Below are 113,185 nucleotides of genomic sequence, written 5' to 3' on the forward strand. Positions count from 1 at the left end.
TCTGGCGTTGATTTTTGGCACGCTGTTGAGTTCTCAAGGTGCGGACGCTTCCTTCGTTCCCGTTTCCGGGCCCTCCGGGCGCTTCCTTCGTTTCCAGCTTAGCAGATCCGATTTCCGTTTCTGCCACCCGCTGGAGCGGGCTGCTGGGATTGGAATTCGCTATTCGCGCTTTCCGTTCCCGGCGGGGTTGAACATTACCAGGCTTTCTCGGTCCCCCTGACCACAGTCCCTGCGAGCACGCAGAGGTGTAGACCACTGGGGTTAGGATCTGGCTTGATAGGTGCTGCCGACCCGCGACTCAAGGCCGCGTTGGGGTCAGGCAGGAGTACGACAGTACATCCCACCGTCAGTAGAGGCAAATCATTCCGGTAGTCCCTAGCTCCGCCCAACGGGTACGTCTCGTGCGGAACCGGGACTTCCTATGACATACGCTTCTGAACAGTACGCCGTCCAGGACAGGTAGTGACGGCGCCACACAATCTCCGCCCCTGGGAGGCTTCCCATGACAACCGTGACGTCGCCGCTTGCTGGACGCGCCATCGGTCTCGCCGCAGTTCCCGACCCGGTCTTCTCCGGTGCGATGGTCGGTCCCGGTACCGCCATCGATCCCGTACGTGAGCCCTCGGAGGCCGTCTCCCCTCTCGACGGGGTCATCGTCTCCATGCACCCGCACGCCTTCGTCGTCGTGGACGACGAGGGACACGGTGTGCTGACCCATCTCGGCATCGACACCGTCCAGCTCAACGGGCAGGGCTTCGAGCTGCTCGTCGGCAAGGGTGACCGGGTGGCGCGCGGACAGGCCGTCGTCCGTTGGAACCCCGCCGAGGTCGAGGCCGCCGGCAAGTCCCCCATCTGTCCCATCGTGGCCCTGGAGGCCACCGCCGACTCGCTCACCGATGTCGTCGAGTCCGGCGACGTGAAGGCCGACGACGTTCTCTTCGGCTGGAACTGAGCCGGTCCGTCCTCGTGACGACCGCGAGTTCGACATTCAACGCGACGGCCGGGACCGTCGCTCAATCGGAGACGGGTGAGATGGAGACAACGCTGCGAGGCGTCGGCGTCAGCCACGGAGTGGCGATCGGCGAGGTCCGGCACATGGGTACGGCGGTGCTGGAGCCGCCGGCCAAGCAGATCCCCGCGGACGAGGCGGAGCGCGAACAGGGGCGCGCCCGTCAGGCCGTGGAGGCTGTGGCCGCGGACCTGATTGCCCGGGGCAATCTGGCCGGTGGCGAGGCCCAGGCGGTGCTCGAGGCCCAGGCGATGATCGCCCAGGACCCGGAGCTCATCGCCGACGTCGACCGCCGCATCGCGGTCGGCAGCACGGCCGAGCGCGGTATCTACGACGCCTTCTCGCACTATCGCGAGCTGCTCGCGGGTGCCGGCGAGTACATGGCGGGCCGGGTCGCGGACCTGGACGACGTGCGGAACCGGATCGTCGCGCGGCTGCTGGGCGTGCCGATGCCCGGTGTGCCGGACAGCGACGAGCCGTACGTGCTGATCGCGCGGGATCTTGCGCCCGCCGACACGGCGCTGCTCGACCCGGCGCTGGTGCTCGGGTTCGTGACGGAGGAGGGCGGTCCGACCAGCCACAGCGCGATCCTCGCGCGGGCGCTGGGCGTGCCGGCCATCGTGGCGCTGCCGGGCGCGGGTGAGCTGGCCGAGGGCACGCTCATCGCGGTCGACGGTTCCACCGGTGAGCTCTTCGTGGACCCGAGCGAGGAGAAGAAGGCGGAGCTGACGAAGGCCGCCGCCGCGCGCAAGGCCGCGCTGGCGACGTCGAGCGGTCCGGGCGCGACCTCCGACGGTCACAAGGTGCCGCTGCTCGCCAATGTCGGCGGTCCGGCGGACGTGCCGGCGGCGGTGGAGGCCGGTGCCGAGGGCGTCGGTCTGTTCCGTACGGAGTTCCTCTTCCTGGACGACAGCAAGAAGGCGCCGTCCGAGGAGAAGCAGATCGAGGCGTACCGCAAGGTTCTCGAGGCGTTCCCCGAGGGTCGTGTGGTCGTGCGGGTGCTGGACGCGGGTGCCGACAAGCCGCTGGACTTCCTGACGCCGGCGGACGAGCCGAACCCGGCGCTCGGTGTGCGGGGTCTGCGGTCGCTGCTCGACCACCCGGAGGTGCTGCGGACGCAGCTGACCGCGCTGGCTAAGGCGGCCCAGGGGCTGCCGGTGTACCTCGAGGTCATGGCTCCGATGGTGGCCGACCGTACGGACGCGAAGGCGTTCGCCGACGCGTGCCGTGAGGCGGGGCTGCGGGCGAAGTTCGGTGCGATGGTCGAGATTCCCTCGGCCGCGCTGCGGGCGCGCTCGATCCTGCAGGAGGTCGAGTTCCTGTCGCTGGGCACGAACGACCTGGCTCAGTACACCTTCGCGGCCGACCGTCAGGTCGGTGCGGTGTCCCGGCTCCAGGACCCGTGGCAGCCGGCGCTGCTCGACCTGGTGGCGCTGTCCGCCGAGGCGGCCAAGGCCGAGGGCAAGAGCTGTGGTGTCTGTGGCGAGGCCGCTTCGGATCCGCTGCTCGCCTGTGTGCTGACGGGTCTGGGGGTCACCTCCCTGTCGATGGGTGCGGCGTCGATTCCGTATGTGCGGGCGACGCTGGCCAAGTACACGCTGGCGCAGTGCGAGCGGGCCGCGGCCGCGGCGCGGGCCGCGGACACGGCGCACGAGGCGCGTCTCGCCGCGCAGGCGGTGCTGTCCGGGGAGTGATCCCCTGAAGGTGGTTCGTTGAAGGGGCTTTCCGTCACGTGGTGGCGGGGAGCCCCTTCGTCGTGTGCCGTGCCGGGGTCAGTGGTGGGCGGTCCAGTCGTCATCGGGGTCGGCGGCGAGGGGGAGGCCGGCGCGGTATTCGACGCCCGGTTCCGGGGAGAGGGGTTCGCCGGTGCGGGCGTCGGTGCAGTAGGCGGCGAAGACCTCGGCCTCGGTGAGGGGCATCAGGCTGCCGCCCGTGAGGCGCCAGCCGTGGAGCCGGTCGGGGGCGCCGGGGGTGGTGGTGCGCAGGACGATTCCGCCGGGTGCCGCGAGGGCGATGCCGGTGGCGAGCACGGCGGTGAACTCCGGGCCGGTGGCGTCCTCGGGTGGTGCGGTGTCCTGGGTGTGGAGGACGGCGAGGAGTTGGTCGTCGACGGCCTGGACGCTGCAGACGAGGTGGTGGGTACCGGGGCCGGCGGCTTCGAGGAGCCGTACGAGCAGACGGGTCGCCCGCTCGTAGGCGGCTGTGCCGATGTCCTTGCCGCAGTCGGCGCAGTCGCCCACGGTGGCGAGGACGGTGGTGGCGTACTCCCAGGTGGCCTGTCGGACGGCGGTGTCGACGAGTTCGGGGAGGAGGGTGGTGAGGGGCTGGCCGGTGTAGGTGACGCGGGCGCCGGTGGCGGCCAGGTGGGCGGTGAAGCGGCTGCGGCTCGCGGGGTGGTCGGGGTCGGTGCCGGTCTCGGCGCACCAGGCCGCGTACTCCTCGGGGTCGAAGAGGGTGACGGTGGTGTGGCCGCCCTGTGCCGCGAGGGTTTTGAGGAGGCCCTCGATCTGCCGCAGGTAGGTGGTGTGGTCGTCGAAGGCGAAGGTCCGGTACTGGCGCATCGCGGCGAAGTCCTGCTCGTCGGCGAGGAGGCCGACGGTGCTGGGGACCTCGCGGCGCAGGGCGCGGCGGAGGTGTGCGGTGGTGGTGCCGGTGCGGGTCATGCTCTCCCCCTGGTGACGCTCCGATCAGTGCTCACTCACCGTAACCTTCGGCACTGACAGTGACGGTTCGGTGAGGCGACGGCGGACGAGGCGGTTCTGCGCAGCGGCGGTGGCGACCAGGGCGGCGCCGAGGAAGGGCCAGGCGAGGGGGCCCGCGGAGACGAGGCCGGTCACGAGGAGGGGGCCGGCGAAGCGCTGGGTGGACTGGGCGAGGCCGTGGACTCCGAGGTAGGCGCCCTGGGCGTCGTCGGGGGCGAGGGCGACGGAGATCTCCCAGGAGGCGATGGTGTGGATCATCTCGGCGAAGGTGAGGACGACGGCGGCCGTGATCAGGGCGGTGATCGCGAGGGTGCGGCCGCCCAGGGCGGAGACGGTGAGGGCGAGTGTGCCGACGGCGAAGAGGCCGGCCAGGGGTCCGAAGAGGCGGCGGGCGGCGTCGGTGGTGGAGCCGAAGCGGGAGAGCGGGACCTGGAAGATCACGACGAGGGCGCTGTTGACCACCATCAGGAGCGGTGCGAGGCCGACCGGGGCTTCGGTGGCGTGGACGATCCAGAGCGGCAGGGCGACCTGGGTGATCGAGTCGTGGAGGAAGAAGACGGCCTCGCCGGCGGTGAAGGCGAGGAAGCCGCGGTCGCGCCAGGGGTTGGAGGGCTTGGTCGTGGGGGCCGGGCCGGTGGAGGAGGCGGCGACGCGGGAGGCGGCGGGGGCGGGGGGTTCGGCGCAGCGGAGGGTGAGGGCGGCCATCACGAGGTAGGACAGCGCGTCGCCCACGAGCAGGGTCTGGAAGGCGGTAGTGGAGCCGATGGCGAGCGCGGCGGCGGCGCCGAGGCCGCCGAGGGTCCAGCCGAGGTTGGAGATGGTGCGGTTGATGGCCTGGTAGCGGACGCGGTCGGAGCCGGCGACGCGGGCCGCGTAGAGCTTGGTGAGGACGTTGGTGGCGCGGTCGGGGAGGGCGCCGACGGCGGAGAAGAGGACGAGCAGCAGGTAGTTGTCGGTGGTGAGGAGGGCGAAGAGGGCGGCGGCGCGGAGGAGTTGGGTGCAGACGATGACGCGGACGAGGGGGAAGCGGTCGGCGAGGCGGCCGCCGAGCGGTGCGCCGGCTATGCCCGCGGCGCCGGAGAGGGCGATGAGGAGGCCGACCTGGCCGAGGCCGAGGCCGGTGACGTAGGTGAAGTAGAGGGCCATGGCCGTGGACCAGAGTCCGGTGCCGCACTTGTCGATGAAGCCGATGACGAGCATGCGGCGGCCGTCGGTGCCGCCGGGGATGCGGTCCCTGAGGGGTGGACGGGTGGTGTGGGTGGTGCTGCGGCTCATGGGTCCCCCTTGCGAACTTCTTTGTACTGATACATAATTGATTACGTGGCAGCACAATATGCGATCGAAGGGGCGACGGCCAAGGGGATCGCCGCGTCCGTGGAGCGGGGCGTGTCCGAGGGCGGGCTCGCCCCGGGCGACGCCCTGCCGCCGGTGCGGCGGCTCGCCGACGAGCTGGGGGTGAGCCCGGGGACCGTCGCGACGGCCTACAAGGAGTTGCGGCAGCGGGGGTTGGTCGTCACGCGCGGGCGTGGCGGGACCGTGGTGGCGGAGGCGCCGTCGGTGGCCTCACGGCGCCCGCCCCGCGTGCCCGCCGGACTGGTGGACCTGTCCGCCGGGTTTCCGGACCCGGCCTTCCTCCCCGTACTGCGGCCCCCGGCTGCCGTCGACCCGGTGTACGGCTCCCATCGCGCCGCGCCCCGGCTCGCGCGTCTGGAGGCGCTGACCAGGGCGTGGTTCGAGCGGGACGGGGTGTCGGCGGAGCACGTGACGTTCGCGCACGGCGCCCTGGACTGCATCGCGCGGCTCCTTTCGACGGAGCTGCGGCCCGGTGACGCCGTGGCGGTGGAGGATCCCGGGTTCCACCATGTGCTCGACCTGGTGCCCGCGTTGGGGCTGCGGGCGGTCCCGGTGACCGTGGACGGCGAGGGGCTGGTACCGGAGTCGCTGCGGGCCGCGCTGCGGGGCGGGGTGCGCGCGGTGGTGTGCAGCCCGCGCGGGCAGTGTCCGACGGGGGCGTTCTTCACGCGCGCGCGGAGGGACGAACTGGCGGCCGTGCTCCAGGAGTTCCCCGAGGTGCTCGTGGTCGAGGACGATCACAACGCGGAGGTCGGCGGGGTCGCCGCGTACACGCTCGCGGCAGCGGGGCTGGACCGGTGGGCGCAGGTGCGGACCGTGTCGAAGCACCTCGGCATCGACCTGCGCTGGGCCGGGGTCGCGTGCGACGCGGTGACGCTGGCGCGGCACGACCGGCGGATGGTGATGACCTCGGGCTGGGTCAGCCACGTCCTGCAGGAGACGGTGGCCGGCCTGTTCGCCGACGGGGCCGTACGGGACCTGGTGGCGGCGGGCGAGGAGGCGTACGCGGAGCGGCGCACGGCGCTGATCGGCGCGCTCGGCGCGTACGGGATCCGTGCGGTCGGCGCGAGCGGTCTCAATGTGTGGGTGCCCGTGCGGGACGAGTCGGCGGTGGTCAACGGGCTGCGGACGCAGGGCTGGTGGGTCGCGGCCGGGGCGCGGTTCCGGGTCGCGGCCCCGCCGGCGGTACGGATCACCACGGCGAGGCTCGCACCCGTGGACGCGACACGGTTCGCGGCGGACTTCGCCGAGGTGCTGGGGGACGCGCAGGCGACGTACGGCGCGTGAGTCCTTCGCCGCCGGCACGCGGATGCTCCGGGGCGGGCGTCGGCCTGCCCCGGAGCATCCGGTCGGGGTCGGTTCAGCGGGTGCGGAAGGCGCCCAGCTGGGTCTGGGTGAGGGTGTTGCCCTGGGTGTCGGCGAGTTCGGCGCGGAGCGAGACGGTCCGGCCGGGGCCGGGGGTGCGGAAGGACACCTGGCCGTCGAGGACGGGGACGCGGGCCCAGGTGGCGCCGTTGTCGGTGGACATCGACACGGTCAGGGACCGGACGCCGGTCCCGGTGGCCGCGCCCTGGACGATGACCGGCACGCGGAGCGGGGCGCCCGCCGGGGCGGTGCCGTCGAGGGCGAGGTCCGGGGCGAAGCGGACGACGCTGAGGGGAAGCGTCTTCGGGTGGGCGGCGGCGGCCGAGGTGAAGGTCCAGGCGGCGGTGACGCGCCCGCTCGACGCCTTGCCGTCGCCCGGGGTCACCGAGGCCGTCAGCCGGTACGAGGCCGCTTCGGGGGTGGTGGTGAACTCGGCGCGGCCCGGCTCGCCCCGGCGGGTGCCGATCAGGACGCCGTCGCGGTGGAGCGTGGTGGTCGCGGCGCTGAACCGCGGTGCGCTCGGGGCGTGGCCGTCCCCGTCGGCGAGGAGCGGGATGTCGAGCGCGATCCTGTCGCCGTCGCGGACGCCGGCCGGGCGGGCGCCGGACGTGGTGTCGAGTGCGGGGCCGAAGACGGCGTTGTCGAAGGTGTGCGTGGTGGTCGCGCCCGCGTGGACCTCGATTCCGTTCGCCTCGTAGCGGTTGGGCGGCGTCTCGGGAGCGGCCGGGCCCGTGTAGGTGACGTCCCAGCGGCCCCGCTCCGGGGTGACGAGGACGGTCGCGGTGGCGGGGATCCGGAGGGGCTGGGCGAGACCGATGGTGGGGCCCTTGCTGGGCTGGATGGAGACGAACCCGGTTCCGGTCGTGCCCTCGGCGGCGGCTCCGCGGATCTTGACGGTGGCGAGCTTCTCGGCCGCCGGGTGTCGGACGAGGCCGGTCAGGGCGCGGTCGGAGGCGAAGGTGTAGCCGAGCGCGTAGTCGTTGCGCGTGCCGGACCAGTAGGTGTCGAACCACTCCTTGACGGAGCCCGGTTCGGAGGCCGGGCCGAGGTGGGCCACGCGCAGGCCCTCGCTGGCCGTCATGATGTTCGCGGAGCGGGTGGTCCCCTCGTGGGTGACCTCGACGAACCCGATGCTGTTCAGGTAGCGGGCGCCCGACTCCGGCGGGCGGACGTCCACCGGGGCGGTCGTGCGGGCGTCGACGGTGACGGTCGTGTCGCCGTTCAGGTCCAGGCGGGGCTGGACGACCCAGTCGGTCCCGGCGGCCGGATCGGAGCCGTGCAGCGTGGAGTCGAGCAGGTAGCGCCCCTTGGGCAGGCGGACGGTGACCGTGCCGGACGCGTCGTAGGGCGCGGCCTCCTCCTGCGCGCCGGGGCCCGAGATGCCGGTGACGTGGGTGCTGTAGCCGCCGGTGGCCGCGCCGGCGCGGTCGAGGTGCCGGATCGTCAGGGTGTACGTCTCGGGGGTGCCGGCCGCAGCCACGGCGGTCGGGGGCAGGGCGTTCAGGGTCGTGCCGGCGAGGACCGCGGCGAGGGCCAGGGTCCGCAGGACGGTGCGGCGGCCGGTGGCCGTGCGGGGGCCGGCGCTCTGGAGGCCGGCGCTGACGGGGCCGGTGCCCTGGGGCGTACGGCGGGAGTTCGAGGAATCGTTCATGCCCAGCACTGCTCGGGGCGGGCGGGGCGTTCCCGTGACCTGGGCCACATCGGCCGGGCGCCTGGTGGGGCGTGTGGTCCAGGTCACGGGAACCCGGGCGAACCAGGGCCCAGTGCCAGATGTGGAATCACCTATGAGAGATCGTTTCCGCGCCGGGGACCCCACGGCGCTCGGAGAGGCGTACGACGAGCACGCACGCGTGCTGTACCACTACGCCTACCGGGTGTGCGGGGACCGGGCGGCCGCGGAGGACGTCGTGTCCGCCGCGTTCCTGGAGGCCTGGCGCTGCCGCGGGAAGGTGCACGCCGACGGCGGCAGCCTTCGCCCGTGGCTGTTGGGCATCGCGACCAACATCATGCGCGGCGCGGCCCGCGAGGCGCGCCGCCGGGACGCGGCGCTGGCCAGGATCCCCGAGCGCGGTGTCCTGCCGGACTTCGCCGACGACGTCCTCGCCCGGATGACGGACGGGGAGCAGATCCGCGCCGCCCGGGTGGCGCTCGGCGGGCTCAGGCGGCGCGAGCGCGAGGTCTTCACGCTCGTGGTCTGGGCGGGTCTGGACTACGCGGCGGCCGGGGAGGCCCTGGGGATCCCGGTGGGCACCGTCCGCTCCCGGCTGTCCCGGGCCCGTGAACGGCTCCGGAAGCTCGCCGAGGCCGAACTGCGCGCGGGGCGGCGCCGGGAGCGGTCCGCCGCTGCCGCGCTCCGCTCGGGCGGGCGGCCGGCCCCTGGCGGCTCCGCGGCCGGGGCGGGCGGGCCCCGCGGCGGCGAGGAGGGGGACGCGTCCGGCCCCTTCTCGGTGACGGGGCCGGATCCCGGCCTCCTCGGGGTGCCGGGAGTCGCGCCGCCCGGGACCGGGGCCGTCGCCGGTGCCGGGTCCGTCGCCGAGCCCGCGCCGAGGTCCGTGGCCGGGAGCGTCGGCTCGCCCGCTTCCCTGTCCCCTGCCCTCACCGGACCCGAACCCCTCGCCGTACCCGGCGGCGTCACCGTCCGCCCGACCGTCCGCCCGGCCCTCGCGCCCCGACCCACCCCGGAGAACCAGGCATGAACGCCTTCGCCCCCCGCCCGCACGCCGACGCGGACGCGCTCCTGCGTGCCGAGCTCACCGAGCTGCTGCCCCCGCCTCCGGTGCCCGACCTGACGGCGGAGCGGAACCAGCACCTCAGGCACTCCGTCCTGCGGACCGCCCTCGCCGCCGGGGACGGCGCGACCGCCCGCCCGGTGCGTGCGCGTCGGCCGCGCCAGGGGCTCCGGCTCGGCTGGATCGCCGCGCCGGTGGCCGCCTGCGCGGTCGTCGCCGGTGTCGCCGTGCTCGCGCCCCGGGACGCGCCCGGCGGGTCCCCCGGCCGCGTCTCGGCCGGGCCCTCCTCGTCCGAGGCCGTGCGGGTCCTGTCCGGTGCCGCGCTCGCCGCGGCCGCCGCTCCCGCGCCGAACGTCCGGCCCGGTGAGTACGTCTACGTCAAGAGCCTCGTCGCCCACGCGGGGCGCGACGCGGCCGGCGGTCCCGCCACGCTGCCGCCCGCGCACCAGCGCGAGGTGTGGCTCTCCGCCGACGGCAGCCGGCCGGGGCTGCTGCGCGAGCCGGGTGCCGCCGACACCGAACTCGGCGCCGAGGCACCCGTGTACGAACTGGACCATCGCGGGGCCACGCCCCGGAAGACCACCATGGAGACGGCGCCGCCCTCCGTCACGAACCCGACCCACGCGTACGTGGCGACGCTCCCCACGGATCCGGACGTGCTGCTGCGCCTGATCCAGGACCAGACCCGGGCGGGCGAGGGCGACGCCGATCAGCGGGCGTTCACCGCGATCGGGACCCTGCTGGCCGAGACCTGGGCCCCGCCGAAGGTCACCGCCGCGCTGTACGAGGCCGCGGCGCGGATCCCCGGCGTGACCGTCCTGCCGTCCGCGAAGGACGCGGCCGGCCGCGAGGGCGTCGCCGTGGCCCGTACCGCCCACGGCGAGCAGACGCAGTGGATCTTCGACCGGGCGACGTCGGCGTTCCTCGGCGAGCGCACCGTCCTCACCGGGACCACGTCGGCCGGACGGGCCGGGACGGTCCTGGGGGTCTCGGCGGTCCTCGCGAAGGCCGCCGCCCCGGCGCCCGGCGAGCTGCCGAAGGGCTAGCGGGTACGCGGAAGGGCCCGTCGATCCGACCGGATCGACGGGCCCTTCCGTCATGACGGGTCCTAGCCCCGACGGGTGGCCGCGAGGGTCTCGTAGAAGTGGAGGAGGCCGAGGTCGTCGACCGAGCCGGCGTTGACGGCCTTGGCCAGCGGGGTGCCCTGGAGGAGGCGCTTGACGGGGACCTCGATGCGCTTGCCCGTGAGGGTGTGCGGGACGCCGGGGACCTCGATGATCTCGTCGGGGACGTGGCGCGGGGAGAGTTCCGTGCGGATCGTCCGCTTGATGCGGTCGATCAGGTCCTCGTCCAGGGTGACGCCGTCCACGAGGTGGACGAAGAGCGGCATCCAGTATCCGCCGTCCGGTTCCTCCAGGCCGATGACGAGGGACTCGCGGATCTCCGGGAGGCGTTCGACGGCCTCATAGATATCGGCGCTCCCCATGCGGACGCCCTGGCGGTTCAGGGTGGAGTCGGAGCGGCCGTGGATGACGACCGAGCCGTGGTCCGTGATCGTGATCCAGTCTCCGTGGCGCCAGACGCCCGGGAACATCTCGAAGTAGCTGTCGCGGTAGCGGCTGCCGTCGGGGTCGTTCCAGAAGTGGATCGGCATGGACGGCATCGGGTTGGTGACGACGAGCTCGCCGACCTCGCCGATCAGGGGCTTCCCGGAGGGGTCCCAGGACTGGAGGTCGGTGCCGAGGCCCGCGGCCTGGAGCTCGCCGATGTGGACGGGCAGCGTGGGGACGGCGCCCGCGAAGCAGGAGCAGACGTCCGTGCCGCCGCTGACGGAGGCGATCCACAGGTTCTCCCGGACCTCGTCGTGGAGCCAGCGGAAGCCGTCGGGGGGCAGCGGGGAGCCGGTGGTGGCGACGCACTTCACGGCGGAGAGGTCGAAGTCCCGGCCGGGGTGGACGTCCGCCTTGGCGCAGGCCATCACGTACGCGGCGGAGGTGCCGTAGAGGGTGGCGCGGGTGCGTTCGGCGACCCGCCACTGGGCCGCGGTGTCGGGGTAGCCGGGGCTGCCGTCGTACAGGACGACGGTCGTGCCGGTGAGGAGGCCGGAGACGAGGAAGTTCCACATCATCCAGCCGGTGGAGGTGTACCAGAAGAACACGTCCTCGGGGCCGAGGTCGCAGTGCAGGCCCAGCTGCTTGACGTGCTCGACGAGGATGCCGCCCTGGGACTGGACGATCGCCTTCGGCAGGCCGGTCGTGCCGGAGGAGTACAGGACCCACAGCGGGTGCGCGAACGGCACCTGCTCGTAGACCGGCTCGACGTCGGCGGCGACCAGGTCGGCCCAGTCGAGGGTGCCTTCGGGGGCCGGGGTGCCGAGGAGCGGGATGTGGACGACGGCGCGGAGGGTGGGGAGCTCGGCGCGCAGTTCGGCGACGGTGTCGCGGCGGTCGTGCTCCTTGCCGCCGTAGCGGTAGCCGTCGACGGTGAAGAGGACGACCGGCTCGACCTGCTGGAAGCGGTCGAGGACGCTGCGGGCGCCGAAGTCGGGGGCGCAGGAGGTCCACACGGCGCCGACCGCGGCGGTGGCGAGGAGCGCGACGACGGACTGCGGGACGTTGGGCAGGTAGCCGCTGACGCGGTCGCCGGGGTTCACGCCGAGGGCGCGCAGTTCGGCGGCGAGGGAGCCGACCTGGCGGCGGAGCTCGCCCCAGGTGATCGGCGTCGGCTCATGTGTCTCGTCCACATGGAGCAGGGCCGTGTCGTGGGGCCGCTCGTCGGCGGCGCGCAGGGCGTGCTCGGCGTAGTTGAGCGTGGCTCCGGGGAACCAGTCGGCGCCGGGCATGGAGCGGTCGCCGAGGACCCGCTCGTACGGGGTCGAGAAGCGGAGGTCGAACCACTCGACGACGGCCTGCCAGAAGGCTTCGAGTTCCTCGACCGACCAGCGGTGGAGCGCCGGGTAGCCGCCCTCGGCGGGGGCGCCGTGGTGTTCGGCGGCCCAGGCCTGGAAGCGGGTGACGGCGGCCGTGGCGATGCGTTCCTCGTCCGGCTGCCAGAGGGGCTCGGTCGGCACTGCTGATGTCATGAGGGCTGCTCCCTGGCTGTACGCGGGTCTGCGTGTGTCCCGCGCACGTGCTGGGGTGTGCGCGTGACGCGGCTGACAGGACGATGCCATGTGATCGTCTTTCGCACCAGGTCTGCCCGCCCATGGTCCGGTAGTTGAACATGTGCTCCCACCACGGGTGAACGACAGCTGAACGGAGCTTGTTCCGCCTCCGGGGAGTGGCAGGGTGAGCTGCATGAACGGTCGGGAACTGGTGCGTTCGATCAAGGTGTTCGGTTCGGCGCAGGGCTTGCGGGCGGTGCGGTCGGCATGGCGGCGTCGTCGTACGGACGCGTGGGGGCTGCCGCCCCGGGGGGCGGAGCGGGCCAGGGTGCCGGGGCTCGCGGTGGAGGCGGAGGCGGCTCCGGGCGGGGGGACCGTCCGCTTCGCCCGGTCCTCGCTCCGGATCTGCGTGTCGTCGGGCGGCACGGTGTTCTGGGCGTGGGACGGGGCCGGGCCGCTCCCCTCGTACGCCCTGGCCGGCGAGGCCCCCGACGCGGATCCGCGGGCCTCCCTGGAACCGGACACCGACGGCGGCTGGCGCATCGTGTCGGAGCGGGTGACGGTGACGGTCTCCCGGCACGGGGCGGTGGAGCTCCGGACACCGGGCGGGGTGCTGCTCCGCCGGGACCTGCCGCCGCGCTGGTGGGAGCCGATAGCGGATCCGGACGCCGGTTCCGGGGCGGTGGCGGCCGGAACCGCGCGCTGGGTGCAGCGCAGCGAGGTGCCGGCCGACGCGCGGTTCTTCGGGCTCGGCGGGCGGTCGGCGGGGCCGCGCCTGCGGGACGGCTCGTACCGGCTGTGGAACACCGACCCCAAGGGCGGTTTCGGCCCCGGGGACGATCCGCTCTACCTGACCATGCCCGTCCAGTTCGTGGTCTCGGACGCCGGTACGCACCTGGCGTTCCACGACAACTCCTGGGACGGCCGGGTCACTCTCGCCGAGGGCGAGGAGGGAGCCGGGTCCGGGCACGACCGGCCGGGCACGAGCGAGGTGCGGATGACGGGCGGGCCGCTGCGCTGCTGGGTGGTCGTCGGCACCCCCGCGCGCGTGCTGCACGGCTGGGCGGCGCTGACGGGCGCGCCGGCGCTGCCGCCGTCCTGGGCGCTCGGCCCGCAGCACGCGCGCTGGGGCTTCGGCAGCGCGCGGGAGGTGCGCAGGGTGGTGGCCGGATACCGGGAGCGGGGACTGCCGCTGTCCGCCGTGCACCTCGACATCGACCACTACGACGGGCACCGGGTGTTCACCGTCGACCGGGAGCGCTTCCCCGATCTGCCGGGGCTCGCCGAGGAGCTGCGGGAGCAGGGCGTGCGCCTGGTGTCGATCGTGGACCCGGCGGTGAAGGCGGAGCCGGGCGACCCGGTGTACGACGGCGGGTCGGCGGCGGACGCCTTCGTCAAGGACGCGCGGGGCCAGGAGGTGCGCGGGGTGGTGTGGCCCGGCGAGTGCGCCTACCCCGACTTCACCGATCCCGCCGTACGGGAGTGGTGGGGCGGTCTGTACGAGGAGCGGCTGCGGCAGGGCTTCGCCGGGGTGTGGCACGACATGAACGAGCCGGTGTCCTTCGTCCCCTTCGGCGACCCGACCCTGCCCCGTTCGGCTCGGCACGTGCTGGAGGGCGCGGGCGGCGACCACCGGGAGGCGCACAACGTGTACGGGCTCGCGATGGCCCGCGCCGGGTACGAGGGGCTGCGCCGGCTGCGTCCGGACGAGCGGCCGTTCCTCTTCTCGCGCTCCGGCTGGGCGGGCATGCAGCGGTACGGGGGCACCTGGTCCGGCGACGTGTCGACGGGCTGGCCGGGGCTGCGGGCCTCGCTCTCCCTGGTCCTGGGTCTGGGGCTGTGCGGGGTGCCCTACTCGGGGCCGGACGTGGGCGGTTTCGACGGCAGTCCGTCGCCGGAGCTGTTCCTGCGCTGGTACCAGCTGGGCGCGTGGCTCCCCCTCTTCCGTACGCACGCGGCGATCGACGCGGGGCGGCGCGAGCCGTGGGAGTTCGGCCCCGAGGTCCTGGAGCACGCGCGCGTGGCGCTGGCCGAACGGGAGCGGCTGCGGCCGTACTTCACGACCCTGGCCCGGCTCGCCCGGATGACGGGCGCTCCGTACGTGCGTCCGGTGTGGTGGGGGACGCCGGAGGACCGGGCGCTGCGCGACTGCGAGGACGCGTTCCTCCTCGGCGACGCGCTGCTCGTGGCGCCGGTCCTGACCCGGGGCGCGGACCGGCGGGCGGTGCGGCTGCCGCGCGGACGCTGGTACGACACGGCGACGGGCCGGGCGTACGAGGGTCCGGGACAGGTCCTGCTCGACGCGCCGCTGTCCCGGGTGCCCGTCCTGGCCCGGGCGGGGGCCGTCCTCCCCGTGCGGGGCGAGGGTGACGAGCTCGTCCTGGAGGTGTGGGCGCCGGCCGCCGGGCGGACCGGTGGCGGGCTCGTGGTGCGGGACACCGGGGACGGCTGGGAGCCGGCCACGATCGAGCGGTACCAGTCGCGGCTCGTGGACGGCCGGGTGGTGGTGGAGCGCGTCACGGACGACGGGATGGAAGAGGTGGGGCTGCCGGTGCGGGTGCGGGGGCTGTGAGGGGAGTGGATCCGGTCGGCGGATCCACGATCCGACGGGTGGATCCAGGATCCGGTAGGTGGATCCACTATCCAGCCGAGTGGATCCACGATCCAGTGGGTGGATCCACGATCCAGCCGAGTGGATCCACGATCCAGTGGGTGGATCCACGATCCAGCCGAGTGGATCCACGATCCAGTGGGTGGATCCACGATCCAGTAATCGAATATTGGAGATTGGATCCCGCGCCCGAGGCCGGTCACCCGTAGGCCCCGTCGAACCACCTCCGTACCGCCTCCGTGTGGAGCGGGAAGGCCAGTTCCGCAGGGGCCTTGAGGATGTGGTGGCCGCTCGTCTCGTCCGTCGGGGTGGACGGCGGGAGCCGGTCGGCCGGGCGGGGTGGGAGGAGGCCGAAGAGGAGGAGGTGGCCGGCCGGGGAGCTCATGGCGTCGGCGAGGCGGACCTGTTCGGCCGGGGCCGGGATGCCGGTCTCCTCGTGGAGTTCGCGGACGACGGCGGTGCGCCAGTCCTCGCCGTGGTCGATGAAGCCGCCGGGCAGCGCGACCCCGCCCCGCGCGGGTTCGACGGTGCGGGTGATGACGACGAGGCCGGTTCCCGATCCGTCCGTGACGGGGAGGAGGGCGACGGCGACGGGAAGCGGGTTGCGGTAGGCCGTGTGGCCGCAGGCCGGGCAGGTGCGGGGCCAGCCGGCGTCCGGCGGGTGGGCGGCGCCGCAGGCGGAGCAGTGGGTGTCCTTCACGGCCCGACCGTATGCGATCGCTCTTTCCCGGCGCTGCCGGAACTGGTAGACGGGGCGCATGACAGGACTTGCCAACGCCCTCCGTACGCTCGCCGTCACCACCGCCGCCGGACTGCTCGCCGTCACCGGTGTCGTCACCGGAGCCGTCGCCGCGCCCGCTCCCCCGGCCCCGGCCCCGGCCGCTCCGGAGCCCAAGGCGCCGCGGGAGTTCGTGGCCCTGAGCTCCGTGGACCGGACGATCCTCCAGGAGATGCGCTACACGACCGCGCACAACTTCGTCGGCGAGCCGGTGGACGGCTATCGGCAGCCGCTGTGCATCCTGACCCGCCCGGCGGCCGAGGCGCTGCACCGCGCGCAGGTCCGGCTGCTGGCGCGGGGCTACACGCTGAAGGTGTACGACTGCTACCGGCCGCAGCGGGCCGTGGACCACTTCGTGCGCTGGGCGAAGGACCTGGAGGACGAGCGGATGAAGAAGGAGTTCTATCCGCTCGTCGACAAGTCGAGGCTGTTCGCGGACGGGTACATCGCGGAGAAGTCCGGGCACAGCCGGGGTTCGACGGTGGACCTGACGATCGTGCGGCTGCCGGCGGTGTCCACGCGCGCGTACGTGCCGGGCGAGGAGCTCGTGGAGTGCTCCGCGCCGCAGGAGGAGCGTTTTCCGGACAACTCCGTGGACATGGGGACGGGCTTCGACTGCTTCGACACCCTCTCGCACACCGACGATCCGCGGATCCGGGGCGAGCAGCGGGCCAATCGCGATCTGCTGAGGGGGGCGCTGGCCGAGCAGGGGTTCGTGAACCTGCCCGAGGAGTGGTGGCACTTCACGTTCAAGCCCGAGCCGTTCCCGTCGACCTTCTTCGACTTCCCGGTGGCGCGGAGGTCGGTGGCCGGGCACTGAGCCCTTCTCAGCACCGGCCTCCCATGGCACACTTCTGACGCTTCGTCAGATCACGGGAGGCCGGAGAGATGACACGGACGCGCAGACCGGTGGTGCCGGGATGGTTCACCGACGACACCGTGCCGGAGGCGGAGTTCCGGCTGCTCGGCACCCGCTGCACGGCCTGTGCCTCGGTCTTCTTCCCGCGCGAGGACGACTGGTGCCGCAACCCCGGCTGCCCGGGCGGCGGCGAGCTGGCCGAGGTCCCGCTCTCGCCGCGCGGCCGGGTCTGGTCGTACACCGACGGCCGGTACCGTCCGCCCGCCCCGTACGTCTCCGATCCGGACGCGCCCTGGGAGCCGTACACCCTCGTCGCGGTCGAGCTCGCGCCCGAGGCGATGGTGGTCCTCGGGCAGGCGGCGCCCGGTGTGTCGACGGCCGACCTCGCCGTCGGGACGGAGGTCGAGGTGGTGCCCGGGGTCCTGAACGAGGACGAGGAGCACGTCTGGACCACATGGAACTGGCGGCCGGTCGCCCGTGGCGTACAGGAGGAGCGGTCGTGAACGACATCGCCGTACTCGGGGCCGGCATGCACCCCTGGGGCAAGTGGGGCAGGAGTTTCGTCTCGTACGGGACGGCCGCCGCCCGCGCTGCGCTCGCCGACGCCGGTCTGGAGTGGTCCGACGTCGGCTCGGTCGTCGGCGCCGACACCATGCGGTGCGGATACCCGGGGTACGTGGCGGGGGCGACCTTCGCCCAGGCCCTCGGCTGGCAGGGGGCGCGGGTCACCAGCGTGTACGCCGCCTGCGCCTCGGGCGCCCAGGCCATCGGGACCGCGCGCGCCCAGATCCTGGCGGGCCTCGCGGACGTGGTCCTGGTCGTCGGCGCGGACTCGACGCCGAAGGGGTTCTTCGCCCCGGCCGGCGGAGAGCGGCCCGGAGACCCGGACTGGCTGCGGTTCCGGGTGCTCGGGGCGACCAACCCGGCGTACTTCGCGCTCTACGCGCGCCGCAGGATGGCGCTGTACGGCGACACGGCCGAGGACTTCGCCCAGGTGAAGGTGAAGAACGCGGCGGCCGGCGCGCTCAATCCGCTGGCCCGCTACCGCGCGCGCGTGACGGCCGAGGAGGTCGCGGCCTCCGCGGTCGTCGCCGATCCGCTGCGGCTCCTCGACATCTGCGCCACCTCGGACGGGGGCGCCGCGCTCGTGCTGTCCAGCATGGAGTTCGCGCGGCGGCACGGGCACCCCGACCCGGTCAGGGTCCGGGCGGTGTCGACCGTCTCCCCCACGTACCCCAAGGCGGTGCTCGACCTGCCCGACATCGCGACGGACTCGGCGGCGGCCGTCTCCCCCGCCCCGCACACCTTCCGCGCCTCGATCGCCCGCGCCGCCTACGAGGAGGCGGGGATCGGGCCCGGGGACCTGTCGCTCGCGGAGGTGTACGACCTGTCCACCGCCCTGGAGCTGGAGTGGTACGAGGACATCGGGCTCTGCGCGCCGGGCGAGGGCGCCAAGCTGCTGCGGGAGGGCGTGACGGCGCTCGGCGGGCGCCTGCCGGTCAACACCAGCGGCGGGCTCGGCTCCTTCGGGGAGGCGGTGCCGGCCCAGGCGATCGCCCAGGTCTGCGAGCTGACCTGGCAGCTGCGCGGCACGGCGGGCGACCGCCAGGTGCCGGGCGCGCGGGTCGGGATCACCGCGAACCAGGGCCTGTTCGGGCACGGTTCGGCGGTGGTGGCGGTGCGCTGAGCCTTTCCGACAGCGCGCTGAGCACCGCCGACCCGTCCGCCGTCAGGTCGTGACGGCGGACGGGGTCCGGTCCGCGAGGACGAGGGCGTGCTGGACGACCGCCACGAGCACGTTCTTCACGGACTCGCGGTCCCGGGCGTCGCACATCAGCAGCTCCACCTCGGGGTCCAGGTCGAGCGCGCCGCGCACGCTCTCCGCCGGGAAGCGCTGGGCGCCCTCGAAGCAGTTGACGGCCACCGTGAACGGGATGCCGCGCCGCTCGAAGTAGTCGATGGCGGCGAAGCTGTCCTCCAGGCGGCGGGTGTCCGCGAGGACGATCGCGCCCAGGGCTCCCTGGGCCAGCTCGTCCCACAGGAACCAGAAGCGGTCCTGCCCCGGCGTGCCGAAGAGGTACAGGACGAGGTCCTCGCGCAGCGTGATCCGGCCGAAGTCCATGGCGACCGTGGTGGTGGTCTTGGTCTCGACGCCGTGCAGGTCGTCGACGGGCCGCCCCGCCTCGCTGAGCATCTCCTCGGTCCGCAGGGGCCTGATCTCGCTGACCGCGCCCACCAGCGTCGTCTTGCCGACCCCGAACCCGCCCGCGACGAGGATCTTCAGGGTCACCGGCTCGACGTAGGGCTTCTTGCGGCTAGAGCGCCCGAAGGCCATTGATCACCTCGCGAAGGATGCTCACGTCCGGCAGTTCGGCCGGCGGAACGGGGCGGGTCACATGGACGAGTTCGTCCTCGACGAGGTCGCCGACGAGGACCCGGACCACCCCGACGGGGAGATCGAGTCCGGCGGCGAGCTCGGCGATCGACAGGGGCTGCTCGGAGCAGCGTTCGACGATCTCCACGTGTTCCGGGGAGAGCGTCTGGTCCCGGCCGGGGTCGTCGGCGGCGGGTTCGGGAACGACCACCGCGATCAGGTCGAGGCGGTGGCGGGTGGCGGCGCTCGTCCGGCCGCGGGTCATCGCGTACGGACGGACCACCGGCCCGGCCTCGTCGTCGAACCAGTGGTGGGGGCCGGGGGTCTGGCCCTGCTGGTTCCGCTCGGCTTCGTCACTCATGCCGTCCCACTCACCCTCCCGAGGGCAGGCCGGTCCGGGGAGCCGTCGTGAGGTGGGCCCCGACCCGCTTCACCATCAGCGTCATCTCGTAGGCGACCTGGCCGACGTCCGAGTCGGCGTCCGCGAGCACCGCCAGACAGCTGCCGTCGCCGGCGGCCGTGACGAAGAGGAAGGCGTCCTCCAACTCGACGACCGTCTGGCGGACCTTGCCGGCCTCGAAGTGGCGGCCGACGCCCTTGGCCAGGCTGTGGAAGCCGGAGGCCACGGCGGCCAGGTGCTCTCCGTCCTCACGGGTCAGCTCCTGGGAGGCCCCGGTGGGGAGTCCGTCGCTGGAGAGCACCAGGGCCTTCCGGATGGACCCGACGCGCTGGACGAGCTCGTCGAGGAGCCAGTTCAACTCGCCGTTTCCGTGTCCGTGTCCGGAGGTCGTGCTGGGTGCTGCGGCGTTCGGTGCGGTCATCGACCGTCCCCCTCGGGTGTCGTTCCTGGTGCTGTCGTGTCGTCCGGCTCTGTGGTGTCCCGCCGGGCGCGCTGCCAGCCGCGCTGCATGGCGGCCATGCGCGTGCGCACCTCCTCGGCGTCGCGCTCGAAGGAGTCGGGTCCGTCGGACGGCGCTCCGGTGCCCGTACGGGCGTCGGGGCGGGTTCCCGTACGGCCGGCCGGGCCCTCGGTCTCGCGCAGCTGGGGCGCGAGGCTGGCCTGGCGGACGCGGCGGGGCAGGCCGCCGAACGGGTCCGGGGTCTCCGGCGGCACGGGACCCTCCGGTGGTACGGGGACGAGGACGGGACCGGAGCCGCGGAGGTCCTCCTGCGGGAGGCCCGGGCGGTCGCCCTGCCGGGGTCCGCGCCGGTCGTCCCGCACGGCGTCCGCGCGGTGCTCCTGCGGGTGCGCGCGCTCGGGTCGCGCGTGGGCGCCGTCCGGCTCGTCGAGGCGGCGGCCGTGGTCCACGACGAGCGTCGGGGTGCGGCGGCGCGGCAGCTGCACGGGGCCGTGGAGCGTGCCGTCGGCGGGCGTGTCCTGCTCGCCTCGGCCCGCCGTCCGGTCCGGGCTCTGCTCGTGCTGCTCGCCGGCGGGCGCGAGTCCGGTGCGGCGGCGGTCGCGGGGCCGGAAGAGGCCGCCGCGCTCGCTGTCGCTGTCGAGGAGGTCCGCGGACCGGTCGAGGAGGACGTCGAAGTCCTCGGTGCCGAGCGGGGCCTCCAGCTCCACGGGGCCGTCCAGCGGTCCGGGTGCCTCGGCCACGTCGGGGACCTTCGTGAGGGCCGGCCTGCGCAGGGGCAGGGCGCCGCTGTCGGTGGTCGCGTCGTCGGCGCGGCCCGGGCGCTCCAGGGTCTTGCGGTCGAGCCGGAATCCGGCGCCCTGGGTCTCGGGCGCGTCGGTGAGCAGCGCGGCCGGGATGAAGACGACCGCGGTGGTCCCTCCGTACGGGGAGGTCTGGAGCGAGACCCGGACGTTCTGGCGCTGGGCGAGCCGGCTGACGACGAAGAGGCCGAGCCGGTCGGTGTCGGAGAGCTCGAACTCGGGGGTCTCGGCGAGCCGGAGGTTGGAGTCGAGCAGGGCGTCGGGGGTCATGCCGAGGCCGCGGTCGTGGATCTCCAGGGTGAAGCCGTTGGCGACCCGCTCGCCGAGGACCTGGACGGCGGTGTGCGGGGGCGAGTACACCGTGGCGTTCTCGAGGAGTTCGGCGATGAGGTGGGTGAGGTCCGCGACGGCGGGGCCGCCCACGCCGAGGCGGGGCAGTCGGCGCACCTCGATCCGCTCGTAGTCCTCGACCTCGGCGACGGCGGCGCGGACCACGTCCATGAGCTGGACGGGCTTGCGCCACTGGCGGGAGGGGGCGGCGCCGGACAGGATGACGAGGCCCTCGGCGTGCCGGCGCATGCGGGTGGTGAGGTGGTCGAGGCGGAAGAGGTCGGCCAGCTCGTCGGTGTCCTCGGTGCGCCGTTCCATGGTGTCGAGGAGGGTCAGCTGGCGGTGGAGCAGGACCTGGTTGCGGCGGGCGAGGTTGACGAACACCTCGGAGACGCCGCGGCGCAGTTCGGCCTGCTTGACGGCGGCCTCGACGGCGGCGCGCTGGAGGGTGTTGAGGGCCTGGCCGACCTGGCCGACCTCGTCCTCCCCGTACTTCAGGTGGGGCACCTCGGTCCCGACGTCGACCTGCTCGCCGGCGGCGAGGCGGCGCATGACGCTGGGCAGCCGGACGCCGGAGACCTCCTGGGCCTCCTTCTGCAGGCGGCGCAGGTCGCGGATGAGCGAGCGGCCGATGCGCAGGGAGATGACGACCGAGGCGACGAGGGCGAGGAAGCCGAGGACGCCGGCGATGCCGACCTTGAGGAGGACGCTGTACGCGGCGGGGCGGACGCGCTCCTGGTAGCGGTCGCCGGCGGCGGTGTTCTCCCGGGCCAGGTCGTCGAGGACGGGGCTCGCCTGGTCCTGCCACCGTTCGGCGGTGATGGCGCGCGGGTGGTCGGTGGGGCCCTCTTCGATGAGCGCGTTCTCGGCGGTGCGCAGCGGCAGGGTCCTGGGGCTGTGCCAGTACTTCTCGAAGTGCTCGCGCTCGGCGGCGGGCAGGAGTTCGAGGTTGACCTCGTAGAACTGCTCGCGGTTGGCGACGAGGTCGGACACCTCGCGGATCTCCTCGGCGGTGACGCGGTCCGCGACAAGCGCGGAGAGGACGAGGGCGTCCTCTCGGGAGAGCAGCTCACGCGCGCGCGTGATGCCGACGAGGGCACGGCCCTGCTTGTCCATCTCCACGTTCTCGAGGGCGTGGAGGGTCATGAGGAAGCTGTAGCAGGGGTCGACGAGCCGGTTGTAGAACTCCAGGGCCTGCATGCGGCCGATGCCGCGGCTCTCGACGGAGCGGCGCAGCGAGGCGAGGCCGTCGAGCGCGTCGAGGAGGGAGTTGAGCCGCTGGGTGGTGACGGGCCGCATGGTGTCGCGGACGCCCGGGTCGGCGGCGTTGGCGCGGATGCGGGCGATCTGCCGGTCGGTGGCGCGGCGGGTCTCGCGCAGGGAGGCGAGGGCGTCGGAGCCACGGGGGTCGGCGAGGTAGATGAGGGACTGGCGGCGTTCGATCTGGATGACCCGGGCGGTGTCCTCCAGGGGGTAGCCGACCTTGTCGACGATGTAGCCGACGTCGAGGAGCTGGTTGGCCTCGCGGCCGGTCAGGACCGTGGCGAAACCCCACAGTCCGGTGAGGGAGACGAGCGGTACGAGCAGCAACGCCACGATCTTCCTGCGGATGGACTTCCCGCGAAAGCGCATGGCCTCCCCCTGCTCGGCCCCCGTGCGTCACGGGGGTCCCTCACGTTCGTGACGTCCTGCGTCAACACGCGGCGTCAACATTGAATTTCAACAAACGGCGGCGCGAGCCTACTACTGCATCACGGCCATCTCGAAGGCGTGTCCGAGCGATTTTCAGCCTGTCGAGTGAGCGTTGATCATGAGATGTCCCGGTATTACGGGAGTTGGGATTGGCCACTGTGGCGTAGGACACCTGATGGTGTGCCATTTCTCCTGCCTGCACGGATGGCTGGAACTGTCCGTTCCACCGTGCCGCGGGCCTCGTTCCCCCCTCCCCGGGGGAAACCTTTTGCCTCTCTCGTGCGTCAATACGTACGGGGAGGGTTCTGTCCGCGTAAAGGCGCTCAAGACGGGCAGCCAACCCTGAAGTCGTTCAGTGGTGGGGAGTGACAGGACAATGGAACACGAGGCGCGGTCGGCGCGTCAGTTGTGGGTGGAGGACGAGCGGGGCCGACGGCGGATGCCCGATCCGGTGCGCGACGCCGCCGTGCGGGCCGTGATGATCACGTCGGTGACGCTCATACAGGCCGTGGTGGCCTTCTACTGCACGGTCGCGGGCGCGTGGCTGGCGTTTCCGATGACCGTCACCACGGTGGCCTCGACCGTCGTCGCCACCTGGAGCGTCCTCGACGTCTGGATCACCCGTCAGGTGTGGCGTCAGCGCAACGGCGTGGTGTCGGAGCCGAGCAGCACGGCGCGTCCGTCGATCCGGACGCGGCGCGACGAGGACCGGGCGGAGACGACGCCGCTCTCCGAAGCGGCCTGAAAAACGACGGTGAGCGGCCCGGCCCCCTTTCGAGGGGGTCGGGCCGCTCACCGTCGCACGACCGGGGACTACGCGTCGCCCGCCGGCACCGGGCCGTCGGACGGATGGCGGCGGAACATGCGCGTCGCCTTGATCTCGCCGTGGATCGTCTCCCCCTCCGCGCCCGGCTGCGGCAGCCCGGGACGCAGGTGCTCCTCCACGCTGATGTACTTCAGTCCGGCCCGCAGGTCCGCGTCGTTGCGCAGCCGGATCACGAGCGGGAACTCGGCGAGCGCGGTCGTGTCGAACAGGCCCGTCGTGTAGAGGAGCTGGACGCCCAGCGCGTCCGACACGGCCCGCTGGAGTTCCAGCAGGTACGTGGCGTTGGCGCGGCCGATCGGGTTGTCGAGGAACAGCGTGCCCGCGTGCCGGTGCTTGTCGCGGCCCCGGTCGTTGGAGCGGAGCGCCGCCATCGTGCAGTACAGGGCGATGGCGGCGGTGAGCAGCTGGCCGCCGGAGAAGACGTCGCCCATCTGCCCGACGGGGACGCGCTCGGCGCGCAGCACCGCGTCCGGCTTGAGGATCTCGACCGAGACGCCCTTGGGCTCCAGCGCCGCCTGGACACCCCGCAGGAGCAGGGACATGCCGTCGCGCCGCAGGTCGGAGTTCTTCTTGACGGCGGCGCGGGTCGCCTCGTCGACGACCTCGCCGAGCCGCTCGGCGAGCGTGGCCTGGTCGGGCTCCTCGAAGCGGATGCGGAGGAACTCCTGGCCCGACCACTCGCCGAGGCCCTCGGGGAGCCGGGAGAGGCGCTGGGCGGAGCGGAGCGTCGCGAGCGAGGACTCCACGAGGCCGCGCAGCCGGTCCACGATCGAGTCCCGGTTGCGCTCCAGCTGCGCCAGCTCGTCGGTGAGGACCCGCAGCCGGGGCGCGAAGGCCTCGGCCCACTTGGCGGCGTGCTCCGGGAGCGCGGAGGCCGGGAGTTCGCGGATCTGCTGGCGGGCCGGGGTGCGGACCTGCTCGTAGCGGGTGGAGTTGGCGTGCCGGACGAGGATGTCGCTCGCCTCGCGCACGGCGGCGTCGGCGGCGGACAGCTCGGCGGTGCAGCCGCGCAGCGCGCGCCGCGCCTCGGCCGCCGTCGTGCGGGCCTCCTCCAGGGTGCCCGCGTACGGCTCGGTCTCCTCGCGCTCCTCGTCCGTGTGGTCGCGGAGCAGGTCCCGCAGCAGGGCCGCGGTCTCGTCGAAGCCGCCGGCCGCGTCCTCGGCGGCCCGGTGGTCGCGGAGCAGTCCGGCGTGGGCGGCGCGCGCGGCCTCCAGGGCGTCGGTGCGGGAGGCGAGTTCGGTGGTGGCGGTACGGAGCAGGGCCTGGGCCCGCTCGGCGTCGGCGGGGACCAGCTCCTCGGGCAGCTCGGTGTGCGCCTCGCCGTCCTCGGGGGCCAGGCGCTCGGCCTCGCCGCGCAGCCGGCCGAGCTTCTCGCTGGCCTCGGATGCGCGGGTCTCCAGCATCTGGACGAGGGCCTCGGCGCGGGCGGCGGCGGCCTGCCGGGAGGGGCCGTCGGCGCCGTCGGTGGACTCCAGGAGCTGTTCGGCGCGGGTGCGGACCTTGTTGGTGAGGCGGTCGAGCTCGGCGAGGGCGGCGGACTCGTCGCTCTCGGCGCGGGCCTGTTCGGCGCGCAGGTCGGCGCCGACGCCGACCTTCTCGTACACCTGGGAGGCCGCCCGGTAGGCCTCGCGGAGGGTGGGGAGCGCGGTGCGGGGCGCGTCCGGCTCCTCCTCGGGGAGGTTCTCGGGGGCGCCGGCGATCTCGGCGCGCTCGGCCCGCAGGGCGCGGGCGGTGCGGTGGGCGTCGTCGGCGGCGCGCTGGGCGGCGCGGCGGTCCTCGTCGGCGGCGCGGGCGCGCTCCAGGCAGGTCTGGGCGCGGGCCTCGGACTCGGTGGCGTCGTCGGCGAGTTCGCGGAGCTTGGCCTGCCAGGCGGACCGCTCGCGCAGCCGGAACGCCAGTCCCGCGAGGGCGTCGGCGGCCCGGCGGGCGCGCTGGGCGGCCTCCTGGCGCTCGTCCCGCAGGTGGGCGGCCTCGGCGGCGGCCTCCTCGGCCTCCGTACGGGCCGTGCGGGCCTCCTCCAGGGTGGCGACGGCGGCCTCGGCGGCCTCGCGGGCGGTGGTGGCGGCGGACGCGAGCTCGGCGAGCATCCCGAAGGGGCAGTCGGCGCGCCAGGCGCCGATCCGGGAGGCGAGGGCGCGGTCGCCGGCGAGGCGGCCGGCGAGGGTGCGGATCTCCTCGTCGCGGGCGGCGGCGCGGGCGCGCAGCGCGTGCCGTTCCTCGTCGGCGGCGTGCTCGTCGTGCATGGCCGGGTTCGGCGGGACGAGGAAGACCCCGGTGTCCTCGGCCGTGTCCTGGGCGGGCACGGGGGCGAGGAGGGCGGCGGCGGTGCCGACGGCGACGGCGGAGCGGGGCAGCAGGGCGGCGCTGCCGAGGACCTCGCGCGCGCGTCCGTACGAGATGGGGTCGGTGATCACCACGCCGTCGACGAGCTCGGGGCGGGCGGCGAGGACCCGGGCGTGGTCGGCGGGGTCGACGGACTGGGCGAGGTAGCGCCAGCCGGGGAGGGCGGGGATGCCGTGCTCGCCGAGGTACTCGACGGTGGCGAGGACGTCGGGGCCGGGCGGCAGCAGGCCGCCGTCGCCGAGGGCCCCGAGGATGCGGGAGTCGTCGGCGGCGGCGGTGCGCAGCTCGAAGAGCTGGCGCTCGGCGGAGGCGACGGCCTGGTCGAGCAGGCCGCGCAGGTCGTCGGCGTACCGGTCGAACTCGGTGGCGGTGAGCGGGCCCTGGTGCGTGGCCTCCGGGTCGGTCCCGTCCTCGGGGTCGGCGTCGGAGGGGGTCGCGGCGCGCCGGTCCTGGAGCGGGGAGCCGGAGGACGGCAGGCTCAGGAGTTCGGCGAGGCGCTCCTCGGAGGCGAGGGACTCGGCGGCACGGCGCTCCGCGTCGTAGGCGTTGCCCGCGGCCTCGGCGGCGTCCGCGGCGCGGGCGGCGGCGAGTTCGGCGCGGGACTCGGCGCCGGCGGCCTCACGCGCGCGCTCGGCCGCCGTGCGGGCGGCCTCGCGGGCGGTGTCCCAGGCGGCGACGGTCGTCTTCTCGGCGTCGCTCGCGGCGAGGGCGGCGCGGGCCGGGTCGGCGTCGGGCGCGGTGTCGTCGAGCCAGCCCGCCCGTACGGCCTCGGCGGTCTCCTGTTCGACCTCGGCGAGCCGCTGGCGCAGGTGGCCGGCCTCGCTGCGGGCGCGCTGGGCCTCGGTGGCGGCGGAGGTGGCGTCGCGGTGGGCGGTCTCGCTCGCGTCCTGGAGGGCGGTGGAGCGTTCCTCCTCCTCCGCCGCGTGGCGCTCGCCCTCCTCGGCGGCGGCGGCCAGGGCCCGTACGAGATCGGCGGCGGCCTTGGCGCGGGCGGCCAGGGCGGGGGCCGCGTCGCGCTCGGCCTCGCGGATGGCGGCGGCCACGCGCGCGGAGCGGTCGCCCGCGGCCCGGTGGCGCAGGACCGCCTCGGCGGCCTGCCAGGCGGAGTGCAGGGTGCGGGCGTCGGTGAGTTCGCGGCGCCGGCCGGCGGCGCCCTTCTCGGCGGCGGTCAGCGCGAGGGAGGCGTGCCGGTAGGCGAGTTCGGCGGCGATGAGGGAGCTGCGGCCGCGGGCGGTCTCGGCCTCGGCGACGGCGTGTCCGGCGGAGGTGACCTGCTGGGCGAGCTCGGCGGCGCGGCCGCGCTCCTCGGCGGCGCGGGCGGAGAGCCTGCGGGCGAGCGTGCGGGTGCGGCGCTCGGCGCCGGCGTGCACCTCGCGCGCGTGGGCGCGGGTTCCGGCGGATTCGACGATCCGGCCGAGGAGGTCCACGGAGCCGGCCGTGAAGTCGCGCTCGGCGGTCAGCTCGGCGCGGCGGCCCAGCTTGTTGCCGAAGCCGCCGACGAGGTCGGCGAGGCCGTCGGTGTCACGGGTGTCGGTGACGGCGCGCAGCAGGAGGTCGGTGAAGTCGGAGTCCTTCTTGACCGCGAAGAGGCCGGCGGCCTCGCCCTCGTCGGCGTTCATCTCGCGCTGGTAGCGGAAGAGTTCGGGGTCGAGGCCCAGGTCGCCGAGGTGCTCGTTCCAGCGGTCGTGGATCTCCTCCCAGACCACCTCCAGGTGCGGATAGGCCTTCCCGGCCTCGGTGAGCGCGTCGCGGAAGCCCTTCATGGTGCGGCGGCGGCCGGTCGCGCCGGAGGCGCCCTCGGCGGGCGGGCGGACGGAGGTCGCCTCGGCGACGGGCAGGTTGTCCAGGCTGAGTCCGGGGCCGGGACGGAAGGAGTACCAGGCCTCGGCGAACTTCCGCGGGTCGTTGGAGACCTGGCGGCCGCGCCACTCGCTGGCCTTGCCGACGACGACGAGCTCGCCGGTGAGGGTGTGCTGCCACTCCAGGGCCACGTGGCCGCAGTCGTCGGCCAGGAGGAACTTGCGCAGCACGCCGGAGCTGGCGCCGCCGAGGGTGTTGCGGTGGCCGGGGAGCATCACCGAGAAGATCAGCTTGAGGAGGACGGACTTGCCGCCGCCGTTCTCCAGGAAGAGCACGCCCGCGGGGGCCGGGCGGCGCGGCGGGCCGACCGGCTCCTCCTCGAAAAACTCCGCCTGGGTGGGGGCGGGGTGGGGCACGGGTGCGCCGACTCCGCGCAGGTCCAGGACGGTGTCGGCGTAGCGCGCACCGGCGGGACCGATGGAGTAGAGGCGGACCCGGGACAGCTCGTACATGGCGAGGGACTCTCGTGCTCTCGTGCTCGTCGTGCTCAGGAAGGTCGGTTGCTCGGGGCGTTACGCGTGGAAGGGCAGGCCCGCGTCGGCGGCGAGTTCCAGGTCGTCGCCCTCGGGCGGCGGGAGGAGGGTCGCGGAGCCGTCGCTGACGGGGACGACGCCGAGTTCGAGGAGCTCGGCCATGGCGGCGGAGCCGGCCATGTCGCGGACCTGGAGCTGGTAGCGGGCGGTGGTGCGGTAGGAGCCGCCGCCCTCGTCGCCGGTGCGCTGGAGGAAGCCGGAGTCGGTGAGGAAGGCGGCCGCCTTGCCGACGATGCCGGTGGTGGAACCGGCGAGTCGGCGGGCGTCCTTGGTGGCTCCGGTGGCGCTGCGGCGGGCGTAGATACGCCAGGCGGCCTCCAGGCCGGGGGCGTCGGAGGCCGGGTCGGTGTTCTCGCCCTGCTCCTCGGCGCGCTGCTCCAGGCGCAGACAGGCCTGGCGTACGAAGGCGTCGACGCCGTTGACCGTGAGCCGGCCGATGTACGCGTCGTCGGCGAGGTCCTCGGGGCGGGGGAAGGCCATGGCGGCGACCGCGAGGTGGGCCAGGCCGTGCAGGAAGCGGTCGGCGGAGTCCGTGTTGGCGCGGCGGGCGTAGTCGCCCATGCGGACGGCGAAGACGGAGTCCTCGCCGGCGGTGACGGCCATCCCCGCGCGCGGGGAGACCTCCAGGACGACGAGGCCGAGGCCGGTGGCGACGGCGTCGGCGAGGCGCGCGAAGGCGGGGTCCTCGCGGTAGCGGCGCAGGAGCTCGGTGTACTCGGCGTCGCGGGCCGGGAGCAGCTTGGGCTGGAGCCCGAACGAGACGAGCCGGGCCGCGTCGGCGGCGTCCGCGGGGGTGACGACGGAGGCGGTGGAGGGGGCCGGGGGCTGCGGGGGCTCCTGCTCGCTCCACGCGTCGGCGTACTCGGCGTGGGTCTCACTCACGGCTGGGGCTCCTCGGTACGGCTCTCGGTCGGTACGGCGCGGGGTACGGGCAGGGGGACGGGGGTGACGGCGGCGGGGGCGGGGCGGTCGGCGGGCGCGGGCGGCTCGTCCGTGAGCCGCACGGCCCGCACGGCCGGGAGGTCCCGGCGCCGGGCGGGCGGAACCCGTGACGGCTCCGGCACCGACACGGTCCCGAACCGGGGGCGGCCGGCGGCGGCCGGGGCGGGCCCGGCCGTGCTCTCGTCGTCGCCCCGGGACCCGGTGGGCGGCTCCACGGGCACGGCCCGCAGCCGCGGGAGGCCGGCCGGATCACCCTGGACGGCCTCGGCGGCTTCCCGATGCGGTTCGGTGAGGTCGGCGGCCGGCTCCGGGGCGGCCTCGGCGGCCGGCTCCCGTACGGTCTCGGCCTGCGGCTCCGGTGCGGACTCGGCGGTCTGCTCCGGTACGGACTCCGGTTCCGCCACGGGCTCCCGCTCCGGTACGGCGGCGGGCGCCGGGGTCCGGGGAGTGAGGGTCACGTGCCCTCCGTGCGGTCCGCGGCCATGCCCACCGCGTCGAGCAGCGCCGTACCGACGATCAGGTCGGCGCCGCCGAACTCGGGGTCGGCGAGCGGGGTGCCGTCGTCGACGGCGAAGAGGAGGCGCTCCTCGCCCTGGCGGTAGGCCGTGCCGACCGGGGGGCTCGCCGCGTGGACGGCGAGGAGGGCGACGAGGTACGGCAGGTCGGGGTCGAGGCGGCGGGCCTCGGCGAGCAGGCCGGAGAGGCGGCGCGGGGCGTCGTGCTCCAGGTCGAGCAGGCGCATGGCGCTCGCGAGCTGCTCCTCGCTGAAGCGGGAGTCGTCGGGGGTGGCGATGAGGTCGGGCTCGGGCATCTCCGCGCCGAGGTGCTCGCGCTCGACGGGCGGGGTGAGGAGCAGGTCGACGAGGTCGCCGAGGCGGACGGAGGCGGGGGTGCGCAGTCCGGTGCCGTGGGCGAAGAAGGCGTCGGTGACGCGGGTGGCCTCTTCGACGGGGAGCGGCAGGACGGGGGCGACCAGCTGTCCGTACAGGTCGAGGCCGGTGTACGCGGTGGGCGTGGCGAAGGCCTGGCGGTCCTGTTCGGCGCGGAAGAGCGGCCCGGCCTCCAGGAGGCGCGACTGCAGCTGGGTGTGACGCCGGATGCAGTCCTTGACTATGTCGACCAGTTCGGCGGCGCGCCGCTTGTGCTCGGCGGTCTTCGCGTCGGAGGCGGACTCGGCCTCGTCGCGGGCCCTGCGGATGTTGGTGAGGATCGCGTTCTCGTGGCGGTAGCGGTCGGCCACGTGGTCGAGCGCCTCGGCGATCATGTCGGGGACGGTGTGGAGCCAGTCGACGGCGCGGACGTTGCGCCGGGTGGCCTCCAGGGTCTTGCGGAGGGTCTCGGCGTACTGCACGGTCCGGTAGCGCGCCTGCTCGGCGGCGAGCTGGGCGTCGGCGAGGCGGCCCCGGTTGATGAGGACCTCCAGCTTCACCTCGGCGGCGATCTGGGCGCTGGTGACGTCGGTGTCGAGGGCTCCGACGAGGACGTTGACCGCTTCGTCGGTGGTGCGGAGGTAGACCCCGCCGCCGTAGCCGGGGACCTCTTCGATGAGCTTGAAGTCGTAGTCGCGGCGGACGTAGACCCCGTCGGTGCCGAAGGTGCCGTAGACGGCGCGGAAGCCGCGGTCGACGCTGCCGACGTTGATCAGGTTCTCCAGGACCCAGCGGGCCACGCGCTCGTGCTCGGCGGCGGGGCGGGTGGGGGCCTGGGCGGCGACGCGGGGCAGCAGGCGGGCGACGATCTGCTCGTGGTCGGCGCCGGTGTCGAAGTCCATGTTCAGCGTGATGAGGTCGATCGCGGCGAGGGCCACTTCGGCCATCGCGTAGACCGTGTACTCGCCGGCCAGGTTCGCCTTGCGCGCGTCGAGGTCGTGCAGCGGGGCGGTGCACGCGAGCGCGCGGAGGCGCCGCGCGAGCCCTTCGTCGGCGGCCGGGCCCTGCGCGGGGCGCGGCCCCGCGCTGAGCTGGGGCGGAGCGAGGTCCGTCGAGGCAGGCGAAGTCACGGTGGACAGATTAGGTCCTCACCCTGACAACGGTCGAAACGGCGCAGATGCGCCCGGCCTCCCGGGGCGCCCCCGGGTCAGCCCGCGGGGGCCGCCGGATCGTCGACGGCCTGGGCGTAGGCGGCGGCGACCCGGGTGCGGGAGTCGTCGAGGTAGCGGGCGAGGAGCCGCTCCGCCGAGGCCCGTTCACCGGCGCGCAGGGCGTCCAGAATCTCCCGGTTCCTCCGGAGATAGGGCTCATGGAGCGCGCGCGGGTCGTCGACGACGTGGAAGGCGAGGCGGAGTTCGGCGAGGACTCCGCGCATCAGCTCGTCGGCGCGGGCGCTGCCCGCGAGGGCGACGAGTTCGCGGTGGAAGTGGATGTTGGCCGTGGAGACGCCCGTCCAGTCGTCGGCGCGGGCCGCGGCCTCGCCCTCGGCGACGGCGGCGATGAGGCCGTCGACGGCGAACGGCGGCTGCCCCAGGCCCCGTACGACGGCGCATTCGACGAGCCGGCGGGTGCGGTAGATGTCGTCCACGTCGTCGACGGCGAGGACGCGGACGAACACGCCCCGGTTGAGCTCGTGGACGAGCAGGCGCTCGTGGGTGAGGAGCCGGAACGCCTCGCGGAGTGTGTTGCGGGACACACCGAGGGCGCCGCCGATGCTCTCCTCGGAGAGTCGTGCTCCGGGTGGGAAGTAGCCCTCGGCGATCCGGGTGCGCAGGATGTCCGCGACCCGCTCCGCCGTGCTCGTGCGCCCCAGGAGCGCACGGTCGTCCACCAGTCCTCCGGCCCCGCTCGGCTCCACAGCGCCTCACCCCTTTCCGTCGTCCGCGGCCGAGTCAACCGCAGAAACGGGAGGGCGACAACACGCATCTTGTCGGATCGTTGAACAATCCTCTACCTTGACGGCACCGCACGGTTCCTCAGTACGTCTCTCAGGCACGCCTCCCACTCCCGCGAGGTGCAGATGAGCACGACACAGACCCGGCAGCACTCCCAGGGCGAACGGCCCGACGACACGGGCGCGTTCGCCTGGCTGCGCGGCCTCGGTCCGCGCGGCCGGCGCGCCTTCGGCGGCGCTTTCGGTGGATACGCCCTGGATTCCTACGACTTCTTCACCCTCCCCCTGTCGATGGTGGCGATCGCCGCAGCCTTCGACCTCGACAAGGGCCGGACCGGCCTCCTGACCACCGTCACCCTCGTCGTCTCGGCGGTCGGCGGCGCGCTCGCCGGCGTCCTCGCCGACCGCGTCGGCCGGACGAAGGCGCTGATGATCACGGTCGTCACGTACGCGCTCTTCACCGTCCTCTGCGGCTTCGCGCCCGACTACGAGACCCTGCTGGTCTTCCGGGCGCTCCAGGGCCTGGGCTTCGGCGGCGAATGGGCCGTCGGCGCGATCCTGGTGGCCGAGTACGCCTCCGCCCGGCACCGGGGCCGGACGCTCGGCGCCGTCCAGAGCGCCTGGGCGGTCGGGTGGGCGCTCGCGGTGCTCGTGTACACGCTGGTGTTCCAGTGGGCCGATCCGGACCTCGCCTGGCGGATCCTCTTCTGGACCGGCGCGCTGCCCGCGCTCCTCGTCGTCTACGTACGGCGGAACGTCGAGGACGCCCCGCAGGCGACCGAGGCACGCCGGGCCGGCGGCGGGCGCGGCTCGTTCCGGGCCGTGTTCGGACCCGGTCTGCTGCGCACGACGCTCTTCGCGATCCTGCTCTCGACCGGCGTCCAGGGCGGCTACTACACGCTCGCCACCTGGGTCCCGACCTTCCTGAAGAGCGAGCGCGGCCTGACCGTGGTCGGCACCGGCGGGTATCTGACCCTGCTGATCTCCGGGGCCTTCACCGGCTATCTGACCGGGGGGTACCTCACCGACCGGCTCGGGAGGAAGAAGAACATCGCCCTCTTCGCCCTGCTGTCGGCGGTGTCCGTCCTCGCCTACACCCACATCCCGGCCGGGGCGAACACCCTGCTCCTGCTGCTCGGCTTCCCGCTCGGCTTCTGCATGTCGGCCATCTTCAGCGGCTTCGGCTCCTTCCTCGCGGAGCTGTACCCGACGGCGGTGCGCGGCACGGGGCAGGGCCTCACGTACAACACGGGCCGCGCGGTCGGGGCCGTCTTCCCGACCCTGGTCGGCTTCCTCGCCGAGAGCTGGGGCGTGGGCGGGGCCCTTGTCTTCGGAGCCGTCGGCTACGGCCTGGCCGTGCTCGCCCTGCTGGGGCTGCCCGAGACCCGGGGGAGGGAACTCGTATGAGCGGGACGGTGGTTCTCGATCCGCGTGAGGCACGCGCGCGTGCACGGGCCGGGACGGCGGGGCCGACGGCCGGCTGGGCCCCGGGCCACGCGCAGGCCAATCTGATCACGGTGCCCGCGGACTGGGCGTACGACGTGCTGCTGTTCTGCACCCGCAATCCCCGGCCGTGTCCCGTGCTCGACGTCACCGACCCGGGCTCCTGGACGACCTCGCTCGCCCCGGACGCCGATCTGCGGACGGACATCCCGAGCTACCGGGTGTGGGAGCACGGGCGGCTCGTCGACGAGCCGGCGGACGTGCGCGCGTACTGGCGGAGCGATCTGGTCTCGTTCCTGATCGGCTGCAGCTTCACCTTCGAAGGGGCGCTGGCCGGGGCGGGGGCGCCGCTGCGCCATGTCGCGCAGGGACGGAACGTCTCGATGTACGTCACCGACCGGGCCTGCCGTCCGGCGGGGCGGCTGCACGGGCCGATGGTGGTGTCGATGCGGCCGGTCCCGGCGGGGCTCGTCCCGGTGGCGCGGCGGATCAGCGGTCTGCTGCCCGCCGTCCACGGGGCCCCGGTGCACGCGGGCGATCCGGCGGCGCTCGGCATCCGGGACCTGGACCGGCCCGACTTCGGGGACGCGGTCGAGGCGGAGCCGGGGGACGTGCCGGTCTTCTGGGCCTGCGGGGTCACCCCGCAGGCGGCCGTGACGGCCTCGCGTCCGCCGTTCGCGATCACCCACGCCCCCGGCCGGATGTTCGTCACCGACGTCCGGGACGAGCAGTACCGCATCGCCGTCTGAACCGCGTCTGACAACCCGTGAGCACCACCGCACCACCAGGTGGGAGAGGAAGCACCACATGACCTGGGTCCCGATCGATCTCAACGCCGATCTCGGCGAGGGCTTCGGCCGCTGGACGCTGACCGACGACGAGCAGTTGCTGTCCGTCGTCACCAGCGCCAACGTGGCCTGCGGCTTCCACGCCGGGGACGCGGCCACCATGCGGCGGGTCTGCGAGCTCGCGGCGGCGCGCGGGGTGCGGATCGGGGCCCAGGTGTCCTACCGCGACCTGGCCGGCTTCGGGCGGCGCGCGATGGACGTCCCGGCGGCGGAGCTGGCCGCCGAGGTGGCGTACCAGATCGGCGCCCTGGAGGTCTTCGCCCGGGCCGCGGGCTCGCGGGTCTCGTACGTGAAGCCGCACGGGGCGCTCTACAACCGGGTGGTCCGGGACGCGGAGCAGGCGGCGGCGGTCGTCGACGGCGTGCTGCTCGCGGACCGGACGCTGCCGGTCCTCGGGCTGCCCGGGTCCCGGCTGCACGAGGCCGCCGCGGCGGCCGGACTCCCGGTCGTCGCCGAGGCCTTCGGCGACCGGGCCTACCGGGCGGACGGCTCCCTGCTGCCACGGGGGCAGGAGGGGGCCGTCGTCACGGATCCGGACGAGGTCGTCGAACGGGCGGTGTCCATGGCCCGGTTCGGGGTCGTCACGGCGCACTGCGGCAGCTCCGTCGCCGTCCGGGCCCGGTCGCTCTGCCTGCACGGGGACACCCCGGGCGCGGTGGGCCTCGCCCGGCGCGTCCGGGAACAGCTGGAGGCCTCCGGCGTGCGGGTGGAGGCCTTCGCATGAGGGTGCTGAGGGCGGGCGACCGGGCCCTCCTGGTGGAACTGGACGACGGCGGGGCGACCGAGGCCTTCCACGCCGAGCTGCTGCGGCGGCGTGCGGCCGGTGCGCTGCCCGCCGTACGGGAGATCGTGCCGGCGGCGCGGACCGTGCTCCTCGACGGGGTGGCCGATCCGGAGCGGCTCGCGGCGGAGCTGACCGGCTGGGAGCCGGCGCCGCTCCCCGCGCGCGTGGGCGAGGCCGTCGAGGTGCCGGTCCGCTACGACGGGCCCGACCTGGCGGAGGTCGCCGCGCTGTGGGGGGTGTCCGTGGAGGCGGCGGTACGGATCCACACGGCGGCCGAGTTCCGGGTCGCCTTCTGCGGGTTCGCGCCCGGTTTCGGCTATCTGACGGGGCTCGGCGAGCGGTACGGGGTACCGCGCCGGGCCACCCCGCGCACGTCCGTCCCGGCCGGCTCGGTCGCCCTGGCGGGGCCGTACACGGGTGTCTACCCGCGCTCCTCCCCCGGCGGCTGGCAGTTGATCGGCACCACGGACGTGGCCCTGTGGGACGCCGGCCGGGAGCCGGCCGCCCTGCTCACGCCGGGCACCCGCGTCCGGTTCACGGCGGGGGGCGGACGATGAGCGACCGGGCCGTCGCCGTGGTCCGGGCCGGGGCCCTGACGACCGTGCAGGACCTGGGGCGCACGGGGTACGCGCACCTGGGCGTGCCCCGCTCGGGCGCCCTCGATCCGGCGGCCGGGCGCCTCGTCAACCGGCTCGTCGGCAACGCGGAGGACGCGGCGGTCCTGGAGACCACGGTCGACGGGTGCGCGCTGCGGCCCCGGTGCGCGGTGACCGTGGCGGTGGGCGGCGCGCCCTGCCCGGTCCGGGTGGACGGCCGTCCCGCCGCCTGGGGGACGGCGGTCCGGGTCGGGGCCGGATCCGTCCTGGAGGTCGGCGCGGCCGTCCGCGGTCTGCGCTCGTACGTGGCGTTCGGTGGCGGGATCGCCGTCGCGCCGGTGCTCGGCAGCCGCTCCACCGACCTGCTGTCGGGCCTCGGCCCGGCTCCGCTGGCGGAGGAGACGGTGCTGCCGCTGGGAGCGGCCACGGCCGTACGGGGGTCGGTCGACGCTCCCCCCTGGCCGGGGCCGCCGGACGAACTCGTCCTGCGGGTCCGGCCGGGCCCCCGGGACGACTGGTTCACCGGTGCGGCGCTCCGCTCCTTCACCACGCGCGCGTACCGGGTGTCCCCGGCGAGCAACCGGATCGGGCTGCGGCTCGAGGGCCCGGCCCTGGAGCGGGCCGTGCCGGGCGAGCTGGCGAGCGAGGGCATGGTCCTGGGCGCGGTGCAGGTGCCGCCGGACGGGCGCCCGGTGGTGTTCCTCGCGGACCATCCGACGACCGGGGGCTACCCGGTGGTCGCGGTGGTCCGGGAGGCCGACCTGGGCGCGGCGGCCCAGGCGGTCCCGGGGACGCCGGTGCGGTTCGTGGCGGTGCGCTGACGGGTCACAGGGGCGGCGGGCTGACGGTTCACAGGGGCGGCGGGCCGTAGCCCCCGCCGCCGGGGGTGCGCAGGACGAGGACGTCGCCGGGGCCCACCTCGGTGGTGGCGGCGCCTTCGAGGTGCTCGACGGTGCCGTCGGCGCGTTCCACGAGGTTCTCGCCGAGGGCGCCCGGCTGCCCGCCGGCCATCCCGTACGGCGGGATCCTGCGGTGTCCGGTGAGGAGGGCCACCGTCATCGGCTCCAGGAAGCGCAGCCGCCGCTCGACGCCGTGGCCGCCGTGCCACCGGCCGCGCCCGCCGCTGTCCTCCCGTACCGCGAAGGAGTCGACGCGGACCGGGTGGCGCCACTCCAGGATCTCGGGGTCCGTGAGCCGGGAGTTGGTCATGTGGGTCTGGACGGCGTCGGCGCCGTCGAAGCCGTCGCCGGCGCCGGAACCGCTCGCGACGGTCTCGTAGTACTGCACGCGCGCGTTGCCGAAGGTGACGTTGTTCATGGTGCCGGAGCCCTCGGCCTGGACGCCGAGGGCCGCGTAGAGCGCGCCGGTGACGGCCTGGGAGGTCTCGACGTTCCCGGCGACGGTGGCCGCCGGGTGGGCGGGCGCGAGCATGGAGCCGGGCGGGACGCGGATCTCCAGGGGCTCCAGGCAGCCGCTGTTGAGCGGGATGTCCTCGTCGACGAGCGTGCGGAAGACGTACAGGACGGCGGCCATGACGACGGCCGTGGGCGCGTTGGCGTTCCCGGGCAGCTGGGGCGAGGTGCCGGTGAAGTCGAGGACGGCGGAGCGCCGTTCGCGGTCGACGCGGACGGCGACCTGGATCACCGCGCCGCCGTCGGTCTCGTAGCGGCACTCGCCGTCGTCGAGGCGCGCGATGATGCGCCGTACGGACTCCTCGGCGTTGGCGCGGACGTGCCGCATGTAGGCCTGGACGACGTCGAGTCCGAACTCCTCGACCGTGCGGCGCAGTTCCTCGATGCCCTTCTCGTTGGCGGCGATCTGGGCGCGCAGGTCGGCGAGGTTGGTGTCCGGGTCGCGGGAGGGGTGGCGGGCGCCGGTGAGCAGGGCGCGGGTCTCGGTCTCGCGCAGCCGGCCGTCGCGCACGAGCAGCCAGTTGTCGAAGAGGACGCCCTCCTCGTCGACGGTCTCGCTGAAGGCGGGCATGGAGCCGGGGGTGATGCCGCCGATCTCGGCGTGGTGCCCGCGCGAGGCGACCAGGAAGCGGAGTTCGTCGCCCGTGTCGTCGAACACCGGGGTGACGACGGTGACATCGGGGAGGTGGGTGCCGCCGTGGTACGGGTCGTTGATCGCGTACACGTCGCCGGGGCGCAGGTCGTCCGCGCGCCGGCGGAGCACCTCCTTGATGGACTCCCCCATGGAGCCGAGGTGGACGGGGATGTGGGGGGCGTTGGCGATGAGGTTGCCCTCGGCGTCGAAGAGGGCGCAGGAGAAGTCGAGGCGTTCCTTGATGTTGACGGACTGGGCGGTGTTCTCCAGGCGCACGCCCATCTGCTCGGCGATGGACATGAAGAGGTTGTTGAAGACCTCCAGGAGGACGGGGTCCACGTCCGTGCCGGCGGCCACGCGCGCGGGGCGGGGGACGACGCGGTGCAGCACGAGGTGGCCGCCGTTGGTCGCGGTGGCCCGCCAGCCGGTGTCGACGACGGTCGTGGCGTCGGCCTCGGCGAGGATCGCGGGCCCGTCGACGGTGTCGCCCGGCCGCAGGTCCTCGCGGCGGTGGAGCGGGGCGTCGTGGAGCGTGCCGGCGCTGTGCGTCCGGACGGTGGCGAGGGGCGCGAGGGCGCCGGTCCGCTCTCCGGTGTCGACGAGGACCGGGCCGTGCGGTCCCGCCGTGCCGACGGCCTCGACGGTGACGGCCTCGACGACGAGCGGCCGGTCCAGGGTGAAGGCGTACCGCGCGCGATGGACGTCTGTGAACGCGCTTTTCAGCTGATCGCCTGGTGCGAGGTCGACGGGCAGGCTCGCGTCCGTGCCCGCGTACCGCAGGAGTACGCGCGCGTGGGTGGTGATCGCCTCGTCCGGCAGTCCGTCGGCGCGCAGTTCCTCGCGGGTGCGTTCGGCGAGTTCGGCGCAGAGGGCCGTCACGCGTTCATGGGTGCCGGCGGCGTCGAGTTCGGCCTCGACGGACCGCTCCCGCATGGCGGTGGCGTCGGCGAGCCCGATCCCGTACGCCGAGAGGACTCCGGCCAGCGGGGGGACGAGGACGGTGTCGATGCCCAGGGCGTCGGCGACGGCGCAGGCGTGCTGGCCGCCGGCGCCGCCGAAGCTGGTGAGGGCGTACCGGGTGATGTCGTGGCCGCGCTCGACGGAGATCTTCTTGACGGCGTTGGCCATGTTGAGGACGGCGATCTCCAGGAAGCCGGCGGCGACCTCCTCGGGGGTGCGGCCGCCGCCGACCTCCTCCGCGAGGGCCGTGAACCGTTCCCGTACGACCTCGGCGTCGAGGGGAAGGTCTCCGCTCTCGCCGAAGACGGCCGGGAAGTGGTCGGGCTGGACGCGCCCGAGCATGACGTTGGCGTCGGTGACGGTCAGGGGTCCGCCGCGGCGGTAGCAGGCGGGCCCGGGGACGGCGCCGGCCGAGTCGGGTCCGACGCGGTAGCGGCGCCCGTCGTAGTGGAGGACGGAGCCGCCGCCCGCCGCGACGGTGTGGATGCTCATCATGGGCGCCCGCATCCTCACCCCGGCTACCTGTGTACCGAGTTCACGCTCGAAGGTGCCCGCGTAGTGCGACACATCGGTGGAGGTGCCGCCCATGTCGAAGCCGATGACCCGGTCGCGGCCCGCCTGTGCCGAGGTGCGGACCATGCCGACGACGCCGCCCGCCGGCCCCGACAGGACGGCGTCCTTGCCGCGGAAGTGGGCCGCCTCGCGCAGTCCCCCGTTGGACTGCATGAACATGAGGCGGATCCCGGCCAGTTCGTGGGCGACCTCGTCGACGTACCGGCGCAGGATCGGCGAGAGGTAGGCGTCGACGACGGTGGTGTCCCCGCGCGGGATCAGCTTGATCAGCGGACTGACCTCGTGCGAGCAGCTGATCTGGGTGAAGCCCGCGGCGCGGGCCGCCGCCGCGACCCGGGTCTCGTGCCCGGGGTGCCGGTAGCCGTGCAGGAGGACGACGGCGGCGGAGCGGAAGCCGTCGCGGTGCGCGGCGGCGAGCGCTTCGGCGACGGCGTCCTCGTCCAGCGGGCGGACGACGCGGCCGTGGGCGTCGGTCCGCTCGGGGACCTCGATCACGCGCGCGTACACCGCTTCGGGCAGCACGATGCGGCGGTCGAAGAGCCGGGGCCGGTTCTGGTAGGCGATGCGGAGCGCGTCGCGGAAGCCCTCGGTGACCAGGAGCACGGTCGGTTCGCCGCGCCGCTCCAGGAGGGCGTTGGTGGCGACGGTGGTGCCCATCTTGACGACGGCGATCCGGTCGGCGGGGACGGGTTCGTCGGGGTCCAGGCCGAGGAGGAGGCGGATGCCGGCGACGGCCGCGTCCCGACGGCGGGCGGGGTCGTGCGAGAGCACCTTGCGGGTGACGAGCCGGCCGTCGGGCCGTCGCCCGACGACGTCGGTGAAGGTGCCGCCCCGGTCGATCCAGAACTCCCAGCGCCCGGTCATCCTCCCATTGTGGCCGCCAGCGCCTCCGCGAGGGCGTCGTCCGCGCGCGCGTCGAGGGACGCGGTGCCGGTGCCGTCGGCCCAGTGGCGCAGTTCGGCACCGGCGAGCAGGAGGAGCTGCGGAAGCAGGTCACGGCTGCGGCGCAGGACCCAGCCGGTGCCGGCGGTGGCGAGCCAGAGCAGGGCCTCGGCGCGGGTCGGCGGCGGTTCGACGGGCTCCGTCGAGGGCGGTGCGCCGTGGGCGAGTCCCCGGTCGGCGAGGAGCCGGTGGAAGCCGGCGGCGACGGCCCGGTGGCCGCGCTCGCCCGGGTGGAGCCGGTCCGCGCTCCACAGGGCGCGGGCCTCGGTCCAGGCGGGGTCGGCGAGGTGCAGGTGGACGGCTCCGTACCGGTCGGAAAGGGCGTGCACGACCGCGTTCACGGAGCGCTGGCGGCGGGCGAGCGGGCGGGCCAGGGGCGGGGGCAGACCGAGCATCCGCCCCGGATCGGGCAGACAGGCCGTCAGGAGTACGGCTCCGAGGGCGTCGAGGTCGGCGCAGACCCGGTCCAGGCGGTGGGCGAGGAGCGCGATGTCGAAGGTGCGGCGCAGGGTGTCGTTCACCCCGACGACGACGGAGGCCAGGTGCGGCCGGAACGCGAGGGCTCGCGGGGCCTGCCGCTCGGCGACGTCGGCGCTCAGCGCCCCGCTGGTGGCGAGGTTCAGGAAGCCGCTCCCCCGCCCCTCGGCCGCGAGCCCGTCGGCGAGCAGCGCGGCCCACCCCCGCCAAGCTCCCCCGACCCGGTCCCCCACCCCCTCGCTGAACGAGTCCCCGAGCACGACGAACCGAACGGGCCCCCCGGCCCCCTCGGCAGCGCCGCCGCCGCCCCGAGCGGCGGGGACACGGGCCCCTGCCACCGGCGCCTCGGCCACCGGGGTGCCGGGCGCGACCGCCCCGGCCTGCGGGGCCGCGGGGCCCCCGGCCGCGAGGGGCGGGGCCGGGGGCGAGACCGTCCCACCTCCGCCCTTCGGAACCGGCACCGTCCCACCTCCACCCTCCGAGGCCGGGCGGAGGGCCGGAACCCTGCCTTCCGGGACCGGGGCCGGGACCGTCCCGCCCCCGTCCTCCGTCACCTCGTCCGACGGCGGGCCGGGGGCGCGGGCCGGTGTGTCCCGGGGTGCCGGGACCGGCTCCGCCACCCCCGCCCACGCCCCCGTCGCCGCCCCCGTCGTCTGCGGTGTCATCGCCGTGCCTCCTCGGGGACGAGCGGCCGGGGCGCCGGGAGGGCGTCGTGGGCGTGGAGGAAGGCGGTGATGGCGCGGTCCCAGGAGAAGGCCTCCGCACGCGCGCGTGCGGCCCGGCGGCGGGCGGTCTCCGGGGTCGCGAGGAGGCTCCGTACCCCGGCGGCGAAGGCGGCCGGGGTGTCGGCGGCGGCCGCACCCGCCGTGCCCACGACCTCGGGCAGGGCGGAGGAGGCGCTGACCACGACGGGGGTCCCGCAGGCGAGGGCCTCCAGGGCGGAGAGGCCGAACGTCTCCGCGGGCCCCGGCGCCAGGCACACGTCGGCCGCCGCCTGGAGGTCCGCCAGGGCCGCCCGGTCGGCGACGTGCCCGAGGAACCGCACCGGGAGGCGCCGCTCGCGCGCCCGGCGCTCCAGGGAGCCCCTCAGGGGCCCGTCTCCCGCGACCACGAGCGCCGCCGCGATCCCGTCCGCCCGCAGCTCCTCCAGGGCGTCCAGGGCCGTGCCCGGCCGTTTCTCGACCGAGAGCCGCGAGCACAGCAGGAGCAGCACCCGCTCCCCGCCGGCGTACCGGGCCCGCAGCGCGGTGCTGCGGCGGCCGGGCCGGCAGTGCTCCAGGTCCACGCCGAGCGGGGCCCGTACGACGTTGCGCGCCCCGATCCGTACGAACTCGCGCTCCGCCCACTCCGTCGTGCACACGATCCGGGCGAAGGCCCACGCCGTGCGGCGGTTGAGCCGGTCCGCCGCGCGGGCCGCGAGCGCGGGCGGCACGCCCCAGGTGCGCAGCACCCCGTCCGCGGTCTCGTGGGAGACCATGACGGACGGCACGCGCGCGCGTCGCGCCCACTCCCCCGTCCACCGCAGGGTGGTGCGGTCCGAGACCTCGATCCGGTCGGGGGCGAGCTCGTCGAGGAGCCGGCGGACCCGGCGGCGGTCGGCGAGGACCCGGTAGCCGCCGGTGCCGGGCAGCACGGGGCCGGGGAGGGTGACGACCCGGCCCTGCTCGGTGCGGTGGTCGCTCGCGACGTCTCCGGGGACGACGAGGACGGATTCGTGGCCGGCGGCCAGGTAGCCGCGGCCGAGTTGTTCGAGGGCGGTGCGGAGGCCGCCCGAGGTGGGGGTCACGAAGTTCGCGAGCCGCACGATCCTGAGCCCGGGGCCGCCCCCCGTACCGACGCCGTTCACGCCGCCACCGCCGTCCGCTCGCGCAGCACCTCCAGGTAGTGGCCGATCAGTTCGTCGCCGAGCGCCTCCCAGGTGCGTCCCCCGACGGCGGTCCGGCCGGCCAGTCCGTAGGCGGCGCGGGTGTCCGGCGCGGCGGCGAGCGCGGCGACGGCCGCGCGCAGCGCCTCCGGGTCGCCCGGGGGTACGAGGAGCCCGGTGCGCCCGTGGTCGACCAGGTCCAGGGGGCCGCCGGCGGCCGGGGCGACGACGGGGACCCCGCTCGCCATGGCCTCCTGGACGGTCTGGCAGAAGGTCTCGTACGGGCCGGTGTGGGCGAAGACGTCGAGCGAGGCGAAGATCCGGGCGAGGTCGGCGCCGGTGCGGCGGCCCAGGAAGCGGGCGCCCGGCAGGGCCGCGCGCAGGGCGGGCCCGCTCGGTCCGTCCCCGACGACCACGACCCGGACGCCGGGGAGCGCGCAGGCGCCGGCGAGCAGGTCCACCCGCTTCTCGGGGGCGAGGCGGCCGACGTAGCCGACGAGGAGCTCCCCGTCGGGGGCGAGCTCACGGCGGAGGGCGGCGTCGCGCAGTGCGGGACGGAAGCGGACGGTGTCCACTCCGCGCCCCCAGAGCCGGACGCGGCCGATGCCGTGGGCCTCCAGGTCGCGCACGGCGGCGGAGGACGGGGCGAGGGTGCGGTCGGCGGCGCCGTGCACGGCGCGGAGGCGGCGCCAGGCGGCGCCCTCGCCGGTCCCGACGTACGTGCGCGCGTAGCCGGCGAGGTCGGTCTGGTAGACGGCGACGGCGGGGATGCCGAGCCGGGCGGCCGCGGTCATGCCCCGGACGCCGAGGACGAACGGTCCGGCGAGGTGGACGAGGTCGGCGCGGTGGGCGGCGATGGCGGCGGCGACCCGGCGGCTGGGCAGGGCGACCCGTACCTGCGGATAGCCGGGCAGCGGGAGGGAGGGCACCCGGACGACGGGGCAGGGGGCGTCGGTGTCCGCGGCCGGGTCGGCGACGGCGGGGGCGATGACGAGCGGGGTGTGGCCCCGCCGGACGAGGTGGCGCGCGGTCTGCAGGGCGCAGTGCGCCACACCGTTGACGTCGGGAGGGAAGGATTCGGTGACGATGACGACACGCATACGGGTGTTGTCGTCGCGCTCGGCGTGCCCCCGCCGACGTGGATCTGGACGGGGAGGGAACGTCCCGTGAGCGTTTCCCCCGGAGCCGGGAGAACGCCCCGAAGCCGGGAGCCCCCTCGGGGGCCGGGGGAACGCACCGGCCCCCGGGACGGGGCCACGGTCGGCGGGTTCTCCGCCGCAGGCCGCGCCGTCCCGGGGGCCGGGTGCGGGGGCTCGGGTGCGCGAGGTCGGGCCGGGAGGGGTGGGCCGGATCTGTCGCTGCCCCGGAGCCGGGGTCAGACCTGGAGGTCCGGCCCTATCCGGTTGCGTACCGCCGTCTGGACCTCGACCTCTTCGGCCGGGTCTGCGGCGAGCCTGCGCAATCGTTCGGCGACGCGCACGTCACCGGTCTCGGCGTGCTGGGCCGCGATCTCGCGGGTGGTCTCCTCGCAGTCCCAGAGGCATTCGACGGCGAAGCCGGTCGCGAAGGTGGGGTCGGTGGTGGCGAGGGCGCACGCCACGCGGCCGCGCAGCCGGGAGGAGGTCGTCTCGCGGTAGACGTGGCGCAGCACGGGGGCCGCGCAGGCGATGCCGAGGCGTCCGGCGCCGTCGACGAGGCAGGTGAGCTCGGGGGCGTCGGGGCCCGCGGAGCGCACGGTGCCGCGCAGGGCGCCGAGGACGAGACCGGCGTCCTGGGCGGTGCCGCGGCAGGCGAGGACCTCGGCGGCGGCGGTCCCGAGGGCGTCGGTGCGCCGGACCCACGCACGGGCGCGCGCGACGGCGTCGTCTCCGCACATCCGCCGGTAGGCGGCGACGGCGGCGTCGGCGATCTCGCGGGAGTCGCCGTCGGCCGCGGCCTCGACGAGGTCGAGGACGGCGGGGTCCCGTGACTCGGCGAGGTGGTGCAGGGCGGCGCCGCGGGCTCCCGGCGCGCCGTACCGGGCGGCGGCGAGGATCTCGGGCCGGTCCTCGGGTCCGGCCACGGCGGTCAGGCAGCGGGCGGCGGGACCGTACAGCACGGCTCCGCGCTCGTACCCCTCCTGCGCCCAGTCGAGGACGGCCTTGACGCTCCACTCGGGGCGGGGCCCGGAGGGGCGCATCTGGCGCTGCCAGCGGTCGAAGGAGCCCTGTTCCCGGGCGGCCCTGACGCGGGCGCCGACGGCCTCGCGGGGGTCCTCGGCCCACAGCCGCCAGGGGCGGGGCTCGAAGGCGTCGCGGACGGTGCGCGCCAGTTCGGCGTCGCCCTCCGCGTCGGCCGGGAAGCGGGCCAGTACGGGCGGGGCGAGCGCGCGGAGTCCGGCGTCGTCGTCGCGGACGGCCAGCTCGTCCAGGGCCCAGGCCCAGTTGGCGCCGGTCGCCGCGTACCGCCGGAGCAGCAGCAGGGCGTCCTGGCGTCCGTAGGACGCGAGGTGGCCGAGGACGGCGAGCGCGAGCCCGGTCCGGGACTCCTCGGTGTCGAGGTGGTCCTCGGCGTCGAAGAGGTGCGCCTCGATCTCGCCCAGGCCTCCGTGGAGGTCCAGGTAGAGGCGGGCGTAGTACAGGGAGCGGTTCTCGACCTGCCAGTCGTGGCGGGGGTCGGCGAGAACGCAGTGGTTGAGGGCCGCGAGGGCCTCGGCGCGTGGCGCGGCGAGCGCGTGCAGGGTGCCGTCGCCGCGGCCCCGCTGCAGCAGGCCGAGCAGGGTGCCGCTCGGCGCTATGACTGGATCGAACATGGGAAGACGCCTCACATCAAGCTGTCGACACGACCGGGGGATACCGGGGGCAACCCGGTCGGGCGGTACATCGCCCGTACGCCTAGGCCGTGCGGCAACATTCGGGGCCGCCCGTCGTCGTCATTCGCCTGCCAGTGACCATCTTCCTCAGCCTCTCGTCGGTGGCCCGTTTTGCCGGGCCCGACGTCATGATGACCCACCCATTTCGCCACCGCGACCACATTTACGACGCGGCTCCCACCTGGGGTTCAGCCGCCGTTCACCTGGATCCGAAGAGCTCCAGGAGTTCGGCCTTGCCGAACATGCGGGCGGTGTCGAGGGCGGACGGAGTCCCGGCCTCCGGATTCGCCCCGGCGGCGAGGAGGGCGCGGATCACGGCGTCCTCACCCTTGAAGACGGCGCCGGCGAGCGGGGTCTGGCCGCGGTCGTTGGCGCGGTCGGCCTCGGCGCCGCGCTCCAGGAGGGCGGTGACCGCGGCGGCGTGGCCGTGGTAGGCGGCCAGCATGACGAGGGTGTCGCCCCTGTCGTTGGTGAGGTTCGCGGGGACGCCCGCGTCGAGGTAGGCGGCGAGGGCGTCGGCGTCACCCGTGCGCGCGAGGTCGAAGACCTTGGACGCCAGCTCGATGACCTCGGGGTCCGGAGTCTCGCTCATCGGGTGGGACCGCCTCTCTCCTGCTGTGTCGGCCTGTGCACGGCAAGCGCGGCCGTACGAGTGAATCGACAGGGTACTGCCCGCCCGGGGACATGGCGGCGCCCGGCCGAGGCAAAGATCACGTCATCTCGCCCGGGAGCCCGCTTCTAGCGCACGCCGGACATTTCGCCACCCGACGGGGCGCCCGCCGTCCGCCGGTCAAGTGAAATCGTCCATTTTTCACTCTAATGCACCTTTAGTCACATAGATACTTGCTGTGAACCTGGAAGGACTCATGGTGACTGTCCCCTCAACCAGGAGAACAACCAATGATCCTGTCCATCTCAGGCGTGGTCCTGCTCGGCATCATCTGCTTCCTGTTCTTCAAGAAGGACGGGATGAAGGCCTCGCACGCCCTCGTCAGCGCGCTGTTCGGCTTCTACCTCGCGGGCACCGCCATCGCCCCGAGCATCACGGCGGGTGGGCAGAGCCTCGCCGGTCTCCTGGGCGGGATCAAGTTCTGACGCCCTCCAGTCCCTTCCATCGATTCAGGAGTACTTCGTGGCCCGGCGACCACTCCCCCGCATTCTGAGCAGCGGCAGCGCGCAGATCGCTCGTAGTCGAGAGATCGCGCGCTCGGCCGCCGACAGCGCCACCGACGTGCTCCATCCGCTGATCACGGTCTCCCGTGGTCTGCGGAAGCTGGCCGCGACCGCGCGCGCCAAGTGGGCCGCGACCCCCAAGGAGCGGCGTGGTCCCACGCTGCTCCTGGTCGCGGCCTGCGTCCTGGTCGTCGCCCTCATGCCGTACGGGCCGCTCCTCGCGCTCGTCGCCCTGATGGGCGCGGCCGCGTGGAAGGGCCGTGAACGACCGGTCGTGAAGACCGGGCCCGACGAGGCGGAGATCGCCCGGCTCAAAGGCCTGTACGAGGCCCTCGTGCCGTACTTCTCCGTCCCCGACGACCCCTCCCCGCTCTTCGCCCACGGCGGCGACTGGAGCGGCGCCTTCGCGGAGTACGCCTTCGACGAGGACGGCCGGCTCACCCGGCTGAGGATCGCCTATCCCCCCTACTTCACCGACGGCGAGCCCGCCGCACGCGCGCGCATCGAGCAGCTGCTGCACGCCAAGTCGGGGCGCGGCCGCGAGTACCTCTTCGACTGGGACGAGGAGGGCAACCGGCTCGTCATGAGCGTGCTGCCCGCCCTGCCCACCACCATCGCCGCCCAGCGCTTCGTCACGGTCCCGGGCGAGACCGTCCTCGGCTTCACCGACGCCGACGCCGTGCAGCGGACCGTGCCCGTCGTCTCGGCGGACGGCACGGAGGACGCCCCGGCCGTCGTCTGGCGCACCGGCCCCCGCTCCACCGAGCCGCACCTGCTCGCCGTCGGCCAGCCCGGCAGCGGCACCACCTCGCTGCTGCGCTCGATCGCCCTCCAGGCCCTCCCCCACGGCGACGTGCTGATCGTCGACGGCGGCGGCACCGGCGAGTACGCGTGCCTGACCGGCCGCGACGGGGTCCTCGCGGTCGAGTGCGGGCTCTCCGGCGCCCTCGCCACCCTGGAGTGGGCGGCCCACGAGACGGAGCGGCGGCTGATCGCCGCGAACCGCGCCCGGCAGGCCGGCCTTCCCGCGCCGGAGGACACCCGCCGTCCGCTGTGGATCCTGCTCGACCGGCCGGGCGTCCTCGGCGACCTGGCCGCCGCCGACGGCCGCCCCGACCCGCAGGAGCTGCTCCAGGTGCCGCTGCGGCACGGGCGCGCGGCGCAGGTCACGGTGGTGGTCGCCGAGCAGTTCGACAGCGTGGACACCCTGAGCGAGGCGGTACGGACCCACACCCGGGCCCGGATCGTCCTCGGCCCCGCCTCTCCGGAGCAGATCGCCTCCGCCCTGGGCGCCCGGCCGCACACCACTCCGACGCCCGAGGTCCCGGCGGGCCGGGGGTACGCGCGCCTGGGCACCGGCCCGGTCCTGCGGCTCCAGGTGCCGGCGACGCCCGACCCGTACGACGACGCGACGAGCGAGGCGCACCGCCAGGCGGTCCTGGAGCTCCTCCCGGAGCGCCGCGCGACCTCGGCCCCGGCGACTCCGGTCCTGGTCAAGACCCCGGCGGCGGTCGCGGCCTCGGACACCGTCACGTTCTCGGCCGCCGCCTCCGCCTCGGACACGGTCACGCTCTCGGCCGCCGCGGTCGAGGCGGTCCCCGGCTCGGCGCCGGACCCGGCCCCGGCGCCCCGCACCGAGGCGGGCCCCGGCCCGGCCCCGTTCCACACGCCCGTCCCCGCGGAGGGCTGAGCACGTACGTACGGAGGGTCCCCACGCGCGCGTGGGGACCCTCCGTACGTCCGCGTGACGGCTACGCCACGAACGACCTGGGCGGTTCCGAGCCTCCGCCGCCCGCGCCGGACTCGACCAGACGGGCCGCGGCGGCGAGCCGGACGGCCGCCTCGTCCGCGACCGGGCCGCCGACCGTGAAGGGCAGCCGGACGAAGCCCTCGAAGGCGCCGTCGACGCCGAAGCGGGGCCCGGAGGGGACGCGGACGCCGACCCGCTCCCCCGCCTCGGCGAGCCGGGAGCCGGAGAGGCCGCCGGTCCGGACCCAGAGGGTCAGACCGCCGCGCGGGACCGCGAACTCCCATTCCGGGAGCTCCCGGCGGACGGCGGCGACGAGCGCGTCCCGGTTCTCCCTGGCCTGCTCGCGGCGGAGGGCCACGGCCTCCTCCCAACCGCCCGTCCGCATGAGCCAGTTCACGCCGAGCTGCTCCAGGACGGGGGTGCCGAGGTCGGCGTACGCGCGCGCGGCGACCAGGGAACGGATGACGTCGGGCGCGGCCCGGACCCAGCCGATCCGCATGCCCGCCCAGAAGGCCTTGCTGGCCGAGCCGACGGTGACGACGGTGGCGCCCGCCGGGTCGAAGGCGCAGACCGGCCGGGGCATCTCCAGGTCCTCGTCCAGGTGCAGTTCGGTCATGGTCTCGTCGACGACGAGCACCGTGCCGGCCGAGCGCGCCGCCTCGACGAGCTGCCGCCGCTGGTCCTCGTCGGCGAGCGCGCCGGTCGGGTTGTGGAAGTCGGCGACGACGTACGCGAGGCGGGGCGCGGCGTCCCGCAGCACCTGCCGCCAGCGGCCCAGGTCCCAGCTGCCGAGGCCCTCGGCCATGGCGACGGGCACGAGCCGGGCGCCGGCCGAGCGCATCAGCTGGAGGATGTTGGCGTACGAGGGCGACTCGACGGCGATCCGCTCGCCGCGCCCCGCGAAGAGGTGGCAGATGGCGTCGATGGCGCCCATGGCGCCGGTCGTGACCATGATCTGCTCGGGCATGGTGGGGATCCCGCGCGCGGTGTACCGGTCGGCGAGCATCTGGCGCAGCGCGGGCAGTCCGGCCGGGTAGTCCCCGTGCGTGTGGGCGTAGGGCGGCAGCTCCTCCAGGGCGCCCTGGACGCTCCGGGTGAGCCAGGGCTCGGGCGCGGGCAGGGCGGCGCAGCCGAGGTCGATCATCGAGCCGAGGGCCTCGGGGGGCAGCGGTTCGAGGCCGCGCGCGGGCAGCGGGTTCCCGGCGGGCACGGCGGTCCAGCTGCCGGCGCCGCGACGGGACTCCAGGAAGCCCTCGGTGCGCAGCGCCTCGTAGGCCGCGGCGACCGTGGTCCGGCTGACGGTGAGCGCGAGGGCGAGTTCCCGCTCGGCGGGCAGGCGGGCGGCGACCGGGACGCGGCCCTCCAGGACGAGCAGCCGGATGCCGTCGGCCAGGGCGCGGTAGGCGGGCGGCTTGCGGGCGCCGGGTCCGGCGGGCCGGGGCTGCTGCGCCTGGAGTTGCCGGGCGAGCTGAGCCGGTCCCACCGCCGAAGTCCACTGAGCCATGGAAATCAGTCCACCTTCCTCGAATTGGCCATGGTTGACATCCGATCCCCCGCCACAGAGTGTCATGGGTCAGTCCACTACCACCACCTTGGGGGGCAGTTCCTTGTCCATCGCCTCCGGCCTGCGCGGCCGGCACCTCACCCGTCGGCTCGTCCAGCTGTACGCCGGACTGGCGCTGTACGGGGTCAGCTCGGCGCTGCTCGTGCGCAGCGGGCTCGGCCTGGAGCCCTGGGGCGTCCTCCACCAGGGTCTCGCCGAGAAGACCGGGCTGACCATCGGCGTGGTGTCGATCGTCGTCGGCGCGGTGGTGCTGCTCCTGTGGATCCCGATCCGGCAGCGGCCCGGACTCGGCACGGTCTCCAACGTGTTCGCGATCGGTCTGGCGATGGACGGCACCCTGGCCCTGGTCCCGGACGTCGACGGCCTGCTCCGGCAGGTCCCGCTGCTCCTGCTCGGCATCGTCCTCAACGGGGTCGCGACCGGCCTGTACATCGCGGCGCGGTTCGGGCCCGGTCCGCGCGACGGTCTGATGACCGGTCTGCACCGGCTGACCGGCCGGTCCATCCGGCTGGTGCGGACCTCCATCGAGGTGGTGGTGGTCGCCACCGGCTTCCTGCTCGGCGGCTCGGTCGGCGTCGGAACGGTCCTCTACGCCCTGGCGATCGGACCGCTCGCCCAGTTCTTCCTGCGCCGGTTCACCGTCCCGGAGCCGGACTCCGACGGCGCCGCGGCCGCCCAGGAGCCGGACTCGGGCAGCACCGTGGTCGCCCAGGGGCCGGCCACCGGCAGCGCCACGCTCACCCCCGGGTCGGACCCCGGTGGCACCGCGGTCGCCGGCGGGACACCGGAAGGCGTCATACTGCGGCCGTGACTCGCGTACGCCACCCCTATCTCGACCATCCCTCCCCCCTCGCGTTCGCCCATCGCGGCGGCACGGCGAACGGCCTGGAGAACACCGCGGCCGCCTTCCGCCGGGCCTCCGCCGCGGGCTACCGCTATTTCGAGACCGATGTGCACACGACGTCCGACGGGGTGCTCGTCGCGTTCCACGACGCGACCCTCGACCGGGTGACGGACGCCTCGGGCCGGATCGGCGACCTGCCGTGGGCGGCGGTGCGGGAGGCCCGGGTCGCGGGCACGGAGCCGCTGCCGCTCTTCGAGGAGCTCCTGGAGGAGTTCCCCGAGGCCCGCTGGAACGTGGACCTCAAGGCCGAGGCGGCCCTCGCCCCGCTGGTGGACCTGATCCGCAGGACCGGCGCCTGGGACCGGGTCTGCGTGGGCTCCTTCACCGAGTCCCGGGTGGCGCGGGCGCAGCGCCTGGCCGGTCCGCGGCTCGCCACCTCGTACGGGGTGCGCGGGGTGGTCGGCCTGCGGCTGCGCTCCTGGGGGATCCCGGCGGCGCTGCGGGCCGGAGCCGTGGCCGCGCAGGTCCCCGAGCGCCAGGCCGGGGTCCCGATCGTGGACCGCCGGTTCGTGCGGGAGGCGCACGCGCGCGGGCTCCAGGTCCATGTGTGGACGGTGAACGATCCGGCCCGGATGAACTCTCTCCTCGACCTGGGGGTCGATGGCATCATGACCGATCACCTGGAGACGCTGCGCGGCGTGCTCACCGACCGGGGCACGTGGATCTGAGCCGCGTCCCGGTCACGGGGACGAACGAAGGGGGCGCGGCCGTGACCGCTGACACCACCGAGCCGGAGGATTACGCCGCCGGCACCGCCGAGCGGCGGCGCGAGCAGCGGGGCTGGTACTTCTACGACTTCGCGTGCTCGGTCTACTCGACGAGCGTGCTCACCGTGTTCCTGGGGCCCTACCTGACGTCGGTGGCGCGGGCGGCGGCCGACGCCGAGGGCTTCGTGCACCCGCTGGGGATCCCGGTGCGGGCGGGCTCGCTCTTCGCGTACGCCGTGTCCGCGTCGATCGTGGTCGCGGTCCTGGCGATGCCCCTGGTGGGCGCGGCGGCGGACCGTACGGGCCGGAAGAAGCCGCTGCTCGCGGCGGCGGCGTACCTGGGGGCGGCGGCCACGACGGGGATGTTCTTCCTCGCGGGCGACCGCTACCTGCTCGGCACCTTCCTGCTGATCGTGGCGAACGCCTCGCTGTCGGTCTCGATGGTGCTCTACAACGCCTATCTGCCGCAGATCGCGGAGCCCGACGAGCGGGACGCGGTCTCCTCGCGCGGCTGGGCCTTCGGCTACACGTCCGGCGCGCTGGTCCTCGTCCTGAACCTGGTCCTGTACTCGGGGCACGACTCCTTCGGTCTCACGGAGGGCGAGGCGGTCCGCATCTGCCTGGCCTCGGCGGGCGTGTGGTGGGGCGCCTTCACGCTCGTGCCGCTGGCGCGGCTGCGCGACCGGCAGGCCCGCCCCGAGGGGGACGAGCGGGCCGGTGAGGGCGCGGTCGGCAGTGGCTGGCGCCAGCTGATCGCGACGCTGAAGGACATGCGCCGGCACCCGCTGACGCTCTCCTTCCTCCTCGCCTACCTCGTCTACAACGACGGCATACAGACGGTGATCTCACAGGCCTCCCTGTACGGCTCGGAGGAGCTGGGGCTCGACCAGACGACGCTCATCACGGCGGTCCTGCTCGTCCAGGTCCTCGCGGTGGCGGGGGCCCTGTGGATGGGGCGACTCGCCCGGACGCACGGCGCCCAGCGGACGATTCTGGGCTCGCTGGCGGTCTGGGCGCTGATCCTCGCGGTGGGCTACTTCCTGCCCGCGGGCTCGCCGGTGTTCTTCTACTGCCTGGCGGCCGCGATCGGTCTCGTCCTGGGCGGCAGCCAGGCCCTGTCGCGCTCGCTGTTCTCGCATCTGGTGCCGCGCGGCAAGGAGGCGGAGTACTTCTCGGCGTACGAGATGAGCGACCGGGGGCTGAGCTGGATGGGTCCGCTCGTGTTCGGTCTCGCGTATCAGCTGACCGGAAGCTACCGGGATGCCATCATCTCCCTGGTGATCTTCTTCGCCGTCGGTTTCGCACTGCTCGCCCGGGTCCCCGTCCGGCGTGCGGTGGAGGCCGCGGGGAATCCGATACCCGACCGTATTTAGACGCGGCGGTGAAAGGGCGGTAGTGTACGCGTTTGGCCTGCCAGGCGGACCGTTACTGCGTGCTGCTTTGGTGAAGACACCGTGTCACATCTGCCGTCAGATGTGACAAAACGGGCACTGGTGGGTACAACAAGGGGCGGCACGACGGGCGACGCATGACCCGGCACGGGAATCTTTACCGCCGACCGGACGTTGACCGGATAACGACGACAGCGACACCTGTCCTGTGGGCGACAAGCCCGGGAGGCACGATTCATGAGTGAGCGAGCTCTTCGCGGCACGCGCCTCGTGGTGACGAGCTACGAGACCGACCGCGGCATCGATCTGGCCCCGCGCCAGGCGGTGGAGTACGCATGCGAGAAGGGACATCGTTTTGAGATGCCCTTCTCGGTCGAGGCGGAGATTCCGCCGGAGTGGGAATGCAAGGTCTGCGGAATCCAGGCACTCCTGGTGGACGGGGACGGACCTGAGGAGAAGAAGGGCAAGCCTGCGCGTACGCACTGGGACATGCTCATGGAGCGACGCACCCGCGAGGAACTGGAGGAGGTCCTGGCCGAGAGGCTGGCCGTCCTGCGTTCCGGCGCCATGAACATCGCCGTGCATCCGCGCGACAGCCGCAAGTCCGCCTAGCGGATCGCCGCAGGAGCACAACGCCGCGGGGCCCGGTACACGATTCGTGTACCGGGCCCCGCGGCGTTCGCGCGCCCCCGCACGGACGCGCGGGGGCAGGAGCGCGGAAAGATCAGGGCATCAGCGGCGGACGGGGCTCCTCGGGCCCGCGAGGCCCCTGGGGCGCGTCCTCGCGGATGACCTCACCCTGCACCACCTTTCCGTCCGGCCGGTGGATGCGGGCCTGCTGGAAGGCGTCCTGGAGGCTGCCGGGGGGCGCGGCGCTCATCCGGCGCTCGACGGCCTTCTCCGCGTACCGCCCGAGGAACGAGCGGACCTGCGGGATCAGCAGGAGCAGACCGGCCGCGTCCGAGAGCAGGCCGGGGATCATCAGGAGCAGGCCGCCCAGCATCAGGAAGCCGTTGCGGTCGTCCGCGCCGGTCCGGTCGGCGGGCGAGGGCGCCACGCCCGTCTGCGCGGCCGCCTGGGCCTGCTGGAAGGTCGAGGTGAGGTTGCGGAAGGCACGACGGCCCGCCCGCTTGACGACGGTGGCGCCGAGCACGGCACCGCCGACGAGCAGGACGAGGACGGTCAGCCCGCCCGCCGCGTTCGCCACCACCGTGAGCAGCCAGATCTCCAGGACCAGCCAGGCGGCGACGCCGAGCGGAAGGAACGTACGCGCGCGTGAGCGCTTGGGGGCGGGGGGAGGCGGTGCGCCGGTCGTCATGGTCCCCAGTGTGCCTGGCGCCCCGCCGGAACGTCGTAAAGGAAAGATCAGCGCGGAAGGCGTACGGGCGTCAGGAGGACTTGCGGCCGAGCAGCTTGCCGACCTTCTCCGCACGCGCCGTCAGACCCCAGCCGGTGACCCGCCACAGCGCCTCGACGACGATGTTGCGGCTCATCTTCGAGTCGCCGATCTCGCGCTCCACGAAGGTGATCGGGACCTCGACGACGTGGAAGCCGGCGGCGATCGCGCGGCGGGCCAGGTCGACCTGGAAGCAGTAGCCCGCCGAGGCCACGTCCTCCAGGCCCAGGCCCTCCAGGGTCTCCTTGCGGAAGGCCCGGTAGCCGCCGGTGACGTCGCGGATCGGCACGTCGAGCATCACCCGCGAGTAGAGGCTGCCGCCCCGGGAGATGAACTCGCGGGACTTCGGCCAGTTCACGATCCGGCCGCCCGGCACCCAGCGGGAACCGAGGACCAGGTCCGCGCCCTTGAGGGCGGTGAGCAGCCGCGGGAGCTCCTCGGGCTGGTGGGAGCCGTCGGCGTCCATCTCGACCAGGACGCCGTAGCCCTGCTCGATGCCCCACCGGAAGCCGGCGAGGTAGGCGGCGCCGAGCCCCTCCTTGCCCTTGCGGTGCAGGACGTGCACATGGTCGTCCTCGGACGCGATCTCGTCCGCGAACTTGCCCGTGCCGTCAGGGCTGTTGTCGTCGGCGACGAGAACGTGCGCCTCGGGTACGGCCTCCCGCACCCGCGCGACGATCGGCTTGATGTTGTCCGCCTCGTTGTAGGTCGGAATGATCACCAAGGCCTTGCCGAGCGGGCCGTAACGCCTCTGGCCACCGTCGTTCACTACTGCCCCTTCGGATACATACGCAGGCCCCCACCATAGCGAGGTCCCCGGCGTGCTCCGGCGTGGCGGGTCGAGTGGTCCGGGTGACAGACCGGACAGAAGGGACCACCGGGACGAGCGGGGTGCGGTGCGGGGCCGGGCGTCCTTCGGTCCGACCTGGGGATCCGCTGGCTGCGGGTCGACCGAGAGCCGTTGTCTACTGAACGTCCGGGCCCCACCCGGGTCGCACCTTCCGCCGGGGAAACCCTCCCTCGCGGCCGAGGCGCGGGCGGCGTTCGGCTACGGCACGGGGGTGCGGTCCGGTCGGACGTCCTGTGGTGGACGCGGTGAACCTACCCGCCCTCGGCGGGCGGCTGTCAATACCCGCTTGACCTGCGGAGACTCCCCAAAAGGCCAGGCCGGAGGGCAAGATCCGCAGGTCGGGGACAAGCGTGCGGGAGGGCGATCCCGGGGGCGAAATGTCCCTATATCACTCGTTCGGCCGTACGAACACCGTCTGTCCGTACACCACCGTGCGCAGGCAGACGGGGAGATCGACGCCGGGCGACAGATCGGGCAGACCGGGCGTCCCGGAGCGGGGGTCGGTGGACCAGCGGGCGACCCGGTCGTCGGGCGCCTGCACGACGAGCTCCTCGGTGCGCCAGACCGCGTAGTCGGCGGGGGCGCCGGGGACCAGCGTCCCCGCGTCGTCCCGGCCCACGGCCCGCCAGCCGCCCCGGGTGTGGGCGGTGAAGGCGGCGCGGGCGGAGATCCGGTGCTCGGGGGTCCGGTGGAAGGCTGCGGCGCGCACGGTGCCCCAGGGGTCGAGCGGGGTGACCGGGCTGTCGGAGCCGAAGGCCAGCGGCACACCGGCGCGCAGGAGGGCCGCGTACGGATTGAGGGTGCGGGCCCGCTCGGCGCCGAGGCGGTCGGCGTACATGCCCTCCTCGCCGCCCCAGAGGGCGTCGAAGGCGGGCTGCACGGAGGCGGTGAGCCCCAGCTCGGCGAAGGCGGCGATCGTCTCGGGGGTGAGCATCTCGACGTGCTCGACGCGGTGGCGGGCGGCCCGGATCCGGGCCAGGCCGAGCTTCTCTGCGGCGGCCCGGACGCCCTCGACGACGGCGGTCACGGCCGCGTCCCCGATGGCGTGGAAGCCGGCCTGGAGGCCCGCCTCGGTGCAGGCGACGACGTGCAGGGCGATGGCGGCCGCGTCCAGGTGGGCCGAGCCGGTGTGCCCGGCGTGGTCGGCGTACGGCTCGTGGAGGCAGGCCGTGTGGGAGCCGAGGGAGCCGTCGGCGAACAGGTCGCCGGCCGCGCCGAGGGCCCCCAGGGCCCGCGCCCGCTCGACGTCGAGGTCGGCCCAGTAGCCGACGACCCGGGGGCCGGCCTCCTCGCGCGCGAGGTCCAGGAGGCCGGTGAAGTCCTCCTCGGAGGAGATCTGCGGGCCGCCGCACTCGTGCAGGGTGCCGATGCCGAGGGACGCGGCCTTGAGCCGGGCGGCGCGCTGCGCCTCGGTGCGCTGCTGCGGCGACACGGCGGCGAAGGCGGCCGCGCGGACGGCGTGGTGGGCGTCGCCGGTGAGCGGCCGCTGCCCGTCGTGGAAGCCGTCCAGCTCGCGCACGCCGGGCACGAGGTCGAGGAGGGCGGTGGTGACGACGGCCGAGTGGACGTCGATCCGGGTCAGGTAGAGCGGGCGGCCGCCGGTGAGTTCGTCGAGCTCGGCGCGGGTGAGCGGGCGGCGCTCGGGCCAGCGGGAGGCGTCCCAGCCGTGGCCGATGAGGATGCGGTCCTCGGGGCGGGCGGCGGCGTGGGCCCGGATCAGCCCGGCGGCCTCGGCGAGCGAGGCGGCGGCGGACAGGTCGAGCCCGGTGAGGGCGAACCCGGTGGCGGTGGTGTGCACGTGCGCGTCGACGAACGCCGGGGTGACGAGGGCGCCCTCCAGGTCGACCACCTCGTCCACGCCGGAGGCGAAGGCGTCGGCCGCGCCTTCCGAGCCCACCCAGGCGACGTGACCGCGCTCCACCACCATGGCGGTGGCGAAGGGATCGGCGGGGCTGTGGACTTCTCCACCGCGCAGCAGCACGGTGCGGTGGCCGCCGGGAGACGCAGGGGGCATGGACTCACTCATGCACACCAGGCTAGGACCTGCCGGGACACGGTTTGTCCGGCAGGTCCCCCTCGGCGGCCCCGGCGCCTCAGATGCGGGGCGGCCTGGCCTCGTACGGCGTGGACAGGACGACGGTCGTGCGACTGGAGACGCCGGCCTGGGAGCGGATGCGGGTGAGCAGGTGCTCCAGCTCCAGCGGGGTGGCGACGCGGACCTTGAGGATGTAGTTCTCGTCACCCGCGACGCTGTGGCAGGCCTCGATCTCGGGGATGTCGGCGAGCCGGTCGGGGGTGTCGTCGGGGGCGCTGGGGTCGAAGGGTTTGACCGAGATGAACGCGGTGAGCGGCAGGCCGACGGCCTCCGGGTCGACGACGGCGGCATAGCCGCGGATGACACCGCGCTGCTCCAGGCGGCGGACGCGCTGATGCACGGCCGACGTGGACAGGCCGGTGGCCTTGCCCAGGTCGGTGTAGCTCATGCGCCCGTCCTTGACCAGCAACTCCACGATCTGACGATCCAGCTCCTCCATGCGGTGACCCTATTGCTCCCGGCGGGCCGGGGCACGGCCGGGGGTGACGCGTATGGGGCGCTTTGGGCTGTCACGGGGCACCTGCGACGGGCATGTGACGAACGCCACAGGTTTGCGTCCGGCCTGGGTGAGCGCCTCACGGTTATGCGGAGTTCCGCATGGGAAGTGCTTGCTGTGGTCGAGGCCGCACAGATCCGGCCGACCCAGCCAAGGGGGAGATTCCCAATGCAGGAGCCTGTTGATTCGGTCGACACGTCCGACGAGCTCGACGCGTACGACACCTTTGAGATGTTCCGGGTGGTCTGCCCGGAGTGCGCGCGGCCGATCGCGCTGCTCGCGGACGAGGACGCGCTGCCGGAGCACGCGCTCTGCCCGTCGCCGTGGAACCCCTTCGTCCTGACGGTCTGCCCGGGCACGGGTCTCGCGGCCTCCGAGGCCCGCCCCACCGACGACCTCCTGGGGGTCCAGGAGCAGGACACCGCACTGCTCCTGACGCTCCCCCAGGGGCTCGACTGGCGCACGCAGCCCTTCTCGCACGTGGGCGGTCCGGGCTCGCGTCCGATCCGGGTGCCGCAGATGCGGCGCGCGGCCTAGGGCCCGTCCGGCTACCAGTAGCTTCCCCGCACCATCGCCGCGAGCGTGGCGTGGTGCAGGATCAGGCCGTCCGGGTCGCCGGGCACCTCGACCTCGCCGAAGTGGGCCTGGCGGTACGCGATCCTGAGCATCACGATCGCGTGCCGCAGCGCCGCGTAGAGCGTGTGGAACTCCATGTCGCGCGGGGTGTGCCCGGTCAGTCCGGCGTACCGCCGCTCGATCGCGTCGCGCCGCAGGAAGTCCGGGAGCCCCGGCTGGCCGAAGCCGACGGTCAGGTCCTGGAAGAAGCGGTGCAGGTAGACGGTCCAGCCGAGGTCGACCTCGCGGGGGACGTACGCCGCCATCTCCCAGTCGAGGACGGCGGCGGGCGTGAATCCGTCGTAGACGATGTTCCCGATGCGCGCGTCGCCCCAGCCGAGGACGGCGGGGCCCTCGTCGGCCGGCCAGTGCTCCTCCAGCCAGTCGAAGGCCGACTCGATGAGCGGCGAGGGCGCGATGCCCTCCACCACCCAGGCGTAGTAGGCGCGTTGGGCGTCGACGTGGCGGCGCAGCGGGCTCCCGGTGCCTTCGGGCAGCAGGAACTCGGCCTCCTTCGCGGGGAACTGGTCGTGCAGCCGCGCGAGCACGGAGACGGATTCGGCCTCCAGGTGGGCGCGTTCGGCGTCGGTGGCGGCGTGCAGCCAGTTCCCCTCGTACGTGTAGGGCATGACGTCCGGCGGGACGCGGCCCTCGGCGCGGGCCATCACGAAGAAGGGGGCGCCGAGCGGTTCGGGGTCTTCTTCCAGCCAGAGCACGCGCGGCACGGGGACGTCGGTGTGCTCGCCGACGAGGCGCATCACGCGGTGCTGGCGTGCCATGTCGTAGACGGGGAAGACGGTGTACGCGGCGGGGTCGGCGGCGAGCCGCAGGGCGCAGCCGCGCACGGGGGCGTCCGGGTGGTCGAGGTCGAAGAGCAGGGTCTCGCTGGACATGCCGTTGGAGCCGGGGACGGCGAGGTCGGCGACCCGGGCCCCGGGCAGGTGCCGGTCCAGCCAGGCGGTGAGCCGCCGGCCGAGCTCCTCGGGGTCGCGGGTGGTGGTGCGGGGGCGGGGCGCGGTGGCCAAGGGGCGCTCCTCAGTTGGCTGTCGAGGTGTGGTCGGCGAAGCCGCTGGGGTCGTGGCGGCCGAAGGAGCCGTGCTCGAAGATGCCGTAGCCGGTGCGGCCTTCGAGGGTGAAGCGGGCGGCGTGGTCGGTGACGCCGTAGGCGGCCATGGGGTGGGCGGCCGGGTCGGCGAGGTCGTAGACGCGGCGGTCGGTCCAGCCGCGGCCCTGCCAGGTGCCGTGCTGCCAGTCGGTGGCGGGCGGGTATCCGGCGCCGACGGCGAGCGGGGAGGAGGCGAGGATCTCGACGCCGATCTCCAGGGGTTTCCCGGCCGGGTCGGTGAGGTGGACGGTGGCCCGCTCGGGGTGGCGGGTGCCCGGGCGGTAGGTGATCTCGGTGCGGGGCCAGCCGAGTTGGGCGTCGCGGCGGCCGTTCCGTACGAGCAGGGCCTCGTTGAGGGTGCGGTAGCCGTCGGCGTCCTCCTGGGCGATGACCATGAGGAAGCGGTCCTCGAAGCGCATCGGGATCCAGAGCCAGTGGAAGCCCTCGGGGCGGAACTCGGCGGCGCGGCCGGGTTCCTCGCCGGGGAGGGGGCGGACTCCCCAGCTGCGGTCGCGGGTGCCGGTCCACTCCCCCGCCGTGACGGCGAACTCCTCGCCGCCCGCCCTGATGGTGCCCTCGCAGTGTCCGGCCTGGACGAAGCGGCGGCCTTCGAGGGTGAGCCGGCCGCCGTGGCGCTGGGTGTGGTGGGGTTCCCAGACGGCGGGGAAGTCGCCGGTCCAGTCGAGATCGAAGGAGAGCCCGTCGGGGTCGTCGGGGTCGGCCGCGCAGTGCAGGGAGAGGCGGCGGAGCGGTTCGTCGACGGTGATGGTCAGCGGGCCGACGGAGAGGTTCATCCGGTCGTCGCCGAGGGCGTCGGAGGCGCGGACGGCGTGCAGGCGGTCGCCGGTGCGCAGGGTGGCGTAGGCGTCGACGACCCCGGTGTTGGGGTAGACGCCGAGACCGGCGATGAGCAGGGCGCGGCCGGTGTGGTCGAAGACGTGGAAGATGCAGCGGTCGTAGGCGTTCCGGTCGCCGCTGACGTGGTGCTTCATCGAGAGCGGTGCCTGGTGCACGGGGTATTCGTCGAGCGCGACGGGCCGGTCGTCGTCCACGGCTGACCTCCTGATCGGCGAGTGGGATCTGACGGTACGTCAGCTGTCGACCGGGGGGCCAGAGCCGTGCACCGGGTACCGGGCGAACTGCCGCTCGAATCCGTCTGGTGGTGACCCCGGCCGCCGGGGCGCGTTGGTCCGGGCATGACCACGCTGTACACCACTCCCAGCGGTTACGGTCGGCACCGGCAGGCCGAGCCGCGCGATGAAGAATCGGTTCCTCATTCGACGGCGCCGACGTCATCGCCGCCGTCCGCATCCGCATCCGCACCCGTCCCTGTCCCCGTCCCCGTACCGGCGCAGGGGCAGACCCCGGCACAGGCGCAGGCGAAGCCCCCCGTCCCCGCCGATCCGCCCATCTACCGGGACGTGCTCTCCCTCTGGGCCAGCCAGGGCCGGACCCTCCCCGGCCACCGCGACCAGGAGTGGACCCGGCTCGCCGCCGGACCGGTCTGGGCGGACCGCACCGTGCGCGTCAGCGGGACTCTGGTCCGACCAGGTGACGGGCGATGACCACGCGCTGGATCTGATTGGTCCCCTCGACGATCTGGAGCATCTTCGCCTCGCGCAGATACCGCTCCACGGGGAAGTCCGCCGTGTAGCCGTAGCCCCCGAGCACCTGCACCGCGTCCGTCGTGACCTGCATCGCGGCGTCCGTGCAGAAGAGTTTGGCCATCGCCGCGCACCGGCCGAAGGACCGTCCCTCGTCCCGGAGCCGCGCCGCCTCCAGGTACAGCGCCCGGCCCGCCTCGACCTTGGTCGCCATGTCGGCGAGCAGGAAGCGGAGCCCCTGGAAGTCGGCGATCGGCCGGCCGAACTGGCGGCGCTCCCGCGCGTACGCGACGGCCTCGTCCAGGGCCGCCCGGGCCAGGCCCACGGCACAGGCGGCGATGCCGAGCCGCCCCGAGTCCAGGGCGCCGAGCGCGATCGCGAAGCCCTGCCCCTCCGCGCCCAGACGCCGGTCGTCGGCGACCCGCACCCCGTCGAAGTGGAGCTGCGCGGTGGGAGAGCCCCTCATGCCCATCTTCCGCTCGGGAGGGGCGGCGCTCAGCCCCGGCGCGTCCCCCGGCACCAGGAAGGCGGTGATGCCGCGCGCGCCCGGGCCGCCGGTGCGGGCCATGACCGTGCAGAAGTCCGCGATCCCGCCGTGCGTGATCCAGGCCTTGGTCCCGTCGATCACCCAGTCGCCCTCCCCCTCCCGCACGGCCCGGGTCCGCAGCGCCGCCGCGTCCGATCCGGCGGAGGGTTCGGAGAGGCAGTACGCGCCGAGGAGCCCGCCGCCCAGCATCGCGGGCAGGTGCGCGGCCCGCTGCGCCTCGGTGCCGAAGCCGGCGAGCGCGTGGCAGGCGAGGGTGTGGACGCTCACCCCGAGCCCGACGGTGAGCCGGGCGGCGGCGAGCTCCTCCAGGACCTGGAGGTAGACCTCGTACGGCTGGCCGCCCCCGCCGTACCCGGGGTCGTACGGCAGTCCGAGCAGCCCCGAGCGGGAGAGCAGCGCGAACAGCTCACGGGGGAAGCGGCCCTCGGCCTCCTCCTCCGCGGCCCGCGGGGCGATCTCCCGCCGGGCGATGTCACGCACCAGGGCGAGCAGTTCCCGGGCCTCGTCGGTGGGCAGCCGGCGCTCCACGCCGTCCGCGGTGCTGTCGGCCATGACCGGACGCTCCTCCCTGCCGGGCGCGCGCGGGGCGCGGCGATCGGGGGGAGTATGCCCGTTCCGTACCGGGGGATCACACGGCCGCCCCGGATCCACACGGTTGCCGGTCCCCCCTCGCACGAGGCCCGCGCGGTTGCCGGTCCCGCCTCACCCGAGGCCCGCGTGGTTGCCGCCGTCACCTCACATGAGGCCCGCCCGGGTGACGAGGACGGCGAGCAGCACGACCAGGGTCCAGCCGAGGACGTGCTCCAGGATCTCGGGACCGCCGTCGCGGGGGCCGCCCGTGCGGGTGCGGGCGAGGAGACGGGAGTGGGTGGTGGAGGTCATGGCGGCCACCTTGCGCCACGGGGGCGGCCCCGGGGTAGGACGCCGGTCACGTCCTTCCTGGGCCGCCGCCCCGCGTCAGACGATCCCGAGGTCCTCCAGGGCCTTGCGCTGGGCGGGCGTGGGGCGGTCGGGGAAGTAGAGGTAGCAGACCCCTCCTGTGCCGGAGACCACTTTGCCGCTCGCGTTGTACCGCTTGGTCCGCAGCCAGATGTTCTCCCACTCGCGCCGCCGGTAGACCCGGCGGACGGCCTCGTCGCTGGGGGAGGCGGGGTCGTTGGCGATGATGTCGCCGTCCGCCGTGAAGCCGATGACGGTCATGAGGTGGCCCGAGGTGCCGTATCCGGCTCCGGTCAGCTCGTCCTTGCGGAAGGACTGGGACGTTATGGCCGGGATGCCGACCGCGACGAGCGATTCGAGTTCGGTGAGCGAGCGGAGGCGGGTGACCACGGCGTTCATGTCGGGGTAGGTGGCCGCGTAGGCGGCGTTGAAGGGCCAGTTGCCGCAGCCCTGGTACTGGTGGTCGTAGGTGTGCCGGGCCGCGTGGCAGACCTGCGGGTCGGCGAAGGCCGGGTTCACCCAGGCCAGCTGTTCGGGCGAGGGCCGGCGGTCCCAGTACTCGATGATCATCTGGGAGGAGGTCGGGCTGCACCAGGCCTCGCCGCCGTTGTCGTACTCGGGGTACTGGCCGACGTGGATGTTCTGGGAGTAGCGCGGGACGGTCAGCTCGTGGTCGAGGCCGGGCTCGGAGGCCGGGACGGTGAAGCGGTCCGGGATGTCCGAGGCCATGGCGCCGAGCCGCCAGACCGTCGGGCTGAGGTCGCTCCCCGGGGTGCGGTAGAGGGTCAGGCGCAACCGGTACGCGAGCAGCCGCAGGCCGCTCGCCGCGTCGTCGATCGCGAAGGTGTCGGTCCAGACGGTGCTCCTGCCGTCGGTCTGGTCGTCGACGGAGGTGCGCCGGATGTCCTCGTCGCCGGAGGCCCAGCGGCCGAGCACGTACCAGGGGGTGGTGCCGGCGTCGGAGTACGTGCCGGACAGTTCGACCTGGAGCCAGGTGCCGGGCGGCGTCTCGGCGTTCCAGGAGGCGATGACCTCGGTGGCGGGCACGGCCGGGACGTGGACGGGCGAGGTCCAGCTCGCGTACTCCCAGGCGGAGGTGCGGCCGGTGTGCGGGTCGGTGTAGTCGAGGCGCCCGGCGGGGGTGTCGAGGACCAGGCCGGGGCGGTGGCCGGACACCGCGCGCGTACCGGCCGTCGTGCCGCACCTCCAGTCGGTGTACGAGGACCAGAAGCGGTTGTCGACGAGCCCGGTGGCGGGGGCGTGGCCCCGCCCGGCGCAGTCGTCGGAGGCGCAGTCGGCCACGCAGTCGTCGGAGGTGCAGTCGGGGCCGGTGGCGGGGGCGGACGCGAGGGCGGGTCCGGCGGCGGCCGTTCCCGCGGCGGCCGCGAGCGCCGCGGCGAGGACGGTTCTGCGCGGGGTGGAGCTGGTCATGGACGGTGACCCCCAGTCGAGAACGATGGGCATACGGAACTACGGAGCTCTGCCGGCGGGGCTGCGCGGGCCCACTATCCCGGCTCCCGCGGGGCCTCCGCCAGCACTTCGCCCCGCGTCGCCGCACCAATATTGGTCTCCACCACTGGCGGCGGCACCTCCCTGACCTGCGGCACTCCCCCGCTCCCCTACCCTGGGGGCCATGAACGACCTCGACCGCGCCGCGCAGGCGCTGCTCCGGCTGCCGCCCTCCTGCGGACCGGTCCGGCTGGTCGCGGTCGACGGCCACGCGGGCTCCGGCAAGTCCACGCTCGCCGGCCGGCTCTCCGCCGCCCTCGGTGACGCCCCCGTCCTGCGGCTCGACGACCTCGCCACGCACGAGGAGCTCTTCGAGTGGACCGGGCGCCTGCGGGAGCAGGTCCTGGAGCCGCTCTCGCGGGGCGAGACCGCGTCCTACCGCCCGTACGACTGGCGGCTGCGGCGCTTCGGGGAGGCACGGGTGCTGGCCCCGGCTCCGGTGGTGCTCGTCGAGGGCGTCGGCGCCGGCCGGCGGGTGGTGCGGCCGTTCCTCGCGTGGCTGCTGTGGATGGAGCGGGGCGCCGAGGAGTCGTGGGTGCGGGGGCGCCGACGGGACGGACCGGAGCAGGCCTCCTTCTGGGACGGATGGACCGTGGCGGAGACTCGCCACTTCGCCGAGGACCCCTCCCGGCCCTTCGCCGACACCCTGGTACGGGAGTGCCAGGAGGGGTACGACTGGCTTCCCGGGCCGACCGTGACAGCGGGCACGGACCAGATCATCACGCACAGTGACGGCGCCATGTCCGTGAACTGAGGGCACGGAAGTCCGCTTCCGCAAGTGCCTCAACTTCGCTTGACCCCAGGGGCGTACAGGTCTTACGTTCTGAATGTGCGGCTTTTCGGAGCCGCCGCGGACACGAAGCCCCCGGTTGTTCCCCCGTGATCGGGGGCTTCGTTCTGCCCTCGGAAGCCCGATCCGGGCCCTCGAAGACCCCCTCCGCGAGCCCTGACGCTCACCCAGGGTCACCGCTTCCGGATCATGCGCTTCTCCTTAAGCGCGCACCCCCTGCGCAGGTACGATGCCCCCAGGTGCGGTCAAATCCCGTCCATACGATGACGGTTGTGGGGGACTCGATGGACATCGGCACACAGGGGTCGCAGACCCCGGCCGAGCTCGCCTGGCTGCGCGGAGTCGACGCCTACACGATGGGCGCGTATCCGCAGGCGGAGGACGAGTTCCGGACGGCGGTACGGATCGATCCCGGGATGGCGGACGCCTGGCTCGGGCTGCACGCGCTCCGGGTCGACACCACGACCGCGCTGCTGCGCATGTACCGCAACCGCGAGCGCTTCGGCGAGCAGCGCACCCGCTACCGGCGCACCCTGAACTCCTGGTACTGGCTGGGCTGGTGGGTGCAGCCGGTCCTGGAGAGCCCGCGCGACCTGCTGCTCGCGCACGCCTCCCACTGGCTCGACGGCCGCCACGTGCCGGAGCTCGACCGCGCCCTCGCGGGCCTCCCCCCGGTCGACACCGACCCGCAGGTGCGCTTCCTGCACGCCTGCCGCGCCTATCTCGTCAAGGACTGGGACCAGCTCGTCCGGCACACCGAGACCCTCGTCGACGACCCGCTGCTCGGCATCGAGGCCGGTCTCTTCGGCGGCATGGCCCGGGTGCGCCTGGAGATGTACAGCCAGGCCGAGCCGCTCCTGTCGGCCTCGCTGATGCGCTGCCGCAGCGAGCAGCCGCAGCGCAAGGAGCTGCGCTACTGGCTCGCCCGCGCCCACGAGGGCACCGGGCGCAGCGCCGCCGCCCTGCCGCTCTACCGGGCCGTGCACCGGATCGACCCGGCGTTCATGGACACGGCCGCCCGGCTCGCGGCGATCGCCGAGTACGACGGCTTCGAGGGGTTCGACGGCGTGGACGACCCGGCCGGCCTCGCGACGGTCGCGATGGGCACCCTCGGCGGGGGCCTCGGGCAGGACGCGGTGGACACCGTGCCGGGCGCCGAGCCCGACCCCGGCGGGCTCGGCGACGGGCTGCGGCTCGCGCCCGAGCCGGTACCGCCGGCCGCCTCCGTCGCGCCGCCCGAGACCGTACGGCAGAAGGCCCCGCTGCCGGGCCAGCCGACGCCGCCGCGCTTCCCGGCCGGGCCCACCGACCCGGTGCTCCTCGCGGAGGCGCTCGCCGAACTGGAGGGCATGGTCGGGCTCGAACCGGTCAAGCGGCAGGTCAAGGCGCTCTCGGCGCAGCTGGAGATGGCGCGGCTGCGGGCCGGACAGGGGCTTCCGGTCCAGCCGCCCAAGCGTCACTTCGTCTTCTCCGGCCCCTCGGGCACCGGGAAGACGACGGTCGCGCGGATCCTGGGACGGGTCTTCTACGCCCTCGGGCTGCTCGGCGGCGACCACCTCGTGGAGGCCCAACGGGCCGATCTGGTCGGCGAGTTCCTGGGCCAGACGGCGGTCAAGGCCAATGAGCTGATCGACTCGGCGGTCGGCGGGGTGCTGTTCGTGGACGAGGCGTACGCGCTCTCCAACACGGGCTACAGCAAGGGCGACGCGTACGGCGACGAGGCCCTCCAGGTGCTCCTGAAGCGCGCCGAGGACAACCGCGACCATCTCGTGGTCATCCTGGCCGGCTATCCCGAGGGCATGGACCGGCTGCTCAACACCAACCCCGGCCTGTCCTCCCGGTTCACCACCCGGGTCGACTTCCCCTCGTACCGGCCGCTGGAGCTCACCGCCATCGGCGAGGTCCTCGCGGCGGCCAACGGGGACGGCTGGGACGAGGAGGCCCTCGACGAGCTCCGCTCGATCAGCGGGCACGTCGTCGAGCAGGGCTGGATCGACGAGCTCGGCAACGGCCGCTTCCTGCGCACCCTGTACGAGAAGTCCTGCGCCTACCGGGACCTGCGGCTCTCCGGATACGCGACGACCCCGACCCGGGAGGACCTCGCGACCCTCCGGCTCGCCGACCTCATGCAGGCGTACGGCGAGGTCCTGTCGGGCCGCGGCCCGGTCGACCGGGGCCCGCAGCAGGAGCCCCCGGGGTACTAGCGGGGCGTCTCAGGAGCCTCGCAGGGGCCGGGCCGTCAGGACCGGGCCCTCGTCCTCTCCCCCGGGCGCGGTGTCGATCCGCATGCCGAAGGGGCGGCTGATCCGGCCGAGCACGTCGTGGAGCCATCGCGCGTCCTGCCGCGGGGCCCGTTCCAGCCGCAGCCGTCGGCTGCGCAGCGGCACGAGCCGGACCCCCGCCAGGGTGCCGTCCTCGTCGTGGACGGTGACGAAGTACAGCAGGCGCAGGTCGTCGCGGTACTGCTCCTGGCCGGTGATCCCCTCGTAGTCGTTGACGAGGTCGCCGCACCCGTGCAGCACGAGCCTGCCCCCGTACGCCTCCAGGGGCCGCGGGTGGTGCGAGGAGTGGCCGTGCACGATGTCGGCGCCCGCCTCGACGAGGGCGTGCCCGAACGCGACCTGGGCGCGGTCCGGGGTGTAGCCCCAGTTGGACCCCCAGTGGACCGAGACGACGACGAGGTCCCCGGGGCGCCGGTCCGTACGCAGCCGGTCGGCCAGCCGGGTCGCGGCTCCGTCGTACGGCCCCTCGGCGTAGTGCACCCCTCCCCCGCGACCGGTGGCGGCCCATGCGCGGGGCACCCCGCTGGACGCCAGGCCGAGCGCGTGGACGAGCAGCCGTCGTCCGCCCGGCAGCGGCACCGCCGCGGGCCGGGTGGCCTCCTCGGCGTCCCGCCCGGCGCCCGCGGTGCGCAGCCCGGCGTCGGCGAGGGCGTCGAGGGTGTCGTCAAGGCCGCGCCGCCCGTAGTCGAGGACGTGGTTGTTGGCGAGGACGACCACGTCGGGGCGGACGGCGGTGAGCGCGGGCAGATCGGCCGGCGACATGCGGTAGTGGACGGCCTTGCCGGGCGCCGGCACGTCGTGGTGGGTGACGGAGGTCTCCAGATTGACCACGCGGGCGTCCGGCCCGGCCTCGTCGATCAGTCGGAGCGCCTCGCCCCAGGGGTAGGCGGGTGCGACCGGCCGGGGCACGGGCCCGGAGCGCGCCTCGGCGAGGGCCACGTAGTCGCGGGCGTCCCGCACGTACCGCTCGGGCAGGGCGGGATCCAGTGGATGGGGAAGGATCTGGTCGATCCCCCTGCCGAGCATCACGTCTCCGCAGAGGAACAGTCCGGTCAGACCGCCGCCGCCCATGTTCCCCAGGCTAGTCGCAGGGCCGTCCGGCGCTCCGCGGCCCGTGACGTCCTGGCCTGATGGCGTACGTCACGGGCCTGCCCGGTGCTGGGGCCCGTCGGCGGATCGGGGTCGGCCAGGCCCTAGCCCCGGGCCGGGACGGCGGCCGGAGCCGGGCCGGACGGCGGCTGCACGCGGTGCGCGGGGTCGCGGACCTCGCCCACCAGCATCTCCAGGACGTCCTCCAGGGCGACCAGGCCGAGGACCCGGCCCGAGCCGTCCGCGACCTGCGCCAGGTGCGTGGCGGCGCGGCGCATCACGGTGAGGGCGTCGTCGAGCGGCAGCTCGGCGCGGAGCGTCGCCATCGGGCGCCACAGCCGCTGCGGGACCGCCCGCTCCCGCTCCTCCAGGTCGAGGACGTCCTTCACGTGCACGAAGCCCATGAAGGTCGCCCGGCCCTCGGCGCGGACCGGGAAGCGGGAGTACCCGGTCCGTACGGTCAGCTCCTCGATCTCGCGCGGGGTGACCGACGGCGGGACCGTGACGAGGGAGGCGGGGGCGATCAGGACGTCCGTCACCGGGCGGGTGCCCAGTTCGAGGGCGTCCTCCAGGCGCTCCTGCTCGACCGGGTCGAGCAGCCCCGCCTGGCCCGCGTCCTCCACGAGACGGCCGAGCTGGGCGCTGGTGAAGACCGCCTCCACCTCGTCCTTCGGCTCGACCTTGAACGCCCGCAGGACGAACCGGGCACAGGCCCCGAGCGCGGCCGTCACCGGCCTGCAGAGCCGGGCGAAGCCGACCAGGCCGGGGGCGAGCCAGAGGGCGGTGCGCTCGGGGTCGGCCATCGCCAGGTTCTTCGGGACCATCTCGCCGATGACGAGGTGGAGGAAGACGACCGCGGCGAGGGCGATGACGTAGCCGAGCGGGTGGATCAGCCCCTCCGGGACACCGATCGTGTGGAAGACCGGTTCGAGGAGGTGGGCGACGGTCGGCTCGGCGACGGCGCCGAGCGTCAGGGAGCAGACGGTGATGCCGAACTGGGCGGCGGCCATCATCTGCGGCAGGTTCTCCAGGCCGTGCAGGACCTGCTTGGCCCGGGCGCCGCCGAGCGGCTCGATCTGGCTGCGCCGGACGGAGACGAGGGCGAACTCGGCCCCGACGAAGAAGCCGTTGGCGAGGACCAGGAGGACGGCGAAGAGGAGTTGCAGGGTGCTCATCGGACCGCCTCCGCAGCGACGGGCACCGGGGCGGCGGACGCCGCGACCTGGTCCGGAGCCGGGTCCGGGGCGGTACGGACGATCCGTACCCGCTCGGCGCGGTAGCGGTCGACCTGGCGCACCGAGAGCCGCCAGCCGGGGAGCTCGGCGCGGTCGCCGGGGGCCGGGATGCGGCCGAGGAGGTCGGCGACGAGCCCGGCGACGGTCTCGTACGGCCCGTCGGGCACGTCGAGGCCTATCCGGCGCAGGGTGTGGACCCGGCAGGAGCCGTCGGCCTCCCAGGCGGGGCGGCCGTCCTCGGCGGGCGCGGCGGCCAGCTCGGGCCGGCCGTCGGCGGCGGTGTCGTGCTCGTCGCGGACCTCGCCGACGAGCTCCTCGACGATGTCCTCCAGGGTGACGACGCCGGCCGTGCCGCCGTACTCGTCGACGACCACCGCGATCGGCTGCTCCCGGCGCAGCCGCTCCAGGAGCGTCTGGGCGGGCAGCGTCTCGGGGACGAGGAGCGGCGGGACCGCGATCCGTCCGACGGGGGTGCGCAGGCGGGCGTGCGGGGCGACGGCGAGCGCGTCCTTGAGGTGGACCATGCCGACGATCTCGTCGATGCGGTCGCGGTAGACCGGGAAGCGCGAGAGGCCGGTGGCCCGGGTGAGGTTGAGGACGTCGGCCGCGGTGGCGTCCCACTGGAGGGCGCTGACCTTCACGCGCGGGGTCATGACCTGCTCGGCGGTGAGGCCGCCGAGGGACAGGGTCCGTACGAAGAGGTCGGCGGTGTCCTGTTCGAGCGCGCCGGCCTGGGCCGAGTGCCGGGCGAGCGAGACGAGCTCGCCGGGGGTGCGGACCGAGTCCAGCTCCTCGGTGGGCTCGACGCCCAGGAGCCGTACGAGCCGGTTGGCGACGCGGTTGAGCAGGGAGATCACCGGCCGGAACAGCGCCGAGAAGCGGCGCTGCGGGGTGGCGACGAAGCGGGCGACCTGGAGCGGCCGGGAGACCGCCCAGTTCTTCGGTACGAGCTCGCCGACCACCATCTGGACGGCGGAGGCGAGCAGCATGCCGATCACCACGGAGATCCCGGAGACGGCCCCTTCGGGCAGTCCGGTCGCGGTGAGCGGCCCGTGGAGCAGCCCGGCGAGCGCGGGCTCGGCGAGCATGCCGACGACCAGCGAGGTGATCGTGATGCCGAGCTGGGTGCCGGAGAGCTGGAAGGACAGCTCGCGCAGTGCGGTGACGACGGTGCGGGCGCGCCGGTCCCCGGCGGCCGCCGCCCGCTCGGCCTCGGCGCGCTCGACGGTCACGAGACCGAACTCGGCGGCCACGAAGAAGCCGTTGGCGAGGATCAGGAGGAATGCCGCAAGGAGCAGCAGAAGGGAGATGATCATGCCGCCGCCTCCTGGGAGGGGGCGGCGCAGGTACTACCGGACGATCCGTCCATTGCTGGAGGGAGTCACTCCTCGGGTCGAAGGGTGGTCTCGCGGGCCGCGGCTGCGGCCCTGCACACGCGAGACGGTGGTGCCGCTCGGCACCACCGTCTCCAGAGTAGTCACGTGAACGCCCCGAAGGGCAGGGGGTCGGCCCCGGATGGGGGACGAGCCCGGGTTTCCCCCGATACGGCCGGGGCCTCAGCGGGTTTCCGCCACCGTGCCGTGGCTCTCGGCCAGGGCCCGCAGGGCGCGGGCGTCGCGGATCGCCGATTCCTTGGCGATGCCGGGCTGGATGCCGAGCACGGGCAGGCTGGTGCCGTCGCTCAGGTCGAGGAAGACCCACGGGTCGCCGGGGCGGAGGTTGACCCGGAGGATCTCCGCCCAGGCGAGCCGCCGGGTCCTGGTGATGTTGACGACCGTGACGCCCTCGTCGTCGGCGACGACCTTGGGGCGGCTCAGCAGGACGAGGACCCCCGACAGCAGCGCGGCGGTGAAGACGAAGCTGGCGCGCTCCCCCGGTCCGAGCCGCTCCAGCATCATCGCGACGCCCGTGATGACGACGAACATCGCCAGACCCATGGTCAGCAGGATCGCCCGGGTGCGCCCGGGGCGGAAGGTGACCGGGAGGGTGGGCGTCGGGGACTGCGACATCGGGGGTTCCTCAGTGCCTGGTGGGACGTACGGGCCTGGCAGCCGTCAGAGGCGGCAGGCGTGGATGGCGGTGGTGAGGATGGCGCGGGCGCCGATCTCGTACAGGTCGTCCATGATCCGCTGCGCCTCCTTGGCGGGGACCATCGCGCGGACGGCGACCCAGCCCTCGTTGTGCAGCGGGGAGACGGTCGGCGACTCCAGGCCCGGGGTGAGGGCGACGGCCTGCTCCAGGTGCTCGGCGCGGCAGTCGTAGTCCATCATCACGTACGAGCGGGCGACGAGGACGCCCTGGAGGCGGCGCAGGAACTGCTGCACCTGCGGGTGGTCGTCGGAGGCGCCGTGGCTGCGGATGACGACCGCCTCGGAGGTCAGGATCGGCTCGCCGATGACCTCGAGGCCGGCGTTGCGCAGGCTGGTGCCGGTCTCCACGACGTCCGCGATGACCTGGGCGACGCCCAGCTGGATCGCGGTCTCGACGGCGCCGTCCAGGTGGACGACGGAGGCGTCGATGCCCTGGTCGGCCAGGTGCTTGGCGACGATGCCCTCGTAGGAGGTGGCGATCGTCATGCCGCCGAAGTCCTCGGGGCCGTTCGCGGTGCCCGGGCGGGTGGCGTAGCGGAAGGTGGAGCGGCCGAAGTTCAGCGGGAGGATCTCCTCGGCGCTGGCTCCGGAGTCCAGGAGCAGGTCACGGCCGGTGATGCCGATGTCCAGCTTCCCGGAGGCGACGTAGATCGCGATGTCCTTCGGCCGCAGGTAGAAGAACTCGACCTCGTTCTCCGGGTCGACCACCACCAGTTCCTTGGACTCCTTGCGCTGGCGGTAGCCGGCCTCATGGAGCATTGCCGACGCAGGTCCGGAGAGGGAACCCTTGTTGGGAACGGCGATGCGCAGCATGGGGTGAGCTTCCTTTGCCTGGGAGTCTTGGGGAGGGTGTGGGCTTTTCTCGGGCCGTGCTCAGAGGTGGGCGTAGACGTCGTCGAGCGAGATCCCGCGGGCGACCATCATCACCTGGACGTGGTACAGCAGCTGCGAGATCTCCTCGGCGGCCGCTTCCTTGCCCTCGTACTCGGCGGCCATCCAGACCTCGGCGGCCTCCTCGACGACCTTCTTGCCGATGGCATGGACACCCTTGTCCACCAGTTCCGCCGTGCGGGAGGTGGCCGGATCGCCGGTCTCTGCCTTGAGCTTGAGCTCCGAGAAGAGCTCTTCGAAGGTTTTGTTCGCCATGATGGTCCTAAGAGTACGGGGTGCAAGAAGGCGGGCGCGCAGCGCCTCCGCTGGGGGGTGGTGGTCGGGCGACGGGCGGGCCTAGCGCCAGGGTTCGCTGACCGTGCGCAGCGTGGTGGCGGTGGCGACGGCGGCGGTGACCGCTTCGTGGCCCTTGTCCTCGGAGGATCCTTCGAGGCCGGCCCGGTCGAGCGCCTGCTCCTCGTTGTCGACGGTGAGGACGCCGAATCCGACGGGTACGCCGGTGTCGATCGAGACCTGGGTGAGGCCGTGGGTGACGCCCTGGCACACGTACTCGAAGTGCGGCGTTCCGCCGCGGATGACGACGCCGAGCGCCACGATGGCATCGTAGCCGCGCCCGGCGAGGACCTTCGCCACGACCGGGAGCTCGAAGCTGCCGGGGACGCGCAGGAGCGTCGGCTCGTCGATGCCGAGCTCGCTGAGGGCGCGCAGGGCGCCGTCGACGAGACCGTCCATGATCTTCTCGTGCCACTGCGCCGCGATGACCGCGACCCGGAGGTCGCCGCAGTTCTTCACGCTGAGGACGGGTGCGCCCTTGCCGCTCATGTCTCTCCTAGCCGATCTCGTACGTAGGTGCTTACTGGTTGCCGCAGGTGGAGGCCGGGGAGCCGTCCAGCCAGGGCAGGTCGTGCCCCATCCGGTCCCGCTTGGTGCGCAGGTAGCGGAGGTTGTGCTCGCCGGCCTGGACCGGCATGGGCTCCCGGCCCTCGACCCGCAGGCCGTGCCGGGTGAGGGCGTCGATCTTGTCGGGGTTGTTGGTCATCAGGCGCAGGCTGCGGACGCCGAGGTCGCCGAGGATCTGCGCGCCGGCCGCGTAGTCGCGGGCGTCGGCGGGCAGGCCGAGCTCCAGGTTGGCGTCGAGGGTGTCGCGGCCGCGCTCCTGGAGCTCGTACGCGCGCAGCTTGGACAGCAGGCCGATGCCGCGGCCCTCGTGGCCGCGCAGGTAGACGACGACGCCGCGCCCGGCCTCGGTGATCCGGTCCATGGAGGCCTGGAGCTGGGGGCCGCAGTCGCAGCGCAGCGAGTGGAAGATGTCGCCGGTCAGGCACTCCGAGTGGACCCGGACGAGGACGTCCTCGCCGTCGCCGATCTCGCCGTGGACGAGGGCGACGTGCTCGACGCCGTCGACGGTGGAGCGGTAGCCGTACGCGGTGAACTCGCCGTGCGCGGTGGGGAGCTGGACCTCGGCCTCGCGGCGGACGGTCGGCTCGGCGGAGCGCCGGTAGGCGATCAGGTCCTCGATGGAGATGATCGTCAGACCGTGCTTGCGGGCGAAGGGGATCAGTTCGGGCAGGCGCAGCATGACGCCGTCCTCGCCGGCGATCTCGACGATCGCACCGGCGGGGCGGAGGCCCGCGAGGCGGGCGAGGTCGACGGCGGCCTCGGTGTGTCCGTTGCGGACGAGGACGCCGCCGGGCTTGGCGCGCAGCGGGAAGACGTGGCCGGGACGGACGAAGTCGGAGGGCTCGTGGTGTCCGCTCGCCAGCATGCGCAGGGTGGTGGCGCGGTCGGCGGCGGAGATGCCGGTGGTGACGCCGTGGGCGGAGGACGCGTCGACGGAGACGGTGAAGGCCGTGCGCATCGACTCGGTGTTGTGCTGGACCATCTGCGGGAGTTCGAGGCGCTCCAGCTCCTCGTCCTCCATCGGGGCGCAGATCAGGCCGCGGCACTCGCTCATCATGAAGGCGACGATCTCGGGGGTGGCCTTCTCGGCGGCGATGACGAGGTCGCCCTCGTTCTCGCGGTCCTCGTCGTCGACGACGACGACGGGGCGGCCGGCGGCGATGTCGCGGACGGCCTGCTCGACGGGGTCGAGGGCGAGGTCGTCGGTGTCCCAGACCGGAAGCGCGCTCATGCCGTGGCTCCTTCCAGGGCGGGGGCGGTGCGGGTCCGGAGCCACCAGTCGCGCATGCCCCAGATGACGAGGGCGAAGTAGATGACGTAGACGAGGCCGGAGAAGGCGAGGCCGCTGTTGAAGGCGAGGGGGACGCCGACGAGGTCGACGAGGAGCCAGGCGAACCAGAACTCGACGAGGCCGCGGGCCTGGGCGATCATCGCGACGAGGGTGCCGACGAAGATGTACGCGTCGGCCCAGGGGCTCCAGGAGAGCGACGGGTAGAGGGTGAAGAGGCCGCCGACGGCGAGGGTGCCGAGGGCCGCGCCGGCGAGGAGCAGTCCGCGCTCCTTCCAGGTGGCGAAGCGGACGGCGATGGAGCCGTCCTGGGCCTGCTGCTTGCCGCGGTTCCACTGCCACCAGCCCCAGGCGGCGACGCCGATGACGAGGAGCTGCTTGCCGACGCCGCCGGAGAGGTGGGCGGAGGCGTAGGCGCCGACGAGGATGACGCCGGAGAGCAGCTGGGCGGGCCAGGTGAGGATGGAGCGGCGCCAGCCGAGGGCCAGGGCGATCAGACCGATCGTGTTGCCGATCATGTCGGACCACATGATGTGCTGGCCGAAGACGCTGAACGCCTCGGAGTTGAGCCAGTTCACTTCTCGTTCTCCTTGGCGTCGGCGCCGAGCAGCCGCTCGACGTACTTGGCGATGACGTCCACTTCGAGGTTGACCGGGTCGCCGGACTGCTTGATGCCGAGCGTGGTCAGTTCGAGGGTGGTCGGGATGAGGCTGATGGTGAACCAGTCGTCGCCGACCTCGACGACGGTGAGGCTGACTCCGTCGACCGTGATCGAGCCCTTCTCGACGACGTACCGGGAGAGGAGGGCGGGCAGGCCGACCTTGACGAGCTCCCAGTGTTCGGAGGGGGTCCGCTCCAGGATGGTGCCGGTGCCGTCGACGTGGCCCTGGACGATGTGACCGCCGAGGCGGCCGCCGACCGCCATGGGCCGCTCCAGGTTGACCCGGGAGCCGGTCTCGAGGGCGCCGAGGCTGGACCGCTTGAGGGTCTCGGCCATGACGTCGGCGGTGAACTCGCCGTCGCCGAACTCGACGACCGTGAGACAGACACCGTTGACGGCGATGGAGTCGCCGTGCTGGGCGCCTTCCGTGACCAGGGGGCCGCGCAGTCGGAAGCGGGAGGCGTCCTCCAGCTGCTCGACGGCGACGACCTCTCCCAGTTCTTCGACGATTCCGGTGAACACGGTCAGGCTCCCTTGAGGGTGGCGGTGATGCGGATGTCGGATCCGATGTGCGCGGTCTCGGTGATGTCGAGCCGCAACGCTTCGGTGAGGGTGGTGATTCCGGCGTCGGCGAGGCCGGTGGGGCCCGCGCCGAGGAGGACCGGGGCGAGGTAGCCGACGACCTGGTCGACGGCGCCCGCGGCGAGGAAGGCGCCCGCGAGGGTGGGGCCGCCTTCGAGGAGGATCGAGCGGACACCGCGCGCGTGGAGGGCGTCCAGGAGGGCGGGGACGGAGAGGCCGCGCTCGGCCCTGGGGAGCCGCACGACGTCCGTGAGGGCGGTCTCGGCGTCCTCGGCGATCGCGATGAGGGTGGGGGCGGCCTCGTCGAGGACCCGGGCGCCGGGCTTGACGGCGGTCGCCTCGGTGTCGACGACGACCCGCAGCGGCTGGACGGCTCCTTCGACGCCGCGGACGGCCAGGTGGGGGTCGTCGGCACGGGCGGTGCCGGAGCCGACGACGACGGCGTCGGCCTCGGCGCGGAGCCGGTGGACGTCGGCGCGGGACTCGGCGGAGCTGATCCAGCGGGAGGTGCCGTCGGCGGCGGCGATCCGGCCGTCGAGGGTGGCGGCGTACTTCCAGCGGACGAAGGGGCGGCCGCGGCGCACGGAGGTGAGCCAGGCGAGGTTGCCGGCCTCGGCCTCGGCCTCCAGGAGCCCCTGCTCGACCTCGGTCCCGGCGGCGCGGAGGGTGTCGGCGCCGCCCGTGGCCTGCGGGTTCGGGTCGCCGACCGCGTACACGACCCGGCTGATCCCGGCCTCGATCAGGGCCTGGGCGCAGGGGCCGGTGCGGCCGGTGTGGTTGCAGGGTTCGAGGGTGACGTACGCGGTGCCGCCGCGGGCCAGGACGCCGGCCGCGCGCAGGGCGTGGACCTCGGCGTGGGGGCCGCCGGCGCGCTGGTGGAAGCCTTCGCCGACCTGGTGTCCGGAGGCGTCGGTGATGACGCAGCCGACGACCGGGTTGGGGCTGGTGGCGCCGAGACCGCGTGCGGCGAGCTCGACGGCGCGTCGCATGGCGGTGATGTCGGCCTGCTGGGCCACCGGGTCCTCCTGCCTCTTCGGGCACGGACTCCGGGGCCTGTCGATGACGACAGAGAGCGGGAAGGACGCCTCGCACAGGGTGCGCCGAAAGGCCGCGTCCTTGCGGGTACGCCGATCGGTGACGACACGGCGACCAGCGGACGTACGGCCGGCACACCCCTGGAAGGGGTCACCCGCCGCGCACTGCCTCCCATCCGGACTTTCACCGTCGGTCCAGGAATCTCACCTGGTCAACCGGCCGCTGGCTTGCGGACGGGTCGCGGACTATACCGCCGGTTCGGAATTACACCGACCCCGGAGTGCGCTGCTGCTGATACAGGGCCAGTGTGCCACGCCTCGCGTGAGGCGATAGGCCCGGACCCTGTGGGCTGGCTCACAGGGTTCCACAGGATTCCTCTTTGGTCCAGACCTATTGACGCACTGGTCTAGTCCTCTTAATCTCCGTGTCACCTCCGAGGCAACGGTCCGCCGGCGTGCGCACTCCACGGGCCCAACACGTACCACCCCCCTGTTCGTTGCGTGTTTTCCGACCTCCCCAGGAGGACCGATCGTGCTGTCCCCCACGACCAAGAGAGCCTCGCTGCTCGCGTCCGGCGCGGCCGTCGCCGGGCTGCTGCTCAGCTCGCTCTCCGGCGGCGTCTCGTACGCGGCCGACAACGAGTCCTGTCGCCCCGACGGGCTCTACAAGACCCCCGGCGTCGACGTCCCGTACTGCTCGGTCTACGACACCGAGGGCCGCGAGAAGATGGGCGCGGACCACCAGCGCCGGGTCATCGGCTACTTCACCGGCTGGCGCACCGGCAAGAACGGCCAGCCCGCGTACCTGGCCAAGGACATCCCGTGGGACAAGATCACCCACATCAACTACGCCTTCGGCCACATCGGCGGCGACAACAAGCTCTCCGTGGGCACGGACGGTCCGGACAACGCGGCCACCGGGATGACCTGGCCCGGTGTCGCCGGCGCCGAGATGGACCCCGCGTACCCCTACAAGGGCCACTTCAACCTGCTCAACAAGTTCAAGAAGCAGCACCCGAACGTCAAGACGCTGATCTCGGTCGGCGGCTGGGCGGAGACCGGCGGCTACTTCGACGACGCCGGCAACCGCGTGAACTCCGGCGGCTTCTACTCGATGGCCACCAACGCCGACGGTTCGGTCAACCAGGCCGGGATCGACACCTTCGCGAACTCGGCCGTCGACTTCATCCGCACGTACGGGTTCAACGGCGTCGACATCGACTACGAGTACCCGACCACGATGAAGGACGCGGGCAACCCGCTCGACTGGCAGCTCGCCAACGCGCGCCGCGCCGGGCTCGTGCAGGGCTACGCGGCCCTCATGAAGTCCCTGCGCGAGAAGCTGGACACGGCCGGCGCCGCCGACGGCAGGCACTACCTGCTGACCGTCGCCGCCCCCTCCTCCGGCTACCTGCTGCGCGGCATGGAGACCTTCCAGATGCAGAAGTACCTGGACTACGTCAACATCATGTCCTACGACCTGCACGGTGCCTGGAACGAGTACGTCGGCCCCAACGCCTCCCTCTTCGACGACGGCAAGGACGCCGAGCTCGCGGCCGCCAACGTCTACGGCTCCTCGCAGTACGGCTCCATCGGCTACCTCAACACCGACTGGGCCTACCACTACTTCCGCGGCTCCATGCCGGCCGGCCGCATCAACATCGGCCTGCCCTACTACACCCGCGGCCACAAGAACGTGCAGGGCGGCACCGACGGCCTGTGGGGCAAGGCCTCCGCGACCACCTGCCCGGCCGGGGCCGGCCTGACCAAGTGCGGCGACGGCGCCACCGGCATCGACAACCTCTGGCACGACAAGGACACCAACGGCGTCGAGTCGCCCGCCGGCTCCAACCCGATGTGGCACGCCAAGAACCTGGAGAAGGGGATCGTCGGCGACTACGTCACCCAGTACGGCTTCCCGGCGAACACCACGCTGACCGGCACCTACGTCCGCAAGTACGACCCGACCCTGGTCGCGCCGTGGCTGTGGAACGCCGAGAAGAAGGTCTTCCTCTCCACCGAGGACGAGCAGTCCGTGGCCGCGAAGGCCGACTACGTGGTCGACCGCGGCATCGGCGGCACCATGGTCTGGGAGATGGCCGGCGACTACGCCTGGAACGCCGGCAAGGGCCAGTACGAGATGGGTTCCACGCTCACCTCGCTGATGTACGACAAGTTCAAGGCGGCCACCCCGTACGGGGCGAAGAAGTCCGACAAGGCGCTGCCGACCCAGGCCGTGAAGATCGACACCCAGTTCACCGAGTTCAAGCTGGGCGACTCGAACTACCCGATCACGCCGAAGATCAAGATCACCAACAACACGGCGACGACCCTGCCCGGCGGCACGGAGTTCCAGTTCGACTACGGCACCTCCGCCCCGAACAACGCCTCCGACCAGTCCGGCTTCGGCACCAAGGTCATCAGCAGCGACCACACGGGCTCCAACGTGGGCGGCCTGAAGGGCGACTTCCACCGCGTTTCCCTGAAGCTCCCGGCCTGGCAGTCCCTGGCCCCGGGTGCGACGGTCGACCTGGCCTTCAACTACTACCTGCCGGTGTCCACCCCCTCCAACTGGACGGTGAACATCAACGGCACGACGTACGCCCTCGCCGGCGACCTGGCGCGCGGCACGACGGTCGTGGAGCCCGGCTCCACCACCCCGCCGACCACGCCGCCCACCACCCCGCCGACGACTCCCCCGACCACGCCGCCGACGACCCCGCCGACGACGCCGCCCACCACGAGCTGCACCGCCCCGGCGTACGTGGCCGGCACGGTCTACAACGCGGGCAGCCTCGTCTCCCACAAGGGACACCAGTGGAAGGCCCAGTGGTGGACCCAGAACGAGGAGCCGGGCACGACCGGCGACTGGGGCGTCTGGAAGGACCTCGGCGCCTGCTGACGCGCCCCCTCCGGTGAACCCCTTCCGCTGAACCCCCGGCGGCGGACACTCACGGCCCTTGCCCCCGCCGGGCTCCCACCGCGCCGCGCCCCCTGTCCGGGGCGCGGCGCGGTCGCGTTCGCGCTCCCGGGCGGTCAGTCTGGAGAGATGAGCACGATCCTGGTGACCGGCGGCACGGGAACGCTCGGCCGTCCCGTCTGCGAGCGGCTGCGCGCGGACGGCCACGAGGTGCGGGTGCTCAGCCGGCACTCCCCGCCGTACGCCGTCGACCTGCGCAAAGGCGGACCGCTTCTCGACCGGGCGGTCGACGGGGTCGACGCGGTCGTCCACTGCAGCAACATCCTGCGCGGCGACGAGGAGGCCGCCCGCCTCCTCGTCGAGGCCTCGCGGCGGGCCGGGGTGCCGCACCTGCTGTACATCTCGATCGTCGGCGTCGACCGGGTGCCGCTCGGCTACTACCGGACCAAGTACGCGGTGGAACGCATGATCCAGCAGTCCGGTGTCCCGTGGACCCTGCTGCGGGCCACCCAGTTCCACGACCTGATCCTCCGGCTGCTGCAGGGCCTCGCCAAGCCCCCGGTGATGCTCCTGCCGAAGGAGGTCCGGGACCAGCCGCTGGAGGTGACGGAGGCGGCCGCCCGCCTCGCCGAACTGACCGCGGGGCCGCCGGCGGGCCGGGTGGAGGACATGGGCGGCCCCGAGATCCGCACCTTCGACGAGCTGGCCCGCGCCTACCTGCGGGCGAGCGGACGGGGGCGCCGGCTGGTGGAGGTGCCGCTGCCGGGCCGGGTCTACCGGGCGCTGCGACGCGGCGGACACCTGGCGCCGGACCGCGCGGTGGGCCGGGTGACGTTCGAGGAGTTCCTCGCGCGGCGGTTCGCCGCCTAGGGCCTAGGGGAACAGCTCGTCCTGGGCCGCGTCACGGGCGCGGAGCAGGGCGCCCCGCAGCACGGCCGCGTCCCCCAGCGCGGTGGCGCGGACCTCCGTGCGGAGCGGGGAGAGGGCCGCGAGTTCGGCCTCCACGCGCGCGGCGAGACCGGGGCCGCCCTGGTGGCCGGTCTCCCCGGCGAGGACGACGCAGCCGGGATCGAGGACGGAGACGACGGCGGCCGCGCCGACGGCGAGACGGCGGGCGAGGGCGTCGAGGAAGGGCGCGTGACCGGAGGAGAGGGCGTCGGCCGGGTCGAGGTGGTGGACGAGGGCGAGGGCGTCGACGGCAGCGGCGCAGGCCAGTTCGTGGAAGCCGCCGTCGCAGCCGGTCGCCGAGGGGAGGCCGGAGGTGCCGGGGACCGGCAGGAAGCCGATCTCTCCCGCGCCGCCGGAGGCCCCACGGCGGAGCCGGCCGTCGAGGACGACGGCGGCGCCGACGCCCTGGCCGAGCCAGAGGAGGACGAAGTCCTCGCGGTCGCGGGCCGCGCCTTCGCGCAGTTCGGCGACGGCGGCGAGGTTGGTCTCGTTCTCGACGAGGACGCGGGCGGGCAGCCGTTCCTGGAGGACGGTGACCAGACGGCGGTGCCAGGCGGGCAGCCCCGAGGAGTCGCGCAGGTCGCCGGTGGCGGGGTCGATGAGCCCGGGGGCGCCGACGGCGACGCTGTGCAGCCGGTCGGCGCCCGCCTCCTTCACGGTCCGTTCCAGGAGCGCGACCGCCTTCTCCACGGCCGCTTCCGTGCCGTTGTCGTCGCCGACGGGGACGGAGGCCTCGGCGAGCGGGGTGCCGAGGAGGTCGGCGACGGCGACGGAGACCGAGCGGGTCCGGACGTCGAAGGCGGCGAGGTGGGCGCGGTCGGCGACGATCCCGTACAGCTTGGCGTTGGGGCCGCGGCGCTCGGCTCCGGCCTCGCCGACGACGTGGACGAGTCCGGAGTCCCGGAGCCGCTCGACGAGGTCGGCGACGGTCGGGCGGGAGAGTCCGGTGAGCGTCTTGAGCTGAGCGGCCGTCAACGGGCCTTCGTCCTGGAGCAGTCGCAGGGCGAACCGGTCGTTGATGGCTCGTGCGGTGCTCGGGGATGCGGCCATGCGGCGATCCTCTCAGACGCGCGGGAGCGGGACTCCTTCCGCGGTCTATTTATCAGGCAGGGTTCCTGATAGTTTACGCGGCACACCCCCAGCACACCCACGACCCCAGGGAGGGACCATGGCGGCGGAGACCGTCACCAGCACCGATCGCCTCCGGCGGGCGCGCTTCGCCATCGCCGCCGTCTTCTGCGTGCACGGCTCGGTCACCGGCAGCTTCGCGACCCGGATCCCCTGGATCCAGGAGCACGCGGGCGTCAGCGCCGGACAGCTCGGGCTCGCACTCGCCTTCCCCGCGCTCGGCGCCTCCCTCGCGATGCCGCTCGCCGGGGCCGTCTCGCACCGCTTCGGCGCCCGCACGGCGCTGCGCGGCCTGCTCGCCCTGTGGACCCTCGCGCTCGCGCTGCCCTCGCTCGCCCCGAACGTCTGGGGGCTGTGCGGCGCGCTCTTCGTGTACGGGGCGACCTCGGGCATGTCCGACGTGGCGATGAACGCGCTCGGCGTCGAGACCGAGAACCGGCTCGGCAGGTCCATCATGTCGAGCCTGCACGGCATGTGGAGCGCGGGGGCCCTGATCGGCTCCGCCGCCGGCACGGTCGCCGCCCACCTCGGCGGCGACGCCCGTCTGCACCACCTGATCGCGGCCCTCGTGCTCACCGCGCTCGGCCTGGTCTTCTGCCAGGGCGTGCTCGACGTCCGCAGCACCCCGGAGGAGGAGCCGCCGCCGCGCTTCTCGCTGCCGCCGAGGTCCGCGCTGGTCATCGGCGCCATCGGCTTCTGCGGGGTGTTCGCCGAGGGCGCCAGCCTCGACTGGTCGGCCGTCTACCTCCGGGACGAGCTGGGCAGCTCGGCGGGGCTCGCGGCCGCCTCCACGACCGCCTTCGCGCTGACGATGGCGGTGGCGCGCCTCGCCGGCGACCGGGTGGTGGACCGCTTCGGAGCGGTCCGTGCCGTACGGGCCGGGGGCGCCGTCGCCACCCTCGGCGGGGTCATGGTCGTCCTCGCCCCGCACGCCGCCGTCGCGATGGCCGGATTCGGTCTGATCGGACTCGGGGTCGCGGTCGTCGTCCCGCTGGCCTTCGCCGCCGCCGCGCGCAGCGGCCCGAACCCGAGCCAGGCCATCGCGGGCGTCGCCACCATCACGTACACCTCGGGACTCATCGCCCCCTCGGCGATCGGCGGCATCGCCGACGCGACCTCCCTGGTCCTCTCCTTCGGCCTGGTCACCCTGCTGGCCCTGGGTCTGGTGCTCGGCGCGGGCGTGCTCAGGACCGGCGGGCGGGAGACGGCGTCGGGGACACCGGAGCCCGCGAAGAGCGCAGGGCCCGTGGCGTAGACCGAGCGGCGTCCCGAAATCCCAGGTCCGCGGCCGTGGCGCCTACCATATGGCTGAACTTCTGCGGTCTCGACACGGCCGCCGGAACCGGAGAACGGGAGCAGACCTCATGAACCTCGGCGTGCGCTGGACCCTGCACGGCGACGGGAGAACACCCGCTCCCGGAGCCGTCGTCCGCCCGGACGAACGGCTCTCCTGGCCCCGCACGGTCGGCCTCGGAGCCCAGCACGTCGTCGCGATGTTCGGGGCGTCGTTCGTCGCCCCGGTCCTCATGGGTCTCGACCCGAACCTCGCGATCATGATGTCCGGTGTCGCAACCGCGATCTTCCTGCTCGCGACCCGTGGCACCGTCCCGTCCTACCTGGGCTGCTCGCTCTCCTTCGTCGGCGTCGCCGCCGCCATCCGGGCCTCCGGCGGCACGAGCGCCACCGTCACCGGCGCGGTGTTCGTCGTGGGCGGGGTGCTCTTCCTGGCCGGTCTCGCCGTCCGGAAGTTCGGCGCGCGGATCATCCACGCGGCGATGCCGCCGATCGTGACCGGCGCGGTCGTCATGCTGATCGGCTTCAACCTGGCGCCGGTCACCGCGTCGACGTACTGGCCGCAGGACCAGTGGACGGCCCTGCTCGTGATGCTGTTCACCGGTCTGGCCGTGGTCTGTCTGCGCGGCTTCTGGTCCCGGATCGCGATCTTCCTCGGCCTGATCTTCGGCTACGCCATCTCCTGGATCTTCGACCTCGTCTTCGGCAAGATCCACTCGGTGTCCCCGAGCGGCCAGGTCACCGACCACTGGCGGCTCGACCTCTCCGGCGTCTCCAAGGCCGACTGGATCGGTCTGCCGTCGCTGCACGGCCCGAGCTTCGAGTGGTCGGCGATCCTCGTGGCGCTGCCCGTGGTCATCGCGCTGATCGCCGAGAACGCCGGTCACGTCAAGGCCGTCGGCGAGATGACCGGCACCTCCCTCGACGACAAGCTCGGCACCGCGATCGCCGCCGACGGCGTCGCGTCCATGCTCTCCACCGGCGTGGGCGGCCCGCCGAACACCACGTACTCCGAGAACATCGGCGTCATGGCCGCCACCCGGGTCTACTCGACGGCCGCCTACTGGGCCGCGGCCGGCTTCGCGCTGCTCTTCGGCCTCTGCCCCAAGTTCGGCGCGGTCGTCGCCGCGATCCCCGGCGGTGTCCTCGGCGGCATCACCGTGATCCTGTACGGCATGATCGGCCTGCTCGGCGCCCAGATCTGGATCAACGCCAAGGTCGACCTGCGCAACCCGCTCAACCTGGTCCCGGCCGCCGCCGGCATCATCATCGGCGTCGGCGGCGTGAAGCTGACCTTCACCGACACCTTCGAGCTGGGCGGCATCGCGCTCGGCACGATCGTCGTCATCACCGGCTACCACGTGCTGCGGGCCTTCGCCCCGGCCCACCTCAAGACCCAGGAACCGCTCCTGGACTCGGGCACCAGCTCGTACGAGACGGACGCGGAAGACGCGTCGAAGAACTGAGTGATTCGCCCGTTCTGGGTAAGCCGGGCCCGAGGAGTTCCCTCCCGGGCCCGGCGGCTGGGAGCCTGCCCCCATGGCGCAGACCCAGTGGATCGAAGAGCGGATCGGCCAGTTCGTCGCGGTCGACCCCGTGGTGGACCGGATGCGGGCGCTCCGCTCGGCCTGGCATCCGGCCGACGGCGTCGCCGTCTTCAACCGGGTCTATCTGACGGTCACCGAGGAGATCGGCCACGCCATCGAGGCGGGCACCTTCGCCGACCGGCGGGCCGCCGCCACCCTCGACGTACGGTTCGCCGAGCGCTATCTCGCGGCGGTCGACGCCGTCGCCGACGGCCGTCCCGCCCCCGCCTGCTGGCGGCCCCTCTTCCACTACCGCCGCCATCCCGGCGTACGGCCGCTGCAGTTCGCGCTGGCCGGGATCAACGCCCACATCGGCCACGACCTGGCGCTCGCGGTGGTCGACGCCTGCCGCACCCTGGACTGCGCGCCGGCCGACCTGGAGGACGAGTTCGACCGGGTCGGCGACGTCCTCGTCCTCCTGGAGGAGCGCATCCGGGAGGAACTGATGCCGGGCCCGGACCTCCTGGAGGTCGCGGACCCGCTGACGCATCTGCTCGGCTGCTGGAGCCTGGACCGGGCCCGCGACGGGGCCTGGCTCGCCGCCCGCTCGCTGTGGCAGCTGCGGCGGCTGCCCGACCTGGCCGAGGAGTTCACCGAACGCCTCGACCGGTCGGTGGGCCTGGTGGGGCGGATGCTGCTCACGCCCCTGACCAGGCCCTGATCTCCGTACCGGGGATCAGTCCTCCGGCAGCTCGACCGGGGCGATCTCGTCGTACACGTCGCCCGGACCCGGGTTGGTGCCGTCGGTCGCGCCGCCGAAGTGGTGCATGACGCCCCAGACCGCGTTGAGCGCCGTCTGCACCGCGCCCTCGGCCCAGCCGGCCGTCCAGGAGATGTCGTCGCCGGCGAGGAAGATGCCCCGCTTGTCCTCGGGCAGCCGGTCCTGCATGAAGTGCGTGAACAGGCGGCGCTGGTAGCGGTAGTGGCCCGGCAGGTTGGCCTTGAAGGCGCCCATGAAGTAGGGCTCGTTCTCCCAGGAGACCGTCACCGGGTTGCCGATGATGTGCTTCCGGATGTCGACCTTCGGGTAGATCTCGCCGAGCGACTTCAGCATGACCTCCATCCGCTCGTTCGCCGAGAGCGGCAGCCACTTCAGGCTGTCGTCGCACCAGGTGTACGAGAGGCAGATCGTGGCCGGCTTGTCCGGGCCGTCGTCCAGGAGGTAGGTGCCGCGGGTCATCCGGTCGGTCAGCGTCATCGACATGACGTCCCGGCCGGTCTCCTCGTCCTTGTCCAGCCAGAACGGCCGGTCGACGGGGACGAAGAGCTTCGAGGACTCCATGTAGTGGGTGCGCTCGATCGCCGTCCAGTGGTCGATCGGGAAGAGCGAGTCGTCGCAGGCGATCTTGGAGAGCAGCATCCAGGACTGGGCGGTGAAGATCGCCGCCTTGTACGTGCGGATGTCGCCGGAGGCGTCGGTGACCGTGATCCGGTTGCCGGCGGTCCGGTTCAGCCGGGTCACGGCCGGCTTCGGGGCACCCTCGTGCAGGGAGCTGAGCGAGGTGCCCTGCGCCCAGTGGACGATCTTCTCCGGCTCGCGCTCCCACAGGCGCAGCGGCAGCTGCTGCGAGCCGCCCACGATGCCGCGGTGGTGGTCGTCGGCCTCGGTGTAGACGACGCGGAGGATCTCCAGGATGGAGTTCGGGAAGTCGGTGTCCCAGCCGCCGGTGCCGAAGCCGACCTGGCCGAAGATCTCGCGGTGCCGGAAGGACTTGAAGGACTCGGACTCGCAGAGGAAGCCGTAGAAGGTCTGGTTGTCGAGCTTCTCGACGAGCTTCGACCAGATCTCGCGGATGCGCGGGACGTCGCGCTCGCGCATGGCCTGGTTCATGTCGGAGAAGTCGGCGCCCTCGTCCAGGCAGGCGTTCCACGCGTTCATCACGTCGCGGTAGACCTGCGGCAGGTCGTCGACGGTGGTGGCGTAGTGCGACTCGCCCTTGAGGTCGACGACGGTCGACGGGGTCGACTCGGCCAGCGGGTTCGGGAAGGCCTTGGTCTCCAGGCCGACCAGGTCGATGTAGTGCTGGAGCGCGGTCGAGGAGGGCGGGAAGCGCATGGCGCCCATCTCGGCGGTGAGGCCCTCGGTGCCGGTGCCCTCGAAGCCGACGGTGCGCAGCCGGCCGCCGATCTGGTCGGCCTCGTAGACGACGGGCTTGAGGCCCATCTTCATGAGCTCGTACGCGGCGATGATGCCGGAGAGCCCGCCGCCGATGACGGCGACCTCGGTGCCGTGCTCGGTGGCCGGTATCTGGCCGAGCCCGGCCGGGTGGGCCAGGAAGTCGTCGTAGGCGTACGGGAAGTCCGGACCGAACATGGTGATCGGCGGCTGGCCGTCGCTGTGGGGGACGGCGGTCGTGGGCACCGTGGACGTCATGGGGTACGGACTCCTTGCACGGAAAAGAAAGAGGTCAGGCGGGGAGGGCGGGGGCGGCTCAGACGAGGGGGCCGTAGAGGCCCGGGCGCCGGTCGCGGAGGTAGGGGTTCTCCTGGCGGGAGGCCGCGAGGAAGGCCGGGTCGACGTCGCCGAGGACGAGGTCCTCGCCGCGCCCGGCGCGGGCGCGGGCGGTGCCGTCGGGGCCGGCCAGGGTGGAGAGGCCGACGAACTCGAAGTCGCCCTCGGGGCCGGTCCGGTTGGCGTACGCGATGTAGAGCTGGTTCTCGAAGGCGCGGACCGGGACCACGGACAGGGGCACGACCTCGGCGGGGTGCATGAGCGCGGTCGGTACCAGGAGGAGGTCCGTGCCGGCCAGCGCGTGCGCCCGTACGTTCTCGGGGAACTCGACGTCGTAGCAGATCATCATGCCGACGGTGAGGCCTTCGAGCTCCGTCTGGACCACGGCGCGGTCACCGGGGGTGAACCACTTCAGCTCGAAGTCGCCGAAGAGGTGGGTCTTGCGGTACCGCACGAGCGGGGTGCCGTCGGCCCCGATGAGCTGGGCGGAGTTGTACAGGACGCCGTGCCGCTCGGTGTCCCGCTCGGGGTAGCCGTAGCCGACGGCCAGGCCGTGGCGCACGGCGATCGCCGCGACGGCGCGGGAGGAGGGGCCGTCGGCCGGCTCGGCGAGGCGCGCCATGTCGGCGCCGATGGCGTAGCCGGTGAGGAAGAGCTCGGGGGCGAGCAGCACGCTCGCGCCGGCGGCCGCGGCGCGGGCGGCGGCCTCGTCGAGGATCTTCAGATTGGCGGCCACGTCACCGAGCTCGCCGGAGCTCTGGAGCAGGGCGGTGCGCAGCGCGGGCATCGGCGATCCTCGGGGGTCGGAAGTTGAGGGGGAAGACGTCAAAAACGGTACGGTTTCGCGCTCTCCCGGGACAAGGCGGCAGCGTTGCGGACCGACCGTCGAACCGTTGCGCGATCGACGGGCGGGGCGTCGATTCGTTGCGTACGGCTCCGACCGGGGTCGTACGGCTCCCCCGCCGCGCGGCGGAGACGAGGACCGTTCTGCGGCCCGACGTCCGGGCGGGGCCCGCGCGGAAGAGTGGTGCTCGTCCGGAAGACCTGCCGGACGGGCTGCCGAAAGGGACCACGATGAAGCGCCGTACGAAGATCGTCGCCGTATCCGCCGCGATTCTGCTCACCCTGGGGGCCGGGGGCGTCGCCGTCGCCTCGGGGGGTGACGGCGGGCACGGGATCGGCACGGTCCGGGAGGCCGCCGCGCTGACCGGGACGGCCAAGCTGTACCGGCCGGCCGGTGACGACATCACGTTCAGCTTCGACGCGCATCTGGCGGCGAAGGACAACAAGGATCCGCAGGCCGCGACCGGCACCTTCCGGTTCAGTCACTACAAGGACGGGAAGGGCGGCTACGCGGTGGCGAAGGTCGACTGCCTCACCACGGGCGGCAAGGTGGCCGTGGTGACGGGCAAGGTGATCGAGACCGATGTGGACGCCTTCCGGAACAAGCGCGTCGGGATCTCGGTGCACGACGACGGGAAGCACGACCGTCTGGGCTACAGCTGGGTCGGGCGCGACACGAACCTGGAGGTCCCGCCCTGCCTGAGCTCGGCACCCTTCGAGCAGGTGAAGAAGGGCACCGGCGACTTCAAGGTGCTGCCCTGGCAGCTGGACTACCCGACGGAATAGACCGCCCCACGGGGGTGGGCGGGCGAGGGGCGGTGCGGGAACCACGGCCCGCACCGCCCCGGCGGCCCGCAGCCGCTATGCGGGCGAGCCCGAGGAGAAGCGCCGCAGCAGCGGCGAGAGGACCAGGACGGACTTGGTCCGCTCCACGAAGGGCTCGCCCGCGATGCGTTCCAGGACGCGCTCGAAGTGGCGCATGTCCGAGGCGAAGACCTGGACGACGGCGTCCGCGTCACCGGTGACGGTGGACGCGGACACCACCTCGGGGTACCGCTCCAGACCTCGCCGGATGTCGTCCGGCGAGGTGTTGTGGCGGCAGTAGATCTCGACGAAGCCCTCGGTCTCCCAGCCGAGCGCCGCCGGGTCCACCCGTACGGTGAATCCGGTGATGGCGCCCTCGGCCCGGAGCCGGTCCACGCGCCGCTTCACCGCGGGGGCGGAGAGTCCGACGAGCGAGCCGATGTCGGCGTAGCTGCGGCGGGCGTCTTCCGCGAGGGCGTGGACGATGCGTTCGTCGAGGTCGTTGAGTCGCACTACGGGTGGATCACTTCTCTGCTGGAGCCTCTGCCAGGGCCGGAGCCGTGGCCAGTCGGGAACGGCGCATGCCGTACAGGAAGTAGAACACGAGCCCGGCGGCCATCCACGCGCCGAAGACCTTCCAGGTGACGGCGTCGAGGCTGAACATGTTGTAGGCGCAGAAGATGAAGCCGAGGACCGGGAAGACCGGGCCGAGGGCCACCTTGAAGGTGCGCGGCATGTCGGGGCGGGTGTAGCGGAGCACGATGACCGCGATGTTGACCAGGGCGAAGGCGAAGAGGGTGCCGATGCTGGTGGCGTCGACGAGCTTGCCGAGCGGGATGACCGAGGCGAGCACGCCGCAGAAGAGCGACACGATGACCGTGTTGATGCGCGGGGTGCCGGTCTTGCCGCTGACCTTGCCGAAGACCTTGGGGACCAGGCCGTCGCGGGACATCGCGAAGAGGACGCGGGTCTGGCCGTAGAGGACGGTGAGGACGACGCTGGCGATGGAGATGACCGCGCCGGCGGCGAGCATCGTGCCCCAGAAGGTCTGGCCGGTGACGTCGTTCATGATCGCGGCCAGGGTGGCCTCGGAGCCCTCGAAGGCCTTCCAGTGCCAGGCGCCGACGGCGACGGCCGCGACGAGGACGTACAGCACGGTGACGATGAGCAGCGAGAGCATGATCGCCCGCGGCAGGTCGCGCTTGGGGTTCTTGGCCTCCTCGCCGGCCGTGGAGGCGGCGTCGAAGCCGATGTACGAGAAGAAGAGGGTGGCGCTCGCGGCGCCGACGCCGGTCATGCCGAGCGGCATGAAGTCCTTGTAGTTGCCGGACTTGAAGCCCATGAAGCCGATGGCGCAGAAGATCACGAGGGTGACGATCTTCACCGCGACCATGATCGTGTTGACGACGGCGGACTCGCGGGCGCCGCCGAGCAGGAACACCATGGCGAGCATCACGACGATCAGGCCGGGCAGGTTGATGACACCGCCCTCGCCGGGGGCCGACGACAGCACGTCGGGGATCGTGACGCCGATGGTCCCGTCGAGCAGCTCGTTGAGGTACTCGCCCCAGCCGACGGCCACGGCGGCGACCGAGACGCCGTACTCCAGGACCAGACACCAGCCGCAGACCCAGGCGACGAGTTCACCCATCGTTGCGTACGCGTACGAGTAAGAGGAGCCGGCGACCGGTATGGAGCCGGCCAGCTCGGCGTACGAGAGGGCCGAGAACAGGGCGGTGAGACCGGCGATGACGAAGGCGATCGTGACGGCGGGGCCGGCCTTCGGGACGGCGTCGCCGAGGACGACGAAGATGCCCGTGCCGAGCGTGGCGCCGATGCTGATCATGGTCAGCTGCCACATCGAGAGCGAGCGGCGGAGATTGCCGCCCTCGCCCTGTCCCCCCTCGTCCACCAGGCGTTCCACCGGCTTGCGCCGGACGAGAGCGCCGAGAGCGGAGGTCTTCGGGGCGGTCGTGTCGACGACCGGCGGGGCTGCGCCTTGATCCAGCACTGCGGAGGCTCCTTATCGCTGCCTGTGGGGGTACGGAGACGACCGCGGCGGTGCACGGGCATGCCGAGGCACACCCACGGGGGGACGGAACCGCCGAGCAGGCGGTCGACGCCACTCCTGGTACGGGGCACGAGCCTAAGGGGCAGAGCTTCGCAGTCGTAATGCAGGGTTGTTGCGCAGTGCCGGATGATCATTGCGCGCTTCGGACGCAGACGGGCAAACATTGCGCGCCCCCGCATGAATCGACACATCGGGGTGTGAATCGGAGTGTGGAGCGGAACGCGCACGCATATGGACTCCTGGCGCGGAATGACCCACGCTGCGAGCCCCTGAGAACCGCTCCCGACGCCCCACGATCGGAGGCCCCGGTGCACTGGCTCGACCCGGCTCCGTTCCTGCGCGGCACGGCCTGGCTGGACCGGGACCGGCCCGTACGCGCCGACCCCGACGACCTCGAACGGCTGCCGTGGGACATCGCCGAGCGGGCCGCGCTGCCCATCGGCGTACGGATCGAGTTCACGGCCGCGCCCGGCACGCGCGCGGTGGAGCTGCGCTACCGGGCTGCCGTTCCGGGGCCCGACGACCCCCTGCGCGCGCTGCGGCACTGCTTCGCCCTCTGGCAGGGCACGCGGTTCGTCGGCGAGACCTGCGCGGCTCCGGCGCCGGAGGCCGTCGTGAGGCTCCCCCTCCCCCCGTACGGCGGCGTCTTCACCCTCCACCTCCCGGAGGGCCAGGCGCCCGTGCCGCTCGCCCTGCGGGCCGTCGACGGCATCCTCTCCCCCGCCCCGGCCCGACCCCGCTGGCTCGTCCACGGCGACTCGATCACCGAGGGCTGGTGGTCGACCCGCCCGGCACACTCCTGGCCCGCCACGACGGGCCGGCTCCTCGGTCTCGACCCGGTCAACCTGGGGTACGCGGGCGGGGCCCGGGGCGAACTGCCGCTCGCCGAGCACCTGGCCCGGCTGCCGGGCGATCTGATCACCCTCGCCTTCGGCACCAACTGCTGGTCCCGCGTCCCGGCCACGGCCGACTGGCTCTACGCCACGGTCCGCGCCTTCGTCGGCCTCGTCCGCCGGGGCCACCCGGCCACGCCGCTCCTGATCGTCTCCCCGGTCCTGCGCCCGGAGGCGGAACACACCCGCAACGCCCTGGGGGCGACCCTGACGGAGCTGCGCAGGGCGATGGAACGCGCGGGCCGCGACCTGGCGACGGAGGGCGACGCCCGCCTCCTGGTCCTCCCCGGCCGTCCGCTCCTGGGCCCGGAGCACCTGGCGGACGGGCTGCATCCGAACGACGCGGGGCACGCGCGGATGGCGAGGGCGGTGGCGGAGGCGCTGCGGGGCGCGCTGGAGGACCTGCCCCGGGGGCCCACAACGGGACGGGGCCCCCGGGAGTCGACTCCCGGGGGCCCCGCGAGGCGCGGCGACTAGCTCCAGCTGGCGTGCAGCGGCTTGCCCTCGGCGTAGCCCGCCGCCGACTGGATGCCGACCACGGCCTTCTCCTCGAACTCGGCGAGCGAGGCGGCGCCGGCGTAGGTGCAGGAGGACCGGACGCCCGCGATGATCGAGTCGATCAGGTCCTCGACGCCCGGACGCTGCGGGTCGAGGAACATGCGCGAGGTGGAGATGCCCTCCTCGAACAGCGCCTTGCGGGCGCGGTCGTAGGCGGACTCGTCGGAGGTGCGGTTCCGGACGGCGCGGGCCGAGGCCATGCCGAAGGACTCCTTGTAGGCACGGCCCTGGGCGTCGTGCTGGAGGTCGCCCGGGGACTCGTACGTCCCGGCGAACCAGGAGCCGATCATGACGTTGGACGCACCGGCGGCGAGCGCCATGGCGACGTCGCGCGGGTGACGGACACCGCCGTCGGCCCAGACGTGCTTGCCGTACTTCTTCGCCTCGGCGGCGCACTCCAGGACGGCCGAGAACTGCGGGCGGCCGACGCCGGTCATCATGCGGGTGGTGCACATGGCGCCGGGGCCGACGCCGACCTTGATGATGTCGGCGCCCGCCTCGATGAGGTCCTTGACGCCCTCGGCGGCGACGATGTTGCCCGCGACGATCGGGACCTGCGGGTCGAGGGCCCGCACGGTGCGGATCGCGGCGATCATCGACTCCTGGTGGCCGTGCGCCGTGTCGATGACGAGCGTGTCGACGCCCGCGTCGAGCAGCTGCTTGGCCTTGCCGGCGACGTCGCCGTTGATGCCGACGGCGGCGGCGATCCGCAGCTTGCCGGCGGCGTCGACGGCCGGGGCGTACAGCGTCGCGCGCAGGGCGGCCTTGCGGGTGAGGATGCCGACGAGCTTGCCGTCCGCGTCCACGGCCGGGGCGTAGCGCCGGTTGGCGGCGTCGAGGGTGTTGAAGGCCTCGCGCGGGTCGATGTCGGCGTCCAGGAGGAGCAGGTCCCTGGACATGACCTCGGAGAGCTGGGTGAAGCGGTCGACGCCGGAGAGGTCGGCGTCGGTGACGACGCCCACCGGGCGGCGGTCCTCGTCGACGACGACGCCGGCGTCGTGGGCGCGCTTGGGCAGCAGGGAGAGCGCGTCGGCGACGGTCTGGTGCGGCTCCAGGACGATCGGGGTGTCGAGCACGTGGTGGCGGCTCTTGACCCACGAGATGACGTCGGTGACGACCTCGATCGGGATGTCCTGCGGGATGACGACCAGGCCGCCGCGGCGGGCGACCGTCTCGGCCATCCGGCGGCCGGCGATGGCGGTCATGTTGGCGACGACGAGCGGGATGGTCGTCCCGGTGCCGTCGGGCGAGGAGAGGTCCACGGCCTGACGGGAGCCGACGGCCGAGCGGCTCGGCACCATGAACACATCGTCGTACGTCAGGTCGTAGGGCGGCTTGACGTCATTGAGGAAACGCACGTGCTGACATCCCAGTCGTTCGGATCGGCCCCTAGGCATTTCAGCCAGGGGAAAAAGCACGTAGTTCATTGTCCCACGGCAGTACGAATACCAGCCCCGGGCCGATCATCCGAGACTTGCGACAGGTGGTTCGTCGGATCCTCCGAAGGCCTCCCCCAGGGAGAGGAGGACGGAGAGGTGGGTGGGGCGTTCTTCGACGGCCGTGGCGAAGACGTCCTGGGCGGTCTGCCACTCGCGCGGCCGTGTCCTGGCGTACGCCTGCCAGCCGGTGACGACGAGGGTGACGGGCTCGGGCAGGTCGGTGAGGCAGTCGGCGAGGGCGTCCCAGTTGCGGCCGAACCAGTCGGGCAGGGCGAGCGCGCCGGCGCACCGGTCCATGAGGGCGGCCTTGTCGGTGACTCCGGTCAGGTCGAGGACGACGGGGTCGTCAAGCCTCATCCGTGACCACCTCCCGGAAGGTCTCGTAGTGGTCGTCGGTGTAGTACGTCTCGCCGTTCCGTCCGGTGACGATCCGGCGCGCTCCCCGGTCGCGCGAGCCGGGGGTCTTCACCGTGTACTCGTGGTAGTAGCCGCGCTCCTCGCGGGGCAGGACCCGCTCGAAGTTCGAGAAGACCGTGCCGTCCTTGGCGTACGGGAAGGGGCCGCCGCGCGCGATGAGGGCGAGCGTCTTCCGTGCCTCGGCGGGCAGGTCGGCGGCTCGTACGGTGGGGAGCCCGGAGGTGCCGGTGGGCGCGGCGGTCGTGCCGGTGGGCGTGGTGGTCGCGGTGGTACGGGTGGGGGCCGGGGCGGCGGGGGCGGCACCGCCGCTCGCCGAGGAGCAGCCGGCCAGGAAGACCGCGAGGACGAGCGCGAGGAGCACGCGCAGGGGCCGGAGCAACATGTCCCGAACATACCGTTACGGGAAGGCTCCGGCCCCTGCGCCTCACACGGCGTTCAGTTGCCGTCGGGGTCCTTGCGGTCGAGCGCCGGGTGCGCGCCGGGGCTGGACTCGGTGAGCAGGTAGTCCGCCGCGGCGCGGTCGGTGACCAGGCTGGTGACGAGCCCGGAGCGGAGCACCGCGCCGATCGCCGCCGCCTTGCGCTGGCCGCCGGCGATCGCCACGACCTCGGGGATCCGGCGCAGCCGGTCCGCCTCGACGGTGATGCAGCGCTCGCCGAGGTCGCGGCCGACCCGGCGCCCCTCGGTGTCGAAGAGGTGCGCGGACATCTCGGCGGCGACGCCGAGCGAGGCGTAGTGGGCGCGCTCGGCGTCGGAGAGCATGTCGTGGACGGTGGAGATGCCCGGCTCCCAGGAACCGATGGAGACGCAGGCGACCGTCACCTTGTCGAAGTACTCGAAGGCCCGCGCGATGCCGGTCTGGCTGCGCAGCGCGGCCGCGGTGGCCGGGTCGGGCAGCAGCATGGGCGCGTAGATGGGGTGGGCCTCGCCGCCGGAGACCTGGGCGGCGCGCCGTACCGCCTCGACGGAGCCGCGCTCGGCGGTCCCGGCGTCGTACACCCCGGTGAGCTGGACGACCGTGCAGGGCGGCAGCCGGTCGAGGGCCGCCGCCATGTGGATGGTGGAGCGGCCCCAGGCCAGGCCGAGGACGTCGCCCTCGGTGACGAGCTCGCCGAGCAGGTCGGCCGCGACCTCGCCGAGGTTCTCCGGGTCGGGCGACTCGTCGTCGCCCTCCGCCGGGGACTCGACGACGACGGCGTGGCGGAGCCCGTAGCGGGCGCGGAGCGCGTCGGAGCGCTCGGCGTCCAGCTCGGCCGGTACGCGGATCTCGATCCGCACGAGGTCACGCTCCAGGGCGGTCTCCAGGACCCGGGCCACCTTGAAGCGGCTCACGCCGAACTCCTCGGCGATCTGGATCTTGGACTTGCCCTCGAGGTAGAAGCGGCGGGCCATGGCCGCCGCCTGCACCAGCTCCGCGGGGCCCATCCGCAGGGCTGACCGTCCCGCCGACATACCCGCCACCGCGATCTCCTCACTGCTGTTCACGTACCGCTGTTCACGTACGGACGTCACATTCCGATGTCGTTCACACTCTGGACTCGCCGTTCATCCTGTCAGAAACGACGGGCCTTGATCAGTCCTGTCGGCGGCCCGACGGACCGCGTTCATCCGCCGGAGGCTCAGTGGCCACATGCCCACGCGGCGGACGCCGTCGCGGCCTCCGCGCGGGCCCGGAGCGAGGCGACGGCCGCGGCCGGATCCGCCGCTCCGTACACCGCGGAACCGGCGACGAAGACGTCGGCGCCGGCCTCGGCGCACCGCTCGATCGTGGACTCGGCGACCCCTCCGTCGACCTGGAGCCACAGCTCCAGACCGTGCTTGGAGATCAGTTCACGGGTGCGGCGGATCTTGGGCAGCATGATGTCGAGGAAGGCCTGGCCACCGAAGCCGGGCTCGACGGTCATGATGAGCAGCATGTCGAGCTCGGGGAGCAGGTCCTCGTACGGCTCGATCGGCGTGGCCGGCTTGAGCGCCATGGAGGCCCGCGCGCCCTTGGCCCGGATCTCCCGCGCGAGGCGCACCGGGGCGGCGGCCGCCTCGACGTGGAAGGTCACCGAGCCGGCGCCGGCCTCCACGTACTGCGGGGCCCAGCGGTCGGGGTCCTCGATCATCAGGTGGCAGTCGAGCGGGGTGTCCGTCGCCCGGGCCAGCGACTCCACGATCGGCACGCCCAGCGTCAGGTTGGGCACGAAGTGGTTGTCCATCACGTCGACGTGCAGCCAGTCGGCACCGCCCACGGCCTTCGCCTCATCGGCGAGCCGGGCGAAGTCCGCGGACAGGATGCTGGGGTTGATCTGCGCCATGTGCCAAGCCTCCCACGTTCTTGGGCACTTCTTTGCCGCTGAGCGGTTTCGAATCCGGTCCAGACCTACTTCGGTACGAAGTGACGAGTCCGAGACCCGGACGGACCGGGAGATTACGGTCAGATGATCGAAGGGTCGGGCGGGGGCCGGACCGCCGGAGGTCAGGCGGTCCGGCGGATGAGCGCCAGGTACATGGCGTCCGTACCGTGCAGATGCGGCCACAGCTGGACGTCCGGGCCGTCGCCGAGCGCCGGGACGCCGGGCAGCAGCGGGCGGGCGTCGATCAGCTCGGCGCCGCCGACCTTCTTCAGGACGTCGTCGACGACCACCCGGGTCTCGGCGAGGTGCGGCGAGCAGGTCGCGTACCCCACCACTCCCCCGACGCGCACGGCGCCGAGCGCCTCCGTGAGCAGGGCGCGCTGGAGCGGGGCGAAGCCGTCCAGGTCCCCGGGGCGGCGGCGCCAGCGGGCCTCGGGGCGGCGGCGCAGGGCGCCGAGGCCCGAGCAGGGCACGTCCATGAGGACGCGGTCGAAGGTGCCGGGGCGCCACGGCGGGCGGGTGCCGTCGGCGGCGATCACCTGGTACGGGCCGGGGTTGCCGGCCAGGGCGCGCTCGACGAGGCGGGCGCGGTGCGGCTGCTTCTCGGAGGCGAGCAGGAAGGCGCCGCGCTCGGCCGCCAGGGCGCCGAGCAGGGCGGCCTTGCCGCCGGGGCCGGCGCAGCCGTCGAGCCAGCGGGCGTCGGTGCCTTCCACCGGCGCGTTGGCGAGGGCGATCGCGACGAGCTGGCTGCCCTCGTCCTGGACGCCCGCCCGGCCCTCCTTGACCGCCTCGATGGCGCCGGGCTCGCCGCCCTCGGCCATCCGCAGGGCATAGGGCGACCAGCGGCCCGGCAGGGTCTCGGTGGCCGCGGCCAGCTCCTCCGTGGTGGAGCGGCCGGGGCGGGCGACGAGCGTGACCTCGGGCCGCTCGTTGTCCGCCTCCAGGAGGTCCTCGATCCCGGCCCGCCCGCCGCCGAGCGCGTCCCAGAGCGCCGAGACGACCCAGCGGGGGTGCGAGTGGACGACCGCGAGGTGGTCCTCGGCGTCCTCGTCGTACGGCGGGGCCACCTGCTCGACCCAGGCGTCGAGGTCCTGCTGCGAGATCTTCCGCAGCACGGCGTTCACGAACTTGGCCCGCCCGTCACCGAGCACCACCCGGGCCAGCTCGACACTGGCCGAGACCGCGGCGTGCGTCGGGATCCGCGTCCCGAGCAGCTGGTGCGCCCCGAGCGACAGCACGTCGAGCACCGGCGGATCGACCTCACGCAGCGGCCGGTCGATACAGGCCGCGATGATCGCGTCGTACGTGCCCTGCCGCCGCAGCGTCCCGTACACCAACTCGGTCGCGAGCGCCGCGTCCCGGCCGTCGAACTTGTCGGGGCCCTCCTTCTCCCTCGCCTTCTTCAACAGCGGCGGCAGCACCAGGTTCGCATAGGCATCCCGCTCGTCCACCGCCCTCAGCGCCTCGAAGGCGAGCATCCGGACGGGGTCCTTCTGGGGCCGCCGGTAGGGCTTGGGGGGACGACGACGTGCCTGCTCGCTCAAAGGTGCTCCGCGTGACGAAATGAAGAGGGTCGAACGCTCCCAGCCTACGTCGCCCGCGGAGCCGCTCGCGCCCTACGCCCCCAGCCGCTCGCCCGGGGCGATCCGGACGCCGCGGGCCCAGTCGGCGGCCTTCATCGGCTTCTTGCCCTGGGGCTGGACCCAGAGGAGTTCGACGGCGTACGAGCCGGTGCCCGCGTAGACGTTGTTCTTGCCGACCGAGAGCTCGCCGGGGGCGAGGTCGGTGCGGTCGGGGAGCGGGGCGACCTGGATCAGCTTGAGGCGTTCGCCGCGGAAGAGGGTCCAGGCGCCGGGGGCGGGGGTGCAGCCGCGGACCACGCGGTCCACGCGGAGGGCGGGGGCGGCGAAGTCGACGTGGGCGTCCTCGACCTGGATCTTCGGGGCGAGCGTGATGCCCTCGATGGGCTGCGGGACGGCCTTGAGCGTGCCGTCCTCGATGCCGTCCATGGTCGCGGCGAGCAGCCCTCCGCCCGCGAAGGCGAGCCGGGTGAGCAGGTCGCCGCTGGTGTCGGTGGGGCGGATGTCCTCGGTGACGACGCCGTAGACCGGGCCGGAGTCGAGGCCCTCCTCGATGAGGAAGGTCGAGGCGCCGGTGACCTGGTCGCCGGCCATCAGGGAGTGCTGCACGGGCGCGGCGCCGCGCCAGGCGGGCAGCAGCGAGAAGTGCAGGTTGACCCAGCCGTGGGCGGGGATGTCGAGGGCGACCTTGGGCAGCAGCGCGCCGTACGCGACGACCGGGCAGCAGTCCGGCGCGATCTCCCGCAGGCGGGCGAGGAACTCCTCGTCGCGGGGCCTGGCCGGCTTCAGGACCTCGATCCCGGCCTCCTCCGCCCGCTGGGCCACCGGGCTGGCGACGAGCCGCCGGCCGCGCCCCGCCGGGGCGTCCGGCCGGGTGACCACGGCGGCCACCTCGTGCCGCCCGGAGGCGAGCAGGGCGTCCAGGGCGGGAACGGCTACCTCGGGGGTGCCTGCGAAGACGAGCTTCATGGGTGGCGACTGCCTGTCTCTCCGGGGGCGTTGCGGGCAGCGCACCAGTCTAGGCGTCCTGCGGGAAGGGGGCGTACGGAAGGACGAGCGCCCTGCGCATATGCGTGTACGCCCCCGCAGCGTGACCCAACTCCCGGTGGCGCGTTGGTCAAGAGAGATTGACCGAATCGGGCCGCTGTCCCCTCTGCGGCCCGCCCCCTTAAACGCCGGTTCGAGAGGCTTTCACATGGCCGACCACGCAACCCACGACGCCCAAGCCCGGGCAAGTCTGCACCTGCTGGTGCGGGACATCGAGCGGGTCCGGCGGCAGGTGGACGCACTGCGCACGCTCACGGCCCAGCTGGGCAATGTCTACCGCCCTCGCCGCTCCGGCCCGTCGACGGGCTTCGTCGTCTACGGCCGCGCGCCCGCCCCGACCGTACGTCTCGCCCAGGAGCTGCGGGACAGTGTCGAGACCCTGGTCACCGCGGCGGTCGACTTCGACCGCTCGCTCGGGTTCTCCTGGGACGCGGTGGGTTCCGCGCTCGGGGTCACCAAGCAGGCCGTCCACCGCCGCTACGGCGCCCGGCGCGCACCCCAGCAGGGCGTGGCCGTGGACCAGGACCACTCGGCGGAGCCGGGCGTGACCCGCACGCTCCCCTCGGTCCCCGCCGCCCGTTCGATGCCGCCGCAGCCCACCTCGGGCAGCTCCGCCCTCCGCGAGGACCCGCGCCCGTCGGCCTTCCCCGCCCCGCGCAACGCCTGACCCGCAGGACCACCACGGCCGCCCGCCCCTATCGGGGCCGGGCGGCCGCGGCACGTCCGGAGGCACCCGCGCCGGCCGCCGCCCACCGGGCCGGAACGACCGTCACCCGATGTCCGGCGGGTCCACCCGGATCCGTACCGGGTCCCCGCCGCCCCGCGCGAGTCGCCCCGCGCGGGCCTGCTTGAGCGAGGCGGCCAGGGCCGCGCCGCTTCCGGGCGGGACGCGGACCAGGGCTCGGTCCCACTGCTCGCCGGGGGGCGGGTCGCCGGGGCGGCGGGGGCCGCCGGGGCGGACGACGGGCAGCGGGACGGGACCGAGGACCTCGGCGTCGGCGGGGAGGCCCGCCGACGCCAGGAAGGCTTCGACGGTCTCCGGCGGCCCGGTGACGGCGGCCATGCGGGAGACCGGGGGAAAGCCCAGCTCGGCCCGCTCGGCGAGCTCTCGCTGGGCGTGTCCGACCGGGTCCCAGCGGACGAGGGCCTGCACGGGGCGGAGGGTGGGCTCGGCGACCACGACGACCGTGCCGCCCTCGGTCTGGCCCCGGACGAGGGAGGCCGCGTCGATCCAGCGGCGCAGCGCCTCCTCGCCGGCGCGCAGGTCGGGCCGGCCGAGCATGGCCCAGCCGTCGAGGAGCAGCGCGGCCGCGTAGCCGCCCTCGGCGACGGGTTCGGCGCCGGGGGTGGAGACGACGAGCGCGGGGCGCCCGGGCACGCTGTCCAGGACGTGGTCGCGTCCGGAGGTCCGTACGGGCACGGCGGGGAACGCCCTGCCGAGCTCCTCCGCGGTCCGCCGGGCGCCGACCACCTGGGCCCGCAGCCGGGTCGAGCCGCACTCCGCGCAGTGCCAGTCGGGGGCGCCGCGGCCGCACCAGCCGCACCGCAGCTCCTGCTGCTCGGGGGCCTCCAGGGGCCCGGCGCAGTGCCGGCAGCGGGCGGGCGTGCGGCAGCGCTCGCAGGCCAGCCTCGGCACGTACCCCCGGCGGGGGACCTGGACGAGCACCGGCCCGGTCTTGAGGCCCTCCCGAACGGTCTGCCAGGCGAGCGAGGGCAGCCGGGCGGCGCGCGCGGCCTCGTCGCGGGCGAGCTCGCCGTCGCCGACGGTACGGATCAGGGGCGCGGCCTTGCGGACCTGCTCGCGTCCGGCGCCCAGCGCCCGGGCCCAGCCGGACTCGACGAGCTGGGCGGCCTCGACGGTGCAGCTGGTGGAGCCGAGGAGGAAGGCGCACCGGTCGTGGGCGGCGCGCAGCAGCAGCACTTCGCGCGCGTGGGGCTGCGGGGCGTGCGGCTCGCTGTGGCTGCCGTCGCCGTCGTCCCAGATGACGGCGAGCCCGAGGTCCCGTACGGGGGCGAACATCGCGGCCCGGGTGCCGACGACGGCCCGCACGGCGCCGCGCCGCACGGCGAGCCACTGCGCGTACCGCTTCTCGGGCCCGGCCTCGGCGGTGAGCACCGCGTGCCGCCCCTCCCCCAGGACCTCGGTCAGCGCCGCGTCGACCCGGGCGGCGGCCCGCCCGTCGGGGACGACGACGAGGGCGCCCCGCCCGGAGGAGAGGGTCGCGGCGACGGCCCGGGCGATCTCCTGGGCCCAGTACGGCCCCGGCAGCGCGTTCCACACGGCCCTGGGCGCCCCGCCGCGCGCGAGGGAGTCCAGGAACGCCGGCCCGCGCTCGTACCGCGTCCAGCTCCCCGGCTCCGGCGGCCTCGGCGGCGGCAGCGGCGCGGGCGAGGGCTTGCGCTCGGCGGTCGCGTTGCGCGGCGGAACGGCCAGCTGGAGCACGTCGGCGAGGCTTCCCGCGTACCGGTCGGCGACCGCCCGCGCGAGCCCGAGCAGCTCCGGCCCGAGGACCGGCTCCGGCGACACGACGTCGGCGAGCGCGGCCAGCGGCCCCGAGTAGTCCGACTCGGCGCGCCGCTCCACCAGGAACCCGTCGATCAGCCGCCCGCCCTCGCGCCGGCCGCCCCGCACCTGGTGCGCGCCCGCGCCGAACCGCACCCGCACCCGCACCCCGGGCCGGGCGGCCTCGTCCAGCTCCTCGGGGACCGCGTAGTCGAAGAACTGGTCGAGGTGGAGCGCCCCCTTGTTCACGACGACCCGCGCGACCGGCAGCTCCTTGGCCAGCGCGGCCCCCCGCCAGGTCCGGGGCTTGGCCCGCGGCACCTTCGCCTTCCGGACGGTCTCCCGGATGAGCGCGAGCTGCTCGGGCTCGTCGGACTTCTCGTTCTCGCTGCTCACAGCCCCCATACCTATCAGACGCCACCGACAGCCGGACATGGCCGAAGCCCGGCACCCCACGGGGTGCCGGGCTTCGTCGCCTGTCGCCTGGGACTACAGGCCGGCGGCCTGCCGGAGGGCGTCCACGCGGTCCGTGCGCTCCCAGGTGAAGTCGGGCAGCTCGCGGCCGAAGTGGCCGTAGGCGGCGGTCTGGGAGTAGATCGGGCGGAGCAGGTCGAGGTCGCGGATGATCGCGGCCGGGCGGAGGTCGAAGACCTCGGCGATGGCGTTCTCGATCTTCTCGGTCTCGACCGTGTGGGTGCCGAAGGTCTCGACGAAGAGACCGACGGGCTCGGCCTTGCCGATCGCGTAGGCGACCTGAACCTCGCAGCGCGAGGCCAGGCCCGCGGCGACGACGTTCTTGGCGACCCAGCGCATGGCGTAGGCGGCCGAGCGGTCGACCTTGGACGGGTCCTTGCCGGAGAAGGCGCCGCCGCCGTGGCGGGCCATGCCGCCGTAGGTGTCGATGATGATCTTGCGGCCGGTCAGGCCGGCGTCGCCCATCGGGCCGCCGATCTCGAAGCGGCCGGTGGGGTTGACGAGCAGCCGGTAGCCGTCGGTGTCCAGCTTGATGCCGTCCTCGACGAGCTGCTTGAGCACGTGCTCGACGACGAACTCGCGGATGTCGGGCGCGAGCAGCGACTCCAGGTCGATGTCCGAGGCGTGCTGCGAGGAGACGACGACCGTGTCGAGGCGGACGGCCTTGTCGCCGTCGTACTCGATGGTGACCTGGGTCTTGCCGTCGGGGCGCAGGTACGGGATGGTCCCGTTCTTGCGGACCTCGGTCAGACGGCGGGAGAGCCGGTGCGCGATGTGGATCGGCAGCGGCATCAGCTCGGGGGTCTCGTCCGACGCGTAGCCGAACATCAGGCCCTGGTCGCCGGCGCCCTGCTTGTCGAGCTCGTCCTCGTCGCCCTCGACGCGCTTCTCGTACGCGGTGTCGACACCCTGGGCGATGTCCGGGGACTGGGATCCGATGGACACCGACACGCCGCAGGAGGCGCCGTCGAAGCCCTTCTTCGAGGAGTCGTAACCGATCTCGAGGATCTTGTTCCGGACGAGGGTCGGGATGTCCGCCCACGCCTTGGTGGTCACCTCACCGGCGACGTGCACCAGGCCGGTGGTGATCAGCGTCTCGACGGCGACGCGCGAGGTGGGGTCCTCGCGCAGCAGTGCGTCGAGAATGGTGTCGCTGATCTGGTCAGCGATCTTGTCGGGGTGGCCCTCGGTGACGGACTCCGAGGTGAACAGACGACGGGACACAACGCTCCCTGGGGTTGCAGCGGCTGCTGGCTACTCGTGACGCGGACCGGCAGGGGGCTGCGCCCCGCGACGTTCCACGAACAGTCTATCGGTCGTGGTCGGACAATGGACCAGGTGTCTCGCCTGGCGAATACCGGTGACCGGGCGGAACCGGCCTGCGGCAAGGCAGATGTGCCCACCGGAGAGAGGCGCGAATCACTCCCGGGGTGGCGTTTCGCACCTCCGGCGGATCGGGATCGCCCCACCGGGGGGGCCGCCGCCGGAGCGGACGGGATGCGTCAGGTCGTGGAGCGCAGCCGGGGCAGGACCAGGTCCCAGACCGTCTCGGCGAGCGCTTCCTTCGGTCCGTACGGCACAGGGGTCTCGGCGCCGTCCGAGGCGAGGACGACGGCCTCGTTCTCCTCGGAGCCGAAGGTCTTGCGCTCCCCCACCTCGTTGACCACGAGCAGGTCGCAGCCCTTGCGGCGGAGCTTCGCCCGGCCGTTGGCGAGGACGTCGTCGGTCTCGGCGGCGAAACCGACGACCACCTGGCCGGGCAGGGCGCGGTCGGCGGCCAGCTCGGCGAGGATGTCGGGGTTGCGGACGAGTTCGATCGTCGGCGCGCCCCCGTCGTCCTTCTTCTTGATCTTGCCGGTGGCGTAGACGGCCGGGCGGAAGTCGGCGACGGCGGCGGCCATCACGACCGCGTCGGCGTCGGCGGCGGCCTTGAGGACGGCCTCGCGGAGCTGGACGGCGGTGCCGACGTGGACGACGTCGACCCCGGCCGGGTCGGCGATGCCGGTGTTCGCCTCGACGAGGGTGACCCGGGCGCCGCGGGCGGCGGCGGCCTTGGCGAGGGCGTAGCCCTGCTTGCCGGAGGAGCGGTTGCCGAGGTAGCGGACGGGGTCGAGGGGCTCGCGGGTGCCGCCCGCGCTGACGACGACGTGCCGGCCGGCGAGGTCGGGGGCGGTGACGCCGCGGGCCAGGATCCGGCGGCAGACCTCGAAGATCTCGGCCGGGTCCGGGAGCCGGCCCTTGCCCGTGTCGACGCCGGTGAGGCGGCCCACGGCGGGCTCGATGACGACGGCGCCGCGGCGGCGCAGGGTGGCCACGTTCTCCTGGGTCGCCGGATGCTCCCACATCTCGGTGTGCATGGCGGGGGCGAAGACGACCGGGCAGCGCGCGGTGAGCAGCGTGTTGGTGAGCAGGTCGTCGGCGAGGCCGTGGGCGGCCTTGGCGAGCATGTCGGCGGTGGCGGGCGCGACGACGACGAGGTCGGCGGCCTGGCCGATCCGCACGTGCGGGACCTCGTGGACGGACTCCCACACCTCGGTGGAGACGGGGTTCCCGGAGAGCGCGGACCAGGTGGCGGCGCCGACGAAGTGGAGGGCGGAGTCGGTGGGGACGACGCGCACGTCGTGGCCCGACTCGGTGAGCCTGCGGAGCAGCTCGCACGCCTTGTAGGCGGCGATGCCGCCGCTGACGCCCAGGACGACCTTCGGCTTGGACACGACTTCCACGACTCCCCGCACTCGGATGCGTACGACTCCATGAGACACCACAGGCCCGGCGGATGTTCCGCCGGGCCTGTGGTGACAAGCGCTACATGCTTACTGAGCCGGACCCTCGATGGCCTCGGACGTCAGCAGACCCGCGTTGATCTCGCGCAGGGCGATCGAGAGCGGCTTCTCGTGGACGTGGGTGTCGACGAGCGGACCCACGTACTCCAGCAGGCCCTCGCCGAGCTGGGAGTAGTACGCGTTGATCTGACGCGCGCGCTTGGCCGCGTAGATCACGAGGCTGTACTTCGAGTCGGTGGCCTCGAGCAGCTCGTCGATCGGCGGGTTGATGATGCCCTCGGGCGCGGTGATGGAAGAGGACACGCTCTACCTTCCGAAGATGGAAAAAAGATCAGACAACGTGCATCAACGTTAGCAGCTCGCGTGCGACGTCCTCGACGGAGGTGTTGACGAGCGTGGTGTCGAACTCCGACTCGGCGGCCAGCTCGACCTTCGCGGCCTCCAGACGGCGCCCGATGACCTCGGGCGACTCGGTGCCGCGGCCGGTGAGCCGGCGGACCAGCTCGTCCCAGCTCGGCGGGGCCAGGAAGACCAGCTGGGACTCCGGCATGGAGTCCTTCACCTGCCGGGCGCCCTGGAGGTCGATCTCCAGGAGCACGGGCTCGCCGGAGTCGAGACGCTCCAGGACGGCGCCGCGCGGGGTGCCGTAGCGGTTGCCCGCGAACTCGGCCCATTCGAGGAGCTCGCCGTTGGCGATCAGCTTGTCGAACTCGTCGTCCGTGACGAAGAAGTAGTGGACGCCGTGCTTCTCGCCGGGGCGGGGCTTCCGTGTCGTGGCCGACACCGAGAGCCAGACCTCGGGGTGGACCTTGCGCATATGAGCGACGACCGTGCTCTTGCCGACCCCTGAGGGGCCGGAGAGCACGGTCAGCCGCGGACGTACCTCTGCTGCCATGCAGCGATTATTCCAGCTTCACCGGTGTGCCCGGGACGCGCGTCCCGGGCCGGGAGCCCGACCGGTGGCCCGATCAGGCGCCGGTGCTGCCGAACTCGCGCTCCAGGGAGGCGATCTGGTTGGAGCCGAGACCACGGACGCGGCGGCTCTCGGAGATGCCGAGACGCTCCATGATCTGCTTGGCGCGGACCTTGCCGACGCCGGGCAGGGACTCAAGGAGGGCGGAGACCTTCATCTTGCCGATGACGTCGTTCTCCTGGCCGGTCTTGATGACCTCGTGCAGGGAGGCGCCGGAGTGCTTGAGTCGATTCTTGACCTCGGCCCGCTCCCGGCGAGCCGCGGCGGCCTTTTCGAGCGCGGCTGCGCGCTGTTCAGGGGTAAGGGGCGGAAGAGCCACGCCTACGTCACCTCGGATGTCGATCTGTCGGATACGGACCGGTGAGGAACCTGGACGCCCCACACCAGTGGAGCAACGATCAACGGTGTGGTCGTTGAACGCCTGCTCTGCTCCGGAGACTAGCGGCCGAGGCCGCTCCAGTCAGCGAGAACAGAGGAAAAGTCCTGGTCAGCATCGACCGACCAGGACTTTTCCGGCATATCGACCCGGTTTTGGGCCAAGTTTTCGTCAAGGAGTGAGACGGCTCACCACCGGGCACCCCGTCCGCTCCGACCTGCGGATTGTCCGGGAGACCCGTCAGCCGGCGACGGCCGCGCGGATCTCGTCCGCGTAGCGGTGCGCCGAGTCCCGCAGGGCGGCCACGTCCGGGCCGTTCCGGAGGACCCCGCGGCTGACGTTCGGGACGACGTTGCGGACCGCCGCGCCGAAGACGGCGGGGAGGTCGGCGGGGGTCGCGCCCTGGGCGCCGATGCCGGGGGCGAGGAGCGGCCCGTTGATGTCCAGGTCGAAGGAGGACAGGTCGCCGAGGGTGGCGCCGACGACCGCGCCGAAGGAGCCCATCGGGGTCTCCCCCGCGTTCTCCTCGGCGAGGTGGGCGAGCATGGTCGCGCCGATGGTCCGGCCGTCCTCGCGGACCGCGCGCTGGACCTCCGCGCCCTCCGGGTTGGAGGTGAGGGCCAGCACGAAGAGGCCGGCGCCGGACTCCCGGGCCAGGTCGACGGCCGGCTTGAGGGCGCCGTAGCCGAGGTACGGGGAGACCGTCAGCGCGTCGGAGAAGAGCGGGGAGTCCTTGCGCAGGAAGGTCTCCGCGTACGCGGCCATGGTGGAGCCGATGTCGCCGCGCTTGGCGTCCATGACGACCAGGCCGCCCGCCGCGCGCAGGTCGGCGGTGGCGCGCTCCAGGACCGCGATGCCGCGCGAGCCGAAGCGCTCGAAGAAGGCGGACTGCGGCTTGAAGACGGCCACGGTCTCGGCGAGGGCCTCGACGACGGTGAAGGTGAAGCGCTCGAGACCGGCGATGTCGTCGGTCAGGCCCCAGGAGTCGAGCAGGGCGGCGTGCGGGTCGATGCCGACGCAGAGCGGGCCGCGCTCGTCCATGGCGGTACGGAGGCGGGTGCCGAAGGAGAGAGTCACGAGGTGGCCTTTCGGTTGTCGGCGCCGACGGCCTCGGCGAGGGTGGCGTACGGGGAGGCCGCGAGGCGCGCGGCGAGGCCCTTGTGGATCGCGCGGGCGTAGAACGGGCCCTCGTAGATGAAGGCGCTGTAGCCCTGGACGAGGGTGGCGCCGGCGAGGATGCGCTGCCAGGCGTCCTCGGCGTTCTCGATGCCGCCGACGCCGACGAGGACCAGGCGGTCGCCCACGCGCGCGTGGAGGCGGCGCAGGACGGCGAGGGAGCGCTCCTTGACGGGCGCGCCGGACAGGCCGCCGGTCTCCTTGACCAGCTCGGGGTCGGACTTCAGGCCGAGGCCCTCGCGCGCGATGGTGGTGTTGGTGGCGATGATGCCGTCGAGGCCGAGCTCCAGGGCGAGGTCGGCGACCGCGTCGACGTCCTCGTCGGCCAGGTCGGGGGCGATCTTGACCAGGAGGGGGACGCGGCGGCCGGTGACCGTGCGGTCGGCGGCCTCGCGGACGGCCGTGAGGAGCGGGCGCAGGGACTCGGTGGCCTGGAGGTTGCGCAGGCCGGGGGTGTTCGGGGAGGAGACGTTGACGACGAGGTAGTCGGCGTGCGCGGCGAGGCGCTCGGTGGACTTCACGTAGTCGGCGGCGGCCTCGGCCTCGGGGACGACCTTGGTCTTGCCGATGTTGACGCCCACGACGGTCCTGAAGACCGGCGTACGGGTGGCGAGGCGCTCGGCGACGGCGGCGGAGCCCTCGTTGTTGAAGCCCATGCGGTTGATCAGGGCGCGGTCCGGGACGAGCCGGAAGAGGCGCTTCTTGGGGTTGCCGGGCTGGGCCTCGCCGGTGACGGTGCCGATCTCGACGTGGTCGAAGCCGAGCATCGACATGCCGTCGATGGCGACGGCGTTCTTGTCGAAGCCGGCGGCGAGCCCGAAGGGGCCGTGCATGCGCAGGCCGAGGGCCTCGGTGCGCAGCTCCTCGTAGCGGGGCGCGAGGACGGCGGCGACGAAGGTGCGCAGGACCGGGATGCGGGCGGCGAGCCGGATCCAGCGGAAGGCCATGTAGTGGGCCTGCTCGGGGTCCATGCGCTTGAAGACCAGGTGGAAGAAGAACTTGTACATGCGGGGGTGGCTCCAGGTCATGACGAGGGGGACACCGCGATCCTGCCGGTGTCCCCCTCCTCGTACGGGCTTGCTAGTCGCGGGCCGCGATCAGGTGCTCCGCGTGCTCCTGGAGCGAGCGGACGCCCACGCCGCCGTGGTTCAGCGCGTCGATGCCCTGGACGGCCGCGGCGAGCGCCTGGACCGTGGTGAGGCAGGGGACGCTGCGCGCCACCGCGGCCGTACGGATCTCGTAGCCGTCGAGGCGGCCGCCGGTGCCGTACGGGGTGTTGACGATCAGGTCGACCTGGCCGTCGTGGATGAGCTGGACGATGGTCTTCTCGCCGTTCGGGCCTTCGCCCTCGCTGAGCTTGCGGACGACCGTGGCGTTGATGCCGTTGCGCTTGAGGACCTCGGCGGTGCCGGAGGTGGCCAGCAGCTCGAAGCCGTGGGCGACGAGCTCGCGGGCCGGGAAGATCATCGAGCGCTTGTCGCGGTTGGCGACCGAGATGAACGCGCGGCCCTTGGTGGGCAGCGGGCCGTAGGCGCCGGCCTGCGACTTGGCGTAGGCCGTGCCGAAGACCGCGTCGATGCCCATGACCTCGCCGGTGGAGCGCATCTCCGGGCCGAGGACGGTGTCGACGCCGCGGCCGTGCACGTCGCGGAAGCGCGACCACGGCATCACGGCCTCCTTGACGGAGATCGGCGCGTCGAGCGGCAGGGTGCCGCCGTCGCCGTTCTTCGGCAGCAGGCCCTCGGCGCGCAGCTCGGCGATGGTGGCGCCGAGCGAGATGCGGGCGGCGGCCTTCGCGAGCGGCACGGCGGTCGCCTTCGAGGTGAAGGGGACCGTGCGGGAGGCGCGCGGGTTGGCCTCGAGGACGTACAGGATGTCGCCGGCCATGGCGAACTGGATGTTGATCAGGCCGCGGACGCCGACGCCCTTGGCGATGGCCTCGGTGGAGGCGCGCAGGCGCTTGATGTCGTAGCCGCCGAGGGTGATCGGGGGCAGGGCGCAGGCCGAGTCGCCGGAGTGGATGCCGGCCTCCTCGATGTGCTCCATGACGCCGCCGAGGTAGAGCTCGGTGCCGTCGTAGAGCGCGTCGACGTCGATCTCGATGGCGTCGTCGAGGAAGCGGTCGACCAGGACCGGCCGGGTGGGGCTGATCTCGGTGGACTCGGCGATGTACGACTCCAGGCGGGCCTCGTCGTACACGATCTCCATGCCGCGGCCGCCGAGCACGTACGAGGGGCGTACGAGGACGGGGTAGCCGATCTCGTCGGCGATGGCCTTGGCACCGGCGAAGGTGGTCGCGGTGCCGTGCTTGGGCGCCGGGAGGCCCGCCTCGGCGAGGACGCGGCCGAAGGCGCCGCGGTCCTCGGCGGCGTGGATGGCCTCCGGGGAGGTGCCGACGACCGGCACGCCGTTGTCCTTGAGCGCCTGCGACAGACCCAGCGGGGTCTGGCCGCCGAGCTGGACGACGACACCGGCGACGGGGCCGGCGAGGGTCTCGGCGTGGACGATCTCCAGCACGTCCTCGAGCGTCAGCGGCTCGAAGTACAGGCGGTCGGAGGTGTCGTAGTCCGTCGAGACGGTCTCCGGGTTGCAGTTGACCATCACGGTCTCGTAGCCGGCGTCGCTCAGGGCGAAGGAGGCGTGGACGCAGGAGTAGTCGAACTCGATGCCCTGGCCGATGCGGTTCGGGCCGGAGCCCAGGATGATCACGGCGGGCTTCTCGCGCGGGGCGACCTCGGTCTCCTCGTCGTAGGACGAGTAGAAGTACGGGGTCTTGGCGGCGAACTCGGCGGCGCAGGTGTCGACCGTCTTGTAGACCGGGCGGACGCCGAGGGCGTGCCGAACCTCGCGGACGACGTCCTCGCGCAGGCCGCGGATCTCGGCGATCTGGGCGTCGGAGAAGCCGTGGCGCTTGGCCTCGGCGAGGATCTCGGGGTCGAGCTTCTCGGCGGCGGCCAGCTCGTCGGCGATCTCCTTGATCAGGAAGAGCTGGTCGACGAACCACGGGTCGATCTTCGTGGCGTCGAAGACCTCCTGCGGGGTGGCGCCGGCGCGGATGGCCTGCATGACGGTGTTGATGCGGCCGTCGGTCGGGCGGACCGCCTCGCGCAGCAGTTCGGCCTTGTCGCCGGGCTCGCCGGTGAAGGTGAACTGCGAGCCCTTCTTCTCCAGGGAGCGCAGGGCCTTCTGGAGCGCCTCGGTGAAGTTGCGGCCGATGGCCATGGCCTCGCCGACCGACTTCATGGTGGTGGTGAGGGTGGAGTCGGCCTGCGGGAACTTCTCGAAGGCGAAGCGCGGGGCCTTGACGACGACGTAGTCGAGCGTGGGCTCGAAGGACGCCGGGGTCTTCTCCGTGATGTCGTTCGGGATCTCGTCCAGCGTGTAGCCGACGGCGAGACGGGCCGCGATCTTGGCGATCGGGAAGCCGGTCGCCTTGGAGGCGAGCGCCGAGGAGCGGGAGACGCGCGGGTTCATCTCGATGACGATGATCCGGCCGTCGTCCGGGTTGACGGCGAACTGGATGTTGCAGCCGCCGGTGTCGACGCCGACCTCGCGGATGATCGCGATGCCGATGTCGCGCAGGCGCTGGTACTCGCGGTCGGTGAGCGTCATCGCCGGGGCGACGGTGATCGAGTCACCGGTGTGGACGCCCATCGGGTCGAAGTTCTCGATGGAGCAGACGACCACGACGTTGTCGTGCTTGTCGCGCATGAGCTCCAGCTCGTACTCCTTCCAGCCGAGGATGGACTCCTCCAGGAGCACCTCGGTGGTCGGGGAGAGCGTGAGGCCCTGGCCGGCGATGCGGCGCAGCTCCTCCTCGTCGTGGGCGAAGCCGGAGCCGGCGCCGCCCATGGTGAAGGAGGGACGGACGACGACGGGGTAGCCGCCGAGCGTCTCGACGCCCTTGAGGACGTCGTCCATGGAGTGGCAGATGACGGAGCGGGCGGACTCGCCGTAGCCGATCTTGGCCTTGACGGCCTCGACGACGCCCTTGAAGAGGTCGCGGTCCTCGCCCTTGTTGATGGCCTCGACGTTGGCGCCGATGAGCTCGACGCCGTACTTCTCCAGGACGCCCTGCTCGTGCATGGAGATCGCGGTGTTGAGCGCGGTCTGGCCGCCGAGGGTGGGCAGGAGGGCGTCGGGGCGCTCCTTGGCGATGATCTTCTCGACGAACTCGGGGGTGATCGGCTCGACGTAGGTGGCGTCGGCGATCTCCGGGTCGGTCATGATCGTGGCCGGGTTGGAGTTGACCAGGATCACCCGCAGGCCCTCGGCCTTGAGGATGCGGCAGGCCTGGGTGCCGGAGTAGTCGAACTCGGCGGCCTGTCCGATGACGATCGGGCCGGAGCCGATGACCAGGACGGACTGGATGTCGGTGCGCTTAGGCACGCTCGGCCTCCATGAGGGTCACGAAGCGGTCGAAGAGGTACGCGGCGTCGTGCGGGCCCGCGGCCGCCTCGGGGTGGTACTGGACGGAGAAGGCCGGCTGGTCGAGCAGCTGGAGGCCTTCGACGACCTGGTCGTTCAGGCAGACGTGGGAGACCTCGGCACGCCCGTAGGGGGTGTCGGAGACCCTGTCGAGGGGCGCGTCGACGGCGAAGCCGTGGTTGTGCGCGGTGACCTCGACCTTGCCGGTGGTGCGGTCCTGGACCGGCTGGTTGATGCCCCGGTGGCCGTACTTCAGCTTGTAGGTGCCGAAGCCGAGCGCGCGGCCGAGGATCTGGTTGCCGAAGCAGATGCCGAAGAGCGGCGTCTTGCGCTCCAGGACGGCCTGCATGACGGCGACGGGGCCGTCGGCGGTGGCCGGGTCGCCCGGGCCGTTGGAGAAGAAGACACCGTCGGGGTTGACGGCGTAGATGTCCTCGGCGGTGGCGGTGGCGGGGAGGACGTGGACCTCGATGCCGCGCTCGGCCATCCGGTGCGGGGTCATGCCCTTGATGCCGAGGTCGACGGCGGCGACGGTGAACTTCTTCTCGCCGATCGCGGGGACGACGTACGTCTCCTTGGTGGCGACCTCGGCGGAGAGGTCGGCGCCCTTCATCTCGGGGGCCTGGCGGACCTCGGCGAGCATGGTGCCCTCGTCGGGCAGCGCGTTGCCGGAGAAGATGCCGACGCGCATGGCGCCGCTCTCGCGCAGGTGGCGGGTGAGGGCGCGGGTGTCGATGCCGGAGATGCCGACGACGCCCTGGTCGCGCAGCTCCTCCTCGAGGGAGCGCTGGGAGCGCCAGTTGGAGGAGACGCGGGCGGGGTCGCGGACGACGTAGCCGGAGACCCAGATGCGGCCGGACTCGGGGTCCTCGTCGTTGACGCCGGTGTTGCCGACGTGCGGGGCGGTCATCACGACGACCTGGCGGTGGTACGACGGGTCGGTGAGGGTCTCCTGGTAGCCGGTCATGCCGGTGGAGAACACGGCCTCGCCGAAGGTCTCCCCCACGGCCCCGTAGGCGCGGCCGCGGAAGATGCGGCCGTCCTCCAGGACGAGTACGGCGGGAGTCTTGGCGGCTCCCCTGGTGGAGGTCGTCATCGTGCGATGCCTTCCGTCGTTTTGATCATGGAATTGATGGCTTCGACCCAGGCCGTGTGCTCGGCGGCCCGGTCGGAGCGGAAGCCGGAGTCGAGCTGCTCGCCACCGTGCTCCCAGGTGACGATCAGGAGCCCGCCCTCGGCGAGGACCTTGCCGGCGATGCCCTTGTCGAGACGGGCCTCGCGCAGGGCGGCGGCCGGGACGAAGAAGTCGTTCGCCCCGGGGCGTACGACCTCGATCCCGGCGTCGGTGAGCGTGAGCTCGACGCGGCTGCGGGTGCCGAGGCCGTGGG

At 73.5% G+C, this 113,185-nt stretch carries 97 protein-coding genes and 1 riboswitch (1 of these 98 cut by a window edge); of the genes, 33 read left to right on the top strand and 64 right to left on the bottom strand.

The window, feature by feature from the left end:
• The 3 genes from ACFYUS_RS17005 to ptsP all read left to right on the top strand — a co-directional run.
• A partial coding sequence (locus tag ACFYUS_RS17005) for a hypothetical protein (protein ID WP_388851820.1) occupies positions 1-220 on the top strand: 220 nt, incomplete at its 5' end.
• Between the two features lie 282 nt (positions 221-502).
• Positions 503-952, top strand: coding sequence for a PTS glucose transporter subunit IIA (locus tag ACFYUS_RS17010; protein WP_388851822.1), 450 nt, complete (start codon positions 503-505; stop codon positions 950-952).
• An 80-nt stretch (positions 953-1,032) separates the two neighbouring features.
• Positions 1,033-2,703, top strand: coding sequence for a phosphoenolpyruvate--protein phosphotransferase (ptsP, locus tag ACFYUS_RS17015; RefSeq protein ID WP_388852978.1), 1,671 nt, complete (start codon positions 1,033-1,035; stop codon positions 2,701-2,703).
• A 78-nt stretch (positions 2,704-2,781) separates the two neighbouring features.
• Here ptsP and ACFYUS_RS17020 read toward each other — a convergent pair whose 3' ends face one another.
• Positions 2,782-3,672, bottom strand: a complete 891-nt coding sequence (locus ACFYUS_RS17020; RefSeq protein ID WP_388851824.1) for a hypothetical protein — start codon at positions 3,670-3,672, stop codon at positions 2,782-2,784.
• A gap of 24 nt (positions 3,673-3,696) precedes the next feature.
• A complete protein-coding gene (locus tag ACFYUS_RS17025) occupies positions 3,697-4,986 on the bottom strand; it encodes an MFS transporter (protein WP_388851827.1) in 1,290 nt (429 codons plus the stop codon).
• Between the two features lie 45 nt (positions 4,987-5,031).
• Here ACFYUS_RS17025 and ACFYUS_RS17030 point away from each other — a divergent pair, with 45 nt between their 5' ends.
• On the top strand, positions 5,032-6,351 hold the full coding sequence (locus tag ACFYUS_RS17030; RefSeq protein WP_388851830.1) for an aminotransferase class I/II-fold pyridoxal phosphate-dependent enzyme: 1,320 nt from the start codon (positions 5,032-5,034) through the stop codon (positions 6,349-6,351).
• Positions 6,352-6,424: 73 nt separating this feature from the next.
• On the opposite strand, the gene ACFYUS_RS17035 is transcribed toward ACFYUS_RS17030, so the two are convergent.
• Positions 6,425-8,080 (bottom strand): serine protease, encoded by a 1,656-nt coding sequence (locus tag ACFYUS_RS17035; protein ID WP_388851833.1) that lies wholly within the window; start codon positions 8,078-8,080, stop codon positions 6,425-6,427.
• Positions 8,081-8,213: 133 nt separating this feature from the next.
• Here ACFYUS_RS17035 and ACFYUS_RS17040 point away from each other — a divergent pair, with 133 nt between their 5' ends.
• Positions 8,214-9,125: an RNA polymerase sigma factor gene (locus tag ACFYUS_RS17040; RefSeq protein ID WP_388851836.1), complete on the top strand. Its 912-nt coding sequence runs from the start codon at positions 8,214-8,216 to the stop codon at positions 9,123-9,125.
• Positions 9,122-10,204, top strand: coding sequence for a CU044_5270 family protein (locus ACFYUS_RS17045; protein ID WP_388851839.1), 1,083 nt, complete (start codon positions 9,122-9,124; stop codon positions 10,202-10,204). The genes ACFYUS_RS17040 and ACFYUS_RS17045 overlap by 4 nt, the downstream gene beginning before the upstream one ends.
• Positions 10,205-10,266: 62 nt before the next feature.
• Here the strand turns inward: ACFYUS_RS17045 and ACFYUS_RS17050 are convergent, their stop codons facing one another.
• On the bottom strand, positions 10,267-12,240 hold the full coding sequence (locus ACFYUS_RS17050) for an acetoacetate--CoA ligase (RefSeq protein WP_388851842.1): 1,974 nt from the start codon (positions 12,238-12,240) through the stop codon (positions 10,267-10,269).
• 214 nt (positions 12,241-12,454) lie between these two features.
• Here ACFYUS_RS17050 and ACFYUS_RS17055 point away from each other — a divergent pair, with 214 nt between their 5' ends.
• A complete protein-coding gene (locus ACFYUS_RS17055; RefSeq protein ID WP_388851845.1) occupies positions 12,455-14,833 on the top strand; it encodes a glycoside hydrolase family 31 protein in 2,379 nt (792 codons plus the stop codon).
• 238 nt (positions 14,834-15,071) lie between these two features.
• Here the strand turns inward: ACFYUS_RS17055 and ACFYUS_RS17060 are convergent, their stop codons facing one another.
• The gene (locus ACFYUS_RS17060; RefSeq protein ID WP_388852981.1) at positions 15,072-15,632 is read right to left on the bottom strand and encodes an NUDIX domain-containing protein; all 561 of its coding nucleotides are present in this window, start codon (positions 15,630-15,632) and stop codon (positions 15,072-15,074) included.
• On the opposite strand from ACFYUS_RS17060, the gene ACFYUS_RS17065 reads away from it, so the two are divergent.
• The 3 genes from ACFYUS_RS17065 to ACFYUS_RS17075 all read left to right on the top strand — a co-directional run bounded on the left by ACFYUS_RS17065 (position 15,631) and on the right by ACFYUS_RS17075 (position 18,196).
• The gene (locus ACFYUS_RS17065) at positions 15,631-16,470 is read left to right on the top strand and encodes a M15 family metallopeptidase (RefSeq protein WP_388851848.1); all 840 of its coding nucleotides are present in this window, start codon (positions 15,631-15,633) and stop codon (positions 16,468-16,470) included. The two genes, ACFYUS_RS17060 and ACFYUS_RS17065, sit on opposite strands and share 2 nt — an antisense overlap.
• Positions 16,471-16,538: 68 nt before the next feature.
• Entirely contained in the window at positions 16,539-17,012 is a 474-nt protein-coding gene (locus tag ACFYUS_RS17070) for a Zn-ribbon domain-containing OB-fold protein (protein ID WP_388851851.1), read from the top strand.
• On the top strand, positions 16,964-18,196 hold the full coding sequence (locus ACFYUS_RS17075) for a lipid-transfer protein (RefSeq protein WP_388851854.1): 1,233 nt from the start codon (positions 16,964-16,966) through the stop codon (positions 18,194-18,196). Before ACFYUS_RS17070 ends, ACFYUS_RS17075 begins: the two co-directional genes overlap by 49 nt.
• 42 nt (positions 18,197-18,238) lie before the next feature.
• Here the strand turns inward: ACFYUS_RS17075 and ACFYUS_RS17080 are convergent, their stop codons facing one another.
• The 4 genes from ACFYUS_RS17080 to ACFYUS_RS17095 are packed head-to-tail and all read right to left on the bottom strand — an operon-like array spanning position 18,239 to position 22,505.
• Positions 18,239-18,844 (bottom strand): ATP/GTP-binding protein, encoded by a 606-nt coding sequence (locus ACFYUS_RS17080; protein ID WP_388851857.1) that lies wholly within the window; start codon positions 18,842-18,844, stop codon positions 18,239-18,241.
• On the bottom strand, positions 18,825-19,244 hold the full coding sequence (locus ACFYUS_RS17085; RefSeq protein ID WP_388851860.1) for a DUF742 domain-containing protein: 420 nt from the start codon (positions 19,242-19,244) through the stop codon (positions 18,825-18,827). Before ACFYUS_RS17085 ends, ACFYUS_RS17080 begins: the two co-directional genes overlap by 20 nt.
• 10 nt (positions 19,245-19,254) lie before the next feature.
• Complete coding sequence (locus ACFYUS_RS17090; RefSeq protein ID WP_189804304.1) at positions 19,255-19,704, bottom strand: roadblock/LC7 domain-containing protein; 450 nt, start codon at positions 19,702-19,704, stop codon at positions 19,255-19,257.
• Entirely contained in the window at positions 19,701-22,505 is a 2,805-nt protein-coding gene (locus ACFYUS_RS17095; protein WP_388851863.1) for a nitrate- and nitrite sensing domain-containing protein, read from the bottom strand. The genes ACFYUS_RS17090 and ACFYUS_RS17095 overlap by 4 nt, the downstream gene beginning before the upstream one ends.
• A gap of 436 nt (positions 22,506-22,941) precedes the next feature.
• On the opposite strand from ACFYUS_RS17095, the gene ACFYUS_RS17100 reads away from it, so the two are divergent.
• A complete protein-coding gene (locus ACFYUS_RS17100; RefSeq protein WP_388851866.1) occupies positions 22,942-23,310 on the top strand; it encodes a hypothetical protein in 369 nt (122 codons plus the stop codon).
• Between the two features lie 68 nt (positions 23,311-23,378).
• Here ACFYUS_RS17100 and ACFYUS_RS17105 read toward each other — a convergent pair whose 3' ends face one another.
• The 5 genes from ACFYUS_RS17105 to ACFYUS_RS17125 all read right to left on the bottom strand — a co-directional run bounded on the left by ACFYUS_RS17105 (position 23,379) and on the right by ACFYUS_RS17125 (position 31,832).
• Complete coding sequence (locus tag ACFYUS_RS17105) at positions 23,379-28,046, bottom strand: hypothetical protein (protein WP_388851869.1); 4,668 nt, start codon at positions 28,044-28,046, stop codon at positions 23,379-23,381.
• Between the two features lie 60 nt (positions 28,047-28,106).
• The gene (locus tag ACFYUS_RS17110) at positions 28,107-29,009 is read right to left on the bottom strand and encodes a hypothetical protein (protein WP_388851872.1); all 903 of its coding nucleotides are present in this window, start codon (positions 29,007-29,009) and stop codon (positions 28,107-28,109) included.
• On the bottom strand, positions 29,006-29,527 hold the full coding sequence (locus ACFYUS_RS17115) for a hypothetical protein (RefSeq protein ID WP_388851875.1): 522 nt from the start codon (positions 29,525-29,527) through the stop codon (positions 29,006-29,008). Before ACFYUS_RS17115 ends, ACFYUS_RS17110 begins: the two co-directional genes overlap by 4 nt.
• A complete protein-coding gene (locus ACFYUS_RS17120; RefSeq protein WP_388851878.1) occupies positions 29,524-31,068 on the bottom strand; it encodes a hypothetical protein in 1,545 nt (514 codons plus the stop codon). Before ACFYUS_RS17120 ends, ACFYUS_RS17115 begins: the two co-directional genes overlap by 4 nt.
• Positions 31,069-31,145: 77 nt before the next feature.
• Positions 31,146-31,832: a GntR family transcriptional regulator gene (locus ACFYUS_RS17125; protein WP_388852984.1), complete on the bottom strand. Its 687-nt coding sequence runs from the start codon at positions 31,830-31,832 to the stop codon at positions 31,146-31,148.
• A gap of 186 nt (positions 31,833-32,018) precedes the next feature.
• Between ACFYUS_RS17125 and ACFYUS_RS17130 the strand changes: the two genes are divergently transcribed.
• Genes ACFYUS_RS17130 through ACFYUS_RS17150 form a run of 5 tightly spaced genes read left to right on the top strand, consistent with a single transcriptional unit; the run spans position 32,019 to position 36,384 of the window.
• A complete protein-coding gene (locus tag ACFYUS_RS17130) occupies positions 32,019-33,299 on the top strand; it encodes an MFS transporter (protein ID WP_388851881.1) in 1,281 nt (426 codons plus the stop codon).
• A complete protein-coding gene (locus ACFYUS_RS17135) occupies positions 33,296-34,084 on the top strand; it encodes a putative hydro-lyase (protein WP_388851884.1) in 789 nt (262 codons plus the stop codon). Before ACFYUS_RS17130 ends, ACFYUS_RS17135 begins: the two co-directional genes overlap by 4 nt.
• Before the next feature lie 58 nt (positions 34,085-34,142).
• On the top strand, positions 34,143-34,907 hold the full coding sequence (locus ACFYUS_RS17140; RefSeq protein WP_086831912.1) for a LamB/YcsF family protein: 765 nt from the start codon (positions 34,143-34,145) through the stop codon (positions 34,905-34,907).
• Complete coding sequence (locus tag ACFYUS_RS17145; RefSeq protein WP_388851888.1) at positions 34,904-35,524, top strand: allophanate hydrolase subunit 1; 621 nt, start codon at positions 34,904-34,906, stop codon at positions 35,522-35,524. The genes ACFYUS_RS17140 and ACFYUS_RS17145 overlap by 4 nt, the downstream gene beginning before the upstream one ends.
• Entirely contained in the window at positions 35,521-36,384 is an 864-nt protein-coding gene (locus tag ACFYUS_RS17150; protein ID WP_388851891.1) for a biotin-dependent carboxyltransferase family protein, read from the top strand. The genes ACFYUS_RS17145 and ACFYUS_RS17150 overlap by 4 nt, the downstream gene beginning before the upstream one ends.
• A gap of 28 nt (positions 36,385-36,412) precedes the next feature.
• Here the strand turns inward: ACFYUS_RS17150 and ACFYUS_RS17155 are convergent, their stop codons facing one another.
• The 6 genes from ACFYUS_RS17155 to ACFYUS_RS17180 all read right to left on the bottom strand — a co-directional run bounded on the left by ACFYUS_RS17155 (position 36,413) and on the right by ACFYUS_RS17180 (position 45,868).
• Positions 36,413-40,006: a hydantoinase B/oxoprolinase family protein gene (locus ACFYUS_RS17155; protein WP_388851894.1), complete on the bottom strand. Its 3,594-nt coding sequence runs from the start codon at positions 40,004-40,006 to the stop codon at positions 36,413-36,415.
• Positions 40,003-40,821, bottom strand: a complete 819-nt coding sequence (locus ACFYUS_RS17160; RefSeq protein ID WP_388852987.1) for an SGNH/GDSL hydrolase family protein — start codon at positions 40,819-40,821, stop codon at positions 40,003-40,005. The genes ACFYUS_RS17155 and ACFYUS_RS17160 overlap by 4 nt, the downstream gene beginning before the upstream one ends.
• Before the next feature lie 401 nt (positions 40,822-41,222).
• A complete protein-coding gene (locus ACFYUS_RS17165) occupies positions 41,223-42,407 on the bottom strand; it encodes a glycosyltransferase (protein ID WP_388851897.1) in 1,185 nt (394 codons plus the stop codon).
• On the bottom strand, positions 42,404-43,525 hold the full coding sequence (locus ACFYUS_RS17170; RefSeq protein WP_388851900.1) for a glycosyltransferase family 4 protein: 1,122 nt from the start codon (positions 43,523-43,525) through the stop codon (positions 42,404-42,406). Before ACFYUS_RS17170 ends, ACFYUS_RS17165 begins: the two co-directional genes overlap by 4 nt.
• A gap of 275 nt (positions 43,526-43,800) precedes the next feature.
• Positions 43,801-45,216 carry a HEAT repeat domain-containing protein gene (locus tag ACFYUS_RS17175; RefSeq protein WP_388851903.1) on the bottom strand — a complete coding sequence of 472 codons (1,416 nt, stop codon included), beginning with the start codon at positions 45,214-45,216 and terminating at the stop codon, positions 43,801-43,803.
• A gap of 259 nt (positions 45,217-45,475) precedes the next feature.
• Positions 45,476-45,868 carry an ankyrin repeat domain-containing protein gene (locus ACFYUS_RS17180; RefSeq protein ID WP_388851906.1) on the bottom strand — a complete coding sequence of 131 codons (393 nt, stop codon included), beginning with the start codon at positions 45,866-45,868 and terminating at the stop codon, positions 45,476-45,478.
• A 308-nt stretch (positions 45,869-46,176) separates the two neighbouring features.
• On the opposite strand from ACFYUS_RS17180, the gene ACFYUS_RS17185 reads away from it, so the two are divergent.
• Both ACFYUS_RS17185 and ACFYUS_RS17190 read left to right on the top strand, forming a co-directional pair.
• On the top strand, positions 46,177-46,371 hold the full coding sequence (locus tag ACFYUS_RS17185; protein WP_015032212.1) for a hypothetical protein: 195 nt from the start codon (positions 46,177-46,179) through the stop codon (positions 46,369-46,371).
• Between the two features lie 37 nt (positions 46,372-46,408).
• Entirely contained in the window at positions 46,409-48,139 is a 1,731-nt protein-coding gene (locus tag ACFYUS_RS17190) for a hypothetical protein (RefSeq protein ID WP_388851908.1), read from the top strand.
• A gap of 61 nt (positions 48,140-48,200) precedes the next feature.
• On the opposite strand, the gene ACFYUS_RS17195 is transcribed toward ACFYUS_RS17190, so the two are convergent.
• The gene (locus ACFYUS_RS17195) at positions 48,201-49,703 is read right to left on the bottom strand and encodes a PLP-dependent aminotransferase family protein (RefSeq protein WP_388851911.1); all 1,503 of its coding nucleotides are present in this window, start codon (positions 49,701-49,703) and stop codon (positions 48,201-48,203) included.
• Positions 49,704-49,806: 103 nt separating this feature from the next.
• On the opposite strand from ACFYUS_RS17195, the gene ACFYUS_RS17200 reads away from it, so the two are divergent.
• The 4 genes from ACFYUS_RS17200 (at position 49,807) to ACFYUS_RS17215 (ending at position 53,377) form a co-directional block, all read left to right on the top strand.
• Positions 49,807-50,574 (top strand): YitT family protein, encoded by a 768-nt coding sequence (locus ACFYUS_RS17200; protein ID WP_388851914.1) that lies wholly within the window; start codon positions 49,807-49,809, stop codon positions 50,572-50,574.
• Entirely contained in the window at positions 50,571-51,335 is a 765-nt protein-coding gene (locus tag ACFYUS_RS17205) for a glycerophosphodiester phosphodiesterase family protein (protein WP_388851918.1), read from the top strand. Before ACFYUS_RS17200 ends, ACFYUS_RS17205 begins: the two co-directional genes overlap by 4 nt.
• A gap of 41 nt (positions 51,336-51,376) precedes the next feature.
• The gene (locus tag ACFYUS_RS17210) at positions 51,377-52,747 is read left to right on the top strand and encodes an MFS transporter (protein ID WP_388851921.1); all 1,371 of its coding nucleotides are present in this window, start codon (positions 51,377-51,379) and stop codon (positions 52,745-52,747) included.
• 255 nt (positions 52,748-53,002) lie between these two features.
• Positions 53,003-53,377, top strand: coding sequence for an RNA polymerase-binding protein RbpA (locus ACFYUS_RS17215; protein WP_015032218.1), 375 nt, complete (start codon positions 53,003-53,005; stop codon positions 53,375-53,377).
• A gap of 112 nt (positions 53,378-53,489) precedes the next feature.
• Here the strand turns inward: ACFYUS_RS17215 and fxsA are convergent, their stop codons facing one another.
• The 4 genes from fxsA to ACFYUS_RS17235 form a co-directional block, all read right to left on the bottom strand.
• A complete protein-coding gene (gene fxsA / locus ACFYUS_RS17220) occupies positions 53,490-54,083 on the bottom strand; it encodes an FxsA family membrane protein (RefSeq protein ID WP_388851924.1) in 594 nt (197 codons plus the stop codon).
• Positions 54,084-54,153: 70 nt separating this feature from the next.
• Positions 54,154-54,930 carry a polyprenol monophosphomannose synthase gene (locus ACFYUS_RS17225; RefSeq protein WP_388851927.1) on the bottom strand — a complete coding sequence of 259 codons (777 nt, stop codon included), beginning with the start codon at positions 54,928-54,930 and terminating at the stop codon, positions 54,154-54,156.
• A 469-nt stretch (positions 54,931-55,399) separates the two neighbouring features.
• Positions 55,400-57,037, bottom strand: coding sequence for an amidohydrolase (locus ACFYUS_RS17230; protein ID WP_388851930.1), 1,638 nt, complete (start codon positions 57,035-57,037; stop codon positions 55,400-55,402).
• 67 nt (positions 57,038-57,104) lie between these two features.
• Complete coding sequence (locus ACFYUS_RS17235; protein WP_030691308.1) at positions 57,105-57,545, bottom strand: Lrp/AsnC family transcriptional regulator; 441 nt, start codon at positions 57,543-57,545, stop codon at positions 57,105-57,107.
• 225 nt (positions 57,546-57,770) lie between these two features.
• Here ACFYUS_RS17235 and ACFYUS_RS17240 point away from each other — a divergent pair, with 225 nt between their 5' ends.
• Positions 57,771-58,139 (top strand): hypothetical protein, encoded by a 369-nt coding sequence (locus ACFYUS_RS17240; protein ID WP_388851934.1) that lies wholly within the window; start codon positions 57,771-57,773, stop codon positions 58,137-58,139.
• 11 nt (positions 58,140-58,150) lie between these two features.
• Here the strand turns inward: ACFYUS_RS17240 and ACFYUS_RS17245 are convergent, their stop codons facing one another.
• The 5 genes from ACFYUS_RS17245 to ACFYUS_RS17265 all read right to left on the bottom strand — a co-directional run bounded on the left by ACFYUS_RS17245 (position 58,151) and on the right by ACFYUS_RS17265 (position 63,843).
• The gene (locus ACFYUS_RS17245; protein WP_388851937.1) at positions 58,151-59,242 is read right to left on the bottom strand and encodes a phosphotransferase family protein; all 1,092 of its coding nucleotides are present in this window, start codon (positions 59,240-59,242) and stop codon (positions 58,151-58,153) included.
• 10 nt (positions 59,243-59,252) lie between these two features.
• On the bottom strand, positions 59,253-60,314 hold the full coding sequence (locus ACFYUS_RS17250; RefSeq protein WP_388852990.1) for a hypothetical protein: 1,062 nt from the start codon (positions 60,312-60,314) through the stop codon (positions 59,253-59,255).
• A 535-nt stretch (positions 60,315-60,849) separates the two neighbouring features.
• Complete coding sequence (locus tag ACFYUS_RS17255; protein ID WP_388851940.1) at positions 60,850-62,025, bottom strand: acyl-CoA dehydrogenase family protein; 1,176 nt, start codon at positions 62,023-62,025, stop codon at positions 60,850-60,852.
• 183 nt (positions 62,026-62,208) lie between these two features.
• Positions 62,209-62,355 carry an SCO1431 family membrane protein gene (locus ACFYUS_RS17260; RefSeq protein WP_388851943.1) on the bottom strand — a complete coding sequence of 49 codons (147 nt, stop codon included), beginning with the start codon at positions 62,353-62,355 and terminating at the stop codon, positions 62,209-62,211.
• 75 nt (positions 62,356-62,430) lie between these two features.
• Complete coding sequence (locus tag ACFYUS_RS17265) at positions 62,431-63,843, bottom strand: peptidase C39 family protein (protein ID WP_388851946.1); 1,413 nt, start codon at positions 63,841-63,843, stop codon at positions 62,431-62,433.
• Between the two features lie 202 nt (positions 63,844-64,045).
• On the opposite strand from ACFYUS_RS17265, the gene ACFYUS_RS17270 reads away from it, so the two are divergent.
• Both ACFYUS_RS17270 and ACFYUS_RS17275 read left to right on the top strand, forming a co-directional pair.
• Positions 64,046-64,675: a uridine kinase gene (locus tag ACFYUS_RS17270; protein ID WP_388851949.1), complete on the top strand. Its 630-nt coding sequence runs from the start codon at positions 64,046-64,048 to the stop codon at positions 64,673-64,675.
• A gap of 320 nt (positions 64,676-64,995) precedes the next feature.
• Positions 64,996-66,915: an AAA family ATPase gene (locus ACFYUS_RS17275; RefSeq protein WP_388852992.1), complete on the top strand. Its 1,920-nt coding sequence runs from the start codon at positions 64,996-64,998 to the stop codon at positions 66,913-66,915.
• Between the two features lie 9 nt (positions 66,916-66,924).
• Here the strand turns inward: ACFYUS_RS17275 and ACFYUS_RS17280 are convergent, their stop codons facing one another.
• The 11 genes from ACFYUS_RS17280 to ribD form a co-directional block, all read right to left on the bottom strand.
• Positions 66,925-68,064 carry a CapA family protein gene (locus tag ACFYUS_RS17280; protein WP_388851952.1) on the bottom strand — a complete coding sequence of 380 codons (1,140 nt, stop codon included), beginning with the start codon at positions 68,062-68,064 and terminating at the stop codon, positions 66,925-66,927.
• Positions 68,065-68,186: 122 nt separating this feature from the next.
• Positions 68,187-69,257 (bottom strand): hemolysin family protein, encoded by a 1,071-nt coding sequence (locus ACFYUS_RS17285; RefSeq protein WP_388851955.1) that lies wholly within the window; start codon positions 69,255-69,257, stop codon positions 68,187-68,189.
• Positions 69,254-70,633, bottom strand: a complete 1,380-nt coding sequence (locus tag ACFYUS_RS17290; protein WP_388851958.1) for a hemolysin family protein — start codon at positions 70,631-70,633, stop codon at positions 69,254-69,256. Before ACFYUS_RS17290 ends, ACFYUS_RS17285 begins: the two co-directional genes overlap by 4 nt.
• Before the next feature lie 240 nt (positions 70,634-70,873).
• Complete coding sequence (locus ACFYUS_RS17295; RefSeq protein ID WP_388851961.1) at positions 70,874-71,326, bottom strand: PH domain-containing protein; 453 nt, start codon at positions 71,324-71,326, stop codon at positions 70,874-70,876.
• 45 nt (positions 71,327-71,371) lie between these two features.
• Positions 71,372-72,220: an ATP phosphoribosyltransferase gene (gene hisG / locus ACFYUS_RS17300; protein ID WP_388851964.1), complete on the bottom strand. Its 849-nt coding sequence runs from the start codon at positions 72,218-72,220 to the stop codon at positions 71,372-71,374.
• Positions 72,221-72,280: 60 nt separating this feature from the next.
• On the bottom strand, positions 72,281-72,553 hold the full coding sequence (locus ACFYUS_RS17305; protein WP_382868363.1) for a phosphoribosyl-ATP diphosphatase: 273 nt from the start codon (positions 72,551-72,553) through the stop codon (positions 72,281-72,283).
• 81 nt (positions 72,554-72,634) lie between these two features.
• Positions 72,635-73,120: a 6,7-dimethyl-8-ribityllumazine synthase gene (gene ribH / locus ACFYUS_RS17310; protein WP_024760819.1), complete on the bottom strand. Its 486-nt coding sequence runs from the start codon at positions 73,118-73,120 to the stop codon at positions 72,635-72,637.
• Positions 73,121-73,151: 31 nt separating this feature from the next.
• Positions 73,152-74,429, bottom strand: a complete 1,278-nt coding sequence (locus ACFYUS_RS17315; protein WP_388851968.1) for a bifunctional 3,4-dihydroxy-2-butanone-4-phosphate synthase/GTP cyclohydrolase II — start codon at positions 74,427-74,429, stop codon at positions 73,152-73,154.
• The gene (locus ACFYUS_RS17320; protein WP_388852994.1) at positions 74,426-75,016 is read right to left on the bottom strand and encodes a nicotinamide riboside transporter PnuC; all 591 of its coding nucleotides are present in this window, start codon (positions 75,014-75,016) and stop codon (positions 74,426-74,428) included. Before ACFYUS_RS17320 ends, ACFYUS_RS17315 begins: the two co-directional genes overlap by 4 nt.
• A 44-nt stretch (positions 75,017-75,060) precedes the next feature.
• The gene (locus ACFYUS_RS17325) at positions 75,061-75,669 is read right to left on the bottom strand and encodes a riboflavin synthase (RefSeq protein ID WP_388851971.1); all 609 of its coding nucleotides are present in this window, start codon (positions 75,667-75,669) and stop codon (positions 75,061-75,063) included.
• Positions 75,670-75,671: 2 nt separating this feature from the next.
• The gene (ribD, locus tag ACFYUS_RS17330) at positions 75,672-76,745 is read right to left on the bottom strand and encodes a bifunctional diaminohydroxyphosphoribosylaminopyrimidine deaminase/5-amino-6-(5-phosphoribosylamino)uracil reductase RibD (protein ID WP_388851974.1); all 1,074 of its coding nucleotides are present in this window, start codon (positions 76,743-76,745) and stop codon (positions 75,672-75,674) included.
• 176 nt (positions 76,746-76,921) lie between these two features.
• Positions 76,922-77,052, bottom strand: a riboswitch (FMN riboswitch).
• Positions 77,053-77,295: 243 nt separating this feature from the next.
• Between ribD and ACFYUS_RS17335 the strand changes: the two genes are divergently transcribed.
• Positions 77,296-79,665 carry a chitinase C-terminal domain-containing protein gene (locus tag ACFYUS_RS17335; protein WP_388851977.1) on the top strand — a complete coding sequence of 790 codons (2,370 nt, stop codon included), beginning with the start codon at positions 77,296-77,298 and terminating at the stop codon, positions 79,663-79,665.
• A 147-nt stretch (positions 79,666-79,812) separates the two neighbouring features.
• Positions 79,813-80,553, top strand: coding sequence for an SDR family oxidoreductase (locus ACFYUS_RS17340; protein ID WP_388851980.1), 741 nt, complete (start codon positions 79,813-79,815; stop codon positions 80,551-80,553).
• A 3-nt stretch (positions 80,554-80,556) separates the two neighbouring features.
• Here ACFYUS_RS17340 and ACFYUS_RS17345 read toward each other — a convergent pair whose 3' ends face one another.
• Entirely contained in the window at positions 80,557-81,681 is a 1,125-nt protein-coding gene (locus tag ACFYUS_RS17345; protein ID WP_388851983.1) for an ROK family transcriptional regulator, read from the bottom strand.
• A 118-nt stretch (positions 81,682-81,799) separates the two neighbouring features.
• On the opposite strand from ACFYUS_RS17345, the gene ACFYUS_RS17350 reads away from it, so the two are divergent.
• The 3 genes from ACFYUS_RS17350 to ACFYUS_RS17360 all read left to right on the top strand — a co-directional run bounded on the left by ACFYUS_RS17350 (position 81,800) and on the right by ACFYUS_RS17360 (position 85,299).
• Positions 81,800-83,014, top strand: a complete 1,215-nt coding sequence (locus ACFYUS_RS17350; protein ID WP_388851986.1) for an MFS transporter — start codon at positions 81,800-81,802, stop codon at positions 83,012-83,014.
• 109 nt (positions 83,015-83,123) lie between these two features.
• Complete coding sequence (locus ACFYUS_RS17355) at positions 83,124-84,518, top strand: uracil-xanthine permease family protein (protein ID WP_388851989.1); 1,395 nt, start codon at positions 83,124-83,126, stop codon at positions 84,516-84,518.
• 73 nt (positions 84,519-84,591) lie between these two features.
• Positions 84,592-85,299, top strand: a complete 708-nt coding sequence (locus tag ACFYUS_RS17360) for a DUF5995 family protein (protein ID WP_388851992.1) — start codon at positions 84,592-84,594, stop codon at positions 85,297-85,299.
• 15 nt (positions 85,300-85,314) lie between these two features.
• On the opposite strand, the gene ACFYUS_RS17365 is transcribed toward ACFYUS_RS17360, so the two are convergent.
• Together ACFYUS_RS17365 and ACFYUS_RS17370 are read right to left on the bottom strand one after the other, a co-directional pair.
• Positions 85,315-87,012 carry a flavin monoamine oxidase family protein gene (locus ACFYUS_RS17365; RefSeq protein ID WP_388851995.1) on the bottom strand — a complete coding sequence of 566 codons (1,698 nt, stop codon included), beginning with the start codon at positions 87,010-87,012 and terminating at the stop codon, positions 85,315-85,317.
• 58 nt (positions 87,013-87,070) lie between these two features.
• The gene (locus tag ACFYUS_RS17370) at positions 87,071-87,877 is read right to left on the bottom strand and encodes a carbon-nitrogen hydrolase family protein (protein ID WP_388851998.1); all 807 of its coding nucleotides are present in this window, start codon (positions 87,875-87,877) and stop codon (positions 87,071-87,073) included.
• A gap of 287 nt (positions 87,878-88,164) precedes the next feature.
• Here ACFYUS_RS17370 and ACFYUS_RS17375 point away from each other — a divergent pair, with 287 nt between their 5' ends.
• Positions 88,165-88,719: a Repetin gene (locus ACFYUS_RS17375; protein ID WP_388852001.1), complete on the top strand. Its 555-nt coding sequence runs from the start codon at positions 88,165-88,167 to the stop codon at positions 88,717-88,719.
• Between the two features lie 75 nt (positions 88,720-88,794).
• Here the strand turns inward: ACFYUS_RS17375 and ACFYUS_RS17380 are convergent, their stop codons facing one another.
• Together ACFYUS_RS17380 and ACFYUS_RS17385 are read right to left on the bottom strand one after the other, a co-directional pair.
• Complete coding sequence (locus tag ACFYUS_RS17380; protein WP_015032260.1) at positions 88,795-89,250, bottom strand: Lrp/AsnC family transcriptional regulator; 456 nt, start codon at positions 89,248-89,250, stop codon at positions 88,795-88,797.
• Between the two features lie 10 nt (positions 89,251-89,260).
• Positions 89,261-90,748, bottom strand: a complete 1,488-nt coding sequence (locus ACFYUS_RS17385; RefSeq protein ID WP_388852003.1) for an amino acid permease — start codon at positions 90,746-90,748, stop codon at positions 89,261-89,263.
• Between the two features lie 368 nt (positions 90,749-91,116).
• On the opposite strand from ACFYUS_RS17385, the gene ACFYUS_RS17390 reads away from it, so the two are divergent.
• On the top strand, positions 91,117-92,178 hold the full coding sequence (locus ACFYUS_RS17390) for a GDSL-type esterase/lipase family protein (RefSeq protein ID WP_388852006.1): 1,062 nt from the start codon (positions 91,117-91,119) through the stop codon (positions 92,176-92,178).
• On the opposite strand, the gene ACFYUS_RS17395 is transcribed toward ACFYUS_RS17390, so the two are convergent.
• From ACFYUS_RS17395 to fmt, 7 genes are all read right to left on the bottom strand, one after another.
• Entirely contained in the window at positions 92,175-93,617 is a 1,443-nt protein-coding gene (locus ACFYUS_RS17395) for a GuaB1 family IMP dehydrogenase-related protein (protein ID WP_388852009.1), read from the bottom strand. The genes ACFYUS_RS17390 and ACFYUS_RS17395 overlap by 4 nt on opposite strands.
• Before the next feature lie 105 nt (positions 93,618-93,722).
• Positions 93,723-94,055, bottom strand: coding sequence for a barstar family protein (locus ACFYUS_RS17400; RefSeq protein ID WP_388852012.1), 333 nt, complete (start codon positions 94,053-94,055; stop codon positions 93,723-93,725).
• On the bottom strand, positions 94,045-94,497 hold the full coding sequence (locus tag ACFYUS_RS17405) for a ribonuclease domain-containing protein (protein WP_388852015.1): 453 nt from the start codon (positions 94,495-94,497) through the stop codon (positions 94,045-94,047). Before ACFYUS_RS17405 ends, ACFYUS_RS17400 begins: the two co-directional genes overlap by 11 nt.
• A 53-nt stretch (positions 94,498-94,550) precedes the next feature.
• On the bottom strand, positions 94,551-95,600 hold the full coding sequence (locus tag ACFYUS_RS17410) for a sugar-binding transcriptional regulator (RefSeq protein ID WP_388852997.1): 1,050 nt from the start codon (positions 95,598-95,600) through the stop codon (positions 94,551-94,553).
• 134 nt (positions 95,601-95,734) lie between these two features.
• Positions 95,735-96,418 carry a ribulose-phosphate 3-epimerase gene (gene rpe, locus ACFYUS_RS17415; protein WP_041128223.1) on the bottom strand — a complete coding sequence of 228 codons (684 nt, stop codon included), beginning with the start codon at positions 96,416-96,418 and terminating at the stop codon, positions 95,735-95,737.
• 161 nt (positions 96,419-96,579) lie between these two features.
• Positions 96,580-98,001, bottom strand: coding sequence for an RsmB/NOP family class I SAM-dependent RNA methyltransferase (locus tag ACFYUS_RS17420; RefSeq protein WP_388852018.1), 1,422 nt, complete (start codon positions 97,999-98,001; stop codon positions 96,580-96,582).
• Between the two features lie 72 nt (positions 98,002-98,073).
• Positions 98,074-99,006, bottom strand: a complete 933-nt coding sequence (fmt, locus tag ACFYUS_RS17425) for a methionyl-tRNA formyltransferase (protein WP_388852021.1) — start codon at positions 99,004-99,006, stop codon at positions 98,074-98,076.
• A 226-nt stretch (positions 99,007-99,232) separates the two neighbouring features.
• Here fmt and ACFYUS_RS17430 point away from each other — a divergent pair, with 226 nt between their 5' ends.
• Positions 99,233-99,751, top strand: a complete 519-nt coding sequence (locus tag ACFYUS_RS17430) for a hypothetical protein (protein WP_388852024.1) — start codon at positions 99,233-99,235, stop codon at positions 99,749-99,751.
• Between the two features lie 102 nt (positions 99,752-99,853).
• Here the strand turns inward: ACFYUS_RS17430 and ACFYUS_RS17435 are convergent, their stop codons facing one another.
• From ACFYUS_RS17435 to ACFYUS_RS17485, 11 genes are all read right to left on the bottom strand, one after another.
• Positions 99,854-101,983, bottom strand: coding sequence for a primosomal protein N' (locus tag ACFYUS_RS17435; RefSeq protein WP_388852027.1), 2,130 nt, complete (start codon positions 101,981-101,983; stop codon positions 99,854-99,856).
• 93 nt (positions 101,984-102,076) lie between these two features.
• On the bottom strand, positions 102,077-103,285 hold the full coding sequence (gene metK, locus ACFYUS_RS17440; RefSeq protein ID WP_388852029.1) for a methionine adenosyltransferase: 1,209 nt from the start codon (positions 103,283-103,285) through the stop codon (positions 102,077-102,079).
• A gap of 278 nt (positions 103,286-103,563) precedes the next feature.
• The gene (coaBC, locus tag ACFYUS_RS17445) at positions 103,564-104,775 is read right to left on the bottom strand and encodes a bifunctional phosphopantothenoylcysteine decarboxylase/phosphopantothenate--cysteine ligase CoaBC (RefSeq protein ID WP_388852032.1); all 1,212 of its coding nucleotides are present in this window, start codon (positions 104,773-104,775) and stop codon (positions 103,564-103,566) included.
• A gap of 99 nt (positions 104,776-104,874) precedes the next feature.
• Complete coding sequence (rpoZ, locus tag ACFYUS_RS17450) at positions 104,875-105,147, bottom strand: DNA-directed RNA polymerase subunit omega (protein ID WP_005319902.1); 273 nt, start codon at positions 105,145-105,147, stop codon at positions 104,875-104,877.
• A 28-nt stretch (positions 105,148-105,175) separates the two neighbouring features.
• The gene (gmk, locus tag ACFYUS_RS17455; protein WP_388852035.1) at positions 105,176-105,739 is read right to left on the bottom strand and encodes a guanylate kinase; all 564 of its coding nucleotides are present in this window, start codon (positions 105,737-105,739) and stop codon (positions 105,176-105,178) included.
• A 73-nt stretch (positions 105,740-105,812) separates the two neighbouring features.
• Positions 105,813-106,136, bottom strand: coding sequence for an integration host factor (locus ACFYUS_RS17460; protein ID WP_030204477.1), 324 nt, complete (start codon positions 106,134-106,136; stop codon positions 105,813-105,815).
• A gap of 297 nt (positions 106,137-106,433) precedes the next feature.
• Positions 106,434-107,270, bottom strand: coding sequence for an orotidine-5'-phosphate decarboxylase (gene pyrF / locus ACFYUS_RS17465; protein ID WP_116162024.1), 837 nt, complete (start codon positions 107,268-107,270; stop codon positions 106,434-106,436).
• Entirely contained in the window at positions 107,267-108,376 is a 1,110-nt protein-coding gene (locus ACFYUS_RS17470) for a quinone-dependent dihydroorotate dehydrogenase (protein ID WP_388853000.1), read from the bottom strand. The genes pyrF and ACFYUS_RS17470 overlap by 4 nt, the downstream gene beginning before the upstream one ends.
• 73 nt (positions 108,377-108,449) lie before the next feature.
• Positions 108,450-111,758 (bottom strand): carbamoyl-phosphate synthase large subunit, encoded by a 3,309-nt coding sequence (gene carB / locus ACFYUS_RS17475; RefSeq protein ID WP_388852038.1) that lies wholly within the window; start codon positions 111,756-111,758, stop codon positions 108,450-108,452.
• Entirely contained in the window at positions 111,751-112,893 is a 1,143-nt protein-coding gene (gene carA, locus ACFYUS_RS17480) for a glutamine-hydrolyzing carbamoyl-phosphate synthase small subunit (RefSeq protein ID WP_388852041.1), read from the bottom strand. The genes carB and carA overlap by 8 nt, the downstream gene beginning before the upstream one ends.
• Positions 112,890-113,185 carry the 3' portion of a hypothetical protein gene (locus ACFYUS_RS17485; RefSeq protein ID WP_388852045.1) on the bottom strand. Its footprint extends 331 nt past the window's final position, so only the last 296 of its 627 coding nucleotides appear in the window; the start codon falls outside the window, past its right edge — the gene reads right to left on this strand; the stop codon is at positions 112,890-112,892. The genes carA and ACFYUS_RS17485 overlap by 4 nt, the downstream gene beginning before the upstream one ends.

It is taken from the genome of Streptomyces sp. NPDC004284, from assembly GCF_042874035.1.
In the GTDB taxonomy this organism is placed as follows: Bacteria; Actinomycetota; Actinomycetes; order Streptomycetales; family Streptomycetaceae; genus Streptomyces.

Bases quoted from the DNA above. Each gene is read 5' to 3' on its own strand.
- ACFYUS_RS17215 (WP_015032218.1), top strand. From the start codon at position 53,003: ATGAGTGAGCGAGCTCTTCGCGGCACGCGCCTCGTGGTGACGAGCTAC.
- ACFYUS_RS17265 (WP_388851946.1), bottom strand. From the start codon at position 63,843: ATGACCAGCTCCACCCCGCGCAGAACCGTCCTCGCCGCGGCGCTCGCG.
- ACFYUS_RS17105 (WP_388851869.1), bottom strand. From the start codon at position 28,046: ATGTACGAGCTGTCCCGGGTCCGCCTCTACTCCATCGGTCCCGCCGGT.
- ACFYUS_RS17285 (WP_388851955.1), bottom strand. From the start codon at position 69,257: ATGAGCACCCTGCAACTCCTCTTCGCCGTCCTCCTGGTCCTCGCCAAC.
- ACFYUS_RS17280 (WP_388851952.1), bottom strand. From the start codon at position 68,064: ATGGGCGGCGGCGGTCTGACCGGACTGTTCCTCTGCGGAGACGTGATG.
- ACFYUS_RS17430 (WP_388852024.1), top strand. From the start codon at position 99,233: ATGGCCGACCACGCAACCCACGACGCCCAAGCCCGGGCAAGTCTGCAC.
- ACFYUS_RS17230 (WP_388851930.1), bottom strand. From the start codon at position 57,037: ATGAGTGAGTCCATGCCCCCTGCGTCTCCCGGCGGCCACCGCACCGTG.
- ACFYUS_RS17145 (WP_388851888.1), top strand. From the start codon at position 34,904: ATGAGGGTGCTGAGGGCGGGCGACCGGGCCCTCCTGGTGGAACTGGAC.
- ACFYUS_RS17195 (WP_388851911.1), bottom strand. From the start codon at position 49,703: ATGGCTCAGTGGACTTCGGCGGTGGGACCGGCTCAGCTCGCCCGGCAA.
- ACFYUS_RS17175 (WP_388851903.1), bottom strand. From the start codon at position 45,216: ATGTTCGATCCAGTCATAGCGCCGAGCGGCACCCTGCTCGGCCTGCTG.
- carA (WP_388852041.1), bottom strand. From the start codon at position 112,893: ATGACGACCTCCACCAGGGGAGCCGCCAAGACTCCCGCCGTACTCGTC.
- ACFYUS_RS17315 (WP_388851968.1), bottom strand. From the start codon at position 74,429: ATGAGCGCGCTTCCGGTCTGGGACACCGACGACCTCGCCCTCGACCCC.
- ACFYUS_RS17350 (WP_388851986.1), top strand. From the start codon at position 81,800: ATGGCGGCGGAGACCGTCACCAGCACCGATCGCCTCCGGCGGGCGCGC.
- ACFYUS_RS17185 (WP_015032212.1), top strand. From the start codon at position 46,177: ATGATCCTGTCCATCTCAGGCGTGGTCCTGCTCGGCATCATCTGCTTC.
- ACFYUS_RS17295 (WP_388851961.1), bottom strand. From the start codon at position 71,326: ATGTCGCAGTCCCCGACGCCCACCCTCCCGGTCACCTTCCGCCCCGGG.
- ACFYUS_RS17365 (WP_388851995.1), bottom strand. From the start codon at position 87,012: ATGACGTCCACGGTGCCCACGACCGCCGTCCCCCACAGCGACGGCCAG.
- ACFYUS_RS17270 (WP_388851949.1), top strand. From the start codon at position 64,046: ATGAACGACCTCGACCGCGCCGCGCAGGCGCTGCTCCGGCTGCCGCCC.
- ACFYUS_RS17275 (WP_388852992.1), top strand. From the start codon at position 64,996: ATGGACATCGGCACACAGGGGTCGCAGACCCCGGCCGAGCTCGCCTGG.
- ribH (WP_024760819.1), bottom strand. From the start codon at position 73,120: ATGAGCGGCAAGGGCGCACCCGTCCTCAGCGTGAAGAACTGCGGCGAC.
- ACFYUS_RS17080 (WP_388851857.1), bottom strand. From the start codon at position 18,844: ATGGCCTTCGGGCGCTCTAGCCGCAAGAAGCCCTACGTCGAGCCGGTG.
- rpe (WP_041128223.1), bottom strand. From the start codon at position 96,418: ATGGCGCAGATCAACCCCAGCATCCTGTCCGCGGACTTCGCCCGGCTC.
- ACFYUS_RS17140 (WP_086831912.1), top strand. From the start codon at position 34,143: ATGACCTGGGTCCCGATCGATCTCAACGCCGATCTCGGCGAGGGCTTC.
- ACFYUS_RS17060 (WP_388852981.1), bottom strand. From the start codon at position 15,632: ATGCGCCCCGTCTACCAGTTCCGGCAGCGCCGGGAAAGAGCGATCGCA.
- ACFYUS_RS17375 (WP_388852001.1), top strand. From the start codon at position 88,165: ATGAAGCGCCGTACGAAGATCGTCGCCGTATCCGCCGCGATTCTGCTC.
- ACFYUS_RS17470 (WP_388853000.1), bottom strand. From the start codon at position 108,376: ATGTACAAGTTCTTCTTCCACCTGGTCTTCAAGCGCATGGACCCCGAG.
- ACFYUS_RS17235 (WP_030691308.1), bottom strand. From the start codon at position 57,545: ATGGAGGAGCTGGATCGTCAGATCGTGGAGTTGCTGGTCAAGGACGGG.
- hisG (WP_388851964.1), bottom strand. From the start codon at position 72,220: ATGCTGCGCATCGCCGTTCCCAACAAGGGTTCCCTCTCCGGACCTGCG.
- ACFYUS_RS17010 (WP_388851822.1), top strand. From the start codon at position 503: ATGACAACCGTGACGTCGCCGCTTGCTGGACGCGCCATCGGTCTCGCC.
- ACFYUS_RS17025 (WP_388851827.1), bottom strand. From the start codon at position 4,986: ATGAGCCGCAGCACCACCCACACCACCCGTCCACCCCTCAGGGACCGC.
- ACFYUS_RS17250 (WP_388852990.1), bottom strand. From the start codon at position 60,314: ATGAAGCACCACGTCAGCGGCGACCGGAACGCCTACGACCGCTGCATC.
- ACFYUS_RS17400 (WP_388852012.1), bottom strand. From the start codon at position 94,055: ATGAGGCTTGACGACCCCGTCGTCCTCGACCTGACCGGAGTCACCGAC.
- ACFYUS_RS17020 (WP_388851824.1), bottom strand. From the start codon at position 3,672: ATGACCCGCACCGGCACCACCACCGCACACCTCCGCCGCGCCCTGCGC.
- ACFYUS_RS17255 (WP_388851940.1), bottom strand. From the start codon at position 62,025: ATGGCCGACAGCACCGCGGACGGCGTGGAGCGCCGGCTGCCCACCGAC.
- ACFYUS_RS17360 (WP_388851992.1), top strand. From the start codon at position 84,592: ATGGCGCAGACCCAGTGGATCGAAGAGCGGATCGGCCAGTTCGTCGCG.
- ACFYUS_RS17290 (WP_388851958.1), bottom strand. From the start codon at position 70,633: ATGATCATCTCCCTTCTGCTGCTCCTTGCGGCATTCCTCCTGATCCTC.
- ACFYUS_RS17130 (WP_388851881.1), top strand. From the start codon at position 32,019: ATGAGCACGACACAGACCCGGCAGCACTCCCAGGGCGAACGGCCCGAC.
- ACFYUS_RS17340 (WP_388851980.1), top strand. From the start codon at position 79,813: ATGAGCACGATCCTGGTGACCGGCGGCACGGGAACGCTCGGCCGTCCC.
- ACFYUS_RS17155 (WP_388851894.1), bottom strand. From the start codon at position 40,006: ATGACCGGGCGCTGGGAGTTCTGGATCGACCGGGGCGGCACCTTCACC.
- ACFYUS_RS17355 (WP_388851989.1), top strand. From the start codon at position 83,124: ATGAACCTCGGCGTGCGCTGGACCCTGCACGGCGACGGGAGAACACCC.
- ACFYUS_RS17170 (WP_388851900.1), bottom strand. From the start codon at position 43,525: ATGCGTGTCGTCATCGTCACCGAATCCTTCCCTCCCGACGTCAACGGT.
- ptsP (WP_388852978.1), top strand. From the start codon at position 1,033: ATGGAGACAACGCTGCGAGGCGTCGGCGTCAGCCACGGAGTGGCGATC.
- ACFYUS_RS17405 (WP_388852015.1), bottom strand. From the start codon at position 94,497: ATGTTGCTCCGGCCCCTGCGCGTGCTCCTCGCGCTCGTCCTCGCGGTC.
- ACFYUS_RS17260 (WP_388851943.1), bottom strand. From the start codon at position 62,355: ATGACCTCCACCACCCACTCCCGTCTCCTCGCCCGCACCCGCACGGGC.
- ACFYUS_RS17135 (WP_388851884.1), top strand. From the start codon at position 33,296: ATGAGCGGGACGGTGGTTCTCGATCCGCGTGAGGCACGCGCGCGTGCA.
- ACFYUS_RS17055 (WP_388851845.1), top strand. From the start codon at position 12,455: ATGAACGGTCGGGAACTGGTGCGTTCGATCAAGGTGTTCGGTTCGGCG.
- ACFYUS_RS17045 (WP_388851839.1), top strand. From the start codon at position 9,122: ATGAACGCCTTCGCCCCCCGCCCGCACGCCGACGCGGACGCGCTCCTG.
- ACFYUS_RS17320 (WP_388852994.1), bottom strand. From the start codon at position 75,016: ATGTGGTCCGACATGATCGGCAACACGATCGGTCTGATCGCCCTGGCC.
- ACFYUS_RS17150 (WP_388851891.1), top strand. From the start codon at position 35,521: ATGAGCGACCGGGCCGTCGCCGTGGTCCGGGCCGGGGCCCTGACGACC.
- ACFYUS_RS17100 (WP_388851866.1), top strand. From the start codon at position 22,942: ATGGAACACGAGGCGCGGTCGGCGCGTCAGTTGTGGGTGGAGGACGAG.
- ACFYUS_RS17345 (WP_388851983.1), bottom strand. From the start codon at position 81,681: ATGGCCGCATCCCCGAGCACCGCACGAGCCATCAACGACCGGTTCGCC.
- ACFYUS_RS17090 (WP_189804304.1), bottom strand. From the start codon at position 19,704: ATGACCGCACCGAACGCCGCAGCACCCAGCACGACCTCCGGACACGGA.
- ACFYUS_RS17065 (WP_388851848.1), top strand. From the start codon at position 15,631: ATGACAGGACTTGCCAACGCCCTCCGTACGCTCGCCGTCACCACCGCC.
- fxsA (WP_388851924.1), bottom strand. From the start codon at position 54,083: ATGACGACCGGCGCACCGCCTCCCCCCGCCCCCAAGCGCTCACGCGCG.
- ACFYUS_RS17370 (WP_388851998.1), bottom strand. From the start codon at position 87,877: ATGCCCGCGCTGCGCACCGCCCTGCTCCAGAGCTCCGGCGAGCTCGGT.
- ACFYUS_RS17040 (WP_388851836.1), top strand. From the start codon at position 8,214: ATGAGAGATCGTTTCCGCGCCGGGGACCCCACGGCGCTCGGAGAGGCG.
- ACFYUS_RS17075 (WP_388851854.1), top strand. From the start codon at position 16,964: ATGGAACTGGCGGCCGGTCGCCCGTGGCGTACAGGAGGAGCGGTCGTG.
- ACFYUS_RS17180 (WP_388851906.1), bottom strand. From the start codon at position 45,868: ATGAGCGAGACTCCGGACCCCGAGGTCATCGAGCTGGCGTCCAAGGTC.
- fmt (WP_388852021.1), bottom strand. From the start codon at position 99,006: ATGAAGCTCGTCTTCGCAGGCACCCCCGAGGTAGCCGTTCCCGCCCTG.
- ACFYUS_RS17050 (WP_388851842.1), bottom strand. From the start codon at position 12,240: ATGACATCAGCAGTGCCGACCGAGCCCCTCTGGCAGCCGGACGAGGAA.
- ACFYUS_RS17035 (WP_388851833.1), bottom strand. From the start codon at position 8,080: ATGAACGATTCCTCGAACTCCCGCCGTACGCCCCAGGGCACCGGCCCC.
- ACFYUS_RS17095 (WP_388851863.1), bottom strand. From the start codon at position 22,505: ATGCGCTTTCGCGGGAAGTCCATCCGCAGGAAGATCGTGGCGTTGCTG.
- ACFYUS_RS17240 (WP_388851934.1), top strand. From the start codon at position 57,771: ATGCAGGAGCCTGTTGATTCGGTCGACACGTCCGACGAGCTCGACGCG.
- gmk (WP_388852035.1), bottom strand. From the start codon at position 105,739: ATGGCAGCAGAGGTACGTCCGCGGCTGACCGTGCTCTCCGGCCCCTCA.
- ACFYUS_RS17085 (WP_388851860.1), bottom strand. From the start codon at position 19,244: ATGAGTGACGAAGCCGAGCGGAACCAGCAGGGCCAGACCCCCGGCCCC.
- ACFYUS_RS17070 (WP_388851851.1), top strand. From the start codon at position 16,539: ATGACACGGACGCGCAGACCGGTGGTGCCGGGATGGTTCACCGACGAC.
- ACFYUS_RS17305 (WP_382868363.1), bottom strand. From the start codon at position 72,553: ATGGCGAACAAAACCTTCGAAGAGCTCTTCTCGGAGCTCAAGCTCAAG.